At 54.9% G+C, this 115,343-nt stretch carries 108 protein-coding genes (1 of these 108 only partly in view); 54 read left to right on the top strand and 54 right to left on the bottom strand.

Going from position 1 to position 115,343, the window contains the following annotated elements; translation table 11 throughout:
* Positions 1-3,118, top strand: the 3' portion of a protein-coding gene (nifJ, locus tag AC6I8W_RS10675; protein WP_497834986.1) for a pyruvate:ferredoxin (flavodoxin) oxidoreductase. The gene continues 392 nt to the left of window position 1, outside the view; 3,118 of the gene's 3,510 nt are visible here — the last part of the coding sequence; the start codon falls outside the window, past its left edge; it ends in the stop codon at positions 3,116-3,118.
* A gap of 66 nt (positions 3,119-3,184) precedes the next feature.
* On the opposite strand, the gene AC6I8W_RS10680 is transcribed toward nifJ, so the two are convergent.
* From AC6I8W_RS10680 to AC6I8W_RS10690, 3 genes are all read right to left on the bottom strand, one after another.
* Complete coding sequence (locus AC6I8W_RS10680; RefSeq protein WP_497834987.1) at positions 3,185-4,597, bottom strand: heavy metal sensor histidine kinase; 1,413 nt, start codon at positions 4,595-4,597, stop codon at positions 3,185-3,187.
* Entirely contained in the window at positions 4,594-5,271 is a 678-nt protein-coding gene (locus AC6I8W_RS10685) for a heavy metal response regulator transcription factor (protein WP_497834988.1), read from the bottom strand. The genes AC6I8W_RS10680 and AC6I8W_RS10685 overlap by 4 nt, the downstream gene beginning before the upstream one ends.
* 66 nt (positions 5,272-5,337) lie before the next feature.
* Positions 5,338-6,114, bottom strand: a complete 777-nt coding sequence (locus tag AC6I8W_RS10690) for an alpha/beta hydrolase (RefSeq protein ID WP_497834989.1) — start codon at positions 6,112-6,114, stop codon at positions 5,338-5,340.
* A 95-nt stretch (positions 6,115-6,209) separates the two neighbouring features.
* Between AC6I8W_RS10690 and AC6I8W_RS10695 the strand changes: the two genes are divergently transcribed.
* From AC6I8W_RS10695 to AC6I8W_RS10705, 3 genes are all read left to right on the top strand, one after another.
* Complete coding sequence (locus AC6I8W_RS10695) at positions 6,210-6,482, top strand: VENN motif pre-toxin domain-containing protein (RefSeq protein WP_497834990.1); 273 nt, start codon at positions 6,210-6,212, stop codon at positions 6,480-6,482.
* 244 nt (positions 6,483-6,726) lie between these two features.
* Positions 6,727-7,847 (top strand): IS3 family transposase gene (locus AC6I8W_RS10700; RefSeq protein WP_497834991.1). Its coding sequence is split into 2 segments (ribosomal slippage): positions 6,727-6,985 and positions 6,985-7,847, totalling 1,122 coding nucleotides; the frame shifts between segments, so codons are not numbered across the junction.
* Positions 7,848-7,887: 40 nt separating this feature from the next.
* A complete protein-coding gene (locus AC6I8W_RS10705) occupies positions 7,888-8,421 on the top strand; it encodes a hypothetical protein (protein ID WP_497834992.1) in 534 nt (177 codons plus the stop codon).
* Between the two features lie 280 nt (positions 8,422-8,701).
* On the opposite strand, the gene AC6I8W_RS10710 is transcribed toward AC6I8W_RS10705, so the two are convergent.
* The 6 genes from AC6I8W_RS10710 to AC6I8W_RS10735 form a co-directional block, all read right to left on the bottom strand.
* Positions 8,702-9,538, bottom strand: a complete 837-nt coding sequence (locus tag AC6I8W_RS10710; protein ID WP_497834993.1) for an urea carboxylase-associated family protein — start codon at positions 9,536-9,538, stop codon at positions 8,702-8,704.
* Entirely contained in the window at positions 9,538-10,260 is a 723-nt protein-coding gene (locus tag AC6I8W_RS10715; protein WP_497834994.1) for a GntR family transcriptional regulator, read from the bottom strand. Before AC6I8W_RS10715 ends, AC6I8W_RS10710 begins: the two co-directional genes overlap by 1 nt.
* 9 nt (positions 10,261-10,269) lie before the next feature.
* Positions 10,270-11,778, bottom strand: a complete 1,509-nt coding sequence (locus AC6I8W_RS10720; protein WP_497834995.1) for an amino acid ABC transporter permease/ATP-binding protein — start codon at positions 11,776-11,778, stop codon at positions 10,270-10,272.
* Positions 11,779-11,801: 23 nt separating this feature from the next.
* Positions 11,802-12,617 carry an ABC transporter substrate-binding protein gene (locus AC6I8W_RS10725; RefSeq protein WP_497834996.1) on the bottom strand — a complete coding sequence of 272 codons (816 nt, stop codon included), beginning with the start codon at positions 12,615-12,617 and terminating at the stop codon, positions 11,802-11,804.
* Between the two features lie 179 nt (positions 12,618-12,796).
* Positions 12,797-13,333, bottom strand: a complete 537-nt coding sequence (locus tag AC6I8W_RS10730; RefSeq protein ID WP_497838167.1) for an NADPH-dependent FMN reductase — start codon at positions 13,331-13,333, stop codon at positions 12,797-12,799.
* Positions 13,334-13,349: 16 nt separating this feature from the next.
* Positions 13,350-14,474 carry a porin gene (locus AC6I8W_RS10735; RefSeq protein ID WP_497834997.1) on the bottom strand — a complete coding sequence of 375 codons (1,125 nt, stop codon included), beginning with the start codon at positions 14,472-14,474 and terminating at the stop codon, positions 13,350-13,352.
* A gap of 238 nt (positions 14,475-14,712) precedes the next feature.
* Between AC6I8W_RS10735 and AC6I8W_RS10740 the strand changes: the two genes are divergently transcribed.
* The 4 genes from AC6I8W_RS10740 to AC6I8W_RS10755 all read left to right on the top strand — a co-directional run bounded on the left by AC6I8W_RS10740 (position 14,713) and on the right by AC6I8W_RS10755 (position 17,550).
* On the top strand, positions 14,713-14,928 hold the full coding sequence (locus AC6I8W_RS10740; RefSeq protein WP_497834998.1) for a DUF1471 domain-containing protein: 216 nt from the start codon (positions 14,713-14,715) through the stop codon (positions 14,926-14,928).
* A gap of 228 nt (positions 14,929-15,156) precedes the next feature.
* Positions 15,157-15,993 (top strand): alpha/beta fold hydrolase, encoded by an 837-nt coding sequence (locus tag AC6I8W_RS10745; protein ID WP_497834999.1) that lies wholly within the window; start codon positions 15,157-15,159, stop codon positions 15,991-15,993.
* A 295-nt stretch (positions 15,994-16,288) separates the two neighbouring features.
* A complete protein-coding gene (locus tag AC6I8W_RS10750) occupies positions 16,289-16,660 on the top strand; it encodes a hypothetical protein (protein WP_497835000.1) in 372 nt (123 codons plus the stop codon).
* 269 nt (positions 16,661-16,929) lie between these two features.
* On the top strand, positions 16,930-17,550 hold the full coding sequence (locus AC6I8W_RS10755) for a response regulator transcription factor (protein ID WP_497835001.1): 621 nt from the start codon (positions 16,930-16,932) through the stop codon (positions 17,548-17,550).
* Between the two features lie 2 nt (positions 17,551-17,552).
* Here AC6I8W_RS10755 and AC6I8W_RS10760 read toward each other — a convergent pair whose 3' ends face one another.
* The 5 genes from AC6I8W_RS10760 to AC6I8W_RS10780 are packed head-to-tail and all read right to left on the bottom strand — an operon-like array spanning position 17,553 to position 24,742.
* Positions 17,553-23,120 carry an ATP-binding sensor histidine kinase gene (locus tag AC6I8W_RS10760; protein ID WP_497835002.1) on the bottom strand — a complete coding sequence of 1,856 codons (5,568 nt, stop codon included), beginning with the start codon at positions 23,118-23,120 and terminating at the stop codon, positions 17,553-17,555.
* Positions 23,120-23,503 carry a response regulator transcription factor gene (locus tag AC6I8W_RS10765; RefSeq protein ID WP_497835003.1) on the bottom strand — a complete coding sequence of 128 codons (384 nt, stop codon included), beginning with the start codon at positions 23,501-23,503 and terminating at the stop codon, positions 23,120-23,122. Before AC6I8W_RS10765 ends, AC6I8W_RS10760 begins: the two co-directional genes overlap by 1 nt.
* A 44-nt stretch (positions 23,504-23,547) precedes the next feature.
* Positions 23,548-23,802 (bottom strand): XapX domain-containing protein, encoded by a 255-nt coding sequence (locus tag AC6I8W_RS10770; protein WP_497835004.1) that lies wholly within the window; start codon positions 23,800-23,802, stop codon positions 23,548-23,550.
* 2 nt (positions 23,803-23,804) lie between these two features.
* Positions 23,805-24,005, bottom strand: a complete 201-nt coding sequence (locus AC6I8W_RS10775; RefSeq protein WP_497838168.1) for a DUF1427 family protein — start codon at positions 24,003-24,005, stop codon at positions 23,805-23,807.
* A 50-nt stretch (positions 24,006-24,055) separates the two neighbouring features.
* Complete coding sequence (locus AC6I8W_RS10780) at positions 24,056-24,742, bottom strand: hydrolase (RefSeq protein WP_041525948.1); 687 nt, start codon at positions 24,740-24,742, stop codon at positions 24,056-24,058.
* A 266-nt stretch (positions 24,743-25,008) separates the two neighbouring features.
* Between AC6I8W_RS10780 and AC6I8W_RS10785 the strand changes: the two genes are divergently transcribed.
* The 4 genes from AC6I8W_RS10785 to AC6I8W_RS10800 are packed head-to-tail and all read left to right on the top strand — an operon-like array spanning position 25,009 to position 29,794.
* Positions 25,009-26,886 (top strand): amidohydrolase, encoded by a 1,878-nt coding sequence (locus AC6I8W_RS10785; protein ID WP_497835005.1) that lies wholly within the window; start codon positions 25,009-25,011, stop codon positions 26,884-26,886.
* Between the two features lie 4 nt (positions 26,887-26,890).
* Positions 26,891-27,319: a DoxX family protein gene (locus AC6I8W_RS10790; protein ID WP_497835006.1), complete on the top strand. Its 429-nt coding sequence runs from the start codon at positions 26,891-26,893 to the stop codon at positions 27,317-27,319.
* On the top strand, positions 27,306-28,925 hold the full coding sequence (locus tag AC6I8W_RS10795; RefSeq protein ID WP_497835007.1) for an MFS transporter: 1,620 nt from the start codon (positions 27,306-27,308) through the stop codon (positions 28,923-28,925). Before AC6I8W_RS10790 ends, AC6I8W_RS10795 begins: the two co-directional genes overlap by 14 nt.
* Positions 28,926-28,975: 50 nt before the next feature.
* On the top strand, positions 28,976-29,794 hold the full coding sequence (locus tag AC6I8W_RS10800; RefSeq protein WP_497835008.1) for an alpha/beta fold hydrolase: 819 nt from the start codon (positions 28,976-28,978) through the stop codon (positions 29,792-29,794).
* Positions 29,795-29,833: 39 nt separating this feature from the next.
* Here the strand turns inward: AC6I8W_RS10800 and AC6I8W_RS10805 are convergent, their stop codons facing one another.
* From AC6I8W_RS10805 to AC6I8W_RS10820, 4 genes are all read right to left on the bottom strand, one after another.
* Positions 29,834-30,559, bottom strand: a complete 726-nt coding sequence (locus tag AC6I8W_RS10805; RefSeq protein ID WP_497835009.1) for a pirin family protein — start codon at positions 30,557-30,559, stop codon at positions 29,834-29,836.
* Between the two features lie 245 nt (positions 30,560-30,804).
* Positions 30,805-31,806, bottom strand: coding sequence for a type I glyceraldehyde-3-phosphate dehydrogenase (gene gap, locus AC6I8W_RS10810; protein WP_497835010.1), 1,002 nt, complete (start codon positions 31,804-31,806; stop codon positions 30,805-30,807).
* Positions 31,807-31,921: 115 nt separating this feature from the next.
* Positions 31,922-32,356, bottom strand: coding sequence for a helix-turn-helix domain-containing protein (locus AC6I8W_RS10815; RefSeq protein ID WP_497835011.1), 435 nt, complete (start codon positions 32,354-32,356; stop codon positions 31,922-31,924).
* 201 nt (positions 32,357-32,557) lie between these two features.
* On the bottom strand, positions 32,558-33,439 hold the full coding sequence (locus tag AC6I8W_RS10820; protein ID WP_497835012.1) for a LysR family transcriptional regulator: 882 nt from the start codon (positions 33,437-33,439) through the stop codon (positions 32,558-32,560).
* Between the two features lie 106 nt (positions 33,440-33,545).
* Here AC6I8W_RS10820 and AC6I8W_RS10825 point away from each other — a divergent pair, with 106 nt between their 5' ends.
* Genes AC6I8W_RS10825 through AC6I8W_RS10845 form a run of 5 tightly spaced genes read left to right on the top strand, consistent with a single transcriptional unit; the run spans position 33,546 to position 37,643 of the window.
* The gene (locus AC6I8W_RS10825; protein ID WP_497835013.1) at positions 33,546-34,511 is read left to right on the top strand and encodes an agmatinase; all 966 of its coding nucleotides are present in this window, start codon (positions 33,546-33,548) and stop codon (positions 34,509-34,511) included.
* 15 nt (positions 34,512-34,526) lie between these two features.
* Positions 34,527-35,255 (top strand): transporter substrate-binding domain-containing protein, encoded by a 729-nt coding sequence (locus AC6I8W_RS10830; protein ID WP_497835014.1) that lies wholly within the window; start codon positions 34,527-34,529, stop codon positions 35,253-35,255.
* Between the two features lie 12 nt (positions 35,256-35,267).
* Complete coding sequence (locus tag AC6I8W_RS10835; protein WP_208723445.1) at positions 35,268-35,939, top strand: amino acid ABC transporter permease; 672 nt, start codon at positions 35,268-35,270, stop codon at positions 35,937-35,939.
* Entirely contained in the window at positions 35,936-36,712 is a 777-nt protein-coding gene (locus tag AC6I8W_RS10840) for an amino acid ABC transporter ATP-binding protein (protein ID WP_497835015.1), read from the top strand. The genes AC6I8W_RS10835 and AC6I8W_RS10840 overlap by 4 nt, the downstream gene beginning before the upstream one ends.
* Entirely contained in the window at positions 36,702-37,643 is a 942-nt protein-coding gene (locus AC6I8W_RS10845; protein WP_497835016.1) for an agmatinase, read from the top strand. The genes AC6I8W_RS10840 and AC6I8W_RS10845 overlap by 11 nt, the downstream gene beginning before the upstream one ends.
* A 3-nt stretch (positions 37,644-37,646) precedes the next feature.
* Here the strand turns inward: AC6I8W_RS10845 and AC6I8W_RS10850 are convergent, their stop codons facing one another.
* The 4 genes from AC6I8W_RS10850 to AC6I8W_RS10865 form a co-directional block, all read right to left on the bottom strand.
* A complete protein-coding gene (locus AC6I8W_RS10850; protein ID WP_497835017.1) occupies positions 37,647-38,975 on the bottom strand; it encodes an NAD(P)/FAD-dependent oxidoreductase in 1,329 nt (442 codons plus the stop codon).
* A gap of 89 nt (positions 38,976-39,064) precedes the next feature.
* Positions 39,065-39,460 (bottom strand): VOC family protein, encoded by a 396-nt coding sequence (locus AC6I8W_RS10855; protein ID WP_013509118.1) that lies wholly within the window; start codon positions 39,458-39,460, stop codon positions 39,065-39,067.
* A gap of 15 nt (positions 39,461-39,475) precedes the next feature.
* Positions 39,476-39,937 (bottom strand): GNAT family N-acetyltransferase, encoded by a 462-nt coding sequence (locus AC6I8W_RS10860; protein ID WP_497835018.1) that lies wholly within the window; start codon positions 39,935-39,937, stop codon positions 39,476-39,478.
* A 16-nt stretch (positions 39,938-39,953) separates the two neighbouring features.
* Positions 39,954-40,397 carry a GNAT family N-acetyltransferase gene (locus AC6I8W_RS10865; protein ID WP_497835019.1) on the bottom strand — a complete coding sequence of 148 codons (444 nt, stop codon included), beginning with the start codon at positions 40,395-40,397 and terminating at the stop codon, positions 39,954-39,956.
* Positions 40,398-40,559: 162 nt separating this feature from the next.
* On the opposite strand from AC6I8W_RS10865, the gene AC6I8W_RS10870 reads away from it, so the two are divergent.
* Positions 40,560-41,399, top strand: coding sequence for a class I fructose-bisphosphate aldolase (locus tag AC6I8W_RS10870; protein ID WP_497835020.1), 840 nt, complete (start codon positions 40,560-40,562; stop codon positions 41,397-41,399).
* A 63-nt stretch (positions 41,400-41,462) separates the two neighbouring features.
* On the top strand, positions 41,463-41,792 hold the full coding sequence (locus AC6I8W_RS10875; protein WP_497835021.1) for a DHCW motif cupin fold protein: 330 nt from the start codon (positions 41,463-41,465) through the stop codon (positions 41,790-41,792).
* A 77-nt stretch (positions 41,793-41,869) separates the two neighbouring features.
* Here the strand turns inward: AC6I8W_RS10875 and AC6I8W_RS10880 are convergent, their stop codons facing one another.
* Both AC6I8W_RS10880 and AC6I8W_RS10885 read right to left on the bottom strand, forming a co-directional pair.
* A complete protein-coding gene (locus AC6I8W_RS10880; protein WP_497835022.1) occupies positions 41,870-43,129 on the bottom strand; it encodes an acid phosphatase in 1,260 nt (419 codons plus the stop codon).
* Positions 43,130-43,204: 75 nt separating this feature from the next.
* On the bottom strand, positions 43,205-43,444 hold the full coding sequence (locus AC6I8W_RS10885; protein WP_497835023.1) for a hypothetical protein: 240 nt from the start codon (positions 43,442-43,444) through the stop codon (positions 43,205-43,207).
* A 312-nt stretch (positions 43,445-43,756) separates the two neighbouring features.
* On the opposite strand from AC6I8W_RS10885, the gene hpxO reads away from it, so the two are divergent.
* Positions 43,757-44,914, top strand: coding sequence for an FAD-dependent urate hydroxylase HpxO (gene hpxO / locus AC6I8W_RS10890; RefSeq protein ID WP_497835024.1), 1,158 nt, complete (start codon positions 43,757-43,759; stop codon positions 44,912-44,914).
* 70 nt (positions 44,915-44,984) lie between these two features.
* Here hpxO and dcp read toward each other — a convergent pair whose 3' ends face one another.
* The 5 genes from dcp to guaD all read right to left on the bottom strand — a co-directional run bounded on the left by dcp (position 44,985) and on the right by guaD (position 52,997).
* Positions 44,985-47,030, bottom strand: a complete 2,046-nt coding sequence (gene dcp / locus AC6I8W_RS10895; RefSeq protein WP_497835025.1) for a peptidyl-dipeptidase Dcp — start codon at positions 47,028-47,030, stop codon at positions 44,985-44,987.
* 74 nt (positions 47,031-47,104) lie between these two features.
* The gene (gene xdhC, locus AC6I8W_RS10900) at positions 47,105-47,887 is read right to left on the bottom strand and encodes a xanthine dehydrogenase accessory protein XdhC (RefSeq protein ID WP_497838169.1); all 783 of its coding nucleotides are present in this window, start codon (positions 47,885-47,887) and stop codon (positions 47,105-47,107) included.
* Positions 47,865-50,240, bottom strand: a complete 2,376-nt coding sequence (gene xdhB / locus AC6I8W_RS10905; protein ID WP_497835026.1) for a xanthine dehydrogenase molybdopterin binding subunit — start codon at positions 50,238-50,240, stop codon at positions 47,865-47,867. Before xdhB ends, xdhC begins: the two co-directional genes overlap by 23 nt.
* Positions 50,230-51,672: a xanthine dehydrogenase small subunit gene (xdhA, locus tag AC6I8W_RS10910; RefSeq protein ID WP_497835027.1), complete on the bottom strand. Its 1,443-nt coding sequence runs from the start codon at positions 51,670-51,672 to the stop codon at positions 50,230-50,232. The genes xdhB and xdhA overlap by 11 nt, the downstream gene beginning before the upstream one ends.
* Complete coding sequence (gene guaD, locus AC6I8W_RS10915) at positions 51,669-52,997, bottom strand: guanine deaminase (protein ID WP_497835028.1); 1,329 nt, start codon at positions 52,995-52,997, stop codon at positions 51,669-51,671. The genes xdhA and guaD overlap by 4 nt, the downstream gene beginning before the upstream one ends.
* Before the next feature lie 376 nt (positions 52,998-53,373).
* On the opposite strand from guaD, the gene ydfG reads away from it, so the two are divergent.
* Positions 53,374-54,120: a bifunctional NADP-dependent 3-hydroxy acid dehydrogenase/3-hydroxypropionate dehydrogenase YdfG gene (gene ydfG, locus AC6I8W_RS10920; RefSeq protein ID WP_021183203.1), complete on the top strand. Its 747-nt coding sequence runs from the start codon at positions 53,374-53,376 to the stop codon at positions 54,118-54,120.
* Positions 54,121-54,216: 96 nt separating this feature from the next.
* Here ydfG and AC6I8W_RS10925 read toward each other — a convergent pair whose 3' ends face one another.
* On the bottom strand, positions 54,217-54,546 hold the full coding sequence (locus tag AC6I8W_RS10925; RefSeq protein WP_497835029.1) for a YnfA family protein: 330 nt from the start codon (positions 54,544-54,546) through the stop codon (positions 54,217-54,219).
* Between the two features lie 130 nt (positions 54,547-54,676).
* Between AC6I8W_RS10925 and AC6I8W_RS10930 the strand changes: the two genes are divergently transcribed.
* Together AC6I8W_RS10930 and AC6I8W_RS10935 are read left to right on the top strand one after the other, a co-directional pair.
* Entirely contained in the window at positions 54,677-55,012 is a 336-nt protein-coding gene (locus AC6I8W_RS10930) for a DUF1283 family protein (RefSeq protein ID WP_497838170.1), read from the top strand.
* Between the two features lie 52 nt (positions 55,013-55,064).
* On the top strand, positions 55,065-55,358 hold the full coding sequence (locus tag AC6I8W_RS10935) for a DUF1161 domain-containing protein (RefSeq protein ID WP_497835030.1): 294 nt from the start codon (positions 55,065-55,067) through the stop codon (positions 55,356-55,358).
* A gap of 44 nt (positions 55,359-55,402) precedes the next feature.
* On the opposite strand, the gene AC6I8W_RS10940 is transcribed toward AC6I8W_RS10935, so the two are convergent.
* On the bottom strand, positions 55,403-56,860 hold the full coding sequence (locus AC6I8W_RS10940; RefSeq protein ID WP_497835031.1) for an MDR family MFS transporter: 1,458 nt from the start codon (positions 56,858-56,860) through the stop codon (positions 55,403-55,405).
* A gap of 401 nt (positions 56,861-57,261) precedes the next feature.
* Here AC6I8W_RS10940 and osmY point away from each other — a divergent pair, with 401 nt between their 5' ends.
* Genes osmY through osmV form a run of 4 tightly spaced genes read left to right on the top strand, consistent with a single transcriptional unit; the run spans position 57,262 to position 60,717 of the window.
* Complete coding sequence (osmY, locus tag AC6I8W_RS10945) at positions 57,262-57,984, top strand: osmoprotectant ABC transporter permease OsmY (RefSeq protein ID WP_497835032.1); 723 nt, start codon at positions 57,262-57,264, stop codon at positions 57,982-57,984.
* Positions 57,985-57,997: 13 nt separating this feature from the next.
* Complete coding sequence (locus tag AC6I8W_RS10950) at positions 57,998-58,924, top strand: glycine betaine ABC transporter substrate-binding protein (protein WP_497835033.1); 927 nt, start codon at positions 57,998-58,000, stop codon at positions 58,922-58,924.
* Between the two features lie 9 nt (positions 58,925-58,933).
* Positions 58,934-59,581, top strand: a complete 648-nt coding sequence (gene osmW / locus AC6I8W_RS10955) for an osmoprotectant ABC transporter permease OsmW (protein ID WP_497835034.1) — start codon at positions 58,934-58,936, stop codon at positions 59,579-59,581.
* Positions 59,581-60,717, top strand: coding sequence for an osmoprotectant ABC transporter ATP-binding protein OsmV (gene osmV, locus AC6I8W_RS10960; RefSeq protein ID WP_497835035.1), 1,137 nt, complete (start codon positions 59,581-59,583; stop codon positions 60,715-60,717). The genes osmW and osmV overlap by 1 nt, the downstream gene beginning before the upstream one ends.
* A gap of 71 nt (positions 60,718-60,788) precedes the next feature.
* On the opposite strand, the gene AC6I8W_RS10965 is transcribed toward osmV, so the two are convergent.
* From AC6I8W_RS10965 to AC6I8W_RS10980, 4 genes are all read right to left on the bottom strand, one after another.
* Positions 60,789-62,165, bottom strand: coding sequence for a nucleobase:cation symporter-2 family protein (locus AC6I8W_RS10965; protein ID WP_497835036.1), 1,377 nt, complete (start codon positions 62,163-62,165; stop codon positions 60,789-60,791).
* A 178-nt stretch (positions 62,166-62,343) separates the two neighbouring features.
* Positions 62,344-63,045, bottom strand: coding sequence for a dethiobiotin synthase (bioD, locus tag AC6I8W_RS10970; RefSeq protein ID WP_497835037.1), 702 nt, complete (start codon positions 63,043-63,045; stop codon positions 62,344-62,346).
* Positions 63,046-63,150: 105 nt separating this feature from the next.
* Positions 63,151-64,368: a sugar metabolism global transcriptional regulator Mlc gene (mlc, locus tag AC6I8W_RS10975; protein WP_497835038.1), complete on the bottom strand. Its 1,218-nt coding sequence runs from the start codon at positions 64,366-64,368 to the stop codon at positions 63,151-63,153.
* Positions 64,369-64,502: 134 nt separating this feature from the next.
* The gene (locus AC6I8W_RS10980; protein ID WP_497835039.1) at positions 64,503-65,399 is read right to left on the bottom strand and encodes a LysR family transcriptional regulator; all 897 of its coding nucleotides are present in this window, start codon (positions 65,397-65,399) and stop codon (positions 64,503-64,505) included.
* A gap of 94 nt (positions 65,400-65,493) precedes the next feature.
* Here AC6I8W_RS10980 and ynfM point away from each other — a divergent pair, with 94 nt between their 5' ends.
* The 4 genes from ynfM to AC6I8W_RS11000 all read left to right on the top strand — a co-directional run bounded on the left by ynfM (position 65,494) and on the right by AC6I8W_RS11000 (position 69,184).
* Positions 65,494-66,750 carry a multidrug efflux MFS transporter YnfM/SxtP(Kp) gene (ynfM, locus tag AC6I8W_RS10985; RefSeq protein WP_497835040.1) on the top strand — a complete coding sequence of 419 codons (1,257 nt, stop codon included), beginning with the start codon at positions 65,494-65,496 and terminating at the stop codon, positions 66,748-66,750.
* Positions 66,751-66,909: 159 nt separating this feature from the next.
* Positions 66,910-67,161: a hypothetical protein gene (locus AC6I8W_RS10990; protein WP_497835041.1), complete on the top strand. Its 252-nt coding sequence runs from the start codon at positions 66,910-66,912 to the stop codon at positions 67,159-67,161.
* 111 nt (positions 67,162-67,272) lie between these two features.
* A complete protein-coding gene (gene cybB / locus AC6I8W_RS10995) occupies positions 67,273-67,815 on the top strand; it encodes a cytochrome b561 (protein ID WP_497835042.1) in 543 nt (180 codons plus the stop codon).
* A 184-nt stretch (positions 67,816-67,999) separates the two neighbouring features.
* Entirely contained in the window at positions 68,000-69,184 is a 1,185-nt protein-coding gene (locus AC6I8W_RS11000; RefSeq protein ID WP_497835043.1) for a sugar transporter, read from the top strand.
* Positions 69,185-69,226: 42 nt separating this feature from the next.
* Here the strand turns inward: AC6I8W_RS11000 and bhsA are convergent, their stop codons facing one another.
* Positions 69,227-69,484, bottom strand: coding sequence for a multiple stress resistance protein BhsA (bhsA, locus tag AC6I8W_RS11005; RefSeq protein WP_497835044.1), 258 nt, complete (start codon positions 69,482-69,484; stop codon positions 69,227-69,229).
* A 91-nt stretch (positions 69,485-69,575) separates the two neighbouring features.
* On the opposite strand from bhsA, the gene AC6I8W_RS11010 reads away from it, so the two are divergent.
* Positions 69,576-69,758 (top strand): hypothetical protein, encoded by a 183-nt coding sequence (locus AC6I8W_RS11010; RefSeq protein ID WP_497835045.1) that lies wholly within the window; start codon positions 69,576-69,578, stop codon positions 69,756-69,758.
* Positions 69,755-70,402 carry a TetR/AcrR family transcriptional regulator gene (locus AC6I8W_RS11015; protein WP_497835046.1) on the top strand — a complete coding sequence of 216 codons (648 nt, stop codon included), beginning with the start codon at positions 69,755-69,757 and terminating at the stop codon, positions 70,400-70,402. The genes AC6I8W_RS11010 and AC6I8W_RS11015 overlap by 4 nt, the downstream gene beginning before the upstream one ends.
* A 49-nt stretch (positions 70,403-70,451) precedes the next feature.
* Here AC6I8W_RS11015 and rhaM read toward each other — a convergent pair whose 3' ends face one another.
* Genes rhaM through rhaB form a run of 4 tightly spaced genes read right to left on the bottom strand, consistent with a single transcriptional unit; the run spans position 70,452 to position 74,331 of the window.
* Entirely contained in the window at positions 70,452-70,766 is a 315-nt protein-coding gene (rhaM, locus tag AC6I8W_RS11020; RefSeq protein WP_497835047.1) for an L-rhamnose mutarotase, read from the bottom strand.
* The gene (gene rhaD, locus AC6I8W_RS11025) at positions 70,756-71,598 is read right to left on the bottom strand and encodes a rhamnulose-1-phosphate aldolase (protein WP_497835048.1); all 843 of its coding nucleotides are present in this window, start codon (positions 71,596-71,598) and stop codon (positions 70,756-70,758) included. Before rhaD ends, rhaM begins: the two co-directional genes overlap by 11 nt.
* A gap of 11 nt (positions 71,599-71,609) precedes the next feature.
* Positions 71,610-72,866 (bottom strand): L-rhamnose isomerase, encoded by a 1,257-nt coding sequence (locus AC6I8W_RS11030; protein ID WP_497835049.1) that lies wholly within the window; start codon positions 72,864-72,866, stop codon positions 71,610-71,612.
* Positions 72,850-74,331: a rhamnulokinase gene (gene rhaB, locus AC6I8W_RS11035; protein WP_497835050.1), complete on the bottom strand. Its 1,482-nt coding sequence runs from the start codon at positions 74,329-74,331 to the stop codon at positions 72,850-72,852. Before rhaB ends, AC6I8W_RS11030 begins: the two co-directional genes overlap by 17 nt.
* Before the next feature lie 292 nt (positions 74,332-74,623).
* Here rhaB and rhaS point away from each other — a divergent pair, with 292 nt between their 5' ends.
* On the top strand, positions 74,624-75,445 hold the full coding sequence (rhaS, locus tag AC6I8W_RS11040; protein ID WP_497835051.1) for an HTH-type transcriptional activator RhaS: 822 nt from the start codon (positions 74,624-74,626) through the stop codon (positions 75,443-75,445).
* A 17-nt stretch (positions 75,446-75,462) separates the two neighbouring features.
* Positions 75,463-76,326: an HTH-type transcriptional activator RhaR gene (rhaR, locus tag AC6I8W_RS11045; RefSeq protein ID WP_497835052.1), complete on the top strand. Its 864-nt coding sequence runs from the start codon at positions 75,463-75,465 to the stop codon at positions 76,324-76,326.
* 45 nt (positions 76,327-76,371) lie between these two features.
* Here rhaR and rhaT read toward each other — a convergent pair whose 3' ends face one another.
* Positions 76,372-77,406 (bottom strand): L-rhamnose/proton symporter RhaT, encoded by a 1,035-nt coding sequence (rhaT, locus tag AC6I8W_RS11050; RefSeq protein WP_497835053.1) that lies wholly within the window; start codon positions 77,404-77,406, stop codon positions 76,372-76,374.
* Positions 77,407-77,773: 367 nt separating this feature from the next.
* On the opposite strand from rhaT, the gene AC6I8W_RS11055 reads away from it, so the two are divergent.
* The 3 genes from AC6I8W_RS11055 to aldA all read left to right on the top strand — a co-directional run bounded on the left by AC6I8W_RS11055 (position 77,774) and on the right by aldA (position 79,860).
* Positions 77,774-78,097, top strand: a complete 324-nt coding sequence (locus AC6I8W_RS11055) for a hypothetical protein (RefSeq protein ID WP_497835054.1) — start codon at positions 77,774-77,776, stop codon at positions 78,095-78,097.
* Between the two features lie 25 nt (positions 78,098-78,122).
* On the top strand, positions 78,123-78,221 hold the full coding sequence (locus AC6I8W_RS11060) for a YoaK family small membrane protein (protein WP_139807978.1): 99 nt from the start codon (positions 78,123-78,125) through the stop codon (positions 78,219-78,221).
* Positions 78,222-78,423: 202 nt separating this feature from the next.
* A complete protein-coding gene (gene aldA / locus AC6I8W_RS11065) occupies positions 78,424-79,860 on the top strand; it encodes an aldehyde dehydrogenase (protein ID WP_497835055.1) in 1,437 nt (478 codons plus the stop codon).
* A gap of 43 nt (positions 79,861-79,903) precedes the next feature.
* Here the strand turns inward: aldA and AC6I8W_RS11070 are convergent, their stop codons facing one another.
* Positions 79,904-81,178 (bottom strand): MFS transporter, encoded by a 1,275-nt coding sequence (locus tag AC6I8W_RS11070; RefSeq protein ID WP_497835056.1) that lies wholly within the window; start codon positions 81,176-81,178, stop codon positions 79,904-79,906.
* A complete protein-coding gene (locus tag AC6I8W_RS11075) occupies positions 81,175-82,596 on the bottom strand; it encodes a M20 family metallopeptidase (protein WP_497835057.1) in 1,422 nt (473 codons plus the stop codon). Before AC6I8W_RS11075 ends, AC6I8W_RS11070 begins: the two co-directional genes overlap by 4 nt.
* 132 nt (positions 82,597-82,728) lie before the next feature.
* Between AC6I8W_RS11075 and AC6I8W_RS11080 the strand changes: the two genes are divergently transcribed.
* Entirely contained in the window at positions 82,729-83,637 is a 909-nt protein-coding gene (locus AC6I8W_RS11080) for a LysR family transcriptional regulator (protein WP_497835058.1), read from the top strand.
* Between the two features lie 100 nt (positions 83,638-83,737).
* Complete coding sequence (gene pepT / locus AC6I8W_RS11085; protein ID WP_497838171.1) at positions 83,738-84,964, top strand: peptidase T; 1,227 nt, start codon at positions 83,738-83,740, stop codon at positions 84,962-84,964.
* Positions 84,965-85,049: 85 nt separating this feature from the next.
* Here pepT and AC6I8W_RS11090 read toward each other — a convergent pair whose 3' ends face one another.
* Both AC6I8W_RS11090 and AC6I8W_RS11095 read right to left on the bottom strand, forming a co-directional pair.
* Positions 85,050-85,829, bottom strand: coding sequence for a transporter substrate-binding domain-containing protein (locus tag AC6I8W_RS11090; protein WP_480371114.1), 780 nt, complete (start codon positions 85,827-85,829; stop codon positions 85,050-85,052).
* A gap of 15 nt (positions 85,830-85,844) precedes the next feature.
* The gene (locus AC6I8W_RS11095; protein WP_497835059.1) at positions 85,845-87,011 is read right to left on the bottom strand and encodes a methionine aminotransferase; all 1,167 of its coding nucleotides are present in this window, start codon (positions 87,009-87,011) and stop codon (positions 85,845-85,847) included.
* 129 nt (positions 87,012-87,140) lie between these two features.
* Here AC6I8W_RS11095 and AC6I8W_RS11100 point away from each other — a divergent pair, with 129 nt between their 5' ends.
* On the top strand, positions 87,141-88,022 hold the full coding sequence (locus AC6I8W_RS11100; protein WP_497835060.1) for a LysR substrate-binding domain-containing protein: 882 nt from the start codon (positions 87,141-87,143) through the stop codon (positions 88,020-88,022).
* On the opposite strand, the gene AC6I8W_RS11105 is transcribed toward AC6I8W_RS11100, so the two are convergent.
* Positions 87,980-89,644 carry a methyl-accepting chemotaxis protein gene (locus tag AC6I8W_RS11105; RefSeq protein WP_497835061.1) on the bottom strand — a complete coding sequence of 555 codons (1,665 nt, stop codon included), beginning with the start codon at positions 89,642-89,644 and terminating at the stop codon, positions 87,980-87,982. The two genes, AC6I8W_RS11100 and AC6I8W_RS11105, sit on opposite strands and share 43 nt — an antisense overlap.
* A 213-nt stretch (positions 89,645-89,857) precedes the next feature.
* Positions 89,858-91,375: a carboxylesterase/lipase family protein gene (locus AC6I8W_RS11110; RefSeq protein WP_497835062.1), complete on the bottom strand. Its 1,518-nt coding sequence runs from the start codon at positions 91,373-91,375 to the stop codon at positions 89,858-89,860.
* A 191-nt stretch (positions 91,376-91,566) separates the two neighbouring features.
* On the opposite strand from AC6I8W_RS11110, the gene AC6I8W_RS11115 reads away from it, so the two are divergent.
* Entirely contained in the window at positions 91,567-92,001 is a 435-nt protein-coding gene (locus AC6I8W_RS11115) for a DoxX family protein (protein ID WP_021183165.1), read from the top strand.
* Positions 92,002-92,046: 45 nt separating this feature from the next.
* Here the strand turns inward: AC6I8W_RS11115 and hglS are convergent, their stop codons facing one another.
* Both hglS and AC6I8W_RS11125 read right to left on the bottom strand, forming a co-directional pair.
* Entirely contained in the window at positions 92,047-93,384 is a 1,338-nt protein-coding gene (hglS, locus tag AC6I8W_RS11120) for a 2-oxoadipate dioxygenase/decarboxylase HglS (RefSeq protein WP_497835063.1), read from the bottom strand.
* 88 nt (positions 93,385-93,472) lie between these two features.
* Entirely contained in the window at positions 93,473-94,807 is a 1,335-nt protein-coding gene (locus AC6I8W_RS11125) for an MFS transporter (RefSeq protein WP_497835064.1), read from the bottom strand.
* 312 nt (positions 94,808-95,119) lie between these two features.
* Between AC6I8W_RS11125 and AC6I8W_RS11130 the strand changes: the two genes are divergently transcribed.
* A complete protein-coding gene (locus AC6I8W_RS11130) occupies positions 95,120-96,040 on the top strand; it encodes a LysR substrate-binding domain-containing protein (RefSeq protein WP_497835065.1) in 921 nt (306 codons plus the stop codon).
* On the opposite strand, the gene smrA is transcribed toward AC6I8W_RS11130, so the two are convergent.
* Positions 96,037-96,594, bottom strand: a complete 558-nt coding sequence (gene smrA, locus AC6I8W_RS11135; protein ID WP_497835066.1) for a DNA endonuclease SmrA — start codon at positions 96,592-96,594, stop codon at positions 96,037-96,039. The two genes, AC6I8W_RS11130 and smrA, sit on opposite strands and share 4 nt — an antisense overlap.
* A gap of 240 nt (positions 96,595-96,834) precedes the next feature.
* Between smrA and fnr the strand changes: the two genes are divergently transcribed.
* On the top strand, positions 96,835-97,587 hold the full coding sequence (gene fnr, locus AC6I8W_RS11140) for a fumarate/nitrate reduction transcriptional regulator Fnr (protein ID WP_021183160.1): 753 nt from the start codon (positions 96,835-96,837) through the stop codon (positions 97,585-97,587).
* 119 nt (positions 97,588-97,706) lie between these two features.
* A complete protein-coding gene (uspE, locus tag AC6I8W_RS11145) occupies positions 97,707-98,669 on the top strand; it encodes a universal stress protein UspE (RefSeq protein ID WP_497835067.1) in 963 nt (320 codons plus the stop codon).
* A 33-nt stretch (positions 98,670-98,702) separates the two neighbouring features.
* On the opposite strand, the gene pntB is transcribed toward uspE, so the two are convergent.
* Together pntB and pntA are read right to left on the bottom strand one after the other, a co-directional pair.
* Positions 98,703-100,091 (bottom strand): Re/Si-specific NAD(P)(+) transhydrogenase subunit beta, encoded by a 1,389-nt coding sequence (gene pntB, locus AC6I8W_RS11150; RefSeq protein WP_497835068.1) that lies wholly within the window; start codon positions 100,089-100,091, stop codon positions 98,703-98,705.
* 11 nt (positions 100,092-100,102) lie between these two features.
* Positions 100,103-101,635, bottom strand: a complete 1,533-nt coding sequence (pntA, locus tag AC6I8W_RS11155; RefSeq protein WP_497835069.1) for a Re/Si-specific NAD(P)(+) transhydrogenase subunit alpha — start codon at positions 101,633-101,635, stop codon at positions 100,103-100,105.
* Positions 101,636-102,175: 540 nt separating this feature from the next.
* Here pntA and ydgH point away from each other — a divergent pair.
* Together ydgH and AC6I8W_RS11165 are read left to right on the top strand one after the other, a co-directional pair.
* Positions 102,176-103,129 carry a DUF1471 family protein YdgH gene (gene ydgH, locus AC6I8W_RS11160; RefSeq protein WP_497835070.1) on the top strand — a complete coding sequence of 318 codons (954 nt, stop codon included), beginning with the start codon at positions 102,176-102,178 and terminating at the stop codon, positions 103,127-103,129.
* A gap of 207 nt (positions 103,130-103,336) precedes the next feature.
* Complete coding sequence (locus tag AC6I8W_RS11165) at positions 103,337-104,728, top strand: basic amino acid/polyamine antiporter (protein WP_497835071.1); 1,392 nt, start codon at positions 103,337-103,339, stop codon at positions 104,726-104,728.
* On the opposite strand, the gene AC6I8W_RS11170 is transcribed toward AC6I8W_RS11165, so the two are convergent.
* Complete coding sequence (locus AC6I8W_RS11170) at positions 104,725-105,138, bottom strand: hypothetical protein (protein ID WP_021183154.1); 414 nt, start codon at positions 105,136-105,138, stop codon at positions 104,725-104,727. The genes AC6I8W_RS11165 and AC6I8W_RS11170 overlap by 4 nt on opposite strands.
* A gap of 176 nt (positions 105,139-105,314) precedes the next feature.
* Here AC6I8W_RS11170 and rstA point away from each other — a divergent pair, with 176 nt between their 5' ends.
* The 6 genes from rstA (at position 105,315) to AC6I8W_RS11200 (ending at position 110,556) form a co-directional block, all read left to right on the top strand.
* The gene (gene rstA / locus AC6I8W_RS11175) at positions 105,315-106,040 is read left to right on the top strand and encodes a two-component system response regulator RstA (protein ID WP_013509186.1); all 726 of its coding nucleotides are present in this window, start codon (positions 105,315-105,317) and stop codon (positions 106,038-106,040) included.
* Positions 106,037-107,344: a two-component system sensor histidine kinase RstB gene (gene rstB / locus AC6I8W_RS11180; RefSeq protein ID WP_497835072.1), complete on the top strand. Its 1,308-nt coding sequence runs from the start codon at positions 106,037-106,039 to the stop codon at positions 107,342-107,344. Before rstA ends, rstB begins: the two co-directional genes overlap by 4 nt.
* 14 nt (positions 107,345-107,358) lie before the next feature.
* On the top strand, positions 107,359-108,843 hold the full coding sequence (locus AC6I8W_RS11185) for a carboxypeptidase M32 (RefSeq protein WP_497835073.1): 1,485 nt from the start codon (positions 107,359-107,361) through the stop codon (positions 108,841-108,843).
* Between the two features lie 182 nt (positions 108,844-109,025).
* Positions 109,026-109,469 (top strand): acid resistance repetitive basic protein Asr, encoded by a 444-nt coding sequence (asr, locus tag AC6I8W_RS11190; RefSeq protein ID WP_021183150.1) that lies wholly within the window; start codon positions 109,026-109,028, stop codon positions 109,467-109,469.
* 83 nt (positions 109,470-109,552) lie between these two features.
* Entirely contained in the window at positions 109,553-109,633 is an 81-nt protein-coding gene (gene ydgU, locus AC6I8W_RS11195) for a small membrane protein YdgU (RefSeq protein WP_462982560.1), read from the top strand.
* A 116-nt stretch (positions 109,634-109,749) separates the two neighbouring features.
* Positions 109,750-110,556, top strand: coding sequence for a trypsin-like serine peptidase (locus tag AC6I8W_RS11200; protein WP_497835074.1), 807 nt, complete (start codon positions 109,750-109,752; stop codon positions 110,554-110,556).
* A gap of 45 nt (positions 110,557-110,601) precedes the next feature.
* Here the strand turns inward: AC6I8W_RS11200 and hrpA are convergent, their stop codons facing one another.
* Positions 110,602-114,498, bottom strand: a complete 3,897-nt coding sequence (gene hrpA / locus AC6I8W_RS11205) for an ATP-dependent RNA helicase HrpA (RefSeq protein WP_497835075.1) — start codon at positions 114,496-114,498, stop codon at positions 110,602-110,604.
* Positions 114,499-114,701: 203 nt separating this feature from the next.
* Between hrpA and azoR the strand changes: the two genes are divergently transcribed.
* Positions 114,702-115,301, top strand: coding sequence for an FMN-dependent NADH-azoreductase (azoR, locus tag AC6I8W_RS11210; RefSeq protein WP_497835076.1), 600 nt, complete (start codon positions 114,702-114,704; stop codon positions 115,299-115,301).
* Positions 115,302-115,343 lie beyond the last annotated feature (42 nt).

Here is a 115,343-nt window from a genome sequence, read left to right on the forward strand (position 1 = left end):
GGCGGTGCGCCAGACAGGCTGCGCGATGCTGGCAGAAAGCAATGTGCAGCAGGTGATGGACTTGTCTGCGGTGGCGCATCTGGCGGCGATTAAAGGGCGGGTGCCGTTTATTAACTTCTTTGACGGTTTCCGCACCTCGCACGAAATCCAGAAAATCGAGGTGCTGGAGTACGAGCAACTGGTACCGCTACTCGACACCGAGGCGCTGGATCGGTTTCGCCGCCATGCTCTCAATCCAGACCATCCGGTGATCCGTGGTACGGCGCAGAACCCGGATATCTATTTTCAGGAGCGGGAAGCGTCCAACGGTTTCTATGCCGCCTTGCCTGACATTGTGGAACATTACATGGCGGAGATCGCCGCCATCACCGGACGGGAATATCATCTGTTCGATTATTACGGCGCGGAGGATGCCGAGGATATGATTGTTGCGATGGGGTCGGTGTGCGACACCATTCAGGACGTGGTCGATGCCTTGATTGACAGCGGTGAGAAGGTCGGGGTGCTGATGGTCCATCTGTTTCGCCCCTTTTCATTAGCGCATTTTTTTGCCCGCATTCCCGCCAGCGTAAAACGTATCGCGGTGCTGGATCGCACCAAAGAGCCGGGCGCGCAGGCCGAGCCGCTGTGTCTGGATGTGAAAAACGCCTTCTACCGGCATGACAATCCGCCGCTGATTGTTGGCGGGCGTTATGCCCTCGGCGGTAAGGATATTCTGCCGTCACATATCGTCTCTGTTTTTGAAAATCTGAAAAAGCCGCTGCCGCAAGATGGCTTTACCGTGGGCATCTTTGATGATGTCACTCATACCTCCCTGCCGGTGCCAGTGCATGAGGTGCAGGTCTCCACGGAGGGGATCACCGCCTGTAAATTCTGGGGGCTGGGATCGGATGGCACCGTGAGCGCGAATAAAAGCGCGATCAAAATCATCGGTGATAACACCCCGATGTACGCTCAGGCGTATTTCGCCTATGACTCCAAGAAATCGGGCGGGATTACGGTTTCGCATCTGCGCTTTGGTCATCACCCCATCAATGCCCCGTACCTGATCCACCGTGCCGATTTTATTGCCTGTTCGCAGCAATCGTATGTCGACAAATACGACTTACTGGAAGGGTTAACGCCCGGCGGGACTTTTCTGCTGAACTGTACCTGGTTTGGCGAGGAACTGGAGGAGAAGCTACCCGCCAGTTTCAAACGTTACATTGCGCGCAATGGCATTCGTTTTTACACCCTGAATGCGGTGGAGATTGCCCGTAAGTTGGGATTGCGCGGGCGCTTCAATATGTTGATGCAGGCGGCATTCTTTAAGTTAGCTGGGATCATCGAACCACCCACCGCTGCCATCTATCTCAAGCAGGCGGTGGAGAAATCCTACGGCAGTAAAGGACAAAATGTGGTCGATATGAACAACGCCGCCATTGATTTGGGGATGGAAGCGATTCAGGAAGTGATGGTGCCCGAACGCTGGGCTATGCAGGAGGATAAACCCGCTCCCGTGCGGCTGCTGCCGGATTTTATCAGCAACATTCTTGAACCGATGAATCGTCAGTGTGGCGACAAGCTGCCGGTGAGCGCCTTCGCCGGTATGGAAGATGGCACCTTTCCCACCGGCACCGCAGCCTGGGAGAAGCGTGGTATCGCGCTGGAAGTCCCGGTGTGGCAGCCAGAGGGGTGTACCCAATGTAATCAATGCGCGTTTATCTGCCCCCACGCCGCCGTGCGCCCGGCACTGCTGACCACAGAGGAACGCTATTTCGCCATGCCAGAGCTGTTAAGCAAACCGGCGCAGGGCGCAACCGATTATGAATATCACCTGGCAATTTCCCCGCTGGACTGTTCTGGTTGCGGTAACTGCGTCGATATCTGCCCGGCTAAAGGGAAAGCGCTGAGCATGCAGCCGCTGGAGACCCAGCGACATATGAGCAGCGTGTGGAATTACGCGCTGGAGCTGGCACCGAAGACCAATCCATTTGGTAAAACCTCGGTGAAAGGCAGCCAGTTCGAAACGCCGCTGCTGGAGTTTTCCGGTGCCTGTGCCGGTTGTGGTGAAACACCTTATGCGCGACTGGTGACGCAACTGTTTGGCGATCGGATGATGATCGCCAATGCCACCGGCTGTTCATCAATCTGGGGGGCCAGTGCGCCGTCGATTCCCTGGACCACCAACCATAAAGGCCAGGGGCCAGCGTGGGCGAACTCGCTGTTTGAGGACAACGCCGAATTTGGCCTTGGTATGATGCTGGGAGGACGGGCGATTCGTGAGCAGCTCGCTCACTATGCAACGCAGGCACTTAATCGACCACTTAGCGCCGGGCTGCACCACGCACTGCATCAATGGCTGGAGCTGAAAGATCAGGGCAGCGGTACGCGTGATCGCGGTGAGCATCTGAGAGCCTTGCTGGCAGAAGAGAAGGGCGATGATGAGCTGCTCAATCGTCTCTATCAAAATCAGGACTACTTCGCCAAACGTTCACAATGGATCTTTGGTGGTGATGGCTGGGCCTATGATATTGGTTTTGGTGGCCTGGACCATGTCCTGGCGTCAGGGGAGGATATCAATGTGCTGGTTTATGATACCGAGGTGTACTCCAACACCGGTGGTCAATCCTCTAAATCCACGCCGGTCGCCGCTATCGCCAAATTCGCCGCCGAAGGAAAACGCACCCGTAAAAAAGACCTTGGCATGATGGCGCTCAGTTATGGCAACGTTTATGTCGCGCAGATTGCGATGGGAGCGGATAAAGCCCAGACGTTGCGGGCAATCACCGAAGCAGAAGCCTGGCCGGGTCCTTCCCTGGTGATCGCCTATGCGGCCTGCATTAACCACGGGTTAAAAGCGGGGATGGGATGCAGCCATCGTGAAGCGAAACGCGCGGTCGAAGCTGGCTACTGGCATCTGTGGCGTTATAACCCACAGTTGGCGGAGAAGGGGAAAAATCCGTTTATGCTGGATTCGGAGGAACCAGAAGAGAGTTTCCGCGACTTTTTACTCGGCGAGGTGCGCTATGCTTCGCTGCGGCGTACTGCACCAGACCTGGCGGATCGGCTGTTTGCCCAGACGGAAAAGGATGCCAATCAACGCTTTGAACAGTACAAAAGAATGGCCGGTGAATGATGATTTACGGAAGGTGCCTTTAAGGCACCTTCTTTCTGATGCTGACGGCAATAGCGGCAGTTCGGCTTAGTGAGTCGGTGATTTCACGCATTTCGCGTTCGGGAACAGTAGCCCAAAGCGGGTGATACCTTCCTGGCTTTCAACCCAACAGCGCCCCTGGTGCAGCTGCATGATTGAGTTGACGATCGACAACCCTAGCCCGCTGGAGTGGGCCGAGTTATTTCGGGAAGGATCGGCCCGATAAAAACGATCAAAGATCCGCTCCTGATGTAAGGGGGCGATCGTCTCACCGTGGTTAATCACCTGGATACTCATCCCATCTGGCTGTGCTTCAGCAATCAGGTTGATTTGGCTTCCGGCACGTGCGTAACGCACGGCGTTTGACAGCAGGTTTGCCATCGCTCTGCGCAGCAGCAGCGCATCGGCGAAGACCTTTCCGCTGCCGTAAGTCTGGATGGTGACATCCCGGTCGGCGGCCAGATCTTCGAAGTATTCACGCATCCGCTTCATCTCTTCACTGATATCGATATCGCTACACTGGATGACCCGATCCGGCTGCTCCGCCTGCGCCAGAAACAGCATGTTATCGATCATCCGCGACATGCGCTGTAACTCTTCAAAGTTCGAACCCAGCAGCCGCTGATAATAGGCGTTATCGCGAGCCGCACTCAGTCCGACTTCCGTTTGTCCTAACAGGGTCGTTATCGGTGTGCGCAGATCATGCGCCATATCCGCACTTACCTGCTTCAGTTGCTGGAACCCCCGTTCCATGCGGTCCAGCATGGCGTTCGTCTGGTCAATCAGTGCATCCAGTTCAGTCGGAACATCGTCCTTATTCAGCCGGAAAGAGAGGGTTTGGGTGCCAATCTGCGCAGTACGATCCGCCAGTCTACGCAGCGGCGAAAGCCCGCGACGGGCAAAGATGACCGCCAGCACCACGGATATCACCGCCATCAACGACGCAAAGAGCAAAATGTTATTACGATACTCGGCAAGAATATGGGTCCTGTCGCTTAACACCCGTGCCGACAGAATTTCCAGGGGTGGCAAATTATTCGTCGAAGGGCTGATGGCGGCCATATAAATCATCGGTGTTCCATCCGCCATCACTGAATGCTTTACTGCATCAAGTGAAAGCTTCTGGCCGACAGGAACAGGTGTCACCACCGGGAGATCGCGCTGCATGGGATTCACTGCCAACAACGTCGCACCATCAACATAACGGATCACCAGCAGTGACTCAGTATTGCCCAGCATATTGGCAAACAGATGCGGTTTTTGATCAATCAGCTGCCGCGCGTCAAGGTTCCGTAGCAAGGTACTGATTTGGTCAATGCGGGATACCAGGGCCGCATCATCGCGTATCGACAATTGTTGGCGCAGCGCAAAGTAAAGTGCGCTGCCCATCACGCTAAACGCAATCAGGGAGAACGCTGCCAGCAACACAGAGAGGCGAAGCGTGAGAGAACCGCGCTTCATGCTTCGACCTCACACCGGTAGCCAACGCCGTGCACGGTGTGAATCAAGCGTACCGGGAAAGGATCGTCAACTTTTTGCCGTAGTCGGCGTATGGCCACATCCACCACGTTGGTATCACTGTCGAAGTTCATATCCCAGACACGGGAGGCCAGAAAGGTGCGCGACAGCACTTGTCCTGGATGTTGCAGTAAACAGGTCAGCAGTTTGAACTCTTTATTGGTTAGCGTGATGCGTTGTCCCGCACGCTCACAGCGAAATTTCGCCACATCTAACAGTAGATCACCCAGCGAGAGGACCTCCTCAGATTCCGCAACCGGTTGTCCCCGGCGCAAAATGATACGGATTCTCGCCAGCAGCTCGGCAAAAGAGAAGGGCTTAACCAGATATTCATCTGCACCCAGCCCCAGGCCACGCAAACGATCCTCCAGCGTTCCGCGAGCACTGAGAAAAAGCACTGGCGTCAGGCTATGTTGGCGTAGGCGCTCCATGACCGTCCAGCCGGACATCTCCGGCAGCATGACATCCAGCAAAATCAGGTCGTAGACTTCTTCCCGCGCAAGGTGGAGACCATCAATACCGTTAGCCGCCCAGTCAGCGGTGTAGCCCGCTTCATTGAGGCCATTCACCAGATAGGCTGCCGTTTTCGCTTCGTCTTCAATGATGAGGATTTTCAAACGCTGGCAATCCCGTAATAAGGAGAGAAAAGGGCGAGGGGATCGCCCCAATCCCGAGATTATAACTTAGTAGCCTGGTACGTGTGCGGCTTTCATGATCAGGTTGGCTACCGCTACTGGCTGTGAAATCAACGACACATGGCTGGATTTCAGTTCAATTGTTTGTGCGTGCATGCGCTTCGCCATGAAGCGTTCTAAATCCGGGTTAATGGTACGGTCCTCGGTTGACACTGCATACCAGGTCGGTTTGTCATGCCAGGCGGCAACCGTGGTTTTTGCCATCGTGATGGCTTTACCGATCGGCTGCTGTACTGCGTAGTAGGCCATTGCCTCTTTGGTTGGCAGGTCCCCGGCGAAATCATGCACAAAAGCAGACTGTGTCAACATGCCGTAGCCGTCATTATTCCACTTCAGGCCCGCCGAGGCCGGTGCCGCAGGGTATTTTTTGGTCAGTGCCGGGTAATCTTCACCGGCATCAGGCGCGCGAGCGGCAATATACACCAACCCCTTAACTTCAGGTACATCACCGGCCTGGCTGATCACCATCCCCCCGTAGGAGTGGGCCACCAGGATCACCGGACCATTTTGTTGTGCCAGCGCGCGTTGTACTGCGGCAACGTCATTATCCAGAGACGTTGTGGGATTCTGTACCGCAGTCACGTGCAGACCTTTAGCCTGCAATAACGGGATGACTTTGCCCCAACTGGAACCATCGGCAAACAAACCATGGACCAGGACAATGTTTTTAACTTCCGGTGATGGTGAAGCGGTAGCAGCATGAGCCGTGGTGCCAAGGCCAGCCATAACCAAAGAAACGAGAGCGGAGAGATGACGCAATTTCATGATTTATCCTCAGATTCAATAAAGGTGTACATGAGCCAATCTATCCGCCAGGGACTAACAAACTACTGACCAGATAATGACAAAAAAATGACAAAATGATAGCGGCGGGACTGGCCGGTGGGCTGGCATTGGATTCAGGGGTGGGCGTAGGGACGGGGGCCGTGGCCGGGAAGAATGCGGTTGAGAATAATACTCTTGGAGATGATGAAAATCTCGAGCATGAGGATACTCTTGGGATTCATGAGCCACAAATTCAACATATAGCCAATGGGATTGGCCAAAAGTATGACGAGAATGGTAAGCCAATAAGTGCCATACGGAACAAAAGGAAGTACACGACCAGATTGGTGCGATGGCTCAACGTGTAGTGTGGAAGTTAAAAACTACAATATAGAGACAAATCAAAGCGGTTTGATCAATAATATTAGCCCTACAAACTAATGATCCTGAAGGAAATCATTATGATTACTGAGATTGTGATTAGATATGCAAAAGAGATACAAGAACCGAATGACATCGCAAATTTTAGTAATCGTTATGGTGACCTGCTCCCCGTTGATTAATACACCGCGATGTTAGTAATGTCTTCATCAGTCACATGAGGACATCCCCATGAAGAAGCGATTTTCCGACGAACAGATCATCAGTATCCTCCGCGAGGCCGAAGCCGGGGTTTCAGCCCGGGAACTCTGCCGCAAGCATGCTATTTCAGACGCCACCTTTTACACCTGGCGCAAGAAGTTTGGCGGCATGGAAGTTCCCGAAGTGAAGCGGCTCAAGTCGCTTGAAGAGGAGAACGCCCGCCTCAAGAAGCTGCTCGCTGAAGCCATGCTGGATAAGGAGGCGCTTCAGGTGGCTCTTGGCCGAAAGTTCTGACGACAGACCAGAAGCGGGAAGCCGTGGAAGTCATGTGTGAGGCAACGGGTCTGTCGCAACGTCGTGCCTGCAGGCTGGCAGGTTTGTCCCTGTCCACCTGCCGTTATTCGGCTCAGCGTCCGGCTGCTGACGCGCAGCTGTCTCTACGCATCACAGCGCTGGCACTTGAGCGCCGCCGCTTTGGTTACCGGCGCATCTGGCAGTTATTGCGTCGGGAGGGCCTTCACGTCAACCACAAGCGGGTATACCGCATCTATCATCTCAACGGCCTGAGTGTAAAACGCAGGCGACGCCGCAAGGGGCTGGCGACTGAGCGGCTTCCGCTTCTTCGTCCGGATGCGCCGAACCTGACATGGTCGATGGATTTTGTCATGGATGCACTTGCCAGCGGCCGCAGGATTAAGTGCCTGACCTGCGTGGATGATTTCACGAAGGAGTGTCTGACGATCACCACGGCATTCGGGATTACAGGCGTTCAGGTGACACGTATTCTGGACAGCATTGCGCTGTTTCGTGGATATCCTACGACGATAAGAACTGATCAGGGCCCGGAATTTACCTGCCGCGCGCTGGATCAATGGGCCTTTGAGCATGGTGTTGAGTTGCGCTTAATCCAGCCGGGCAAGCCAACTCAGAACGGATTTATTGAGAGTTTCAACGGTCGCTTTCGGGATGAATGCTTGAATGAACACTGGTTCAGCGATGTTCTTCATGCCCGAAAAATCATTAATGGCTGGCGGCAGGACTATAACGAGTCCAGACCTCATTCATCGCTGAATTACCAGACGCCATTTGAATTTGCAGCAGGCTGGCGAAACGGGAAACATGAAGAAAAATCAACCGATATTACTAACTGAAGGTTGTATCTAATACTGGGGGCAGGTCAATGGCATCACAATGGACGGTATTTCAGCCATCAGTTGGGAGGCCCCTGATAAGCCTAGGAAGAAATTTTTCGAAAGCTTGTTAAAAAAAATGATCTTTAGGCTTACTGATGCTGAGATTGGTAAGGTAGTTGTTGTAGTTGATTTTTCATCTGAGCAACCTAAGAGTGCAATTGTCAGACATAAAAAAACTTGGGGTTTGCTTGGTGAACGTGGAGTAAAAGTGGATGATATTAAAAATAAGAAGGATCACGTATTAGATTCTAATAACGGCCTCATTCTTACAGGTAATGGTGATGTGGATATGGAGTCTGAAGGTGTCATCGAAAGCCTAATAAACACTAACGAAAACATATATTTTATTGTGGGCGGAGATAAAATCCTCGTGGATTCGTTTAATGACATCCATTTCAAAAAAAACTGGATGGAGGATACTTGTAAAAACGGAGGTATTATTTTTATGCCGCTGGGTTATGCAGATGAACCTTCCTGCGAAGTCGTTGCGTTCGGTAAAAATGAACGTATCCGATCATTGCATTCATGTTAAGCGAATTAGCTGCCGCTAATCGCTACGGGTGGGGAGTATTCCGGGTTAGGTGGATACCGTATTTAACATAATATACATTATGCGCCATTTAATGATATCTTGAGGCCCGCCCAGAAATTTGGATTATGTTAAAGGACCAGCCTCAACCGCTGGCTCCCTCTGTGACAGTTCGTGGTTGAACGTTTGAATTGCAGAATGATGGTCCGTAGCGGCGCGATTTATCGCGTGTTCCTGGCACCGGCGCGTAACAGCGCGATTTATCGCGCTGTTACAGGTGGGATTACCAGCTCACCGGCTTCAGCTGCATCCCATGATTACCACGGTAATCTGGCGATACTGACGGCGTCCAGTTAGCCAGTAACTCAGCCTGTGGTTTATAAATTTCCACGCCCAACGGACGGCAAACTTTCAGCGTGTCCTCTGCTTCATCTCCCCACATGGGCAGTGACAGATCTCCGCCCGGACACGTTGACAACGCGCACAGCAGGTCAATCTCAGCGAAGAACTCCAGGTAATCACCTTTTTTCGCCGGACAGGCTTTCATAAAATACTGGTCATCATCATTCAGGCCGGTGCACTGGAAAACGTTCATGACATCGTGAACATCAAACTCCGTCAGCCCCCACGGCTGCACCGCACGCACCAGATTGGAATGGCAATGGAAATCAAAGTCCTCACCGGTTAGTAGCTTGTTCACGTAAGGATCGCAGCGTGTTCCCAGCAGATCGTGCACCCGTCCACCATCGCTATCAATACCGTAATCGGCCAGAGAATCTGCGGTAATGGTCGCCATCGGACGGATAAACGGCAAGTTTGACCACAAACGATCATAGGTCGAAAGATGCGCGCGTTGCAGCTGGCGGGTACGGGAAACCCACATTCTCTCGCGGGGATCGCGGCGGTTCCAGATGTTCAAATCCCCTACCTGCGGGCCTTCCGGCGTGGTGATGCGGAACAGATGCCCGGCCGGAACTTCCCAGGCAAAACCGGTGCGAATGGGGATTAAATGGGACGCAGTCAGCTCGCGTGGTCCCTCGGCCAGTGCCTGATAAAACGAGCGATCAACATCCAATGCAGAGCCAGATGTGCTCTGATAAGCAGCAGGATAATTCGACATCAGTATGATTCTCCATGAGAAATAGGATGACTAAAGGTGGCGGTCAGCTGCCGCTCCGAGTAATCGAGATAATCAATCAGCGCACGACATGCCGCTTCACTTTGTTGCTGACTCAGCAAGGTCAGAATTTCGCGATCGCGCGCAATCCACGGCAGCTGAAAGTCACGTTCTCCGGCACCGCTGCAAAACAGCAGACGTAATTGCGCCAGCAGCACGCTAAAAAAATCATTAAAACGGGCGCAGCCCAGCATCTGCACGATGCTCTGATGAAAACGCAAACTGTGCGTACCCACGCTGCGCCACGCCTCATTGGCCGCTGCAAGCGCCGCGTTATCCAGGTGCTGCGCCATGCGCGCCAGGTGAAAATCGCTGATCGGGCTGTTGACCGTCAGCGCCAGCACCTCCAGATGGCGACGTGCTTTGAAGATGTCCCGCACATCGCGTTTATCAAGCTGACGAACAAACACCCCGCGATTTTGGTGATAATTCACCAGCCCCTCACCATGCAAAAAACGCAGCGCTTCGCGTAACGTGTTACGCGAGCTATCACATAATGCCGCCAGTTCGATCTCACCCAATGCCTGTCCGGCTACCAGGTTGCCGCTGATAATATTTTCACGCAGCAAAATAGAGATACGCTCAAACGCAGGCAAGCCGGATAAGTCAAGATGCTCTGGAATTTCAATCGTTAAGGTGCGAGTTTCTCCGGCGGAACCTTTCATGTTTTGCCCTCAAGCCGTGGCCATATCATCAATAAAGCGGAAGATGCGGTGATCGCGCATTTGGCGAATTTCCGCCGGGGAAGCATCAATTTCAATGCGCCCCTGCTCCATAAACACCACCCGATCGGATATCGCAAAAGCAAACTTCATCTCGTGGGTAACGATCAACATGGTAATCCCCTCCTCTGCCAGCTTTTCAATCACCTGCAACACCTCGCTGACGCGTTCCGGGTCCAGCGCGGAGGTTGGTTCATCAAATAACACCACCGCCGGTTTCATCACCAGCGTGCGGGCAATCGCCACCCGCTGTTGCTGACCGCCGGATAACTGATGTGGATATTTCGTGGCGTGTTCCAACATGCCAACTTTATCCAGCATCGCCAGGCTGCGTTGATGCAGATCCGCACGGCTATCGAGGTTGTGCAGACGCGGGGCCAACATCAGGTTCTCCAGCACCGTTTTGTGCGGGAACAGATTAAAACCCTGAAAGACCATGCCCAAGCGCGTGATCTGCGCGCGATAAGGCAAGGCATTCTCGCGCTGACCGGCACGGATAAATTCTTGTCCAAGCAGTTCAACGCTGCCCTGATCCATCACCTCCAGACCATTGACCATGCGGATCAGGGTGGTTTTCCCCGAACCTGAAGGACCGATAATCGAGATCACCTCACCAGGCTGTACGCTGAGGTTGATATCCTGCAACACCGTCTTGCCATTAAAGGCTTTGCTCAGGCCATTTAATCGCAGAATCGGTTTCGCTGAGGCGCTATGGCTTTTACGTGTTTGTGCCAGCGCTGCCGGTAAGCGGCTACGCGCCTCGACGGCATCAAAAGGTGCCGGAGTTCGATTTTGCACATCCCAGCGCCGCTCCAGCCAACCAAACAGACGCTCAAACAGGGTGACAATCAGCACGTAATAACAGGCCACCGCCAGCAGGGTTTCCATCACCTTGAAGTTGTCGGTATATAAACGTTCTCCCACCATCAGAATCTCTGACAGCGAGATCACCGAGACCAGCGAGGTCATCTTCACGATGGTGATAAACTCATTTACCAGCGTTGGCAGAGAGATGCGCAATGCCTGCGGGATAATGATGCTCAAACGAATCTGGGCATTGTTGAGTCCTAACGCCCTTCCCGCCTCAAATTGTCCACGTTGCACGGATAACAAGCCGCCACGGTGGATTTCAGCGATATAAGCCGTCTCACTGATGATCAGCGCCAGCAGTCCGGCGGCGAACGGATTGGAAAGCATGCCGCTGGTTGCCGGGAAAATTTGCGGCAAGTTAAAGATAAAAATCAGCAGCACCAACAGTGGCAAACTGCGGAACAGCCAGATATAGCAGGCTGCGGCATTGCGCAGCACGGCATTACGCGACTGTTTCGCCAGTGCCACGCCCAGCCCCAGCACAATTCCGCCTAACCAGGTCAGCACACTGAGTTGTACCACCAGCCAACTGGCCCGCCAGAAGTCTGCGTAGTGAAATAAACTTATCAGGTAAGGCCAGTCAAATTGCATGCTTCCTCCAGTGCTAACCCGTGTTACAGCGTGCCAGCCAGTGCTTTGGCGCTTTCATCAGCATCCGGCATTTGCAGGTTGTATTTCTGCAACAACGCACGGTAGCTGCCATCACTGACCTTCTGCGCAAATGAGGCTTTCAGCTCGCTTAATAGCTGTGGATTGTCTTTATTCACCGCCAGGCCCACCACCACCGGATAGATCATCTGCTGCGAAGAGATTTTCAAACGCTGGCCGGTTTTTTCGACAGTGGCTTTCGCCACGGCAGCATCCTCGTACTGCACATCGACAGCGGCGGACAGCAGCGCCTGGGTTGCTTCCGGCGAGGTCGGGAACTCGCGCACCGAAATGGCCCCCAGACCTTTCGGCTGGCAGTAGTCGACAGACACCTTATTTAACCGGGCGATCCAGGCTCCGCCTTTAATCGATGCTACGCGCTTGCCACACAGATCTTCCGGTTTTTGTGGGGTAAAACGGGAGTTGGCGGTCACCAGCAGCGAGCCACCGGTCTTCATATAAGGCAGGAAATCCACCTGCTGCGCCCGTTCTGGCGTGACGTAAAGTGTTGACGCCACCACGTCGAATTTATTGCTTTTCAACCCCAGAATCAGGCTGGCAAAACGTGTGTCCTTCACCACCGGTTTGAGCTTCAGTGGTGCGGCGATCAGGTCAATAAACTCGGCGTCAAAGCCAGCAGGTTTATCCTGCTTGAGGAAGTTATACGGCGGATAAGTCAGATCAGAGCCAATGGTCAGACTGCCTGGCACAAGGGTGGCAGCCTGGGCCACGCTGAAAAACACAGGTGCGGCAAGACAGGCCATGCGTAACATCGTTTTCATAGTGGAGCCTCTGGTGTTGTTTGTTCAACAATGTATAAGCATTAAGTGTGCCAATTTAATAATGGCTGATTTTTCTTGTCAGAAAGAGAGGGGTGAGTTGAAAAACAGAGGCGGAATTGAACCAATATGGGGCAGGACATCACGGGTTATGCACCAACATAACCCATGATTGAGGAGGATTAGTGTCCGATAAACGCGGTAAAGGCCGCCAGTTGGCGTGTCAGGAAGCGTTTAGTGTCTTCATCCACCAGTACGCCATCAATCACTTTATGACCAACATCACCGATCATGGCTTCAGGCTTGTTCAAGACTTTGGCATCGAAATAGCCGAGAATTTGACGCAGATGGATCTGCGCCCGGACTCCACCTAATTTACCCGGCGAAGCAGACTGAATCAGCACCGGCTTTCCGGCAAGAGGTTGAGGATTAACCCGTGACAGCCAGTCGAGGGCGTTTTTTAGCAATCCCGGTATCGAATGATTGTATTCCGGCGTGATGATCACCAGGCCATCGGCCTGCTTGATCTGTTCAGCCATAGCGACCACCGCCGCCGGGAAACCGGCCATTTCAGTGTCCATGTTGTAATGCGGGAATTCGCCGGGCGAACCCAGTGCCTCAAACACCACCCCTTCGGGGGCCAGTTCCGGTAAGGTGTTAGCTATCGCGGCATTCACCGAACCGCTGCGCAGACTGCAAGTCAATGTGACAAGTTTCATCATTCTCTCCTTAAGGTTAAAACTGATAAACCAGCCCGACCGCGAGGACATCGTCAGTCGAGACACCCGCCGCATGGGAAAAATCGCTGCTATCAATCAGGTTCAGCTTATAGTCGACATAGGCGAGCATATTTTGATTGAAAAGATAAGAGGTGCCGAAGTCGACAAACCTGACCAGATCCTGATTACCATACAGTTTGCCATTGCCGGCAAGGCCGAGATCTTTGGCCCGCGCCTGGTTATAGGCGATAAAGGGAACAAAGCCAGAATCAAAGGTGTATTGAGCAAAAGCCTCGAAGATTTGTGACTGGTTAGCATAGCCATAAATGTCAGAGCCGCTGCGCGAACCGAAGCGGGAAGCGTTATAAGCCTGGGTGTACATGGTGGCGATATACAGGCCGTGCGCATCATATTTGAGTGCCGCTGAGTATGCCTCTGCATGCGCGCCCCGCCCCATGATCCCGCTGGCGCTGTTGTTCTGTTCGCTGGTGCGGTCGGAATGGGTAAACGCACCGACCGCTTTGAAACCATCGCCAAACGCCCAGGCGACCGACATTCCGTAGCCCTCGCCATTTTGTCGCAGAACATCGCGCGCGCCCGGCTCTCCGCCGCCATCATTTTTACCCTGATATTGCAGGGTAAAATCCAGCCCATCAACAACACCAAAGAAACCACTATTGCGATATGTCGCCAGACTGTTGCCACGACGGAACATAAACTGGTCGGTATTGTATGTCAGAGCATCGAACTCAGGCTGCATATCGGTCAGGCTAAGTGCGTCGTATAGCACACCTACGTTGCGCCCATAGTCAAAAGAACCATATTTACCGGCTTTAATCCCGGCAAAACCCAGGCGAGTAAACATTGAATCGCTTTCACTTTCGGCCTGATTGGTGTTGAACTGGCTCTGCCATTGTCCATAGCCGATGAGCAGGTCAGAAATCTGCGTCTGACCTTTGAAGCCGACGCGCATATAGGACTGATCCCCATCCTGACTTTTATCATCGCTAAAATAACGTAAGCCGGAAACGAGGCCATATAAGTCCAGTTTGTTGCCATCTTTGTTATAAATTTCCGCCGCTGACGCATGAATGCCAATAAAAAACCACGGAGCCAATAACACCCATGTTCTGATCTTCATTTATCCCCCTCAAAGAAGTAGAACAATTATCTGAGGGAGATGGGAAAAAAGTAAGTTATACAGAGGGATAGTTATACGAAGATATAATTGATCATGCCGCCGTCATGATCGGTGAGTTATTCAAAATATCTGAAAGAGTTCGCCAGGCATCTGCTATTTTGTTACCGCGCTCCAGTGTCTACAATTTGTCCAATCGCAGCCAAACCTGCATTTAAATTGAAGCGCACAGGAAATCATCATGAAATCGTTCAACATTTTTATCGCCACGCTTGCCCTGCTATTTTCGCTGCTCAATGTGGCGCAAAGTGCCCCGGCACGCACCACCCTGCTGGATGACGCCGCCGCCCGCGTAGTGATGCAGTCAAAAGAAGCGGGAGCCACTTGGAAAGTCGACAGTGAACGTTATGTGAATCATATCGAGCCTGCTGCTGAGTTGGTGAAATACACCCGGTAACACCGCAACGCCTTTGTACAAATTGAGCCGTGCCCCTTTCCTGCTAACTTGTTGATAATAAATTTAGAAAATCTTAAGCCAACCGGTGCTTAAGGTCGATAGCGCACGTTCATTACCCCACAGCAACAGGCTTCTCTGACTATACTTTCGCGGGGGAAAATTACCTGGCTTCCCCGGGCTGATCCAGAAAACCGTAAGTCGTTTTTCTATCAATGAGGAGTCTGTTCTATGGCATTTGTAACGACAAAAGATGGCGTGAATATCTTCTTTAAAGACTGGGGACCTAAAGAGGCGCAACCGATTGTCTTCCATCACGGTTGGCCGTTAACGGCAGATGACTGGGACAATCAGATGTTGTTCTTTCTGGCACAAGGTTTTCGGGTGATTGCAATCGATCGACGCGGACATGGGCGTTCGGACCAGGTCAGTGACGGACATGACATGGACCATTACGCGGCAGATGCTTCAGCGGTTGCGGAACATCTCGATCTACATAATGCCGTGCATATCGGTCACTCGACCGGTGGTGGTCAGGTAGCCCGCTATGTCGCCCAATACGGTCAGCCACAGGGACGCGTTGCCAAGGCGGTGCTGATCAGTGCCGTACCTCCGCTGATGCTGAAAACGGCCAGCAATCCCGACGGCACCCCGCTGGAGGTGTTCGACAGCTTCCGCGCCGCGTTGGCAGCGAACCGCGCGCAGTTCTACCTGGATGTGGCTTCCGGGCCGTTCTATGGTTTTAACCGCGCAGGCGCGGAGGTTTCCCAGGGAACCATTCAGAACTGGTGGCGACAGGGCATGATCGGCAGCGCCAAAGCCCATTACGAGGGGATTAAAGCCTTCTCTGAAACCGATCAGACCGAGGATTTAAAAGCCATCACCGTCCCGACGCTGGTGTTGCAGGGCGATGACGATCAGGTGGTGCCCTACAAAGTCGCCTCATTGTTGCAGGATGAGTTACTGCAAAATAGTACCTTAAAGATTTACCCTGGTTTCCCTCACGGCATGCATACCACCCATGCTGATGTGATCAACGCTGACCTGCTGGCGTTTATTCGCGCCTAGTTTTATTATCGAAGCGGTTAATTTAGAAAAGACAGACAGAGAAATTCCAGAATATTTCTCTGCCTGTTATTATTCCATAACGGTATGGGATTTTGTTTTTCATGGGAAGAATTAATAGTAATTAAAATCATAAGGCTGCAATATATCCCACCTTGCGGAAATTAATGAAAAATTGGATGAAAATACGCTATTTTTCAATCTCCCATCCTGATTGACAAACACCTGCCAGCGACTAGATTTCAATATGTGACGCCATGTGTTGCTAGTGAAATATAACCGAAGCCAGAGGTGTAACATGAGACTTTCTCTCAAGTCAGACGTGCAGGCATTGCAAGATAAACTTTCTGAATATGAAAAAGATGAAACCATATCAAATATTGAAGTACTGGAATTAAGTAAACTTGCCGATGATTATATGGCAAAAGTTGAGGCGGAATATTTAACCTTGGATAAGGAAGTATTCCAGGGATGTATCGATGATATTTCTCAGGAATTGCAAAAAATGGCTATTGCGATAGAAAAAGACAAACCATCACAGGAAGATAGTGATAATTTAAATGCCGCCATTCAATTTCAGTTAGCGCAGTTAGTGGTGAATTACAATCGTACTGTGGGTAAAGTAAAATTCAAATCCGGATTCCTGAACTATTTTAATAAAAATAGTTGAATGGCTTACTCTCCCGTAGCGGCGCGATTAATCGCGCGTGTTGGCTTTTAGATACGCGATTAATCGCACGGACTGGCTTTTAGATACGCGATTTATCGCCCCGCTCCCCAACATTACCTGATGATAATCATAACAATTGTGCTACCATACTCAGGCATACTAACTACCAGACATCTCACGCAGGTTGAACCTGCCCTTTTTCGCACTATATTGGCTATTGAGCACGACTTTTAAACATCCGTGAAACTCAGGTTGAGAAGAGACCTTCTATGAATCACATAGTTTATGTTGTTGATGATGATGAGTCGGTACGTTCTGGTTTGAGTAATCTACTTAGCTCAGAAAATTATGACGTTATCGCTTTTTCCACGGCGCAAACATTTCTTGATCACCCATTTCCTCCGCTTCCTGGTTGTTTGATTCTGGATATTAATATGCCAGATGCCGATGGTTTTGCGGTAGTTAATGCGTTGAATGAACGAGGTTATGCCATACCGACCATCTTTCTCACCGGTTTTGGCACCATTCCGGTTACCGTCAGGGCAATGAAGACCGGCGCTTGTGAGTTCCTCACCAAACCGGTTGATCCTGACCAGATTATCCAGGCCGTGACCGAAGCCTTGCAAATAGCGGAAGAGAATCTGGCTGCTTCACAGGAAAAGTACGACATCACTTCGCGCCACCAATCACTGACGCCGCGTGAAAGCGAAGTGATGCTGCTGGCGATCGGCGGCCTGCTCAATAAACAGATCGCCGCAGAGATGGGCATCAGTGAAATCACCGCTAAGGTGCATAAACGCCGGGTAATGGAGAAAATGAATGTCCGTTCGTTGTCCGACCTGGTGCGAGCTGCCGAGCGGTTGAATATCCTCAGCACGCGCCGTCGTTAGTGTTACATGCTGGCTGGCGGCTCAGTGGGTAAGGTAAACCAGAACACACTGCCACAGTCAGCCCGGTTTTCCCCCTTCAGTTCGCCACAATGTTTTTTGATGATGCCGTGACTGATGGCCAACCCCATCCCCATCCCCTCTTTTTTGGTGGTATAGAACGAATCAAAGATATGTTCTTTCACCTCGTCAGGGATACCTGATCCGGTATCCATCACCGCAAAGCGGATAGTGTCCGGCGTGGGGTTGGAGGTTGCCAGCGTCAGGGTCAGCCCACGATCTTCAATGCCGGTCATGGCATCAATGGCGTTCACTACCAGGTTCAGCAGCACCTGCTGAATCTGGATGCGATCACAATAGACTTCCGCATGTTCGGCGTGCAGCTTCAGCTCCAGTGAGATCCATTTACGTTCAATCTCTGCCCGGGAAAGCGCGAGGATATCGCGCGCAATCAAATGCAGGTTGGCTTTGGCATAAACCGAATCATGTTTGCGGGTTAATGCCTGCAAGCCACGAATAATATCCCCGGCGCGTTTCCCCTCCTGCAAAATCTCGTCGAGACTGAAGCAGGCGTTTTCAATATGGCTCTGCTCACGTTTCAGCCAACGCAGACTGGCACCCGCATGGGCGACAATCGACATCAGCGGTTGGTTGATTTCATGGGCAATCGACGCGGTTAACTGGCCGACGGTAGTGGCACGTGAAACGCGCGCCAAATCGGCCTGCGCCATGCGGGCCGCATCTTCGGCACGGCGTTGCACCGTAATATCCGAAATGGTGCCAAAGTACTCTTTTATCTCCGGCCAGTTATTCACCGGATCGCCAATCCCCTTGATATAACGGCATTCACCATCCGGACGAATGATACGAAACTCAGCCTGCATGCTGATACCGTTCTGCACGCTGTCGCTGACCAGGTCGTTGATGCATTGATGGTCATCAGGATGAACGAAGGTCATAAAATCCACCATCGACAGCGTTTTCGGTTGTTCAGGCAGGCCGAGAATACGCAGATACTCATCCGATACCGACATCAAATCCTGCTCAATCTCCCAACTCCAGGTGCCGGTATGACTGATTTTCTCCCCCAGCATCAGCGAGGTCTGGCTGGTGCGCAACTGCTTCTCTACCCGTCTACGGTGGATGTTCTCTTCCAGCAACTCCGCATATAACCGGGCGGTTTCGATGGAAACGGCCGCCTGGGCGCTCAGGGTTTTTACGATATGCGATTGCTTGGCGGTAAACACGTCCGGCATCAACCGATTTTCCAGGTACAGCACCCCAACCATATTGGCCTGTTTGAACATCGGCACACACATCACCGCCGCTCCCGAGGCAACCAGATAAGGGTCCTGACTAAAGGGGCTGAAGTCTTCCGGCTTGCCGGTACGGATCTCCTGCCCGGTGCGAATCACCGCAGAAAGTACCGACAACGGCAGGTCGCTGGCTGTCGGGCGTTGTTTGACGATTTTGACTTTGACGCCATCGGCATTCGCTTCCGCCCAGGCTTCAGTCTCCGGGATGTTACCATCCAGCACGCGAATCAGCAGGCAACGCTGCGCCCCGGCGCGTTCCAGCAGCATGCGCATCAGGATATGGATCAGGCGGTCGAGGTTGATTTCCTCCGTCAGGGCACGCACCGCAGTCACCATACTTTCCAGATCGCGGATCGATTCATCTTCAAACGGAATGGTGGTGAAGGCATTACCGGGTTTTGGCGTGGCTAACTGGGGATAGTGTTGCTCAAGCTGCCGCACTTTGGCCAATGCCCCCCAGTTATCCCAGCCGCTGATCGCCCCCTTTAAATAGGCATCAGCCGGAACCTCCAGTTTCCACGCCTTGGCACAATAACCGGCCAGCTCATAGGCCAACGCATTGATATGTACGTAGCCTGCTTTACGGGACAGATTGATCGCCATTTCGTACTGACTCAGCGCCTCACCCACTTCACCGCGCAGGCGTGCCAGTTCGGCGGCCAGCAACGCTACCTTGTCGGCAAACAGGTCGGGGTTCAACACCGACCACTGCACCAACTGATCGAAATGCGTGTGGGCAATTTTCTGCTCGGCAGCGCTTGCCTGGCCGGTTGCCAGCGGGACAGTCAGGCTCAGCGCGCTGAAAAAGTGTAGGTCCATCAGGTAGATATAACCTGGCACCGCGTTGACTAACTGTGCGGCCTCAGCGAAACAGGGGTCTGCCTGCGCATATTCACCGGCATAAAAATGGGCCATGCCGCGATAGAGCCACGACCAGAACATCACCATCGCTTTCGGGCCGGAGACCAGCCCCGGCTCGCTACCGACCAGATGCGTCGGAAACGCATCCACGCCACTGAATTTTTCCCCGTGGCTGCCGCGCAGATGCATCACCAGATGCTTCTGCATCAACAGCACATTTTCGACATCGGGATAGAAGGATTGCCGGGTAAACGCCAGACCGCGTTCAATGGTAGTTTGCACCGATTCCAGATGATCGCCGCGCGTCAGATAATTCATCACCTGATGGCGCAACGAGAGGCAGGCAAAGGACTTATCGCCATGCGCCAGCGCAACATTAAAACTTTTCTTTGCGCAATCGATTGCGAAGGCCAGTGGTTGCGTCCAGATCCCCACCTGATCAAGCGGCAGCAGCGTACGGGCTTTGAAACGCAAAAAATTGTGTTTCTCGGCCAGCTGGCTGGCGAGCAGCCCGGACTTAAAGCCGTAGTGATATTCCTGGTAACGATCGGTAATCAACACGCTAAACCACGACAGGCCAAATACCGAGGCACCGGCAATACCATGATCCAGCGTCATGTCGAGGATTTTGCACACCAGCAGCAGATGCAACTGCGGACAATCGTAGGAGGAAGCAAAGATGGTGCTGGCCATCAGATTCAGCACTGACTCTTTTTCGCGGTTCGCCATCAGCGGCAGCGTGCCTAGCGTAGCGGCCGGTTCGGTCCCGAGCCGGGCCTTCAGGGCGTGCCAGGCCGCGTTGCACTCTTCTTCGTCGGGATCGCGGTTGAAGTGCACGCCAAACACCGCCAGCCACGCCAGCGCCGTCTCCAGCGCCAGATAGTTGTCCGATTGACGCATATGGATTTCCGCTGACAAACAGGCGGCGGCGGATTTCTCGGTCAGGCTGCCAGGCATATTGAGCAACAAGGTGCAGTGGGCTTGTGCTTCGTTCAGATTGCCCTGCAAAAACTGACACTCCGCCTCCTCAAAGCCGAGCAGGAAGTGCTCGCCATCTTCGCGCTGGTCATTCAGATCGCGCGCAGTGCGCAAATAACGCAAAGCGGAAGCATAATCCCCTGCCCGTTTGGCGCGCTGCGCCGCGGTCAGGCTCAGGCGAAAATAGTTGCGGATTTGCGCCGCGTTCAACGTAACCTTCGTCGCCAGCGCAATATGGTGTACCGCGCGAAACAGCGTCTCGTTACCTTCGGCACGCGGTGCCGATTCCGCCAACAGCGCTGCGGCCTGCTGATGGATCAGTAATTTCTGTTTAAAACCGATCAATAAAAACGCGGCGTCATGGACCCGTGCGTGGGTAAAAGCGAAGTCATCACCGCTGAGGGTAATAAATCGCGCCGCAATCGCCGGTCGTAGTCGTTGCTGAACGTTGTGCGGGTGCGTGCCCAGAATCTGACTGAGCAGCGCCAGCTGGCCCTGTGCCCCGATGCAGGCCATGCAGCCCAGCAGTTGACGGGTAGGCTCTGGCATCCGTTCCAGTTGTCGCACCACCAGACTGGCGACGTTATCGGTGTACTGACGCGCCCGCAACGCGCTGCGATCGTAGTGCCACTTCAGCGGATCTTTGGTGGAAAAAATCAGCCCATCATCAATCGCCTGTTTGAAAAATTCCTGTAAGAACAGTGGATTGCCGCCAGTTTTTTCATGGATCAACTGTGCCAGCTCACTGGTGCCGCTGGTACGGGTATGCAGCATGCCAGCCAGCCAGCGCGCCACCATTTTAACGTTAAGCGGCTCCGGGGTGATTTCGGTCAGACGTGCTGCGGCGATACGGATGCGCGTCAGAAAATCCGCCACCAGCGGACAAGGCATCGACTCCGCATCGCGGTGAGCAATCACCAGCAAAAATGGCAGATGATCGTTACACTTAAACACCTTCTCCAGTAGTTGCAGGCTGGCCTGATCCGCCCAATGCACGTCATCGATTAACATCACCAGCGCTTTGCCGGATGAGGCCAACGCCTTAATCAACGCACAGGCCATCTGACTAAAGCGCTCGCGGGCATCGCTTAACGGCTCGGTCATCACCGGGGATTGCGCGATATCCAGCAACTGGCGCAGCTCCGGCACCAGTTCAATAGCCAGATCGACATTATCACCCAGCGCCCGTAATAAGCGCGCGCGCCACACCATGACCTCAGCGACCGACAGGCCAAGCAGATATAAAGTCAGCGTACGGAAGGCGTTACTCAGCGCTGAATAAGGGATCTGCGGCGAATGTTGATCGGCTTTGCCGACCGTGAGCAGAATGGGTTTGTGTTGTAGCTTCTTCAGCGCCGAGGCGATAATCGCTGATTTCCCGACACCTGGTGCACCGCCAATCATCACCAGATGATGGCTGCCGCTGTGCTGCGCCTCCTCCAACGCATGAAGTAATACTCGCGCCTGGGGATGGCCGGTAAATAGCGTTTCCACCCGATAATTGCTGGTGAAACGCTCCTGCAGTCCGAGGGTAAACGGGGCGATGGTCCCTTGTGGCGTCAGGGTCGCTTTGCAACGCCGCAGGTCAGCCAGCAGGCCATCAATGGTCTGATACCCCTCCACCGGAGATTTTGCCAGCAGGCGCAGGATAATCGCCGACAACATGGCCGGCACATCAGGGCGGATCGATTCGGGTGGACGCGGCGCGGTCGCCAGATGATGATGGATCCACTCCGCTTGCCCGGCCTGGGGCGAACCAAAAGGTAGCCTGCCGGTCAGCATTTCATACAGCACCACGCCGAGGCTGTAGAGATCGCTCAGATTGCTCACCGGATACGGCGTCCGCCCGGTATGCTCCGGCGACATATACGCCAACGTCCCTCCCGAGGCGCGCAGCGAATTTTTCAGTTGGGAATCCACCGTCACCGAGGCGAGGCCAAAGCCGCCCAGACGGTAAGAACCGTCGTTATTCAGGAACAGATGCGCCGGTTTGATATCACCGTGCACAATGCCCTGATGATGCGCCTGACTCAGTGGCAGGCAAAGCTGAATGGCGTTGCGCAAATAATCGGCGATCTGCTCGGGTGGCATCGCGATGATCCCGGCCAGAGATCGATAAGGAAAAGCCGGATACACCAGTGCGTAGCGTCCGTGATAGCGAGTATGGCCCACCGGTTTCACCGCCCAGCGGGTTGCCAAATGTGGAGCCAGCGCCAGCTCATTTTTTAACAACTGTGCGCCCTGGAAAGCCACCTCATCACTGGCAGCGGTGGCGATAATAAATGTCTCCCCCGTTGCCTCACGTCCCATCAGCCAGGCGATGCTGCCATCCTGCGCCAGTGGCATCAACACCATCTCGTCCGGCAGGGTGATTGTCTGTTCTTCGTTACCTTCCTGCGGCACCGAGATAATGCCCATTAGCGTGATTCCCCGTGAGACAGTTCGTTACGGATGATGGTCAGGAGCGTATCAACATCGATAGGTTTGCGCAAAAAGGTCACCGCACCCAGCGCGATGGCATACCACTGCACCGCCTCTTCCTGTTCGGCAGAGATAAAAATCACCGGTAGCGTAACGGCTTGTTGTTGCAGGATGGCGAACAGCTCAAAACCGCTCATCCCTTTCAATCTGACGTCGATGATCAGCATGACCGCGCCGGTTAATGCTTTGTCATCGCAGAGGAGTGCTTCGCCTGATTCATACAGGCTGGTGGTGTATCCGTCAGAATGCAGTAAATTGCTCAGACCATTACGGACTGAGCGTTCATCGTCAACGATAACAATATGCTGTGGCAGCGTCATGCTGTGATCCTCTGATAATCCTCACGCGAACGTGAGGATGTTCCTTAGGGTTCCTTCTCTCCTTGCGGCGGCGGTGTACCACTGATTTTCGGCACACATTCATGGCGGAACCAGGCCAGCGTCACAGGTTGACGGCGAATCAGCCGTTGCGCCAGCGGCACCAGTTGCTCCCCCACCAGCATGCCAAACAGTCCCAGTAAGGCAATCACCGGTGGCGCAGGAGAATTAACATCCATCAGGCCGTAGATCACACCAGCCAGAATGCCGACGCCCAACGAAATAACGTAGGATTTCAACATGTTCAGCCGACCTTATCAACATGGGTGGTGATCGCGCTGGCCTGTGGCTGGGGTTTGACATGCGCCATAATCTGCCCACCGATGATCATGCCAAGCAAACCCACTAACGCAATGGCGGGCGGTGCGGGTGAGCGCACCCGGAGCAGCGCATAAAACAGCCCCACCAGCACGCCCGCCCCCAGAGAAATGATCAAAGGATTCATCATGATCCTCCTGTGACCGGCACATCACGGTGCCGGTCAGGCGCAGGGAATTAGCGTGCCGGGACCGGCGCCAGGGTACGGTGCTCGCTTTCCTGACGCGAAGGCGCTTTGTGTACCATGGTGTAGGCATAATCCACGCCGATGCCGTAAGCGCCGGAATGTTCTTTGGCAATTTTCATTACCGCGTCGTAGGTATCACGGTGCGCCCAGTCACGCTGCCACTCCAGCATCACCTGCTGCCAGGTCACCGGGATCACCCCCGCCTGAATCATGCGTTGCATGGCATAGTCATGGGCTTCTTTCGAGGTGCCGCCAGACGCGTCCGCCACCATATAAATTTCGTAGCCGCCTTCCAGCATGGCGCACAGCGCAAAGCTATTGTTACACACTTCAGTCCACAGACCAGAAACCACCACTTTCTTCTTACCGTTTGCGGCCAGCGCATCGCGTACTTTCTGATCGTCCCATGAGTTCATGGAGGTACGTTCCAGAATATCCAGCCCCGGGAACACGTCCAGCAGCTCAGGGTAGGTATAGCCGGAGAAACTCTCGGTTTCGACGGTGGTGATAATCGTCGGGATGTTAAAAACCTTGGCCGCTTTCGCCAGCGCCACGGTGTTATTTTTCAGTACCTGGCGGTCAATTGATTGCACGCCAAACGCCATCTGCGGCTGCTGATCGATAAAGATAATCTGGCTGTTAAGCGGGGTCAGAACTTCGAGCTTTGAGTTGGACATGAATGTACCCATTGAGGTTAGTAACTGGATTTCCGCGAACAAAAATACGGAGCAAAAGTGGCAGTCACCGGCTGGTCACTGTCCAATCTGAGTTTAGGCGGCATGGGAGTGCCGAACCATTATCTCTGTGTATAGGTATACGTTCGTATAGGTATCCCTTTGTATAACTAGACGGTCTTTCTCCCCGCTTACCATAATCCTGAGCTGATGGTGCGACCGCGCACTTCCCGTCCGGCCAAACCGGACATCTCAGTTCAGGAGGATCTATGGTGACGCTCGGTAAGGCAGAGCTGATTTTAATCAACGGCAAATTCCACACCGTCGACCGCGCCAACCCGGTGGCCGCCGCCGTGGCAATTCGCGAAGGCAAATTTCTGGCGGTGGGCAGTCAGGCAGAAGTGATGGAACATCACTGCGAAGGTACGAAGGTGATCGACCTGAAAGGTCATACCGTGGTGCCTGGCCTGAATGACTCGCATCTGCACCTGATCCGCGGCGGCCTCAACTACAACCTCGAACTGCGCTGGGAAGGCGTGCCTTCACTGGCTGATGCGCTGCGGATGCTGAAAGAACAGGCGCTGCGTACGCCATCGCCACAGTGGGTGCGAGTGGTCGGTGGCTGGACCGAGTTCCAGTTTGCCGAACGTCGCATGCCAACGCTGGAAGAAATCAACGAAGCCGCACCCGACACGCCAGTGTTTATCCTGCATCTCTACGATCGCGCCCTGCTCAACCGCGCCGCCCTGCAAGTGGTGGGCTACACCAAAGACACCCCCAACCCACCGGGTGGCGAAATTCAGCGTGACAGCAACGGCAACCCGACCGGGATGTTGATTGCGCGCCCGAATGCGATGATCCTCTACGCCACGCTGGCGAAAGGCCCGAAATTGCCGCTGGAATTGCAGGTCAACTCCACCCGTCAGTTTATGCGTGAACTGAACCGTCTTGGCCTGACCAGCGCCATTGACGCCGGCGGCGGTTTCCAGAACTATCCCGACGATTATGAAGTGATTGCCGAGCTGCACAGCAAAAAGCAGATGACGGTACGTATCGCCTATAACCTGTTTACTCAGCGTCCCGGCCATGAATTAGAAGACTTTGAAAAATGGACCGATATGCTGACCCCCGGCCAAGGCAGCGACTATTTCCGCCATAACGGTGCCGGTGAAATGTTGGTGTTTTCGGCTGCTGACTTTGAAGATTTCCTCGAACCGCGTCCGGATTTGGCGCCTGGCATGGAAGACGAGCTGGAGCGCGTGGTGCGTCATCTGGTGGAGCACCGCTGGCCGTTCCGTTTACACGCCACCTACAACGAATCCATCAGCCGTATGCTGGATGTGTTTGAGAAGGTGGATCGCGATATTCCGTTTAACGGCCTGCACTGGTTCTTTGACCATGCCGAAACCGTGACGCAAAAAAATATCGATCGTATCAAAGCGCTCGGCGGCGGCATTGCGGTGCAGCACCGTATGGCGTTCCAGGGCGAATACTTTGCCGAACGTTATGGTATCGAAGCCACCCGTCATACCCCGCCGGTCGCGCGCATGCTGGAAACTGGCGTACCAGTCGGTCTCGGCACCGATGCCACCCGTGTCGCCAGTTACAACCCGTGGACCGCACTTTACTGGCTGGTTTCCGGACGTACCGTGGGTGGGATGCAGATGTATGACGTCAACGCCCGCCTTGACCGTGACACCGCGCTGATGTTGTGGACGCAAGGCAGCGCCTGGTTCTCCAGTGAGCAAGGTAAAAAAGGCCAGATTATCGTCGGCCAACTGGCGGATATGGCGGTGCTGAGCAAAGACTTCTTCAGCGTGCCGGAAGAGGAGATCAAAGGCATCGAATCGGTGCTGACGGTGGTGGATGGCAACGTGGTGTATGCCGCCGGTGCATTCAGCAGTGAAGCGCCGCCGACCCTGCCGGTGCTGCCGGAGTGGTCTCCGGTGGTTAAGGTGCCGGGGCACTATCGCAGCGCGCCTCCGGGTGCCACAACCCGCGTTGGTATGATGCCACAGGCGCACCATTGCAGCGGTCCTTGCGGTGTGCATAGCCACCAGCATGATATTGCCCGTGGTGCTAACGTTCCGGTAGCCGAAGACAACGCCTTCTGGGGCGCGCTCGGTTGCAGCTGCTTCGCGTTTTAATCTCATGAAAACGTCATCGGTTTTCTCACTCCCGCCCCGGATCGATCTGGGGCTGTTCTTCCTGCGCCTGACCGGCAGCCTGTTGTTGTTGCATGTGCATGGTCTGCCTAAGGTGTTTCATTTCCAGCAGGAACTGACGCGCATTGAAGACCCGTTCGGCATGGGGCCATATATGAGCCTGATTCCGGCGATCGTCGCCGAGGTGATCTGTCCGATTTTGATCATCCTCGGCTGGTGGTCACGCCTCGCCTGTCTGCCCATCATCGGCGTGCTACTGGTGGCGATGCTGGTGGTGCACCCGGACTGGTCGATAGCTGACGGCCAGTTTGGCTGGTTGCTGTTGATCATTTTCACCACCCTGGCTCTCACCGGACCGGGCGCATGGCGTATCGGCGTCAAACCCAAACAGGAGCTGCGTCATGGCACAGGTTAACGATATGCACAGCGCGGTGGTGACGGAATTACCACCGCAAGCAGCCTCGCCGTGGCAACCGTTGCATCAGCCAGTTTTCCGTATGCTGTGGCTGGCAACGGTGGTTTCCAACATCGGTTCATGGATGAACGATGTCGGCGTTAACTGGAGCATGCTGACGCTCAGCGCCGATCCGCTAGCGGTGGCGCTGGTGCAGGCTGCCAGCAGCCTGCCGATGTTTCTGTTCGCACTGCCTTCCGGGGTGATGGCTGACATCGTCGATCGGCGTAAATATTTGCTGTTTTCCCAACTGTGGGTATTTATCGCCGCCGCCGGTCTGACGTTGCTCTCCTTTTTTGGGCTAGTGACGCCGTGGGTACTGCTGGTGGCCGCCTTCCTGCTCAGTACCGGTGCCGCGATGAGTTCACCGCCCTTCCAGGCTATCGTGCCGGATCTGGTGGATAAACATGAGCTGGGACCGGCCATCGCCCTTAACTCACTCGGTATTAATATCAGCCGCGCTATCGGGCCGGCACTGGGTGGCCTGATCCTCTCCTTTGCCGGTCCGTGGATGGTGTTTCTGCTTAATGCCCTGTCGGTGCTGGGCGTGGCCTGGGTGTTGTATCGCTGGAAAGCCGCACCCAGCATCCAGCGCCTGCCACCAGAACACTTCTTCCCGGCGGTGCGGGTGGGGTTACGCTACGTCCATGCCGCCCCGGTGTTCCGTAACGTGCTGGTACGTACCTTTGCCTTTTTCCTGTTTGGCAGTGCCGGATGGGCGTTGTTGCCGTTGGTCGCCCGGCGGGAACTCGGTCTCGGGCCTGGTGGCTACGGCATTATGTTGGCCTGTATCGGCGTCGGTGCCATCTGTGGCGCGGTGCTGCTGCCGGGGTTACGCAAAAAATTCAGCGCCGACCGCCTGATGGTTCTCGCCAGCATCATGTTTGGTTTGACGATGCTGGCGCTGGCCTGGATTCGTCATTTCTGGTGGCTCAACGCCTGTGAATTCTTTACCGGCTTTGCCTGGATTGCGGTGCTTTCGACTCTGAATCTCGGCGCGCAGCGTAGCGCGGCGAAATGGGTGAAAGCGCGTGCGCTGGCGGTTTACCTGACGGTGTTTTTCGGCTCAATGACCGTCGGCAGTGCCTTATGGGGACAATTGGCGGCCCATTTCTCCATCCCGCTGTCGCTGACCTTCGCCGCAGTCGGCATGTTTCTCTCCAGTGTCACCGTCTGGCGTTGGCGACTCGATCAGGATCCGGATTTGAATCTGGAGATCCTCAACGAGGCCGATAGCAGTCCGGTGCCCGATATCCACCACAATCGTGGCCCGGTAATGGTGAGCTATGAATATCTGATCCGTAGTGAAGATGCCCATGATTTCACGGTGTGTATGCAGGATATGCGCCGGGTACGTCGCCGTGGCGGGGCCATCAACTGGTCAATTTATGAAGACGTGCTGCAACCCGGCATTTTTGTGGAAACCTTTGTCGTCGGTTCGTGGATGGAACACCTGCGTGAAAAGGAGCGCTACACCATGAACGACCGCAAAATCCAGAGCCGGGTTTACGCCTTCCATCAGGGCGAGAGCTTGCCCGACGTTCGTTATCTGGTTGCACCGGCTTGAGGCCGCAACCCTGCCATATCAACCCACAACAGCAATAAGAGGTCCATGCAATGAGCACGTTTAAAACCACAGATGGTACGCAGATTTATTTTAAAGACTGGGGCAAGGGTAAGCCGGTGCTATTCAGTCACGGCTGGCCGTTGGACGCGGATATGTGGGATAGCCAGATGAATTTCCTCGCCGAACGTGGCTATCGCGTTATTGCCTTTGACCGTCGCGGATTTGGTCGTTCCGATCAGCCGTGGCAGGGTTACGACTACGATACCTTCGCCTCCGACATTAACGATCTGATCAACCATCTGGGGCTGGATAAAGTGACGCTGGTGGGCTTCTCGATGGGCGGTGGTGATGTTACCCGTTATATCGGTAATTACGGCAGCGCACGTGTTACCAGCCTGGTGCTGCTGGGTGCGGTTACTCCTATCTTTGGTAAAGCAGCAGATTATCCCGAGGGTGTCGATTTGTCGGTATTTGCCGGGATTCGCGAGGGGTTACGCAAAGATCGTGCGCAGTTTATCCAGGATTTTGCCGCACCTTTTTATGGCACCAACGCCGGTCAGACCGTCTCTGAAGGGGTGCTGACTCAGACGCTGAATATCGCGCTGCTGGCGTCGCTGAAAGGCACACTGGATTGTGTGACCGCGTTTTCTGAAACCGATTTCCGCACCGATATCGCCAAAGTGGACGTTCCGACCTTGGTTATCCACGGCAGCAACGATCAGATTGTGCCGTTTGCCACCACCGGTAAAGTGGCGGCAGAGATGATCCCTGGCGCGGAATTGAAGGTGTATGAAAATGGTCCGCACGGTTTCGCTGTGACCCATCAGGATCAGTTGAATGAAGACCTGCTGGCTTTTCTGCAACGTTAATTCATTCAGCGGCGCGATATCTCGCGCCGCTATCCTGGCTTAACGTGAAGGATGGTTCACTTCCAGCGGGCGCAGATCAAACAACAGCACTTCTGCCGCCTCGCCGTCGCTAAATGTCAGCGTTTTCTCATCACGTACTCGCGCACCATCTCCGGCTTTGAATGTCACCCCATTCACCGTGACGCTACCGCGTGCCACATGAATATAGGCGTAGCGATCATCGCCCAGGGTGATGGTCTGCTGCTCGCCCTGATCAAATAACCCGGCGTAAATCCGCACATCCTGACGGATGCTGAGCGCCCCATCCTCACCTTCCGGTGAGGCAATCAGCCGCAGATTGCCACGTTTTTCGTTGTCAGGCACCGAGATCTGCTGATAACCCGGCGGGGTGTTTTTCTCCTCCGGCACTACCCAGATTTGTAGGAAATGCACTCCGTTTTCACTGGAGTGGTTAAACTCGCTGTGCGTCACACCACTACCGGCGCTCATCAGTTGCACATCACCAGGGACGATAACCGAGCCGGTGCCCATTGAGTCTTTATGTTCCAGCGCGCCTTCCAACACATAGGAGATTATCTCCATATTGCTATGCGGGTGAGCGCCAAAGCCCCGGGCTTTTGCCACCCGGTCATCATTAATCACCAACAGGTCAGAAAAGCCTACCTGTTTTGGGTCCCAATAGTTGGCGAATGAGAAGGTGTGGTGTGAATGTAACCAGCCGTGGGCGCCGACACCGCGTTGTTCTGACAGGCGTTGTTCAATCATGTTTTGCTCCTCAATGTTCTGTGTTTAACCGGATAAAGGGGGTGATGTCCCTTCGTTGAACACAGATTAAGGTAAACAAATTTGCCGAACAATTACGTCAAAATGCAATCAGTGTAACGTTTAAGTGGACAATTGGGCGATAAAAAAGCGCGATAAATCGCGCTGCTACGGAACTCTGCCGGGACACGATAAATCACGCTGCTACTGCCGGTTTGTAGCGGCGCGATTTATCGCGCGTCAGGCAATTACAGATTGGAGAACTTATGCAGCACCCGCACCAACTGGGTGACAAATCCGTATTCGTTGTCGTACCACGACACGGTTTTTACCAGCTGGATATCACCGGCTGCGCTGATTTCCGTCTGGGTAGCATCGAAAATCGAGCCAAACGGCAGGCCGACCACATCGGAAGAGACAATCGGGTCGTCGGTGTATTTAAAGGATTCGTTGTTTTCACACGCCAGTTTCAACGCGGCGTTGATCTCTTCCACCGTTACCTTTTTATCCAGCACCGACACCAGCTCGGTCACTGAACCGGTTTTTACCGGTACACGCTGCGCGTGCCCTTTCAGCTTGCCGGAAAGCGCCGGGATCACCAGACCAATGGCTTTGGCGGCACCGGTAGTATGTGGGATCACGTTCTCTGCCGCCGCACGTGAGGCACGGAAATCCTTACCACGTGGCCCATCCACCAGCGCTTGAGTGCCGGTGTAGGCGTGAACGGTGGTCATGGTGCCGACCTTGATACCAAAGCTGTCGTTCAACGCTTTCGCCATCGGCGCCAGGCAGTTGGTGGTACAGGATGCCACCGAGATAATGGTGTCATCGGCGGTCAGGGTGTCATCATTGACGTTGAAGACGATGGTTTTCATCTCCCCGGCTGGGGCTGAGATCAGCACCTTTTTCGCCCCGGCATCAAGGTGCGCCTGGGCTTTTTCCGCCGAGGTGTAGAAACCGGTACATTCAATGACGACATCCACGCCGAGATCACCCCAGGGAATGTTCTTCGCCTCTTTCTCGGCAAACACCTTGATGCTGTTGCCGCCAACCACCAGGCTCTGCCCATCCGCGCTGACCGTGGCCGGGAAAGCGCCATAGTTGGAGTCATACTTCAGCAGATAAGCCAACATTTCTGGCGAGGTGAGATCGTTGATAGCAACAATTTCAACGGGTTCTTGTTGTTCCAGCAGACGACGCAGCACCAGGCGACCGATACGTCCGAAGCCGTTAATACCGATTTTTTTCATGACAGAAATCCTTAACAGGTAAGAGGAATTCAATGACAACCGGGAAAGATGACAATTAAATTAACGCAACCACCACCTGCCCCCCACGCATTCTGTGCGCACTGGCACTAAGCCTTTATCTTTTCATCAAATTTTTCGTGATGCGCAAAAACGCGCTTTTATCGTTAGCAAACTGTCCCCTGACTTCACCTGGGGTAGCGTGAAGATATTTTTTATACACGCGGGTGAAGGTTTGCTGACTGGTAAAACCATTTTCGACAGCGATCTGCAGCAGGGTTTTCTCGCTGTGGATGATTGAGAACGTCGATCTGATCACTCTGCGCAGCCGCATGTACTCGCCGAGGTTATAGCCAGTGACTTCACGGAAGATACGCTGGAAATGCCAGTGACCGTAACCGCTTTTGCCGGTTACGGTGCTGACACGAATGGTTTCGTCATACAGGTTCGCTTCAATCCAGTGAATAATGTCATCCACCACCGAATAAATCATTTTGTCATGCGTTGGATAGAAGGTCGGCAAAAACGGTTTTGTCACAGTGATAGCGGTCATATCACCCCCAGCCGTGCAGAGAATGAGGAACAATATCAATCATGACCGCCGGAAAAGGTAGTTATACAAATGGATAGGTATACGAAGGGATAATTGATTCTTTGGTAGCGGCGCGATTTATCGCGCGCTTTTGATATGAATTATTTATATCTGGCACAAACACGCCTCGGCCAGCCATAACCAAATCTGATTATCAGGTATTTATTCTATCTGCTGCGCCAGGCGCAGTTCACTGATCATTTGTTCTGCTGCCGGAGAGACCGGATAAGCAGCATGGGTGACGGCATAATGGGTCACGGTCCATGTCGGAGAATCAGGCACCCTGACCAGCGGAAAACGCGTCTGCATCAGTTGCGCATAATGGTGCGGCAAGATACCCACCACGTCGCCCGCCGCAATCAGCATCGCCACGGCTTCAATACCAACGGCCTCCGGTCCACGGCTCAGATGCAGGCGTGCCAAAGCGTCCTCGACAAAGGGTTGCTGCGCGCGCCAGACCAGCGGCAGTTGCCGCGCACGCAACTCACTGCCAGCCAGCGTATACAGGCCATGTGATTCGTCAAATAACTCGGCATAGTGCAACGATGGGGTTTTCTGATAATCCATCACCCCTTTGATGACAATGTCCAGCCGTCTGTCCAGCAATGCCTGAATCAATTGCGACCCCGCCATCACGCTCAACGATAGCTGGACACCCGGAGCATGGTGCCGCAGCGCGCGCAGCGCCTGTTGTAAATGTGAGCCGCTGTGACTGATGACATTGTCGGTGATGCCCATCACCAACGGCCCGGAAATCACCCCACGACTGGCATCCATCGCCGGGAAGATACGATCCAGCGCCCCTAACGCTTCGCGGGCATACAGCAGTGCTGACTCCCCCGCGACCGTCAGCTCAAAGCCTTTCGGGCCGCGGGTACAGAGCGCCGTCCCGAGGGTTTCTTCGATCGATTTGATCTGACGACTAATGGTCGCCTTGGTCATATTCAGGGTTTTCTCAGCAGCAGAAAATCCGCCAGATTGCGCCACCACGCAGAATATTCGTAAGGCGCGCAAGTCTTTTTCATTCAGTGTCCGGGGTTTCATGGTTGCTGTTTCCGTAACCGTGCTTGCAAATAAGATCAGTTTTCCTGGTAAACCCGTATCCCTACACTCGCCTCAGTTCGTTTTTCGCCAATACCAGGAAATCATTATGTCTTTACCGTTAACAGTGCCACCGCAAACTAATCATAAATCACTGCTGTTTTCCGAATTAGCCCTCGATCTCGATAATTTGCAAGCACATTTTGCCGTGCTGGGGATGCCATACGGCGCTGCCTACACTCCGCAGGACTACAATAACGACCAGGTTCGCGCCCCGACCGCCATTCGTCAGGCCTCCGATCGCGTCATACGCAGCCCCGAACGTTACGACTTCGATATTGAGGGGCCGTTATTACAGGGCCGGGATGATGTGCGTTTTGTTGACTGTGGTGACGTCCCGGCTGATCTCAATGATCCCCGCAGCCATTTCGTCCGCGCCGAACAGGCGGTACGTAAAATTCTCGCCGCTGGCGCGATTCCCATCGTGCTGGGTGGCGATCACGGTATCACCAATCCGATCCTGCGTGCCTTTGACGATCAGGGACCGATCACCATTGTCCATCTTGATGCACATCTTGACTGGCGTGACGAAGTCAACGGGGTGACTGACGGCTTATCCAGCCCGATGCGCCGCGCGTCTGAGCTGCCGTTCGTTAAAGACATTATTCAAATCGGTATGCGCGCCTCAGGCAGCGCCCGCCAGGAAGAGGCGGACTATGCCCGTGAATGGGGTGCCAAAATCATCACCGCCTACGAACTGCACGATCACGGCATGGATGCGGTTCTGGCACAGATCCCGGACGGCGGGCGCTATTACCTGACCATTGATGCCGATGGTTTTGATCCGGCAGTGATGCCTGCCGTGGCAGGCCCGGCTCCGGGCGGCGTGACCTTTGTTCAGGCACGTAAGCTGATTCACGGGCTGGTGAAAAAAGGCCGGGTGGTGGGGATGGATATCGTCGAAATCCAACCGGCCAAAGATGTCCATCAGATATCCTGCATGACCGCAGGCCGTCTGGTGCTCAATTTGATTGGTGCAGCAATTCGCGCCGGTTACTGCGACAGCAATGTTTAACCTTTTGGAGGACGTATGACTTTTCGTTCGCTTCTGCTTAGTGCGTTACTGTTTTCATCTTTGTCCCAGGCCGCCGAACCGATTCGGGTGGCGATTGATCCCACCTTCCCCCCAATGGAATATATTCAGAACAACCAGCGCACCGGCTTTGATGTGGATTTGGCCGCCGCCTTATCGAAACAGATGGGCCGTCCGTTGGTGTACACCGATATGGATTTCAAAGCGATGGTGCCCTCGGTGTTAGCCGGGCGTCAGGACATCGTGTTGTCGGCGATCTACATCACCGACGATCGCAAAAAAGTGGTGGATTTCACCGATCCCTATTTCTCTGCCGGACTGGTGGTGATGGTGAAGAAAGGCGACACCCGTATCAAAACGCCGCAGGACCTGGCCGGTAAACGCGTTGCCGTGCAGGTCGGCACCAAATCGGTCAAAGTGCTGGCGGATCAATTCCCCAGCGCCCAGACCGTGGAAGTGGAAAAGAACGAAGAGATGTTTAACTCACTGGAAGCAGGCCGCGCCGATGCGGTGGTGACGGGTAAACCGGCTGCGCTGCTCTACAGCAAAACCCGTGGCACCACGCAGATTCTGCCGGAACCCCTCACCCATGAAGAGTACGGCATTGCGGTCAGCAAACGTGAACCGGAACTGCGCCAGCAACTCAATGAGGCGCTGAAAGCTATCAAAGCCGACGGCACTTACGACGCGTTGCAGAAAAAATGGTTCGGCACCGCCGCACAATAAGCCGGGGTAAGCATGGTTGAATTTGATTTTACCCCCGCGTTTGCTGCCTGGCCGGAGCTGTTGTCAGGTGCCTGGGTGACGATTGAAGTCACCCTCTGCGCCCTGCTGATCAGCTGCTGCCTCGGCACCCTAATCGGTCTGGGGAGGCTCAATCCCCAGCGCAAACTGGTGTGGTGGCTGTGCAACAGTTATGTGGTGTTCGTGCGTGGCACGCCGCTGCTGGTGCAGTTGTTTATCCTCTATTTCGGTCTGCCCTATTTCAACATCGTTATCCCGGCGTTTGTCTGCGGTATTATCGGTCTGGGATGCTATTCGGCGGCCTATGTCTCGGAGCTGGTGCGCGGTGCCATTTTGTCGATCGACCGCGGGCAAACCGAAGCGGCGCGTTCCATGGGGATGTCCGGTGCCCAGGCGATGCGGCTGATTATTCTGCCGCAGGCGTTGGTACGCATGGTGCCGCCACTGGCAAACGAATTTATTGCGTTAACCAAAAACTCCGCGCTGGTCTCGCTGGTGACCATTCACGATCTGATGCACGAGGGGCAGAAAGTGATCAGCGTCTCCTACCGTTCGTTGGAAGTCTACATCGTGATTGCCTTTATCTACCTGCTGATGACCAGCAGCACCATGCTGTTGCTGCGCGTGGTGGAGAAAAAACTGCGTGCCGGGGGGATGGTGCAATGAGTACAGCCATCATTGAGGCGCTTAACCTCGATAAGTATTTTGGTCAGCACCATGTGCTGAAGGATGTCAGCCTGGCAGTAGCACGCGGTGAGGTGGTGGTGATTATCGGCCCGAGCGGCTCCGGTAAAAGCACCTTTTTACGCTGCTGCAACGGCCTTGAAGTGGCGCAGCAAGGCAGTATCCGTCTGTGCGGCCAGCAGCTGTTGCAGGATGGTGAGCTGCTGACCGAGCCGGACCTGAATATCCTGCGACGTCAGGCGGGGATGGTGTTCCAATCCTTCAACCTGTTTCCCCATCTGTCCATTCTCGACAATGTTGCCATTGGCCCGCATAAAATCCTGAAACAGGGACGCGTCTTTGCCCGCCAACTGGCGCTGGAACTGCTGGAAAAAGTCGGGCTGGCGCATAAGGCCCAGGCGATGCCCGCCAGTCTTTCCGGCGGCCAGAAACAACGTGTCGCGATTGCCCGTGCGCTGGCATTGCAGCCCGAGGTGATGCTGTTTGACGAACCCACCTCAGCCCTCGACCCCGAACTGACGCAGGAAGTGTTGCAGGTGATGAAGCAACTGGCGCAGGACGGTATGACGATGATTATCGTCACGCACGAAATGAACTTTGCCCGTGAGGTCGCCGATCGACTGGTGGTGATGGAGGATGGCGTGATCGTCGAACAAGGCCCGACCCGCACACTGTTCTCCTCGCCTGCCCATCCGCGTACTCGTGCGTTGTTGCAACATGCGCTGATTTCCTCAGGAGAAAAACATGAGCATTAACCTGCGCGGCAGCGAACGTTTGAACCGCGCTTTTACCGGGATTCCCACCTTTCTGCGTGCTGACTATTGTGCCAGCCTGAGCGAATTGAATGCGGCGGTGGCGGTGTTCGGTGTGCCCTTTGATGAAGGTTCGCCCTGGCAGCCCGGCACCCGCTTTGCTCCACGCAGCATTCGGGAACATTCGATGCGCTTCGCACCAACGGGTTTCTTCGATATTGAACGTCAGCAACATTTTCTGACTGATGTGGTGACGCAAGGTCGTCTGGTCGATGTCGGTGATGTGGATGTGTTGCCCACCAATGTGATGGGCACCCATGACAATATCAGCGCCATGACGCAGTTGATTCGTCAGCGTCAGGCAATTCCCGTGGCGTTAGGCGGCGATCATTCGGTGTCCTGGCCGCTAATTCGCGGCATTCAGGAGCCGTTACATGTGGTGCAGTTCGATGCCCATCTTGATTTCGCCCCCGTCACCAACGGTGTGCATTACAGCAACGGACAGCCCTTCCGCCATATTATGGCGCTGGATCAAGTACAAAGCCTGACGCAGATTGGCATTCGCAGCCGACGGGTGCGCCCCTCAGAATTTAGCGATGCCACGGCACAGGGCAGCACCATTATCACGCAGCAACAGTTCCGCCAGCGCTCCCCAAACGCGTTGTTTGCCCATCTACCTGCCGGGGAAAAATGTTATATCAGCATGGATATTGATGTGCTGGATATGGCGCTGGTGCCCGGCTGTGCATCTGCCGAACCTGGCGGGATGCAATATGATGAACTGCTGCAATCCCTGCTGGCGCTGATGGCGCGGATGGAGGTGGTGGGCATCGACCTGGTGGAGGTTAACCCGCAGCTGGATGTCGCCACGGGGGTCACCTCTTATCTTGCCGCTCATCTGCTGGTGGAAATGCTGGGTCACCTGCTGCAATAAGCGTTACATCATCTGCGGTTCACGGATGGCATTGCCACGGGCAAAGCGACTTAAGCGATAAGGGGACAAGTCGGTATAGGGTTGATCGTGCATCACCATCTGCGCGCACAACTTTCCGGCTCCCGGACCGATACCAAAGCCATGACCGCTAAAACCGCTGGCGACAATCAGCCCCGGAATTTGGCTGATCTCATCGATGATTGGCACCAGATCCGGGGTGGTATCAATCCAGCCACCCCAGGCATGATCAACCGCAATCCCTTGTAATTGCGGGAATTCATGTATCATTTTGCCAATCGCTTCGCGCAGGATTTGCTTATCCGCTGCCGGATCGAGCACGCGGATCTTTTCAAACGGCGAGATCCCGTCCATCGACCAGGATCCGGCGGCTTCCGGGCCGGAAAAGAAGGATCCGTTGAGGCGAATCTTGAGTTTTTTGGCGATTTTGCTGCGGTACATTGGATAGAAGCGCGTGGCATAGCGCAGGTTTTGTGGTGCGAGATCGATTTGTCCTCGCCCGGAAATCGCCACGGTATAGCTGCCATCCAGTCGACGGCGGATTGCCAGTCCCGGCACACTCAGGCACCCTTCTGTCACCTGGGCGGCGACGGTGGTTTTGAAGGCGGTGCCCATAATGTTTGCGGCTGGTAAATCAATACCATAGCGGTTACAGAAACGTGAACTCCAGGCACCGCCACACAGGATCACTTTGCTGGCTTTGATCAGCCCGCGTTCGGTCCAGACGCCGGTTACCCGCCCACCGCTGATGTCCAGGCCGCGCACGGCACAACGTTGCTGGATATTGGCCCCCAGCTTTTGCGCCCCGACCGCCAACGCAGGCACCGCCTGGGAAGGTTCAGCGCGGCCATCGGTGGGCGACCAGACGCCGCCCAGCCATGACGTTTTCCCGCCAATACGCTCCTGCGCCTCTTTCGCGGATAAGATCTGGCTATGGAAACCGATATTTTTCGCCTGCTTGCCCCAGCTCTCCCATTTCGCCAGATCGGCGGCTTCAGTAGTGCCATACAGGATACCGGTACGACGAAACCCTAAATCCATGCCAATTTCGTCACCCAACTCGGACCAGCGTTGCAGGCTGTACATCGCCATCGGCAACTCATACAGATCGCGATTCTGTTGTCGCACCCAGCCCCAGTTGCGGCTGGATTGCTCACCGGCCATCACTCCTTTCTCCAATAGCGCCACGGACACGCCCCGTTTCGCCAGTTCATAAGTGACCGAGGTGCCAATAATCCCGCCGCCAATCACTACCACGTCAACCGCATCGGGAAACGACGGGCTGTCCGGTACTGCATCAATCTTTACGCGCATCACACATCCTCAAGGTCACAGGCTTATCGCTCATTATTGATTTATCGGACAATAATTAACTATCGGAGATATTTATGGCCGGTCTGCAACTATGCGTTCTGGTAGAGATCCCAGCGGTTGCCGTAAATATCCTCGAACACCACCACCATGCCGTATTCTTCTTCGCGCGGTTCTTCGCAGAACGTGACGCCATTCGCTTTCATCTGCTGGTAATCGCGCCAGAAGTCGTCAGTTTGCAGAAACAGGAATACCCGCCCGCCGCACTGGTTGCCAATAAATTGTTCCTGCCGTGGATTGGAAGCTTTCGCCAGCAATAAATTGCAGTCGCTTTCCGGATTCGGATTCACCACCACCCAGCGCTTACCCGGTTGCGGCGTGTCTTCAATTAAATGGAAACCCAGTTTTTGCGTGTAATATTCAATCGCGCGATCGTAATCATCGACCACAATTGCCACATAACCCATACAACGTTTTTGCGTACGCATTGCTTCACTCCCTTGTTAATCTTTAAGCGCTTGCATCATAAAGATGCTGAGCGGATCGGGCTGATATGGCTGGAAGGCATCGCACTGGAGATAGCCCATTTTTTCATACAGCCGAACGGCGGCCAGCTGCTGATTACCGGTTTCCAGTTGAGTAACGTTACAGCCTTGTGCTACCGCGATCTTTTCCAACTGCTGCACAATCGCTGCGCCCAATTGTTTACCCCGGCAGGTGCTGCGCACGTAAATACGTTTTAATTCCGCGCTGCCTTCTTCCTGCACCAACACCGCGCCACAGCCAACCGGCTGTGCTGCCTCATCGGTGGCGATGACACAATGCAGGGCATCCTCGGCAACGGTGGTTAAATCAAGACAATGGTTGCTTTCCGCCGGATAGAGGACGCTCTGAAAGGCATCCAGTTCGGCCACCAGCAGTTGGAAATCGCGGTCATGAGCGGACGTCGTTTTGATCTCAAACATCCCTGCACTCCTGTTATCACGCACCCAGCAATTTGCGATATTGAATAAATTCGGTCTTACTGGCGATCTGATCATAAAGCTTACGCGCAGTGGCGTTGGACTCCTGCGTCGTCCAGTACACCCGCGAGCAGCCCAATGCTTCCGCCTGCTGATAAACTGCCAGAATTAACGCTTTCCCTGCCCCTTTGCCCCGCGCCGCTTCGCTTACGAAAAGATCCTGTAAATAACAGTAGTCACCGACGGTCCAGGTGCTGCGATGCGTCAGATAGTGCACCACACCGATCAATACCCCGTTCTCTTCTGCCACCAGGCAATGCATCGGTTCGGTATCCGTCAACAAGCGCTGAAATGTCAGCTGCGTGGTTTCTTCGTTAATTTCGGTGAGATAAAAACGTTGATAGCCCTGCCACAATGACTGCCATGCGGTGCGATCGTCAGCACGTAACCCACGTATTTCCATAGTTATTCCTTTATTAATCATTCGGCACAACGACGCACCACTATAGAACCTTTTCTAATTAAGTGAACAACTTCACAACTGCGGCACCGTAATTGGCCGCTGAGACGCAGCGGGACTTACAATGATTTTCTTATCTCGCGGTTTTTCAGGAGGAAACACGTCATGTTAGTCACCCCAAAAGTACGCATGAATCGCCTGTTTCAACAGGGCAAATGTCTCGATGTGGCGATCGATCACGGCATTGCCAATGAACCGGATTTTCTGATCGGACTGGAAAATATTGAAGGCGTGATGCGCAACCTGATCGCTGCCCAGCCGGATGCCATCCAGGTTAACTATGGCCAGGCCGACTTGTTGCAACGCGAAGCGGGACGCAAACCGGCGCTGGTGATGCGTACCGATGTCGGGAATGCCTATAACGCCGCCCGCCACCGTGAGATGTGGGCGGTGCTGCATAACCCGGAAGAACCGATTCTGGCGGCGTTGCAGATGGATGCCGCTGCGGTGGTGGTTAATCTCTATCTGATCCCGGATGAACCTGGCATCTTTCGCATGTGTGTTGAGAATATTGGCCGCCTGCGCCAGGCCTGCGATCGCTACGCCATGCCGTTAATGATTGAACCGCTGGTAATGGCCCCGGCCGGACAGGGTGCGGCTTATGGTTCGCTGGGTGATGTAGAGAAAATCGTGCCACTGGTGCGGCTGGCGCGCGAACTGGGAGCCGATATCGTCAAAGCTGACCCCACTGATAACGTTGAAGACTTTCATCATGTGGTGGAAGCCGCGCGTTGCCCAACCCTGGTACGCGGCGGTGGTAAAGGCGAGCTGGGGGCGGTGCTGCAAAAAAGCGCTGCGCTGATGGCACAGGGTGCCAGCGGCATGGTGTATGGGCGTAACGTTTATCAGCACGATAACCCGTCGCGGGTGGTAAAAGCGCTGATGGCGATCATTCATCAAGGGGTCAGTGGCCCGGATGCACTGGAGATTTATCAGCAGGGATAAAGGTTTGCAGCGGGTTAAAATGCATGTATAAACAATCATCTACCTGATGAAAGGATCGACAACATGCAAATTAACCAGCTACCCTTTGGCATCACGCAATGGGACCAGATTGAAGCGGAAACCCATACCGGCGATCGCGGTTTTGCTTTGTGGCGTACCCAACGTTTCAACGATATTCGCGTGCGCATGGTGGAGTATTCGCCAGGCTATCTGGCCGATCACTGGTGTCTGAAGGGGCATATTTTGCTGTGTCTCGAAGGTGAGATGGTGACAGAACTGGAAGATGGTCGCCGTTTCACCCTGACGCCTGGCGTCAGCTATCAGGTGGCGGATAACGCTGAAGCGCACCGTTCCTCAACCGAAACCGGTGCGAAGTTATTTATCGTTGATTGATTTGCGCGATAAATCGTGCCGCTACCCAATACCGCAATTATCCCGTAGCGGTGCGATTCATCGCGCGGTGGTGACCTTTACTGATGCGTTGCCAGCGCGTAAGCCGCTGTCAAATCCAGACGTTGCCAGAATGACTGATCCGCATTGCCGGAAAGTGGATAGCCGCCTGGCAGCGCCGATTTCACCATTAACGCCCGACGCTGAGCATCAGACAGCTTCGGCAGCGCGGTTTTCAACAGCACTTCCGCCCCGGCAGGCACCGTTACTGCGACATTTTTGCCGGTTGCTTGTGGCAGGTTATAGCTCAGGGTGAAACGGTAGAATTGTTTCATCTGCGGCGCACGGTAAGGATCGTCCTTGCCTGTAGTGCGTGCGCACTCCGCCAGCGACGTACCGCATTCTTTCTCCAGCGCCGCACGCAGTTGATCGCGCGCTTCACTGAATAACGCCTGATAGCGGGTATCGTTAAGATAATTCGCCACATTGCGTTCCGCCACCATGCGTGAACCCATCACGTCGAGCGGATAATGTACCCCCAGCACCAGACGTGAGTAGCCATAACGCGCGCCACGGGTGACCAACGCTTCGAAGCGTTCAGGCACCATTTCCGCCAGCAACAGCGCATCGGTATAACCGGTGTTGGTATGCCCGCTGGGGAAAGAACCGCCATCGGCGGTGTAAGGATGATTATCCTTAACCACCACATCATCCGGCACCAGATGGATGGTGTTACCTTCATGCAGGAACGGACGGGGATAGTTAAAGTGTTTTTTTGCCGCGCCGGTGCTGACTTCACTGGCTTTAATCAGCGCCGCCGCTTTGCCCAGTTCACCTTTGTCATAGGCGGCCAGAAAGGCTTTACCGAGGCGTGGGCCGAGCGCATCCGCGAGAAAATAAAGATGGTTGATGCCTTCGGCATCGGCCAGCGCCTGATGGCGCGTACCCTGCGTGGCGTTCAGATTGATATTGGTCACGGTGGCACGACTGGCATCCAGCACGCTGGCCGGCAGCGAACTAAACCCGGCCAGCAGTGCGATACCTGCCTGCTGATTGGCTTTGGTCTGGAAATCGTAACCGCTGCTTTTCAGCCAGGCGTAATCCGCCTGGGTTGGCGTTTGTTTGGCTTTTTCCAACAGGTTGCGCGTCAGTTGCGGATTGTTACCCTGTAACGCCGTGCGCAATGCCTCTTGCATCTGCTGTTCAAGATCGTTGTAACTTGCCTGAGCAGAACCGATTGAAGTCTGACTGGCGAGCGCCGCAGCGTCCGGCAGTGAGATCGCTTGTGCCTGCTGCGTCAGAAGCATCAGGGCAGCGATCAGAGTGAAGCGGGTTTTCATTATTTTCCCCTGTTATCAGAATATTACCTTGCCGGGGAAACACGCTAGCACCCTGTTGTGACAGTTTTATTTCAGTTAACGGCACTGGCTGGCACAGTTTTGTACACAAATTTGTGCCAGTGAACCACAGGCACCGTTTTTATCATTGTTACATTGTGATTGCTGGATATAACAATTCTGCTGGCAGGCTGACACATCACATTTCGCCGCGACAGGCGTGAGCTGCGGGATGGGGGATTTGCTCTCTGGTTGCCAGCGGGGTTGTGCGGTCGCGCCGATGCTGGTGAGCAGCAGCAACAGGATGGTCCACTTCATCGCCTTACCCTCGTGTGATTGATTGGAAAAAGTATGGTTGTCGCGGCGCGATTTTTCGCGGGCTTTTTGTCGTTGTGCGATATTGCGCGATAAATCGCGCCGCTACCCTTGAAACCAATGATTCATTCGATGGCGGCATAATGCATTATTTTAGTGCAACGCAATGAGTCAGCATTGTGCAGCGTTCTGAAGGAACTCTGATAAAAATTGATTAATATCAATAAATATCAGTGCATTGACTTGTGCAGAGACAATTCCCCGCCATTGGTACAAAAGTTGCAAGCCTGTTCCGGTATAGCAAAGGAGAAAGTTATGAAAGCGATTGTGATTGGTGCGGGTATTGGCGGGATGAGTGCGGCGATTGCGCTGGAAAAAGCAGGCTTTACCACTGCGGTGTTTGAAGCAGTAAAAGAGATGAAACCGGTCGGCGCGGCGATTTCTATTTGGCCCAATGGCGTGAAATGCCTCAATGCGCTGGGGATGAAAGAATCGCTGCGGGCGCTGGGCGGCAATATGGCGTTTATGGCCTACAACGATGCCCATAGCGGCGCTACCCTGACCCGCTTCAGCATGAATCCGCTGGTGCAACAGGTTGGCGAGCATCCTTACCCAGTGGCACGCGCGGAATTACAGGCGATGTTGATTGATACCTATGGCCGGTCGCGCATTGGCTTCGGCAAACGCGTTACCCAGGTGGAGCAAACCGCCAGCGGCGTGACGGCCTGGTTTGATGATGGCAGCCAGCAGCAGGCTGATTTCCTGGTTGCCGCCGACGGCACCCATTCGGTGATCCGCCATTACGTACTGGGCGAAAGCGTCGAACGTCGCTATGCCGGTTATGTTAACTGGAACGGGTTGGTGACCATTGATGAAAGCATCGCTCCGGCGGATCAGTGGACCACCTTCGTCGGCGAAGGCAAACGTGTTTCGCTGATGCCGGTGAGCGGCAACCGTTTTTACTTCTTCTTTGATGTGCCGCTACCGAAAGGCCTGCCGGAAGATCGCAGCACGCTGAAGGCCGATCTGCACGGTTACTTTGCGGGCTGGGCCGATCCGGTACAACGCCTGATCGATGCGATTAACCCGGAAACCACCAACCGGGTGGAGATTCACGATATCGAACCGTTCAGCCAGTTCGTTAAAGGACGGGTGGCGCTGCTGGGTGATGCGGCACACAGCACCACGCCGGATATCGGCCAGGGCGGTTGTGCTGCGATGGAAGACGCGATTGTGCTGGCACAGACACTGGCCGCCCATTCGCTGGGCATCGAAGATGGCTTGCTGCGTTACCAGGCTCGCCGGGTGGAACGCACCAAAGACCTGGTGCTGAAAGCACGTAAACGTTGTGACGTTACCCACGCCAAAGATGCGGCGATCACCGCCGCCTGGTATCAGGAACTGAAAAATGAAACCGGCGAACGCGTGCTGGCCGGGATGTGCGACACCATTGAGGGCGGGCCGCTGGGCTGAGCCAGATGATGCACCGACCAGGGCGCGCGATAAATCGCGCCGCTACGGGTCGGTGCAGTCAAAAGCGTCGTTATGACAGTCCCCGGTTCTTCAGCATAGGGCCAATTTCCGGCGCTTTGCCGCGCCAGGCCAGCCACAGATACTGCAAATCGGTGCTGTTGCCGCGAGACAAAATCTGCTCACGGAAGTGCTGACCATTCTCGCGGGTTAAACCACCCCGCTCCTCAAACGCCTGGTAGCCATCATCGGCCAGCATTTGCGTCCAGATATAGGCGTAATAACCCGCCGCATAACCGCCGCCCCATATATGGCGGAAATAGCTGGACCGGTAGCGTGGCGGCACCGTGCTCAACGCGATATTCTCCGCTGCCAGTGCCTGGAGTTCGAAATGGCTGACATCTTGCGGATTATCCTCGCAGGTCAACGAGTGCCATTGCAGATCCAGCAGCGCCGCTGCCAGCAACTCGGTCATGTCATAACCTTTGTTGAACGTCGCCGCACGCACCATTTTTTCACGCAGTTCGGCAGGCATCGGCTCCCCGCTCTGATAATGGCAGGCATAGTTGGCGAACACCTGCGGGTTGCTGGCCCAGTGTTCGTTTATTTGTGACGGGAATTCGACAAAATCGCGTGGCGTGGCAGTGCCGGAGATGCTGACATAACGTTGCGAGGCGAACAGGCCATGCAGTGCGTGACCAAACTCGTGGAACAGGGTGATCACCTCATCCCAACTCAGCAATGCCGGTTGCCCACTGGCCGGTTTGGTGTAGTTGCAGACGTTGTAGATCACCGGTTTGGTGCCGAGCAGCGTTGACTGATCGACAAAGTTGCTCATCCACGCGCCACCGCTTTTATTATCGCGCTTGAAGAAATCGGTATAGAACAACGCCAGCGGCGTGTCGTCAGCGTCGAAAATTTCATACACGCGCACATCAGGATGGTACACAGGCAGGTCATGACGTTCGCTGAAGCGAATGCCAAACAGCTGGCTGGCAGACCAGAACACCCCTTTCTCCAGCACGTTCTCCAGCGCGAAGTACGGGCGAATCTGGCTTTCATCCAGCTCATATTTCGCTTTACGCACCTGTTCAGCGTAGAAGCTCCAGTCCCAGGCGCGCAGCGGGAAACTGTGATGGGCCTGCTCAATGGCCAGCTGAATATCCGCCGCTTCGCGTTCCGCGCGCTCACGCGCCGCGGGCACGATGTTGCGCATAAAACTGAACGCGGCTTCCGGGGTCTTCGCCATCTGATCCTGCAAGCCCCACTCGGCATAGGTTTTGAAACCTAGCAGGCTGGCACGTTGTGCGCGTAGCTGTGCCATGCGCAGTACCAGCGCACGGGTGTCGTTATCGTCTCCCTGCTCACAACGCGTCAACGCACGCTGGAACAACGCTTCACGCGTGGCGCGAACGGTCAGGGACTGCAACGCCGGTTGCTGGGTGGTATTTTGTAATGGCAGCAACCATTCACCAGACAAGCCGCGCGCCTCGGCTGCGGCTTTGGCGTGCGCCAGTTCTTCGTCGCTCAGTCCGGCCAGTGCGGCGGGATTGCTGACGGTATACGCCCCCGCTTTGCTGGCGGCCAGCAGCCGGTTGCCAAATTTGGTGCCTAGCGTCGCCAGCTCCTGATTGCAGGCACGCAATTGTGCTTTGTCGGCGTCATTCAGTGCCGCACCGGCCAGTTTGAAATGCTGCCAGACAACCTCTGTCAGGCGCATTGCTTCCGCATCCGGGCACAGCGAGCCACGATGCTGATAAACATAATCCAGTCGGCTGAACAGCTGGCTGTTCAGGGTGATTTCATCGGTCAGCGCAGTCAGTTTCGGGGTGATCAGCTCATCAATTTCCTGAAGCCGCTCGCTGGTGTTGGCTGAGGTCATGGCGCCAAACACCAGGTTAACGCGGCTGAGCAGTTGCCCGCTGCGCTCCAGCGATTCATAAGTATTTTCAAAGCTGGCAGGTTCAGGATTGCTGGCGATCGCCGCTACCTCCTGGCGTTTTTCTTCAATTCCGGCTTCCAGCGCCGGGAGAAAATCGTCTTCCTGAATCTGGTCAAACGGCGGGGTTTGGTACGGCAAAGTGCTGGCGGTGAAGAAAGGATTGGCTCTTGAATTCATTATCGCTCCTGATCATCAGCAACGCCGAAGCAAGCTCCGGCGGAATGTTTCTATCCTGGCAGTTTCAGCGCATCTCAACAACTCATCGTCTGCCGCTGATAAACACTGATGATCTCACCCGCCACCGCTACCGCGATTTCGGCAGGCAACTTACCTTTGACATCCGGCAAGCCCAGCGGGCAACGCAGACGCGCCAGCGTGTCCGCCGCAATGCCTTTTCCTTCCAGGCGATAGCGGAAACGTTGCGCTTTGGTCTCCGAGCCGATCACCCCGGCATAGCAGAAATCGCCGCGTCGCAGGATGGCTTCGCTCAGCGCCAGGTCAAGCGGATGATGATGGGTCATCACCACGAAATAGCTGCCCGGTGCGGCTTCCGCCACGCAATCCAGCGGGTCATCCACCTGACGTACTGTAACGCCCTCCGGCACCGTGCGGAACTGCACGGCGCGGCTGTCGATCCAGGTAATGTGACAGGGTAACGTCGCCAGCAGCTGCACCAACGCTTGCCCAACATGCCCGGCACCGTACACCTGGATTTCCGGCTGTTGCTGCATCAGCGGTTCAAACAAGATGGTCGCCATGCCGCCACAGCACTGGCCAAGTCGCGCCCCCAACGCGAACTCTTCCGTATGCGGCGCACTGCGCGGCTGCTGCAACATCTCACGCGCCTGGGCGATACATTGATACTCCAGATGCCCCCCGCCGATGGTGAGAAAACTGTCGCTGGCGGTGACCACCATTTTGCTGCCGCTGTCACGCGGCACGGAACCGCGCTCACTCAGCACGGTTACCAGCACGCAACTTTCCCGCTTTTCCCGCAGGCGGTGCAGTACGCTAATCCAGTCGTGGTAGATCATCATCTGCTCCCGAGAGGCGCTGAACGCCCCAGAAAACCCGTTCCGGCGTGGCTGGCGCATCCAGCAGCGGATGCTGACGGTACTCCGCGACGCTGGCGACCGCATCCTGCAACGCGCACCAGACTGCAATCCCCAGCATAAACGGTGGCTCGCCCACCGCTTTGGAGTGAAACACCGTCTGTTTTGGATTTTTACGGTTCTCCACCAGGGTAACGCGCAGATCGGCTGGCACATCACTGATGGCCGGGATTTTGTAGCTGGCCGGACCGTCAGTGAGCAATTTGCCCTGATCGTTCCATACCAGTTCTTCGCAGGTCAGCCAGCCCATGCCCTGCACGAAACCCCCTTCCACCTGACCAATATCAATGGCCGGATTAAGCGATGCACCGACATCATGCAGGATATCGGCGCGCAGCAGGCGATATTCACCGGTGAGCGTATCCACCAGCACCTCACAACAGGCCGCGCCGAAGGAGAAATAGTAAAACGGCGTGCCGCGTCCCGCGTTGCGGTCATAATGGATACCCGGCACGCGATAAAAACCGGTGGCGGAGAGCGGCACCTGATTCAACCACGCCTGCTGGCACACCTCGGCGAAGGTGAAATGCTGCTCCCTGACGCGCACGATCCCGTTGCTGAAACTGATCTGCTCAGGCTCGCATTGATGTAGCTTGCACAACATCGCCGTTAAGCGATCCCGCAAGGTTTGTGCCGCATCCTGCGCGGCTTTGCCGTTAAGATCGGCCCCACTGGAGGCCGCCGTTGGCGAGGTATTGGGCACTTTGCCGGTATCCGTGGCGGTCACCTGGATATGGCTGATGTCGATTTGCAGCACTTCCGCCACAATCTGCGCCACTTTGGTGTTCAAGCCCTGGCCCATCTCGGTGCCACCGTGATTCAGCTGCACCGTACCATCGGTGTAGATCAGAATCAGCGCGCCCGCCTGATTCAGGAAGCTGGAGGTAAAGGAGATGCCGAATTTCACCGGCGTCAGCGCCAACCCGCGTTTCATAAAGCGGTTAGTCGCATTGAACGCCTGAATTTCTGCGCGCCGTACCGTGTAATCGCTACTGGTTTCCAGTTGCGTGGTGATCTCCTCCAGCAGGTTATCCTCCACCTGCTGGTGATAATGGGTGACGTTGCGATCCTGCTTGCCATAGTAGTTTCGCTTGCGCAGTTCCAGCGGATCGAGCTGCAACTCGCGCGCGATGTGATCCATGATCTGCTCAATCGCCACCATACCCTGCGGTCCACCAAAGCCACGGTAGGCGGTATTTGACGCAATGTTAGTGCGGCAGCGATAACCGGTAATCAGCGCGTCACCGAGATAATAAGCATTATCCGCATGGAACATGGCTCGATCGACTATCGATCCACTAAGATCGAGGGAAAAACCACAATTTCCTGCCAGATCGATCTTCACGCCGCAAAAACGGCCCTCGCCATCGAAGCCAACATCGTAGCGCACGTAGAACGGATGGCGCTTACCGGTGATGCGCATGTCATCACGGCGTGCGAGGCGCATTTTTGCCGGTCGACGCGTCTGACGGGCCGCAATCGCGCACAAGCAGGCGACACCTGCCGCCTGGGTCTCTTTGCCACCAAAGCCCCCGCCCATACGCCGCATATCGATGGTGACGTTGTTCATACTGATGCCCATCACTTCGGCTACCAGCTTCTGCACTTCGGTAGGGTTCTGGGTGGAGGAGAACACCTGGAGCGCGCTGTCTTCGCCAGGGATCACCAGCGCCGTCTGGGTTTCCAGGTAAAAATGTTCCTGACCACCAATGTGGAAGCTGCCCTGAATACGATGTGGCGCACGCGCCAGCGCCGCATCAGCATCGCCGCGTTGATGTACATGGGGTTGCTGGACAAAATGTCCCTGTTCCAGCGCCGCGCAAACATCAAGGATCGCCGGTAACGGTTCATATTCGACAATCGCCGCCTCGACGCCCGCCCGTGCCGCTTCCGGCGAATCTGCCGCCACGGCAATCACCACCTGCCCGAGATACTCGACTTTGTCCTGCGCCAGCAAGGGATCGCCGGGTTCCAGCGGGCCAACATCATTGCTGCCCGGCACATCACGCCAGGTGAGCACGCTGACCACGCCGGGCACCGCATAGCACGGCTGCACATCCAGCCGGATAATCCGGGCGTGAGCGTGTGGGCTGAGTAAGGGGCAAAGGTGCAACAAGCCCGGTAAGTCGGGTTTGTCATCAATATAAATCGCTTCGCCGGAGACATGTTTATCAGCGCTTTCGTGCTTGTGGCTGCGCCCGACACCGCTTTGCATACTGGTGTCAAACTGGGTTTTTAACAAAGTTTCATTCAATTGCGGGCGATTATGAGACATAGCGCGTCACCTCTGCGATGGTCAGTTCGCCGCTGGCCTGTGCGTAGTAGCGGCGCAGCAAATTGCGCGCCACCTGCAAACGGTAGGCGGCGCTGGCGCGGAAATCGCTCAGCGGCTGGAAATCCTGGCTCAGGGCGGCGCAGGCCGCCTCGATGGTTGTCAGGCTCAATGCTGCACCGACGAGTGCCGCTTCGGCGTTCAACGCCCGTTTGGGCGTGGCCGCCATGCCGCCAAAAGCGATGCGCGCATGTTGCACCACACCGTTCTCTACCTGGAGGTTAATGGCAACAAAAATGGCGGAAATATCATCATCGAGCCGTTTGGAGACCTTCCAGGCCACAAATTCAGGTGACACTGTCACGCGAGGAATAATGATGGTGCGAATAAACTCACCGGGTTGGAGTACCGTCTGACGATAGCCGGTAAAGAATTGATCCAGCGGCACTTCCCGACACTGTTCCCCTTGTTGCAATTCGAGGTGAGCGTTGAGCGCCAGCAACATCGGGGCAGCATCACCAATCGGTGAGGCGTTACCGATGTTGCCACCCAGCGTGCCCTGATGACGAATTTGCAGCGAAGCAAAGCGCGCCAACATGCGGCTAAATGCCGGAATGCGCGTGGCGAGAAACTGATCGCACTGATGCAGTGAGGCACCGGCGCCCAGACGCCAGTGCGCCTCATCTTCGCTACACACTTTCAGCTCGGCAACCTGCTCCAGCGCAATCAGCAACGGAATGCGTTGATGGTGCTGGGTGATCTGTAACGTCAGATCGGTGCCGCCCGCCACTAAGCGCGCGTCCGGATGCTGCTGATACAAAGCCGCCAGCTGCGACAAGGTTTTCGGCACCAGGCAGCGGCTACCGTTGGCTTCCAGCATCTGTACCTCGTTGCTGACCAGCGCCTGTAAACGCTGCACCACGCTGGCTTCGTTCTGGCTGAAGTTATCGTCCACCGCGGATTCACAGGCTTGCTGCGCCGCATCCATAATCGGTCGATAACCGGTGCAGCGGCACAGGTTGCCGGCCAGCGCCTGCTCCGCCTGATGACGGTCCCAGCCGTGGCTATTTTTTTGTAAGGTGAAAAGTGACATGACAAAACCCGGCGTGCAGTAGCCGCATTGCGAACCATGGCAATCGACCATCGCCTGCTGTACCGGGTGCAGATCGCTCCCCTGGCGCAAATCCTCGACGGTAATCAACTGTTTTCCTTGCAGGCTGCTGACCAGCGTCAGGCAGCTGTTGACCGTTTCATACTGCATACGCCCCTCCACCACTGTCCCCAGCGTCACGGTACAGGCACCGCAATCGCCGGAGGCACAGCCTTCTTTGGTGCCACGACGCTGCTGGTGATTACGCAGATAATTCAATACGCTGAGGTTCGGATCGAGATTACGCTCAGTGACCAGTCGGTTATTAAGCAGAAACTGAATCATGCCGCTTTTACCCCGCTTTCCCGTTGCCAGACCGGCTGGCCGTTGACCCAGGTTTGGGCGATGTTGCGATCGTCGCCCAGCGTCATCAGCACAAATAGTTTTTCCCAGATATCTTTGCTGTTGGCATAGCGCAATTGCTGTAATGCGGAAACGGCAGGATCGAGCACAACAAAATCTGCCTCTTTGCCGGGGTTAAAGTTGCCAATGGCATGGTCGAGGTCGAGCGCATGCGCTCCCCCCAGCGTGGCATGGTAAAAGGCTTCGCAGGCGCTGAGTTTATAGCGCTGAAGCTGGCCGACTTTGTAGGCTTCGCCAAGGGTCTGCAACAGGTTAAAGGTTGTGCCGGCACCGACGTCGGTGCCGATGCCCATGCGTACGCCCTGCTGCCAGCAGCGTTTGATGTTGAACAATCCACTGCCGAGAAACAGATTGGAGGTTGGGCAAAAGGCGATCGACGAATCGGTATCGTGCAGGCACTGCCATTCATGATCATCCAGATGCAGACAGTGAGCGAAGACGCTGCGTTTGCCGGTGAGTTGATGCTGGTGATACACGTCGAGATAACCGTCATGCTCCGGGAACAGTTCTTTAACCCAGGCGATTTCCTGCGGATTTTCACTCAGATGGGTATGCAGCCAGGTATCGGGAAACTCGGCGCGCAGCTGACGGACTTTCTCCAGCAACTGGGGCGACGAGGTCGGAGCAAAGCGAGGCGTCAGCGCGTAGCTCAGACGGCCACGGTTGTGCCAGCGCTCGATCAGGGTGCGGGTTTGCAGGTAACTGGCCTGCGGCGTTTCGGTCAGATAAGCCGGAGCATTACGATCCATCATCACCTTACCGGCAATCAGACGCATATTGAGCTGCTCCGCAGCGCTAAACAGCGCTTCCACCGATTGCGGATGCACCGTGCCAAATACCAGCGCGGTGGTGGTGCCATTCGCCAGCAGCTGATGCAGGAAAAAGGCTGACATCTGCGCCGCATGATCGGGACAGTGATACTGGCTTTCGACCGGGAAAGTGTATTGGTTCAGCCACTCCAGCAGCTGCTCGCCAAAAGCCCCTATCATCTCGGTTTGCGGATAGTGGATATGGGTATCGATAAAACCCGGCACGATCAGCTTGCCACGCAGGTCAGTCAGCGTGGCGGGGTCAATACGCGACTGCGCGCTTTCCCAGGGTTCTAAGCTGACGACTTTGCCGTCGTGTAGCGTAAGTACGCCGTCTTCGAGGTAGCGTGCCTGGTCAGCAATGGTGTCGGGTTGATGTGCTACGCCAGTAAAATCAAAAAAACTGGCGCGCAGCGTGGTTTCGGATGCGAAAGGCATAAAAGGGTTCCTTGCTTTCTCATTGTTATGGCAGGTGATGGCCTTTTATGGGTTTTGCAAACTGCGTGCCAACACAAATAACTCTATTTTGTCTTTATATTCAATTAATTAGAGTGATATAAGCTATTTTTATGGCAGGTTGCGCAAGCAACCGAGTGCGCAAACGGTTGCTCAGTTCCGCAATCGGTTGCGATTTAACAACTGTCGGTGAGGCGGATGTTTAGTGGTCTTTGCGGTGCGTTCAGCTGTGCCAGATTGGTGCAATGATGCGCTGAAATCGTGCAGGTAAAATTCAGCAACGGCTTTTGATGGGCAGAGAACCGGGGTTAGTGCTAAGGTGTGGCGTGGAACCTGAAATCGTTTAAGGAACAGTGAGATGATTATTTTTGTTACCGGTGCGACGGCCGGTTTTGGTCAAAGTATCACCCGCCGCTTCATTGCCACAGGTCATAAAGTGATCGCCAGCGGACGCCGCGTTGAGCGTTTGCAGGAATTGAAAGACGAACTGGGCGACAATCTCTATACCGTACAACTGGATGTGCGTAACCGTGCGGCCATTGAAGAGGCGATTGCCGCCCTGCCTGCCGAATGGCGCAATATCGATGTGTTGGTTAACAATGCCGGTCTGGCGCTCGGTATTGAACCCGCGCACAAAGCCAATATCGAAGATTGGGAAAATATGATCGACACCAACAACAAAGGTTTGGTGTATATGACGCGCGCCCTGCTGCCCGCCATGGTGGAGCGCAATGTTGGGCATATCATTAATATTGGTTCGATTGCCGGTAGCTGGCCGTATGCCGGTGGCAACGTTTATGGTGCGACCAAAGCCTTTGTGCGCCAGTTCAGCCTGAATCTACGTACCGATTTGCATGGCACCGCGCTGCGTGTGACCGATATTGAACCGGGTCTGGTCGGCGGCACGGAGTTTTCCAATGTGCGTTTCAAAGGTGATGACGGCAAAGCCGATAAGGTTTATGAAGGCACCACCGCACTGACCGCCGAAGATGTTACCGAAGCGGTGTACTGGGTGGCGACGTTACCGAAACACGTCAACATCAATACACTGGAAATGATGCCGGTGACGCAAACCCTCGCAGGTTTGAAGGTGCATAAGGACTAAAACCCGACACCATCCCTGTAGCGGCGCGATTTATCGCGCGTTTTTGACCTTCCGCGGGCAAGGCGCGATAAATCGCGCCGCTACGGTTTTTTAACATCAGGTCCGTCCCCATCCTGCAACAATAATCAGCATACCGCTCAGCGCAATCAAGCCCCCCGCCCAGTCCCACGGACTGAGTTTTACCCCATCCACCACCCGCAACCAGATCAGCGCCGTCAACACATAAACGCCACCGTAGGCCGCATAAACGCGACCACTGGCCGCCGGATGCAGGGTCAGCAACCAGACAAACAACATCAGGCTGGCCGCAGCAGGCAGCAACAGCCAAGCCGTCGCGCCCTTCTTCAGCCATAACCAGGGTAGGAAGCAGCCAACAATTTCCGCCATCGCAGTTAAAAAAAACAACAACGCCGTTTTCACCAGCATAAAAAGTCTCTCAAAAGTCTCAACAAATGCCTCACCGCTGGTGAGTAAAGAAGCAGCGATGATATACTAGCGAGTATTGTTGTTACAGCCACTCTCAAGGCTGTGCTGGTGTTAACTGAAGGAAAAGATGATGAAAAAATTGTTTCCCGCACTGCTTGCTGCGGCACTGACCTCCAGCGTACTGCTGACTGCCCCGCTGGCCTCCGCGCAAACCAATCGTCTGATCATCGAAGATGGCAGCAGCGCTGCCAGCAATGAGGCGGCACGTCAAAGCAAGGAGCAATGGAATGACACCCGCAACCTGCGTAACAAAGTGAATACCCGCGTCGAGAAAGAATTCGATAAAACCGATAAAGCCTTTGATACCCGTGACTCCTGTGAAAAAAGCTATAACGTCAATGCCTACTGGGAACCCAACACCCTGCGCTGCCTTGACCGTCGCACCGGCCGCGTCGTCGCGCCATAAGTCGCTGACGCTGCTATAGTCATCAAGGGAGTTCTAACCAAAGGAGTGTGAGATGAAAAAGCGTGTTGCCGTGGTATTGCTGTCCTTGCTGGCGTTGCCGATGCTGGCGCAAGCTTCCTGTGAAAGCGTCAAAGCGGAGATCAGCAAGAAACTGGTCAGTAACGGACTGGCTGAATCGGATTTTACGCTGGATATCGTACCCAACGATCAGGCCGACCAGGCGGGTGGTCAGGTGGTTGGGCATTGTGAGAACGACACCCAGAAAATTGTCTACAAGAAGCTGAGCCGCGACGCAGAAGGCAATGTGCCGAATGATGCGGGCAGCTCACACGATACACCACAGTAAACGATCGTAGCGGCGCAATCAAAGGCGCGCGATAAATCGCGCCGCTACGTCTCCGGCCGCTGGTGCGGCATCAGCCAGGCGATCCATAGCGTCAGCAGCGCGATCAACAAGGCCACCACAAACACCCAATGCAATGAACTGGCAATCTGCGTAATCCATTCCTGTAATGTCCCATGTGGTAACGCCTGACGGCTGTCATGTGACATGATTTTTTGCATCGGGTCGTTGGCCTCGGGTAAACGCCGCATCAAATTGTAATTCAACACTGCTCCCATCAACGCCGTACCAATCGCCGATCCCAGCATCCGGCTGAACATGATCGAGGCGGTACAGATGCCACGAATTTCGTAATGCGCGTGATTCTGCACCGAAACCAGAAAAGTAGTGCTGGTCATCCCCATGCCCGTACCGATGATAAAGGCGGTCAACCCCGCCTGTATCAGGCTGCTGTCGGCGCGCAACAACAGCAACAAGGCACTGCCAGCGATCAGCAGCAGTGCGCCCAGTTGCGCGGTAAAGCGGTACGAGGTGATCAACATCAGACGACCACTCAGGGTACTGGCCAACGGCCAGCCAATCGACATCATTGCCAGCGCACTGCCCGCCTGCAACGGCGTACCGCCGGTAATCCCCTGAATCCAGGTCGGCAGGAAGGCACTGATACCCATCATTGCCGCACCAATGATCAGATTTCCGGCATTCCCCGCCACAATCAATCGGCTGCGCCAGATAGCCAGCGGAAACAGCGGCGCGCTGGCGCGTTGTTCATGACGCTTAAGGAACACAGCGGCAATCAACGCCAGCAGCAGGAACAACAGCAACCAATATCCCAGCACTTCGGCCTGCAATAAGGCGATTAACAGCGCGCTGACGCTGATCATCAACCAGGCACAACCGGTAATATTTAGCGTGCTGTGCTGGCGTTGTTCCCGTGCAGGAAGAAAGCGCGCCAGCAACAGCATGGAGAGCAGACCAATCGGCAGGTTGACCCAGAAAATCACCGCCCAGCTGAAGTGCTGTACCAGCCAGGCACCGCTTAACGGCCCAAGGATCGCCGCCACGCCCCAGACGCTGGAGAGCCAGCCCTGCACGCTGGCGCGCTCACGCGGTGCGTAGATATCCGCCACGATGGTGGTGGTCAGCGGCATGATGGCACCCGCGCCTAAGCCCTGAAACGCCCGGAACAGAATCAACCACGTCATACTGTGGGCGAAACCACACAGCACGGACCCGATGAGAAACAGCGAAACGCCGATAAAAAACAGCATTTTGCGCCCCCACATATCTGCCAGCCGCCCATACAGCGGCACCGTCACCGCCTGCGTCAGCAGATAGATAGAAAATACCCAGCCAAAATGCGAAAAACCGCCCAGATCAGCGATGATGGTCGGCATTGCCGTGGCAACGATAGTGACCTCAATTGCCGCCATAAACATCGCCAGCATGCAGGCGATCAGGATCCAGTGGCGGTCTCCCGTTTGAATTTCTGCGCTCTCAGTCATTTTTCTTTCTTCCTTTCTTTGTCGCAAGACTAGTCGAAATTTTTATCCGTCAATTTCCTCTGCGTGCGCCCCGGTGTGACAGCGTCACAAATAGTCGATGAATTTTTTTTATCAAGGTTTGTGCCTTATTTCATGGGGGTTAAGCCTCTTTTTTCCCCTTTTACTATCTATCTGATTTTCCCTCAAAAACTGGCATATCAAGAATAACGTTGCTATAGGTTTAAAACCCCTTTTCTGATTCTCACTGGAAAATGGTCATTAAGTAGTCGTTTTATCTGCAATTGTGTGATGTGGCGATTTATTGTGCGAATGCGCGGTTTGCGCGATAAACCGCGCCGCAACAAAAATCAATTAAATTATTGTTATTAATCGACTTTTAACTAATCAGGGAGACATGCGCTATGCAACAAAATGCATCGCTCGCCCGACGATCCGGGTTAGCAGTGCTTGCCATTGTGCTGGTGGTTGGCCTGCTGGTGTGGGGACTCGGGCTGGATACCTTGCGCGCCCGCAGGGTGGATTTAATCTACCTTGGGCAGCAGCATCTGTTTCTGGTGTTCTGGTCAATGTTCTTCGCGCTGCTGGTGGGCATCCCCAGCGGGATTCTGCTCAGCCGCCCCTTTGCCCGTCGCTGGGCCGAGTACGTGATGCAGATCTTCAACGTTGGCAATACCCTGCCTCCGCTGGCGGTGCTGGCTCTGGCAATGGTGATTGTTGGTATCGGCGACCGTCCGGCGTTGATTGCGCTATTTCTCGCCTCTTTGCTGCCCATCGTGCGTAATACCTATGCCGGACTGAGCGCGGTTCCCCCGTCGCTACTGGAAGCCGCCAACGGTATTGGCATGACCAAATTTCAGCGCCTGCGTCAGGTGGAAATCCCTAACGCGCTACCGGTCATCCTCGCCGGGGTACGCATCGCAACCGCCATTAATGTCGGCACCGCACCGCTGGCGTTTTTGATTGGTGCCAGCAGCTATGGTGAGCTGATTTTCCCCGGTATCTACCTCAACGACTTTCCGACGCTGATCCTCGGCGCAGTGGCAACCGCCCTGTTCGCACTGATTCTCGACCTGCTGTTAGCCGCGCTGGGACGTTATCTCAGTCCGCATGCAGCGACACAGTAAAAGGAGCCTTGTGATGGCCACTGCCAACCTGTTAGCGCGCTGGATAAAACGTAGCGCGCTGATTTTGACTGCAACGCTGGCGCTGAGCCAGATGGCTGCCGCTGCCACACCGCTGGTGTTGGCGACCAAGAGTTTTACCGAGCAACACATCCTTTCGGCCATGACGGTGATGTGGCTGCAAAAGAAAGGGTTTCAGGTGATACCGAAAACCAATATCGCCACCACCATCGGCCGTAACGCCATGATCAACAAACAGATTGATATGACGTGGGAATATACCGGCACCTCGTTGATCATCTTTAATCACATCACCAAACCGATGTCATCGCAGCAGGCTTATGACACGGTGAAGCAACTTGACGGTAAGTTGGGACTGGTCTGGCTCGACCCGGCACCAATGAACAACACCTATGCGTTCGCCATGCAGCGCTCGCGGGCTGACAAGGAAGGCATCAGCACCATGTCGCAACTGGTGGCAAAGCTGGAACAGATACGCAAATCTGACCCGGACCATAACTGGAAGCTGGGACTCGATCTGGAATTTGCCGGACGTTCGGATGGCCTGGTTCCGCTGCAAAAAGCCTACAACATGCCGCTCGACCGCCCCCAGATTCGCCAGATGGATCCCGGACTGGTGTATAACGCCGTTAAGGAAGGTTTTGTCGATGCCGGTCTGATTTACACCACCGACGGGCGGGTAAAAGGGTTCGATCTCAAAGTGTTGGAAGATGATAAACACTTCTTCCCAAGTTACAACGTCACGCCGGTGGTGCGTAAAGATGTGCTGGAAAGCCATCCCGGACTGGCCGAGGCACTTAATCAGCTATCACCGCTGATCACCGATGAGGCCATTACCGAGATGAATAAGCGTGTCGATATCGATCATCAGTCACCCGAACAGGTGGCGCGTGATTTCCTCAAATCAAAAAACATGCTGTAAGGAGGCGCGATGGATACCTTGCATTACATCATGGCTAACTGGGACACCCTGCTGGCCCTGACGTGGCAACATACCTGGCTGGTGCTGGTCGCGGTCGGCTTTGCCATTGTGGTTGGCGTACCCCTCGGGATTTTGATTGTGCGTTTTAAATGGCTGGCGACGCCGGTGCTGGGCATCGCCACCATTGTGCTGACCATTCCGACTATTGCGCTGTTTGGTCTGATGATCCCGCTGTTCTCGCTTATCGGTCAGGGAATTGGTGCCCTGCCGGCCATTACCGCCGTGTTTCTCTATTCGCTGCTGCCAATTGTGCGTAACACCCATACCGCGCTGGAGAATCTGCCGCCGGGGCTGCGCGAAGCGGGTCGCGGCATTGGCATGACCTTCTGGCAGCGTCTGCGCTGGGTGGAGATCCCGATGGCGTTGCCGGTGATTTTCGGCGGTATCCGCACCGCTGTGGTGATGAACGTCGGCGTGATGGCGATTGCCGCGGTGATCGGTGCGGGCGGTTTGGGTTTACAGCTGCTGGACGGTATCAGCGGCAGTGATGTGCGTATGTTAATTGCCGGTGCGTTGATGATTTGTTTGCTGGCTATTGTGCTTGACTGGCTGCTGCACCGTTTGCAGTCAGCGCTGACTCCTAAGGGGATTCGCTAATGATCAAACTGGAAAACCTGACGAAAACCTTTACCCAGAAAAATGGCACGGCGTTTAACGCCGTCGATAACGTCAGCCTGGAAGTCCCCGCCGGGGAAATGTGTGTGCTGCTCGGCCCTTCCGGTTGCGGCAAAACCACTACGCTGAAAATGATCAACCGACTGATCCCGGCCACCAGTGGCAATATCCTGATTAATGGCGAAGATACCAGCACGCAGGATACGGTGACGCTGCGCCGTAATATCGGTTATGTGATCCAGCAAATTGGCCTGTTCCCGAATATGACCATTGAAGAAAACATCACCGTGGTGCCACGCATGTTGGGGTGGGATAAAAAGCGTTGCCGTGAACGCGCGACTGAACTGATGAGCATGGTGGCGCTTGATCCGACCAAGTTTTTGCATCGTTACCCACGTGAGATGTCGGGCGGGCAGCAGCAGCGGATCGGCGTGATCCGTGCACTGGCCGCGGATCCGCCGGTATTGTTGATGGATGAACCTTTTGGCGCGGTCGACCCGATTAACCGTGAGGTGATTCAGAACGAATTTCTCGATATGCAGCGTCAGCTGAAAAAAACCGTGATGCTGGTGAGCCACGATATTGATGAGGCGCTCAAACTGGGCGACCGTATCGCGGTGTTTGGTCAAGGTAAAATCGTACAGTGCGCCAGCCCGGATGAACTGCTGGCAAAACCCGCCAATGAGTTTGTCGGTTCTTTTGTTGGTCAGGACCGTACCCTGAAACGTTTGTTGCTGGTACAGGCCGGTGATGTCACCGACCAGCAACCCACCATCACCGTACAACGCAGCACGCCATTGGCGGAAGCCTTTGCCACTATGGACGACAACGATATGCGTTCAGTGACGGTGGTCGACAACGACGGCAAACCGCTGGGATTTGTGAAGCGCCGTGAAGCACGTGGTGCCAGCGGTCGCTGTGAAGAGATGTTGCATACCTTTACCGTTACCGGCAAAGCGGAAGAAAACCTGCGTGTGGTGCTGTCGAAGCTGTACGAACACAATCTGGTGTGGATGCCGATTGTCGATGAAGATGGCCGCTACAGCGGGGAGATTTCGCAGGATTATATTGCGGATTATTTGAGTTCTGGCCGCACGCGGCGGCGATTAAATCCTTAACCGCTGCGGGACTGTGCGATAAATCGCGCCGCTACGCCAACAACGCTGTAGCGGCGTGATTCATTACGCAATTAATGTGATTCTTCCGCGGCAGTGGCTGCCAACGTTGATTTAGTCTGTTCTGACGGCAAAATCACGTTCAACATAATGGCGAGAATCCCACCGGTGGTCACTGCATGCCCAAACAGATTCGTGATCAGCATCGGGAACTGTTTCAGCACCTCCGGCACCGCTTCTACCCCCAGACCGAGACCAAACGAGACCGCCACAATCAACATTTCGCGACGTCCCAACGGTGTCTGCGTCATCACCCGGATACCGGCTGCCACCACGCTGCCAAACATCACCAGCGTCGCGCCGCCCAGCACGGGTGCAGGAATTTGCTGCAACAGGTTGCCAATCACTGGGAAAATCCCCAACAGCACCAGCATCAGGCCAATCACCATCCCTACATACCGGCTGGCGACGCCGGTCATCTGAATCACGCCGTTATTCTGTGCAAAGGTGGTGTTAGGAAACGCCGAGAACATCGCGGCCAGCACGCAGCTGATACCATCCGCCAGGATACCGCCTTGCAGGCGACGCTGAAAACCTTCACCTTCAATCGGCTGCCGTGACAGCAAACAGTTGGCGGTTAAATCCCCTACTGCCTCAATCACGCTAATCACCGACACCAGCGCAATCGGTACAAAGATCGCCCAGTCAAAGTTGAAACCAAAACGAAAGAAGCCCGGCATCACCAGCCAGCTACTCTCGGCCATTGGTTTGAGTTGCAGATGGCCGGTCAGCGCAGCGGCGATACAGCCGACGGCGATCCCCGCCACCACCGCCACCAGCCGCGCCCAACGGTTACGTGAACGGTTTAGCGCCACAATTACCAGCAGCGTCAGCGCCCCCAGTGCCAGGTTCCACGGCGCACCAAAATCGGCAGCATTGTGACCACCGGCCCAGTCGGTGATGCTTACCTTGATCAGGCTGATGCCGATCAGGGTGATCACCGTACCGGTCACCACGGGCGTTAACACTTTACGCAACGATGCAATACAACGACTGATCAGCATTGGGATCAGCGCGGCAATCAGGTTGCAGCCGAAGATCATGGCCATGATCTCTTCCGGTGAACCACCACGCGCTTTCACCATCAGCCCACCGGATAAGATCACGCCCAGAAACGCAAAACTAGTGCCCTGGAGGCAGATCATGCCAGCACCGATGCCCATAAAACGGCGCGCCTGAATAAAGGTGCCTAAACCTGACACCAGTAACGACATGCTAATCAGATAAGGAATATAAGCCTGTAACCCCAGTACCGAACCAATAATCAGCGGTGGCGTGATGATGCCCACCACGCTAGCCAACACATGTTGCAGTGCGGCAAAAAATGCGGGGGCTGGGCCAATACGTTGTTCCAGCCCATACAGCAAACCTTTTTCATCTGAGTGCGACATAACGGTGCTCCGGCAGTAAATTCATCAGGTCAGCTGATGCATGAATCACGCCAGAGCAATAAGATTCAGTGATATTTTTGGCAGGACATTGAATACAAAAGAAATTAATTCACAAAGAACAGCTGCTGGATCTGCAACCTTAGATTCAGCCAGCCTGGATTTGCCACTTTTCGTTTCATCACGCCGCAGGTTTTGCACTATCCCTGTGCGAAATCGGCTTCCCAAGTAATGAAAGATCCAGATACCCACTTAACTCCCGCTGTTCCGCGCGTGGCAAGTAGGGCAATTCACCCAACAACGGTGCATGCAGCTTTTCACTCAGCACATCAATGATTTCCGCATAATGTGCCAGACCAGGATTGATGCGATTTGCCACCCATCCCACCAGCGGCAAGCCATCCTGCGCCACCGCTTCGGCAGTCAGTAAAGCGTGGCTGATGCATCCCTCTTTGATGCCTACCACCAACACCACCGGCAGTTGCTCCTTTTTGACCCAATTTGATAGCGGTTGCAGGTCATTCATCAGGCTGCGCCAGCCGCCTGTCCCTTCCACCACCACATGCGGCGCGCGTTCCTGGAGGGCCGCCAGCCCTGCGCTCAACAACGGGTAATCAATCTGATGCGTTGGACTGGTGCTGATTTCATCCTCTTCCAGGGTGATAGGATTGATAGCGGCATACGGTAATGCCAGGCCAGAAGCCTGCTGCAACAACAGCGCATCTTTATTGCGCAAACCCTCTGGGGTGGGTTTGGCACTTTTGGCGATAGGTTTATAACCTACGGCGCACTGACCATTCTGTGCAAAGCACTGCAATAGTGCGCGGGAAACCACGGTTTTGCCCACCGCGGTGTCAGTACCGGTGATAAAGAGTGTTTTCACCCTTCCTCCTTACGTTTAGCGATGTGAACCAGAGGTGACGAAGGAGCAGTTTAAGGAAATGTCGTACCTGACAGATTGCGTTAGGACAAACTTAAGGCGGGCTGTTTAGCCCTGAAGCAGTTTTATCAGCAAATAGCCGGAATACAGGGCATCTTTGATTAACGCCGCCGCACCCAGGGTGCCCGGATCGTTAAACGCGGTGGGGGCCAATTGGATTTCATCGCTATAGGCAGGCAACGCCTGCTGGCGAATGGTGCTACTGACGGCAGGAAACAACACACCGGGAGCCTGGTTAAGCGGCGAGCCAATAAGAATTTGTCGCGGATTAAAGATATTCACCATCATTGCCAGCATACGACCAATATGGTGTCCAACCCCGGCAATCACATCACTCGCCAGGCGATCGCCCTCTTGCGCCGCCTTGCACAAGGATTCAATCGTCAGTGGCACGTCATGCAAACGGCTGTCCGGTTGATGGGGTAAACGCTGCGCCGCGAGGTTGAGCAGGCTGCCAATACTGGCCACGGTTTCCAGGCAACCATGATTGCCGCAGTAGCACTGCTGACCATAGGGATCAATCTGGGTATGACCAATTTCAACCAGCGCCCGCCCGCTTTTATGCAGTAGTTGCCCACCAGTAATCACCCCGGCTCCGACGGTTTCATCGATCACAATCTGGATCACGTCCTGCGCACCGCGCGAGGCACCGAACAACGATTCGGCCAACGTCCAGGCGGAAATATCGTGCTGGACAAACACCGGCACCCCGGTGCGTTGTGACAGACTTTCGCCCAGCGGCATATCTTCAATCGCGTAACCAGGCATACGATGCACCACGCCAGACGCCGCATTGATCAGGCCGGGTAAGGTGATGGCGATGGCCGTCAAGCGTTCCAGTAATTTCTGATGACGAATAAAGAAAGCATCAACCAGCTCCTGCAATGCCTGCAACAACGGTTTGTCGTAGCTGGCGGGCAGTGGCAGACGATCTTCCTGTAATGCACGGCTGCTGAGATCGCGTAACGTCAGGGTGATATAACCGGGTTGAATGCGGATAGCCAGATAGTGCCAGGCGACGGTATCGAGAACCAGCCCGATAGCCGGACGACCTCGGCTGCCTGGCTCCTGAAACTCGGTTTCCTGCACCAGATGTGCATCCAGCATTTCACGCACGATTTTAGTTATGCTGGCCGGGGCCAGCTGGGCGCGTTTGGACAGTTCAATACGTGAAATCGGGCCGTAGTGATCAATCAATCGGTAAACCACCCCTGCGTTGGTCTGCTTTATTTGATCAATGTGGCCAGGTTGACTGTCCAGATTCACACCCTGCTCCCGGTTATTTTCGCGCTTCTAAATAAATAGCAACTATGGTGCGGCAGAATGGCGTATAGCGCCAAATATTTGATTAGATATGTGATTTGTCGCACACATTGTCAGGTGATTTTGCCGCGTCTGGCTTAAGTTTCAGCGTTACGTTGTAACAGCATCATCATATTGGCCATCTGTGCACTCGGCTCACGCGTCGCTGACCACACCAGCCAAACCTCCGACAACGCATCGGCCTCATGCAGCGGCAACCACACCACATCTGCCAGCCGCGCACGACGGAATGAGGCCGGTAAAATCGATACCCCTAATCCGGTAGCAACCAGCCCGAGGATGGTCATCGCTTCCCCCACTTCCTGAGTGATAAAGGGTTTGATCTGATAACGGTGCAACAGCGCCAGTATCTCGCCATATAAGGCGGTACCGCCTTGCGGATCGAAGAATACAAAAGGTTCATTCGCCAGTGCCTGAATGGAGATGGCCTCCGCATCGGCCAGTGGATGCGCCCAGTGCACCACCGCACACAAGGGTTCGCGCAGTAACAACTGATGCTGTAAATCACTCGGCAACGGCGTGTTGCGCATCACGCCAAGATCGAGACGTCCTTCGTGCAACGGTGCCAGTTGCTGACGGGTGTTAATCTCCTGCATCTGGATATGTACTGCCGGCCAGCGCTGGCGGAAATGATAGAGCGCATCGGATACCAGCCCGGTAAAGGGCGCGGAGGAGGTGAAACCAATACGTAATTCACCTTCCTGGCCGTTGTGCAGCCGCGCCGCACGACTGGCCGCCTGCTCCACCTGAAGCAGAATCCCGCGCGCATCCTGTAAAAATTGTTGTCCCGCAGGCGTGATCTGCACACTGCGATTGGTACGGGTGAACAGCTGCGCGCCAATTTCCTGCTCCAGTTGCTGGATCTGTTGGCTGAGCGGCGGTTGCGAAATATTGAGGCGCATGGCGGCGCGACCAAAATGCAGTTCTTCCGCCACGGCAATGAAATAGCGTAGATGACGAAGTTCAACATTCATATTTTAAAAGTCTCATTCGAGATTATTAATATATTGTACAACTTATTATCACTTTCCTACGATAGTCATACCTTCTGAAATTTGAGGATTTTCCGTGAGTCGCTCTTCTCAGGCTGTGACACTCGATGAGGACGAAGTGTCCGTCGTGCCTGCTTCTGTTCCAGCGTCAGTAACATGGATTGAACGCGGTTCGCCGCAATTTATGCGTGTTACCCTTGCCCTGTTCTCGGCGGGTCTTGCCACTTTTGCCCTGCTGTATTGCGTCCAGCCCATTCTACCGGTGTTGTCCCAGCAGTTTGGTGTCTCGCCAGCAGCCAGCAGTATCTCGCTGTCGTTATCGACCGGGCTGATGGCGCTGGGTTTGCTGGTCACCGGACCACTTTCCGACGCCATTGGCCGTAAGTCGGTAATGGTGACCGCCTTGATGCTTGCCGCCCTGTGCACCGTGATTTCTGCCATGATGACCAGCTGGCACGGCATTCTGTTGATGCGCGCGCTGATCGGTTTGTCGTTAAGTGGGGTGGCTGCGGTGGGAATGACCTACCTGAGTGAAGAGATTCATCCGCGGGTGATCGCTTTTTCGATGGGCCTGTATATCAGCGGCAACTCGATTGGCGGGATGAGCGGTCGCCTGCTAACCGGGGTATTGACCGACCTTTTTTCCTGGCGCATCGCTATTGGTGTGATCGGTTGCTTTTCGCTGGCATCGGCGCTGATGTTCTGGAAAATCCTGCCCGCTTCGCGCCATTTCCGCCCGGCGTCATTACGTCCGCATAATTTGCTGATTAACTTCCGCCTGCACTGGCGTGACAAAGGCCTGCCGCTGCTGTTTGCGGAAGGTTTTCTGTTGATGGGCGCGTTTGTCACCCTGTTCAATTACATTGGCTATCGACTGCTCAGCGCGCCGTGGTCTCTCAGCCAGGCGGTGGTCGGTTTGTTGTCGGTGGTCTATCTGACCGGTTCCTGGAGTTCGCCTAAAGCCGGTGCGATGACCAGCCGCTTTGGTCGGGGGCCGGTGATGATCACCGCCACTGCGATCATGCTGTGTGGTCTGCTACTGACAGCGTTCAATACCTTGTGGATCATCCTGCCGGGTATGATGTTATTCACCGCCGGATTTTTTGCCGCCCATTCGGTTGCCAGTGGCTGGATTGGTCCGCGCGCACGTCGGGCAAAAGGCCAGGCCTCTTCCCTCTATTTATTCAGTTATTACGTCGGTTCCAGCGTCGCCGGAACCTTAGGTGGCGTGTTTTGGCACAGTTTTGGCTGGAGCGGTGTCACCGTGTTTATCAGCGTACTACTGGTGCTGGCATTGCTGGTCGGTTGGCGCTTGCAGTGCCGCAAACTGTAATCTGTTTTACGGGGCCAATGCGCCCCGTTCCCTTCAGGTAATCCCCCTTCCCGGCAAACTTTCAGTGCCAGTGAAAACAAAATAACAATAGCTAGCTATAATTTATTCTATTCCAAAAATAGTTAGATTTTTTTCTTTACACAGCAACGAGGAAGCCAGATGGAACTTTATTATTATGTCGATAAATATGCCGGTTATAACGACAACCATGTGGTACATGCCAATGGGTGTCCTTTCCTTCCGCCGGATGCAGCAAGACGCTTTCTTGGTACTTTTTACACCGCTAATGCCGCGATTCAGCAGGCGCGTAAGTTTTATCCTTCCGCGCTGGGTTGCGAACACTGTTGTCCGGTTGGCGTAAAAAAAAATCTGACCTCCCAGCATAGCGTGGCACTAAAACACATGGCCTGACTCTGATATTCCGGATCTGAGCTGGACCGCGACGTTGCGCCATTTTGTTAAGTTTTCCTGCGACATTTCGCTATGTTAGACACCAACAACATTGCTTCAGGTAGAACGCTCATGCGTGAAAAATACGCAACGTCACAAATCGCCCTCCACTGGCTCACCCTGTTATTGATCGCCATTGCCTATACCACCATTGAACTACGTGGCCTGGCGGCCCGTGGTTCGTTAACCCGCAGCCTGATGATGATGACGCATTTCAGCTGTGGCGTCTCAGTATGGGTGTTGATGCTGGTACGCGCCGGGTTACGCCATCGTCATACCTCACCAGACATCATTCCCGCACCGCCACGTTGGCAACAGAATCTCGCCCATCTGATGCATTTCCTGCTGTACGCGCTGTTTCTGGCATTACCCATCCTCGGCGTCACGTCGAAATATCTCAATGGTCGGCCATGGCAGGTTTTTGGCCTGGCGATGCCAGTGAGCAGCACCCCGAATTTTGACCTCGCCGACACGCTGATCGGCTGGCACGAAACCCTGGCCCCACTCGGCTACTGGCTGATTGGCCTGCACGCCGTCGCCGCACTGTTGCATCACTATATCCTGAAGGACAACACCCTCATCCGTATGATGCCAACACGTAAACGCAGCTCGTAACGAATTTCTTAATAACCTCAGGCTATTAACCGGAGCCTTAGCGATAAAAAATATTCAGCAATAAAATACGGTTAGACGGTTTCCCTCTGCGTATTAATCCTCCACAATAGGCATAATTTGTGACGAAGGTCACTTCACATCGGGCTTTCCGCCCCTAATTTGCCGCCTGACTGATCTGAAATTCATGCAATCAACCACCGTCTCCCGTAAAACGGCCTGGCTACGCGTCGTGTTGCTGGCCATTGCCGCTTTTGTCTTCAATACCACCGAATTTGTCCCGGTTGGTTTGCTGTCCGATATCGCCGCCAGTTATGCGATGAAAACTGCGGATGTCGGCATCATGCTGACCATCTACGCCTGGGTAGTGGCGCTGCTGTCGCTACCGCTGATGCTGCTGACGCGCAATATTGAACGTCGTCTGCTGCTGTCGATTCTGTTTGTGCTATTTATTGCCAGCCATGTGCTCTCATCGGTCGCCTGGGATTTCACTTCGCTGGTACTTTCCCGTATCGGTATCGCGCTGGCACATGCGGTGTTCTGGTCCATTACCGCGTCGCTGGCGATTCGTGTCGCTCCGGCAGGCAAAAAAACCCAGGCGCTGAGTATGCTGGCAACCGGCACCGCGCTGGCGATGGTGTTGGGCGTGCCGATTGGGCGTATCGTCGGTCAGTATCTTGGCTGGCGTACTACTTTCGGCATGATTGGATTGTCTGCGCTGGTGTTGCTGGTGCTGCTCGCACGCATTCTGCCACGCCTGCCCAGTGAACATACCGGTTCGCTCAGCAGCGTACCGATGCTATTTCGTCGCCCGGCGCTGGTTAGCATGTATCTGCTGGTCACCGTTGTGGTGACAGCGCATTACACCGCTTACAGCTATATCGAACCCTTTATGCAGGTCGTCGCCAACTCCGGGGAAAACTTCACCACGCTGTTGTTGCTGCTGTTTGGTTCTGCGGGAATCATCGGTAGCGTGCTGTTCAGCACCCTGGGTAATAAATATCCCTCGGCGCTGTTGATTGCCGCGATTGCAGTGATCACCTTGTGCATGGGTCTGCTGATATTTGCCGCCGTACGCCCGGCCGCGATTGCAACGCTGTGTATTTTCTGGGGCATGGCGATGATGATGATTGGTCTGGCAATGCAGGTCCGGGTGCTGTCGCTGGCACCGGATGCAACTGACGTTGCCATGTCACTGATGTCCGGCATTTATAACATCGGCATTGGTGCCGGTGCGCTGCTCGGTAATCAAGTTAGCCTGCATTTAAACATGGCGGATGTGGGCAATATTGGTGGGTTGATCGGCCTGGTGGCGTTGTTCTGGTGTATCTATATCTTCCGTCGTTATCCACAGTTACGTTCCAACGGTTAAAAAAGGGGCTTCAGATAGAAGCTATCTGAAGCCTGCCCCTTCCTATTTATAAAGCTCTGCGGTGCCATGCAGGTTGTTGTTGCCAGAGGTCGAAGTGATGCGGAAAGACTTTGCTCCCGCAGCACTGGCCTTCTCCGCCAGTTGATTCTCCAGCGAGGTTAAATCGGTGCTACCTGATGCGCTTACCACACCGATTTGCTGTTGATTAGCCGGCGCTTCACTTACCAGGTCAGCCGCCATAGTACCAAATGCGATTGATGACAGGGCCACAGCGGCCAGGGTCAGTTTAATGCTTTTCATGATCGTCTCTCTTTGCAGATGAAATTGGGTGGGTCGCCATTTAATTAACAACCGTTAAATAAATACTAAATCCAAAGGCGGACTCGCGTCAATGATTTTATTAACGGTCGTTATTTTAATGGGAAGTGGCGTAAGTATGGGCTTCAGCGCGTCTCTGGACTTTACCATTCAGGGGATTTTGCCCGCGAAGGCACAAACGGACAAAGTGGTGTTGCATATTAATTTAATGATCGGTAATTTAATAAGCATGTTGAGCTGTGGTGAGGATTTATGAGCCAGATAACTGAACCGACCCTGCGTAAAAGTCGTGGCAGACCGAAAGTCTTCGATCGCGATGATGCGCTGGATAAAGCCCTGATGCTGTTCTGGGCGCACGGCTATGAAGGCACCTCACTGACGGATCTGGTCAGCGCGACCGGTGCCAAAGCGCCAACGCTGTACGCGGAGTTTGCCAACAAAGAAGGCCTGTTTAAAGCGGCGATGCAGCGCTATATCGAGAGGTTCAGCGCGCAACGTAATGCAGTGCTGAACGATGCCGCGCTGGATGTGAAGACGGCGATCGAGTCATATTTTCGCGCCACCGCCGCCTGTTTCACCGAATGCGATAAACCCGCTGGCTGCTTTTTTATCTGTACCTCCAGCGCCCTGTCCGCCAGTTCTGAAGAGGTGGCGCGCATGCTGGAACAGCAGCATCACGCGCAGGAGCATGCGTTGCAACAGTTTCTCGCGGCACGCCAGCAACGCGGTGAATTACCCGCATGCAGCAATACCGCAACGCTGGCAAGCTTCCTCGCCTGCGTGTTGCAGGGCATGTCGGTGCGCGCCCGTGAAGGCGCAAGTCGCGAGGATTTAGAACAGATTGTGGATACGCAGATGGCAATCTGGCCTGCGCTGGCGGGATATTGCGCCATTGACTAGCTGAAACACCTGACGTCGCGGCGCGATAAAACGCGCCGTGACGGGTATGTTAAGGCAGGAAAAACATCGGTTTTAGCTCCGCGCTGACCGGGCTGTTATCCTGATTTGACGGCATCAAATCCTTCATCGACGCCCACCAGCGTTGGCAAACCTCTGTTTGCGCCACCGCCTGCCAGCGGGCTTCCGACTCTATTTCAACACTGGCAAACAACAAATTGCGTTCGGCATCCAGCCAGATAGCGTAATTGCTCGCTCCATTCGCCTTGAGCGTCGCAGCCAGTTCCGGCCAGATGGGCGAATGACGGCGTAGATACTCGTCATGGCAATCCGCGTGCACCTGCATCACAAAGGCTCTACGCAACATTGGCGCGCTCCACCTGCAAAGCCGCCTGCCAGGGATGCACGCCAAAACGCTCTCCCAATGCAATCAGCTGCTCGGTGGTGATGCTCTGCCGAATGCCGCCCATCGACAGCGCTTTCACCACCACCTCAGACGACTTCTCGGCCGTGTCGATCAGGCCAAAGGTTTCATCCAGCGTCGGCCCGGCACCAAAAATGCCGTGGAACGGCCACATCACCAGGCTATGGGTCGCCATCTCATCTGCCGTGGCCTGACCGATACCATCGGTGCCCGGCACCATCCACGGCAAAATCCCCACGCCGTCCGGGAACACCACCAAACACTCGGTGCTGCCTTCCCACAGCAGGCGGGTGAAACGTGCTGCATCCAGCTCTACCACGTAGCTCAGCGCCATAAAGTTAGTGGCGTGACAATGCATAATCACGCGGTCGGCACCGTTGCTCACCTGCTTGCGCACGCTGTGCGACTGGAAATGTGCTGCCAGCTCTGAGGTCGGCAGCCCGCCATTGCTCAAGCCCCAGTAGATTTTGTACGACAATCCTTTGTCATCCACCTGCAACAGCACCAGGCTGTCAGCCGGATCCAGTTGCACATTGCGGAAGAACTTGCCGGAACCGGTCACCAAAAACCAGTCGTTCGCCAGTGCCGGTGCCGGTTTGCTCAACTCGATGCAGCGCGGTTCAGCGTAGAAGTCGGCGGCATAAGGCTGCACCTCTTCCGGCAGCAGCCGCAGGCTAACGTTGCCGCCGTTGCGCTCATCCCAGCCCTTCAGCCACATATCGCTGGTCGCTTTAACCATTCCCTGTACAAACGCAGAAGAAAGAATACTTTGCATGGTGGTGTCCCTTATCGTTGAGCCAGAATCTGTTGTTCATAGTGACGGACATCGCTCAGCCAACTGGCGTCGGCCGGGACATCATGGCGCAGGCACCAGGCCTCCCACACCGCCTGCCACGGCAGCGATTTCTGTTCTTCCAGTAGCGCCAGGCGCGCGGTGTAGTCCCCTGCGGCTTCCAGTTGGCGCAGCTGATCGGTTGGCTCCAGCAAGGCGCGCAGTAACGCTTTTTTGGCATTGCGCGTACCAATCACCCAGGCGGCAATGCGGTTGATCGAGGCATCAAAGAAGTCGAGGCCGATATGTACTTTGTCGAACAGTTTCTGGCGTGCTATCTCATGAGCAATCGCCTGAGTTTCATCATCCAGAATCACCACATGATCGCTGTCCCAGCGCACCGGACGGCTGACATGCAGCAACAAACGCGGCACATACAACATGGCGGTAGAGATCTTGTCGGAGATCACTTCGGTCGGATGGAAATGGCCCGCGTCCAGCGTCAGCGCCGTCTGACGACTACAGGCGTAGCCGAGGTAAAATTCATTGGAACCCACGGTATAACTCTCGGCTCCGATACCAAACAGCTTGCTTTCCACCGCATCGATATGATGTTGCGGATTGAGTTTTTCACTGATGATCTCGTCCAGCGCTGCCAGCAGACGCTGACGCGGTGCCAGGCGATCCACCGTCAGATCTTTCATCCCGTCCGGCACCCAGATATTCATCACTGAAGGCGTCCCCAACTGCTCGCCAAAAAAGGCAGAAATATGGCGGCTGGCTTTGCAATGATCAATCCAGAACTGGCGAATCCCCTTATCCGCGTGAGATAAGGTAAAGCCATCAGCGCTCAGCGGGTGGGAGAAACAGGTCGGGTTGAAGTCCAGTCCCAACTTGTTGTTTTTCGCCCATTCTACCCAGTTGCTGAAGTGGGCTGGTTCGATGGCATCGCGCTCCACCGGCTTATCGCTCTCCAGGTAGATGGCGTGCAGGTTGAGGCGTTTCGCTCCAGGGATCAGTGACAGAGCTTGGTCCAGATCGGCGCGCAGCTCCTCAGCATTACGCGCCCGGCCAGGATAGTTGCCAGTGGCCTGGATACCACCAGTCAGCGCGCCCTGCGGATTTTCAAATCCGCGAACGTCATCCCCCTGCCAGCAGTGCATCGACACCGGAATGCCATCCAGTTGCGTCATTACCTGTTCCACATCGACGTTAATCGCAGCGTAACGTTGTTTCGCCAGGTCAAAGGCCTGTTCAATCAGCTTTGTCATAAGCAAGTTCCTTAGCGGGTTGGCTCAGCGCGGCGAAGCGTGCCAGGCTGGCACGAAAAGCGCTGTTGTTAAGCGGGGCAAATTTTTCTAACGGGAAGTTTTGGCTGATGCAACGACGCAGATCCGCCACATCGCGTAATTCTCCGAGAGCGATCAGTTGGCAGCCGACATTGCCCAGGGTTGAGGCTTCCACCGGACCGGCGAACACCGGCAACTGGCAGGCATCGGCGCACAGTTGGTTCAGCAGCGGATTCTGGCAACCGCCGCCGACCACATGCAGTTGACGCAACGGCGACGAACGCAACTGACCAAGTTCACCGATCACCTGGCGATAGAGCAGCGCCAGACTGTCAAATATGGTACGCGCCAGCGCAGCCGGCGTTTGCGGCACCGGCATCTGCTGCTCCGCACAGGCATCCTGAATCTCCTGCACCATGCTGGCGGGGTTAATAAAGCGGTTGGCGTTGGGATTGATCAGCGCGACACAGGCCGGTTGCTCAGCGGCCTGCTGAATCAGGGCGCACAAGTCGCTGATGTGCAGCTCAGTACACACGCGCTGCAACAGCCACAGGCCCATGATATTTTTCAGCACCCGATAGCCTTCCGCGCCGCCCTCGTTGGTGATATTGGCGTCGAGCGCTGTCTGGCTGAGGCACGGTTGCAGGCTTTCAATCCCCATCAGCGACCAGGTGCCGGAGCTAAGGTAAGCGGCATCGTCCTGCATCAATGGCGTTGCCAGCACCGCGCTGGCGGTATCATGAGTGGCAACGGCGATCACCGGGATATGATGGCCACGCGGACTGATCCAATGACCAATAGTGTTACCCGGCGCAGTGGGTGTGCCGAACCAACGCGCCGGTATGCCTGTCCAGGCGAATAAATCATCATCCCACTCCCCACTGGTGATATTTAGCAGTTGCGTGGTGGTGGCATTGGTGTATTCCCAGTTCAACTTGCCGGTCAGGCGATAATGCAGGTAATCAGGAATCATCAGCGCGTGACACACCTGCGCCTGCCAGTCTGGCTGTTGCAGATGCAGTGCGCGCAGTTGGTACAGGGTGTTAAACGGCAGAAACTGAATGCCGGTACGCTGATAAATCGCCGACTTGCCGAGATCATTGATTGCCTGGGCCATCTGGCCGTCGGTGCGGGCGTCGCGATAGCTGACCGCCTCGCCGACCCGCTTGCCGTCTGCATCCAGCAACACCAGGTCTACACCCCAGGTGTCAATGCCAATGCTGTCCGGCACGATGCCTTCCTCATCCAGCTGTTGCAGCCCCTGACGGATTTCCTGCTCCAGTCCCTCCAGATCCCAGCAGTCGTAACCGGCACGCCGTACGCGCTGATTCGCAAAACGACGGACTTCACGTAGGCTGAGTTGCTGGCTTTCCGTGGTCCATTGCGCGAGCATGACACGCCCGCTGGATGCGCCTAAATCAATGGCAACAATGTTACGCATACTCATGGCGTGTTCTTCCTGTGATGAGATGCATACAGAGTAAAAATCCTGCCTTTCCCTCACCTTCCCGTTACTGCCAGCGCGTCAGGCCCACTGGCACCGTAACAAAGATGTTCGTGAGACAGCTCACAGAACCGCATAAGCGCCGAGTTGTGAGCTTTGCCGCATTTTCTGCATCAACCCCGGAGATCTTGAAAAATTAGCCATTTTCCTGCATCAGCGGGTGTGAAATTCAAGGTAAGGTGCTGATCGCCTGAGTAGACTCGGTTACGGATTTGTTAATAATGAGAGGCGAACAATGACCGTTTTACACAGCGCAGATTTTTTCCCCGCCGGGGAGTACGCCATTGCGATTGAACCGCGCGTGCCACAACTGGCCTTCCCCGAACATCACCATGATTTTCATGAGATCGTATTGGTGGAACAAGGTTCGGGCATCCATGTGTTTAATGGTCAGCCGCAGGCGTTGTGTGCTGGCTGCGTGTGTTTTGTACGCGATCACGATCGTCATCTTTATGAGCAAACCGACAATCTGTGCCTGACCAACGTGCTGTACCGCAGTCCGGCATCATTTCGTTTTCTTTCCGGTTTGCAGGCGTTGTTACCGCGTGAGGAAGATGGCAACTACAGCTCGCACTGGCGTATCAACCAGAAAGTGATGGCCCAGGCGTTGCAGATTGCGGCGCAGATGAACCAGCAGGGAATGTGGTCGCTGGAGAAGCAAGCGCGTCAGGAACAATCGTTCCTGCAACTGCTGGTGTTGCTGCGCGAAGCCGGTCACAACGATGCCGCGCAGGACCAGGAAGCACGCCTGCATCGTTTGCTCGACTGGCTGAATGAACACTACAGTGAAGAGATTGCCTGGGAAGCCTTAGCTGACCAATTTTCTCTGTCGTTGCGCACGCTGCATCGTCAAATGAAGCAGCAGACCGGCAATACGCCGCAGCGTTATCTGAACCGGTTGCGCTTGTTACAGGCGCGCCACTTGCTGCGGCACAGTGATATGCGTATTACGGATATCGCCTATCAGTGCGGATTTGGTGACAGTAACCATTTTTCCACGCTGTTTCGGCGGGAATTTGGCTGTGCGCCCCGAGCGGAGCGCCAGCAGATGATGTAAGGTGGAGTGTGCCCCTCATGTCGCTACTATTGACGCGCGAAGACTACTTCCCAGCCCCCAACCTGCCGATTGCGGTAGCCGAACGTCTGCCGCAACCTTCATTTCCGCCGCATCGACATGAGTTCAGTGAGATTGTCATCGTCTGGCGCGGTAACGGTCTGCATGTGCTGAACGATCGTCCGTGGCTGATTACCTGTGGCGATGTGTTTTATATCCGCGATAACGACTGCCACAGCTACGACAGCGTCAACGACCTGGTGCTGGATAATATTCTCTACTGCCGTGACCGCTTTCATCTCGGACTGGACTGGGGTCAGTTGCTGCCGCCGGAGGATGGGGCATCCCCCGCTTGCTGGCGCTTAACCACGCGTGGTATGGCGCTGGCACGCGGCGTAATCACCCAACTGGAACGTGAAAGCCGCAAAAGCGACCCCCTCTCGATCCAGCTTTCCGAAGCGCTGTTTTTACAGCTGGCCTTGATACTCCGTCGTCACGGCTATGCGGCGGACCGCCCGTGGGTGTTGCCAGAAGGCGAACAGTTGGATCTGTTAATGTCGGCATTGCAGGGTGCGATTGACCGCCCTTTCGATCTCGCCACATTCTGTCAGCAAAATCAGTTAAGTGAACGCGGATTAAAGCAGTTGTTTCGTCAACAAACCGGTATGACTGTCGGGCATTATCTGCGTCAATTGCAGCTGTGCCAGGCGAAATATCTGCTACGTACTCAGGATTGGCTAATCAGTGAAGTGGCCGCGCGTTGCGGCTTTGATGACAGTAATTACTTCTCGGTGGTGTTCACCCGTGAAACCGGGTTGACGCCGAGCGCCTGGCGGCAACGTTTTTTACCGCATCGCCCGGCGTTGATTGGTGAACCGCACTGATCCGCGGCGCGATACATCGCGCCGCTACGATGATGTGCAAGTTAACTATGAAGCCATCCCCAACCCGACAATATTGGCCGCGATAATAATCACCACGCAACCCAGGGACAGTACCCGCACCGGACGCTGTCCGACGGCTTTCCACTCCTTCAGCACCAGTCCGACCAAGCCACCGCACAGTACATACAGGCTCATATGCAGCATCCAGCTCACGAAGTCATACTGCGGCGGGATTTTGGCGTGGCCCCAGGCATAGAAGAAGAATTGCAGATACCACATGGTGCCGCCCAGCACGGCAAAAGCGATGTTGGCCAGCAGCATCGGTTTCGCCACGGAGAAGTCGGCGCGCACCGAAAGTTCAGGTTTCACTGCCAGACGGATAAAGCAGTAAGCCAGGTTAACCAGCGCGCCACCGCCCATAATCACCACATAACTGGGCAGCGCCACGTACAGCGGATTAATGCCAAGGTTGGCTGCTGCTGTGTGCATCGGTTTGGCGGCATCCATCGCGAAAGACATCCCGGCGGAGAAGATGCCGCAAATCACTGCCAGCACCAACCCCTTCCTGAGGTTGAACTCTTCTGCGTTAATCCCCAGCGCGCGCTCTTTCAACAATCCGGCACGGGAGACGATAGCCACGCCAATCAGCGCAACAAACACACCCAGCAGCGTCAGACGGCCACCTTCTGAGCTGAACAGTTCGACAAAACGGCCCTGCAACAACGGCGTCATCAGCGTGCCGACCACCAGCGTAATACCAATGGCAATGCCGATGCCCATCGACATCCCCAGATAACGCATGGTCAGACCGTAGTTGATGTTGCCGACACCCCACATAGCACCGAACAGAAACACCGGCAGCAGCTGTGAGAAGCTAAAGCTGCCGTAGTAAGCCCAGAAGTTCGGCAGCAGCACTGCGCTCACCACCCACGGCAGGATCAGCCACGACATCACGCCGCCGATCGACCACATGGTTTCCCACGACCACTTTTTCACCTGTTTAAACGGAGCATAAAAACATGCGGCACTGGTGGCACCCACCAGATGCCAGAAGATACCTGCAATGATGGCACTGTTCATTATTATTCCTTCGTAAGGTTGAGGCTAACAGGAAACCGTCGGTCTCCCGATTACCCGGCAGTCTACGGCGGACCGCTTTTCCTCAGCCTTTGAATGGCTGCCGGGGAGTGAGCGGGATTGGCAATATCCGGTGGGTTTTCAACATAAGGATCACAAAAACGCATTTGCAGGCAGGCACGTCAGAAGAATGGATAACTCACTTATTATTATCAATATTTTCTGGAAATGTTGTGTTGATCAGCACAGTTTCAACCTGATTGCCATGCAATGCGTTAACATGGCAATCACACAAAGCACGGATCGTGGCTTCCCCCCGCTGCAATTAATCCGTATAACGTTGAGGAAAATCATCAGGACAAGGATTGGGATGAATACCAAGAGGTTGACGCTGTTGCTCTCACGTCCGGTGAGTCGCGTAATGTTGGATGATATCCGCGCCATTGTGCCGTCTGAGTCACTCAATATCTTTATTAACGGGCTGGAAGATATACACTATGCCCGCCTTGAGTGCGTGCAGAGCGAAAATAATTGCGCCCTGCTGGCCTCAGCGATTGTGGTGTGGCGGCAACTTGGCCATATTCACAGTATTCAGTATCAAAAGGGTGAACATCTGCGTGAAATTGACGATGCCACGCAGTTTCAGTTGTTCAGTATGATGAAAACGCATCGCGCCCTGGTTCAGCTCACCTGAACCCGCCTTCACATTCAGGATAATCATGAAAATCGGACTGCTTTTCCCCATCGCTATTATCGTTGCTGGTGTCAGCTTCCTCGCCTGGTTTATCGCCAGTGGCGCGATGATGCCGGGGTCGTGACCTTTTTCAGACTCCGCCGCCTCACCCACTAACCTGCTGAATACGCAGCATTTCGCCAGATATGCTGCGCTTGTCATCTGTTTCTTCCCTTCTCTGCCATCTCCCTCCCTACGCTGGCAGTGACAAAAAGGTGCTACACCTTGATCTGCTTCACTCTGCATTTCACACAAATTTAACGAAACCGATCGCGGAGACCCTACAGATGACAACGCACCATCAACATTTCATTAATGGCGAGTTTGTTGCCAATCAGAACGACAAATGGATTGAGGTGATCAATCCGGCCACCGAAGCCCTGCTGTCACGCGTACCGGAAGGAACCAAACAGGTCGCCAGCGAGGCAATTGCCGCCGCCGAGGCGGCTCAACCGGGTTGGGAAGCGTTACCGGCCATTGAGCGTGGTAACTGGCTGCGCAAAATCGCCGTTGGCATTCGTCAGCGTGAGCCAGAACTCACTGCCACCATCGTGGCCGAGGGCGGTAAAACTCAGGGGCTGGCACAAACCGAAGTGCTGTTCACCGCCGACTATCTTGACTATATGGCCGAGTGGGCGCGCCGCTATGAGGGTGAGATCGTTAACAGCGATCGTCCGAACGAAAATATTTTTGTGTTTAAGAAAGCCATCGGTGTGACCACTGGTATTCTGCCGTGGAACTTCCCCTTCTTCCTGATTGCACGTAAAGCGGCACCGGCTCTGGTCACCGGCAATACCATCGTGATTAAACCGAGTGAGCTGACACCGAATAACGCCGCCATTTTTGCTGAAATTTTGCATGATATCGGCCTGCCAGCCGGGGTGATCAATTTTGTCTACGGCTATGGCCCGGAGGTTGGCCAGGAGCTGGCGGCCAACCCGAAAGTGGGGCTGGTGAGCCTCACCGGCAGCGTGAATGCCGGTATCGCCACCATGGAAGCGGCCGCGAAGAATGTGACCAAAGTGTCGCTGGAGCTGGGCGGCAAAGCCCCGGCTATCGTGATGGACGACGCCGACCTCGAACTGGCGGTGAAAGCCATTGTCAGTTCCCGCGTGATCAATACCGGGCAGGTGTGTAACTGCGCCGAGCGCGTTTACGTGCAGGAAGGCATTTACGATCGCTTTATCAGCGCGCTGACAGACGCCTTTAAACAGGTGAAATTCGGCAATCCCGCCGAGCGTACTGACATCGATATGGGACCGCTGATCACCGCTGCGGCACTCGGTCGCGTCGAGCAAAAAGTGGCGAAGGCCGTGGAGCAAGGTGGCAAAGTGATTCTCGGTGGTAAGCGTGCCGGAGAACAAGGATTCTATTTTGAGCCAACCATCATCACTGGCGTGCGTCAGGAGATGGAGATCATGCGCGAAGAGATCTTTGGCCCGGTGCTGCCGGTGATGACCTTTAAAACGCTGGATGAGGCGATTAGCCTGGCTAACGATTGCGAATATGGTCTGACGTCATCGATTTATACCCAGAATTTGAACACCGCGATGATTGCGCTGCGTCAGCTGAAATTCGGTGAGACCTACATCAACCGTGAGAATTTCGAAGCGATGCAGGGCTTCCATGCGGGCTGGCGTAAGTCCGGGATCGGCGGTGCCGATGGCCGTCATGGGCTGGAAGAGTATCTGCAAACCCATGTGGCCTATTTGCAGTTTGCGTAAAAATAACCCGTCGCGGCGCGATTAATCGCGCCGCGACCTCACCTTAACTCAGGCGTTGTTTGCTACGCACCAACGCAATGCCACTCAGCAACGCCACTGCCATCAAATAATAACTCGGTGCCAGGCTGGTGCCCGTCGCGCTGATCAGCAGGGTACAAATCAGTGGCGCAAAGCCGCCAAACACCGTCACCGCGATGTTATAGCTGATCGCCATGCCGCTGGCACGCGTGCCAATCGGGAACAGATCCGCCATCACTGAGGGCACAGTCGAGAAGTACACCGACTTGAGCAGCGCCATCCAGCCTACCAATAACATCAGCGTCAACGGCGTGGTGTGATTGACCACCAGCGTAAACGCCGGATAGATAGTTACCAGCAACAGAATCAACGATCCCCACATCAACGGCACACGCCCCACCTTCTCGGCCCACAGTCCCATCAGCGGCGTGACCACGGTCAGAATCACCCCGGCCAGCAAAGTGGCGCTAAACGCCGCCGAACCCGGCAGATGCAGCGTTTTGGTGGCATAGGTCGGAACATAGTTGAGCATGTAGTTGACGGCGGTAGAGATAACCATCAAGCCAATCGCCAACAGCATCAGCTCCTTCTGGCGACCAAAAAGACGCTTCAACGGTGCCGCTTCCGGTTGTTGCTGGGCAAAGCTGGCCGGTTCATGCACGTGACGACGGATGTAAATGCCCAGTGGGCCAATCAGCAGGCCAAAGGCAAACGGAATACGCCAGCCCCACTCCTGAATCTGGCTCTCGGTCAGGATCTGCGTCAGACCAAGGCCAAACGCCGACGCCATCAAGGTACTCGCCCCCTGGGTGGCGAACTGCCAGCTGGCGATAAAGGCTTTACGCTCCGGGAAATGTTCCACCAAGAACGCTGTCGAGCTGCCGAATTCCCCCCCAGCGGAGAAACCCTGAACCAGGCGTGCCAGCAGAATCAGTAACGGTGCAGCCAGACCAATCGAGGCATAGCCCGGCATAAAGGTGATAATCGCGCCACCCACCATCATCAGGTTGATCGACAGCAACAACGCCTTTTTGCGACCATGACGATCGGCGTAGTTGCCGAGCACAATCGCCCCCAGCGGACGGATCAGGAACGAAACGCCGAAACTGCCAAAGGTCAGTAGCAACGATACCGACGGGTCGCTGGTCGGGAAAAAGGCATGCGCGATATAGCTGGCGAAAAAGCCATACACCGCAATGTCGAACCACTCCAGCGCGTTACCGATACAGGTGGCAAACAGGGTCTTATGCAGATTGGGTTTAACTGCACTGGCAGGTGCACTGTGACTGATGCTACTCATTTGGCACCTCCGGCATGCGCCTGGTGACGGGCTATCAACGCTGTGCCTTGCTCACCCAAATCCCACAACAGACGCGTCATGATTTGCAGACCCTCGCGGGCGATGGATTTCAACATATGTTCGTTAACGCCGTGCTGACCGCAGGCCGGATAGGAGTGCGGCACCCACAACGTTGGCAGGCCGAGGATGTCGGAGAACACCTCGTTGGGCAGCGACCCGCCGAGGTTGGGCAGCAGCGCCGGTTTTTTCCCACTGATTTGCGCCATGTTCTCCAGCACCCAGCTCACCAATGGATCGCCAGGATCGAGACGGGTGGCCGGTGATCCGCGCATAAACTCCACTTTTACCTGGTCAAAACCATGCTGTTGCAGATGCGTCTCGATATGCTGCGCCAGATTTTCCCAGTCGGTGCCGACCACAAAACGCAGCTGACATACGGCGGTGGCGCTGCCGGGAATGGCGTTCATCGGCCTTGCCGGGTTGCCGGTCAAAAACGCCAGCACTTCCAGCGTATTCCAGCCATACAGGCGTTCGGTCGGCGTCAGACCCGGTTCCCCCCAGTTCGCATCAATCGCCGGATCGCCTGGCATGCCGCCCACCTTGATATCGCTGAGGATGGCACGCACATCGTCGGTCAGTGAGGTCGGTTTCAGCGCCGCAACCTGCAACACGCCCTGGGCATTGACCAGTGTGGCGATGGCATTTGCCAGCTGGGTTCCCGGATTGGTCAGCAGACCACCCCAGTTGCCGGAATGGTAGGCGTTGTCACGTGCGTTGATGGTCAGACGGAAATTGACGCAGCCGCGTGAGCCGAGAAACAGCGTCGGGCGCACCGCATTCAGGCGCGGGCCATCGGAAGCAATAAACAGGTCGGACTTCAGCAGTTCACCGTATTGTTCGCACAGTTCTGCCAGCCCCGGAGAGCTGATCTCTTCACCCATTTCAAACAGCATTTTGCAGTTAAAACCCAGGCGACCACCGCGAGCCTGAAACACCTGTTCCAGCGCCGCCAGATTAACGCAGTGCTGGCCTTTATTATCCGCGCTGCCACGGCCATACCAGCGATCGCCCTCTTCTTTCAGTTGCCACGGAGATAAACCGTCGCGCCAGTTTTCATCATCGCCAAACACCACATCGCCGTGGCCGTAGCTCAACAGCGTCGGCAGTGCCGGGTCTTCAATGCGCACCGCCACCAGAAACGGGCGATTTGTCGTCACGGGATTGTCGATAAAATGCAGCGTGAAACCGAGCGTCGCCAGCTGTGGGCCAATCTCCTCGTGCAGATAATCATGTAATTGCTGGTCCCGATCCGCGCGCTGACTTTCGGTGACCTGCGCCACCCGCCGCGCCAGCTGTTGCTGGAATTCCCCGCTGTCAAAATAATCGCTGGCCTGTTGAACGGCCTGTTTTGCTGTCATGTTTGCCTGTCTGTTGTTGGTTTTATCGTCATCCTTATCTTTACGGAAAGGCTGATTTGCCACAATTATCAATTTATCGAGTAAGATTTGCTTTTAAAGCAAAGCCAGGCTGCACCATCAGGAGGCAGAAATATGCAAAGTAGCGAGATCCGTTATTTTCTCGCCGTCGTGAACGCTGGATCGCTCAGCGCCGCCAGTGAACAGTTGTTTGTCGCGGTATCCGCCATCAGTCGCCAGATTCAACGGCTTGAGGCGCAGGTCGGTGTGCCGCTGTTTGATCGCCACGCACGCGGCATGCTGTTGACCGAAGCGGGGGAAATCTTTGCCCACCAGGTGCGCAAAAATATGCTGGAGATGGAGTATGCGCTGGCGGAGATTAAGGGCTTAACGGCGGTACGTCGTACTCAGATCCGCGTCGCCTGTACTGATGGCATGGCCTTTACCCTGTTGCCGCGCCTGTTTGCCGATTTCCGCACCACTAATCCCGGCGTGCTGTTCAGCCTGAAAGTCGCCAGTACCCAGGGGGTGGCGGAACTGGTGCGTAACGGTGAATGTGACCTGGCGTTGCAGTTCAGCCTGCATGCCGAACGCGGTGTGGAGGTGATGGGTTCCTGGCCCGCGCCGGTCTTGCTGGTGATGCATCACAGCCATCCGCTGGCACAGGCCGATCAGGTCACGCTGGCGGATCTCAGTCAGTACCCGCTGGCACTGCCGGAACAAAACACCACGGTGCGACAGCTGTTTGACCTCTCCTGCCATATGAGCGGGAACGTGGTGGAGCCGGTGCTGACCTGCGATAACTTTTCCACCCTGTTCAATTTCTTGTTACGCACGCCGCTGGCCGTCACCATTTGCAGTCCTTTTACCGTGCGTTATGAGCTGGAAACCCACGGGCTGACGTTACATTCGGTGGGCATCGACCAACTCAATCAGCGTACGCTGCAACTCCAGACGCAATCAGGACGACCACGTAACGCCGCCCTGAATCTATTCCTCGATTTTCTTCACCAGCAACTCAATCTGCTGGAAGCAAAAATCTGATTTCGTGGGAATTGTTGACTTCGCTAAGGCTGCATCGTTATACAAGGATATAGCTAACGCTTCTTATTTCGCCGTTGTGCGCACCCATTAAGGAATAATGATGACCGATCAACTCGCCCGTCAGCTGACTCAGCGTTTTTATCGTTATCTGGCGATATCCAGCCAGAGCGATGCCAAATCTACCACACTCCCGAGCACCGCATCACAACACGCCATGGCCGAACTGCTGGCCGCCGAACTGCGTGCATTGGGGCTGGACGAGATCGTCATCGACCAACACGCCACGGTGACAGCCCTGAAGCGCGGTAATCGTCCTGATGCACCCTGCATCGGTTTCATTACCCATATCGATACCGTTGATGTCGGGCTATCGCCGGATATTCACCCACAAACCCTGACCTTTACTGGCGAGGATCTGTGTCTGAATGCCCACCAGGATATCTGGCTGCGCGTAGCGGAGCACCCGGAGATTACGCCTTACCAGGGTCAGGAGATTATCTTCAGCGACGGCACCAGCGTGCTCGGCGCAGATAACAAGGCCGCCGTCACGGTGGTGATGACGTTGCTGGAGAACCTGCAAGGCGATCACGGTGATATCCGGGTGGCGTTTGTACCCGATGAAGAGATTGGGCTGCGCGGTGCCAAGGCACTCGATGTGGAACAGCGTTTTAACGTCGATTTTGCCTGGACTATCGACTGCTGCGAGTTAGGCGAAGTGGTGTTCGAGAACTTTAATGCCGCCGCCGCCGAGATTGTGTTTACCGGCGTGGCAGCGCATCCGATGTCCGGCAAAGGCGTGCTGGTAAATCCGCTGTTGATGGCGCATGACTTTATCGCCCGATTTGATCGTCTGGCTACCCCGGAGCACACCGAAGGACGCGAAGGGTATATCTGGTTTAACGATATGCAGGCCAACGCCAGCCGCGCGGTGCTGAAAGCCTCGATTCGCGATTTCGACCTTAACGGTTTTGATGCGAAGAAGCAGCAACTGGTGGAGGTGACCGATGAGATTGCCGCGTGCTATCCCACCGGAACAGTGGCGCTGAGTATCAATGATACCTACAGCAATATCAGCAATGCGATTGGTGATGATCGGCGCGCGATTGATTTGATTTTTAGCGCGCTGGCGCAGTTGGACATTGAGCCGAAGGTGATCCCGATGCGTGGAGGAACGGATGGTGCAGCGCTGTCAGCACGCGGATTGCTGACACCGAATTTCTTTACCGGTGCGCACAACTTCCATTCACGTTTTGAGTTTTTGCCAGTGCCGTCGTTTGTGAAGTCGTATCAGGTGGCAGAAGCGTTGTGTTATTTAGCAGCGAAATGACGCGATAAATCGCGCCGCTACGGTTGCGTGCAATCATTTGTAGCGGCGCGATTCATTCATCGCACGGGTTTGGTACGGTTTACGATTACTTCGCGGCGCTGACGTCGATGCCAGGGAAGAACTTCGCTGCCAGCTTAGTGACCGTACCGTCAGCCTGTACTTTGGTGATGGCCGCATCCAGCTCCTGCTTCAGTTTGGCATCACCCTTACGCAGGCCAAAACCAATGCCTGAACCGAGGATGGTATCGTCTTCTACCGGTTTACCGGCGAAGGCAAAACCTTTGCCCTGCGGCTTATCAAGGAAACCTGACTGACCCGCAGCGGACATCACCAACGTACCATCCAGACGACCGGCGACCATGTCGTTATAAACCTGGTTCTGGTCCTGGTAAGAGGTGACGGTCACGCCTTGCGATTCCCAGTGCTTCTTGGCGTAGGTTTCCTGAATGGAACCCTGCAACACACCGATGTTCTTACCTTTCAGCGACTCGGCGGTCGGCAGCAGGCCCTGGCCTTCTTTCGCCACCAGCATGGTCGGGATGCGGTAGATCGGTTTGGTGAAATCGATGCTTTTCGCACGCGCTTCGGTGATGTTCATCGCCGAGTTGATGGCATCAAACTTCTTCGCCTGCAACGCAGGGATCAGCGCGTCAAAGCTGCTTTCTACCCAGCTGCATTTGAAGTTGCCGGTCTGGCAAATGGCTTTACCCAGTTCGATATCGAAACCTTCCAGCTCGCCCTGAGCGTTACGGCTTTCAAACGGCGGATATTGAGACTCCAGGCCGTAGCGCAATGTTTCCTGCGCCAACGCATGAGCAGAAGTCAGCATACCCAGCGCGATAAAAAGTGCGTTCAATTTTTTCATTGTTATACCCTTGAGTTACCCTTTGACCCGGCAGAGCGCTTCTGCACCGGCCTGTAATGTCGCATCGTCTTTGGCAAACGACAAACGGATTAATTTATTGTCTGTGCCGTCCATATAAAACGCCGACAACGGAATGGTCGCCACACCGTGTTCGACGATGAGACGTTTTACCATTTCGCTATCGCTTTCGTCACTGAAATGTCCATAACTGGCTAAAACAAAGAAAGAACCCGCGCATGGCAGCAGCTTAAACGACGAATCCGCCATCAATGACATCAGGCGATCGCGTTTCTGCTGATAGAACGGCGACAGCTGCAAATAGTTTTCCGGCTGTTGCAGATACTGAGCAAAACCGACCTGCATCGGGGTATCGGCGGCATACATCATAAACTGATGCACTTTGACGATTTCGGTCATCAGCTCGGCAGGTGCCAGCGCATAGCCGACGCGCCAGCCGGTGACATGGAAGGTCTTGCCAAAGGAAGAGACGATGACGCTGCGCTGGGCCAGTTCCGGATGGGTTGCCATGCCGCAATGGGGACGACCATCAAACACGATATGTTCGTACACTTCATCAGACAGCACCACGATATCGGTATTGCGCGTAAGCTGAGCCAGCTGGTCCAGATCTGCCGGGGTTAACACCTGCGCGCTGGGGTTGTGTGGCGTGTTGATGATGATCATCCGGGTGCGTGGCGTAATGGTGGCGCGCAGTTCGTCCCAGTTGATAGCAAAATCCGGCACCTGCAATTTCAGGCCAATCGGCTTACCGCCTTGCAAACGGACCACGGGTGCATAGCTGTCAAAGGCCGGTTCGAAGAAAATCACTTCGTCGCCCGGATGTACCAGCGCGGAAATCGCCATGTAGATACCCTGGCTGGCGCTGCCGGTGATCAACACTTCGCTGCCGACATCATATTGCTGGCCGTACAGAGTTTGCACTTTCTGCGCCAGTGCTTCTTTCAACGCAGGCAGGCCGGTCAGCGGTGCATACTGGTTATGCCCTTCACGCATCGCGTTACTGACCAGTTCAACCAGTTGCGGATCGCAAGGAAAATTGGGTGCACCCTGAGACAGGTTAATGGCTTTGTGCTGCGCCGAAAGCTGCCCAATCACGCTGAAAATGGTGGTGCCAACATCGGGTAATTTTGAAGAAGTCTGAACACTTGCCTGGATGGACATAGTCACTCCGCCTAAAGGATTGCATAACCACGTAAGGAAATCAGATATCTATTCAACGACCTGTCACTTGAGTCGACAAGCGAATTGTTGTCATAATAGCCATGACTTTTCATCATAGCTGAGGCTGTTATGTCCCGCTCCGCTCTGCCGCTCAACGCCATCCACGCCTTTCTGGTCACGGCACGCCATCTCAATCTGACGCGCGCCGCCGATGAACTCTGCATCACCCAGGGGGCGGTGAGCCGCAAAATTGCGGCCCTGGAGAGCTGGCTGGGATTTGCGTTATTCGAACGTCATGCGCGCGGACTGCATCTGACGTCACAGGGCGCGGCGTTGCTGCCGGAGTTGCAGCAAGGTTTTGCGCTGCTGGTGAATGCCACGGAGAAAGCCAGCCGCAGCAATGTGTCAATTCGGCTGAAAGCCCCGACCTGCGCGATGCGCTGGCTGGTGCCGCGCCTCGTGGCCCTCGAACAGCAGCGACCAGAGATCCATGTGGCGCTCACCACCACCCTCGACCATGCGTCACAACTGGATAATTTCGATGCGGCGATTGTCTATGGCACTGCGCCTGCGGAGGCCATCCATTTATTTGATGAGCGCCTGACGCCGGTGCTGGCCAGCAGCGTAACCCCACCCAGCGATGTGGCCGCGTTATCACGTTTTACCTTTCTGCATCCCACTAATGACACGCGCGACTGGCAGCTGTGGCTGAACGCACAGCAGGTCAGCGTACCGATGGCACGTAACCAACACTTTGCCACCATGGATCTGGCGATCAGCGCAGCGATTCAGGGATTTGGTGTGACGGTAGCAGATAGGTCATTAGTTCAGAACGATCTGGCGAATGGCCGTCTGATCGCCCCGTTTGACCACTGCGTCACGACCGGGTCGAGTTACAGCTTGCTACATCGCGCAGAGCGTGATGCGCCACCGTTCCTCAAGGAACTGGTGGCGTGGCTTTGTCAGCCTCAGAAAGAAACCCACTCATCTGCACTGGCAGACTTGGGTTGATTCGCCGGTGCCGGGCGGCGTAACAGCGGTGCCGTGGGAGGTGTCGCGGCAACGGCGACAGTCGCACCCGGCGCAAGGCGGAATTTCGCCACCGAGGCCTGCAATTCTTCCGTCTGCCGTTCCAGCGCACTGGCTGCCGCCGAAACCTGTTCCACCAGCGAGGCGTTCTGCTGTGTGACGCTGTCCATCTCCGTCACCGCCGTACCGACCTGCGAGATGCCTTTGCTCTGTTCTTCTGAAGCGGAGGCGATGTGCTTCATGATCTCATTCACATCCTGCACCGATTTCAGAATGTCGTTCATGGTATGACCGGCGCTGTTGACCAGATCAGACCCTTTTTCGACACGCTGCACCGAATCTTCAATCAGGGTCGCGATCTCCTTCGCCGCGTTGGCGCTGCGTTGGGCGAGGTTGCGCACCTCGCTCGCTACCACCGCGAAGCCACGGCCCTGCTCGCCAGCACGCGCCGCTTCTACCGCGGCGTTCAGCGCCAGGATATTGGTCTGGAAAGCGATGCTATTGATGACGTTGGTGATTTCAGCAATTTTCTTCGAACTGCCGGAGATACCGGCCATGGTGGTGACCACTTCTCCCACCAGACGACCGCCCTGCTGTGCCGTGCCGGTGGCGGTTTCCGCCAGCGAACTGGCCTGACGCGCATTGTCAGCGTTGAATTTCACCGTGGCGGTTAACTGTTCCATACTGGCAGCCGTCTGCTCCAGCGCGGAAGCCTGCTCCTCAGTACGCGAGGAGAGATCATTGTTGCCTGCCGAGATCTCTGCCGCACCGCGATAGATGTTTTCCGTGCCGCTGCGAATCGCGCTGACCGCTTCACGCAGGCTGTCCTGCATCGCCCGCAATAACGGCACCAGTTTGCCGACACAGTTACGACCAAACTCCTGTACCGGCTGGCTGAGATCGCCCTGCGCGATAATCGCAAAGTGATCGCGAATGCGATCCAGCGGCTTCACCAGCATGGCGACCAGGTAGCGGTCAGTGAACAGTAGAATCAGCAAACCGATCACTACCGCCGACAGAATGATCACCTTGGTGACATCAGTCAGTTTGTCCACCGTGACGCGGGTGTCATCCAGCTTGATAGCTGCTGCCTGGTTGAAATTCTCAGCACTGGCACCAAAGGCACGGCTCAGGGCCGGGGTCACTTTATTGGCCTGCGCGCGATAGTCTTCCAGTGTTCCTTGTTGTGCCAGTGAGACCTGGGGCGCAATACCCGCATCCAACAGTTTTTGCCAGTTAGTAATCACGCTATTGGCGGTGTCGGCATCCATCGGGCCGGGAGCCATGGCTTTAAACTGTTCCAGCTGCTGCTTCATGCTGTCCAGCGCTTGCTGCACCGTGGCAAAAGCATCAGCAGGCAGCGCAGTGCCCGCCGCACGCATTTCCATCACGCGAGAAAGACGCGTCACCACCCGAAAATATTGGTCGTTACCTTTACTGAGTACCGTCATCTGATTCACCAGCTGACGATCAACCTCGTTCCCCTCACCCAGAGCATTCAGGGAATGGACGCTAAATAAGCCGACGGCGCACCATAGCAGGCAAAACAGCCCGAGAATGGTCAGCATGACGGCGCGAATAGTAAAATTTTTTAAGATACCCATACGAAATCCCTTGATGTGAACCGCAATGGAGGCCCGATAAAATCGGGCATATTGCGTTTATCGGCAGTGGATTCAGAAAATGTACTGGTTTCGTAAGCTAATTAATTGCTGGTTCGGTCGGATAAGGGAAAGGATTGACTGAATGAAATCAGTGGGATGCGGGGAAATTTGTTTTAAAAAAACGTTTGCGATATTTAACCATTAGCCAGTGAACTAAAGTTTCACCATGCTGCGCATCATCAGGCGGAACAGACGCAGCCGCCCACGCATAAAACGTGGCTGCAAACTGAGCGGTTTTTCCGCATCGCAGCCAAACATCAGGGTGACATCGTTATCCGTACGCCACACTGGCCAGTCAATCTCGCCGTGCAGCTGATAGCTGAATTCGGTCGCATCACGGGCAAAGGTGATCCACAGGCGGCTTATTTGCGCCGCAACCGCCTCATCCGCTGCGGTATAACGGCGACCCGAAGGTAATGGTTGCGACGCTAATGTATTGAAGACATAGGGGATTTCATTGCCGTGCCAGGCACCGTGGGGATAGAGATCACGTGACTGTTCGGAAACGTAATCAAACCAATAGCGCCAGCCGGGCATCCCGATATTCTGTTGCGCTTTGACAATCAATAACGGCATCACCGAAAAAGCCATATCGCGCGCCACGGCACGTCCCAGCAGTGCATCATCGTGGATATCATAGATCCATTTGATCAACTGATAGCTGAGGCGATTTTTGCGGCGTAGCTGTTGCAGCACCTGGGTGGCATCCACGCCAAAAAAGTCGAGCACGCTGGCTTCATCGCTGTTGCTGCCAATCATTAAAGGCACCCGATGCTGTCTACCCGCCATAAAGGTCGCCAGCATCGGTTCTGGCAGCACGATATCGCCGCTGACCGGCACCGGACCGAGCGCCAGCGGGCGTTGCAGTGGCCAGAACCCATCCGCCGGTAGCGCGCGTAGTTGGCTGGCGCTGGCATCCGCTGCCAGACCAAAATGGGCCGCCACCTGTTGCCCCACCTGCTGCGCTTCGGCGCGTGGCGTATCGGGCAGACTGTAGGCACTTTGTACAATGCCTTTGTGAAATAACCCCTCTGCTAACGGCGAGCAGCACAGAGACAACACGCTGCGTGCACCAGAAGATTCGCCAAATAGCGTGATATTGCGCCGATCGCCGCCGAATGCCGGGATATTACGCTGTACCCATTGCAGCGCCGCAATCTGATCAAGTAGCGCGAAATTATTCACCACGCTACCAGCCGGATATTCCGCATCCAGCGCCGGATGGGCAAAAAAGCCAAAATGGCCGAGCCGATAGTTGAGCGTCACTACCACCACGCCTTGTGCCGCCAGCGCCTTGCCACGATAAGGATCGAGGCTGCCTGCACCAATGCTAAAGCCGCCGCCGTGCAGCCACACCATCACCGGGAGTGGGTACGCCGGTTCAATATCCGGCGTCCAGACATTGAGATAGAGGCAATCCTCACTAAATTCGCCGGGATCACCCCCACCGGCAACCAGACAATAGTCCCGATTTTGCCAGCTGGCAGAACCCCATGCCGTGGCGTCGCGCTCCCCTTGCCAGGGTTGCAATGGCTGTGGTGGCCGCCAGCGCAGCGCACCCACCGGTGGTGCGGCATAAGGTATGCCTTTGAAGACAAACAGCTCATCATCCATTGAGCCTCTGAGTTCTCCTTCCGCAGTCACGATCCTTAGACGTCGTTGGTTTTTCATTTCGGCTTCCCTGATCATCATCTCTCTATTATTTGCAGGACCGGGGCGAATGTCCATGTCACTCAGGAATTTGCAGATTAAGCCGAATCATCACGCGAAATGCTGAACATCTCGTTCAAATTTTTTGGCTGGCAAACGTTTGCCAGTCTACATTAAGGTTACAAGTTAACCTGGCGAGACGGAGATGCGCGATGTTTGGTGGAATTAACCAACTGTTTACCCGGATGTGTGACCACCCGGATTTCGCTAAACTGCTGCTCCGCCTGACATTTGGCGGTTTGCTGTTGTTTCACGGCGAATTTAAAGTGGTCCACGGAGTGGCGTGGATTGAGCATCTGCTCACCGTCAGAGGCATGCCAGGTTTCATCGCTTACGGTGCTTACATCGGGGAAATTTTGGCACCCATTATGATGATCGTTGGCTTAATGACACGCCCTGCGGCGTTCATTATCGTGATCAATATGATTGTCGCCACGCTATTGGTAAAAATGGGCGTTGTCTGGCATCTGACGGATGTGGGTGCATGGTCCCTTGAGACGGAAGCCCTTTACACGCTTGGTGCACTCGCCATTATGTTTTTGGGTGCCGGGAAATATACGCTGGTGCGCAATCCGCGCCTGCAATAATGATAAAAACCCGCCGGTCTGCCTGATGCAGACCGGCTTTTTACTTCAGGCCAGGCTGCAACGCGCCAGACTGCGTTGCTGCATCTGTTGATATAACACCATTTCGTCCTGCACCGCCGACCCCAGCGCCGTTTCGAACGCCGCCCGGCTGGCATGACCGGCACCGCGTACCTGTGCTGCATCTCCAAGGTTGGACTGGAAAATCCCCGCCGCACTAACTGGCAAAAAATCCTCATAGGTGATCGGCTCTGCCACCAGGCGACCTTCTGCCATCAGCTGTTCCATACTTTCTTCAGCACCGGGCGGTGACTGGATACCCTTTTCGGTCAACCGATAGCTGAACCACGCCAGTTGCTCACGACGCAGGATAACTTCATCATCGGGAAATGCACGAAACACCTCCGCCAGATGTTGCTGATGCTGTTGGTTATCCTCGCCGGTCCCCGCCTCCGCCAACAGTTTATCGTACAGGGCGCGACCTTTCGGCGTAAGCGCCACGCCGCGCTGTTCGATTTCACCAAAACGGGCGGTATGAGTGCCCTGAAAACCATCGCGAAAATGCACCGGCTCCTCCAACGCTTTAAAGCTGGTCTGACGCAGCAGAATCGGCACCTGACGTTGCGGTGGGCCTTCAATCAGGGTTTTAGGATCGATACCCCGCGTGGGCATCAGCGCCTGCACGCGGTCAATGTCCAGCGTGCGTGGCGTCAGGTGATTGATATGGCAGCCACGGAAACAGACCACGTCGGCAATCAAGCGATGCTGGTGGCTGAGCGCCAGATAGGTGGCGCTGTCGACTGTGGTATCAGCGTGCCAGCGGAAGGTTTCCAACGCCTCTTTGACAAACTGCGCGGCATCCGCTGCGTTGAGACCACCCTGCTGCTGATGTTGGGCGATCAATGCCCGGCAGCGCGGCGTGAAGATATCGCGCGCGGCCAGAATGGCGGCGGCTTTCACCCGCAACGCCTCATCATTGATCAGCTCCAGCCGCAGCAGCGAGGTAAAAACGCGGAACGGGTTACGTCGTAGCGCGCTGTCACTCACTGGGCGAAATGCGGTGGAGTGTACCGGCACGCCGGCTTGTGACAAATCGTAGTACCCCACCGGATACATGCCCATCACGGCAAACATTTGGCGCAGCATGCTTAACTCATCGGCGGTGCCCACGCGAATCGCGCCGTGGCGCTCGACACTCAAACGGCTCAGTTCATCCGCCGCCGCCAGGCGGTTTTTCAGATCAGGATTGGCTTCCAGCACGCGTTCATTCACAGCGCTCACCAGTTGGGTCAGAATGCCGTACTGCGGCACTTCCTGCTGGTACATCGCTGACATGGCCTGGGAAAACAGCGTGCGGATGGCATCGCTGGTGAGGAAATTGTCCATCGTCATCACCTCGGGCTAAGGGGGTGATGCTAATGTAGATCAACCCTTTAGCGCCGGGTAACAATTTCCTCGAAGTGTGATCGCGCTGTCACTCGCCCGCTGCCGCCGGGTCACCAAAGCGACATTTCAGCACCAGCATCACGGTAGTCAACACCGCCGGCAGTGCCAGCATCAGGAAGATATGGCTGAACGACCAGCCGAGAGAAAGCAGTTCCGCACCGATAAACGCACTGAGAATGGCACCGACACGCCCCACACCATGCATCCAGCTGGAACCGGTAGCGCGGGCGTGGGTAGGATAATAGCTGGCGGAGAGCGCGTTCATCCCGGTATTGGCACCGTTAAAACAAAAACCGCTACAGAAGGCAATGGCGCTCATCAGCCCCACCTGCGCCGGAGAGAAGCCAAGAGCGATAATCGCGATGCCACCGCAGAAATAGATCACCGCCAGCGCCAGATTGGCGTTGATACGATCCATCAGCCAACCAGCAAACAACGACCCGAGGGTGCCGCCCGCCTGATACATCGCGGTGATGATCGCCGCCTCGGTTACTGACATGCCGAGGGTATGGACCAGTGACGGCAGCCAGCTACCGATCAGGTACACCAGGAACAGCCCCATAAAGTAGCCGCCCCACAGCATCAGGCTACCAAACAGATAACGGCGCGAGACCACGGTGGCAACCGCACCACGGCGGACGGTAGATGGCTCCACGCTGTGGAAATGGCTGTTGGCCTGCACCGCACCGGGCAACATGCGGTCGAGAATGGCATGAATGCGCGCCGCCGGAGCCTGGCGGCTGATCAGGAAACGTACCGACTCCGGTAAACCACGCAGCAGAAAGGGCAACACCACCAGCGGCAGCATACCGCCCAACAGCATCACCGAGTGCCAGTCATAACGCGGCAACAACCAGGAAGCGGCAAAACCTCCGGAGGCGGCACCAAAGGTGAAACCGCAGAACACCACGGTGATAATGAAGGAGCGACGCCGCTCCGGCGCATATTCCGCCACCAGCGTGCCAACATTCGGCATCGCGGCGCCCAACCCCAGCCCGGTGAGGAAACGGAACAGCATCATTTGTTCGATGTTTTGCGCCATCGCCGTAGCCAGCGTCCATAGCCCGAAGAACAGGACGCTGAGCAGAATCATCACGCGACGGCCATAACGGTCTGCCAGCGGCCCGGCGAAAACCGCCCCCAGCGCCAGGCCAATCAATGCCGCGCTAATCACCATACCAAGTTGATGATTGCTGACGCCCCAGGCCGTTCTCAGCGTCGGGGCGATAAACCCCATCAGCGCGATGTCCATACCGTCCAGCGCGACCACAATGAAGCAGAGCGCAATTAGGCGCTTTTGCCAGCGACTCAGTGCGCTCTGATTAATCAGCTGGCGTACATCTACTGCTTCAACGCTGGTCACGGCCTGACTCCTGCTTTTAAACATCAGTTTTGGTAAAAAAAACGGCGCTTATGATAGCTCATCGTTAACAATAACGGGCAGGATTTTTGGATGTAATTGAGAATTATTCAAATTATGCGATGTTAAGCATTTGATATTTCGTAAGGTGATGATCGCCCTGCCAGTGGAAAATACGGGATTTGCTGTGATTACAGCAGCTTATGCGTTTAGCGCAGCACAAGCTAATATTGTTAATATAATTTTGCAGCTAAGTTAACAAAATTTCGTTTTGCCAGTTGCCTGCAACCCGGAAATCTCCTTAAGTGTGAGGTTATGGACAAAAATATCCTTTTCAATCAGCGCATTCGCTTGCGCCATTTACATACCTTTGTTGCCGTCGCGCAGCAAGGCACCCTTGGCCGCGCCGCAGAAACGCTGAGCCTGAGTCAACCTGCGCTGTCAAAAACGCTCAATGAGCTGGAGGAACTGGCCGGAGCGCGTTTATTTGAACGTGGCCGTCTCGGCGCCCAACTGACTACGCTGGGCGAACAATTTCTGACCCACGCGATAAAAGTGTTGGATGCTCTCAATCACGCCGGTCAGAGCTTCAACTCACCGTCACCCGGACGCCCGATGGTGATCCGCCTGGGCGCGTTAACCACCGCCGCAATGGGGATGCTGCCACAAATTTTAGACCGTTTTCATCAGCAACAGCCGAATACGACGGTGCAGGTGGCGACCCTGCACAACAACGTGCTATTAGCGGGTTTGCGGGCAGGTGAATTCGACATTGGTATCGGACGTATGGCCGATAGTGAAATGATGGCGGGGCTGACTTACGAGTTGCTGTTTCTTGAGTCGCTGAAACTGGTGGTGCGCCCGGAACACCCACTCTTAAGTGACAACGTCACGCTATCGCGTGCCATGCAGTGGCCGGTGGTGATCTCCCCCGAAGGCACCGCGCCGCGCCGGATCGCGCAACAGATGCTGGATGATCAGGATTGTTCGCTGCCCGCCAACTGCGTGGAGACCTCTTCAACCTCACTGGCTCGCCAACTGGCGTTACGCTACGACTACGTATGGTTTGTGCCTTCGGGTGCGATCAAAGAGGATCTAAGTCATAACGCGTTATGTGCCCTGCCCATCTCGTCAGCCGGTCCGGGCGAGCCAGTCGGCATTATCACTCGTACCGGCAATACCCTGAGCCTGAGCGCGGAGGTATTAATGGCAACCATCCGCAAGTTCCACAGCTAACGGCTACGCTTGGCGTGCCGCTCGCGGTTATCCAGGCGCGCCTGAGCAGTTTTACGCAAGCCAACGTACAGCGCTCCGGCACCGCCATGCTGGGGCTGTGCCACACAAAAGCTTTGCACCTCGTCGAATTGTTGCAACCAGCGCGCGACATAGCTGCGCACAATGTTGGCGTGCGACTCGTCGTCACGTCCCTTACCATGAATGATCAGCAGATTACGCAGCCCCAGCTTGCGGCCCTGCATCATAAAGCTGAACAGCGACTGACGGCAGGTTTCAACCGGCTGACGCAACAGATTGAGGCTGGCATCCAGCGGATATTTGCCCAGCCGCAATTTGTCCAACACCCCCTGCTGGATACCGTCCGCTTTATACTCCAGCGGCGTCGCCAGCGGAATAATCTCCAGAAAACCACGCGTCAGGAAGTTCTCTTCAGCATCAGTGCGTTGCGGCACCCTGGTCGAGGGCGCACGCAGCCACTGGGTATTCGCGCAATCTTTCAACGGTGTCACATCACTCACGGCATCGCGGAACAGGTCATCATCATCGAGGTTCATGGTTTTTTCTCCCAAGACAATTCGGCGTTGCAAGCTTAGCATGTACGTTGAGTGTCAACAAAACGTGCCAGATCAATATTGCCGTTGTAGAAATTATCCGCAAATAGTGGTGTTAGCAGTGATCAACTATTTTTGCGTCGGCCACACTTTTTTTGAGGATTATTACAGCTCGGATGAGTGCCCTTTACCGGAAAAAATGTTAAAATTGACGGCAGTCAATAATCATCGAGCGTACATATTATGATCCCGGAAAAACGCAGCATTCGACGTATTCAGTCTGGCGGTTGTGCCATCCATTGCCAGGATTGCAGTATCAGCCAGTTGTGTATTCCCTTCACGCTGAACGAACACGAACTGGATCAACTGGATAATATTATCGAACGCAAAAAGCCGATTCAAAAAGGCCAGACGCTGTTCAAAGCCGGTGATGAATTGAAATCGTTGTACGCCATTCGCTCTGGCACCATCAAAAGCTACACCATCACCGAACAGGGTGACGAGCAAATTACCGGTTTCCATCTGGCTGGGGATTTAGTGGGTTTTGACGCCATTGTCAGCGCCCATCATCCCAGCTTTGCCCAGGCGCTGGAAACCGCAATGGTGTGCGAGATTCCGTTTGAAACCCTGGATGACCTCTCCGGTAAAATGCCCGCGCTGCGTCAGCAGATGATGCGCCTGATGAGCGGCGAGATCAAAGGCGACCAGGACATGATCCTGTTGCTGTCGAAAAAGAATGCTGAGGAACGCCTCGCCGCCTTTATCTGGAACCTGTCGCGCCGTTTTGGTCAGCGTGGCTTTTCCCAGCGTGAGTTCCGCTTAACCATGACGCGTGGCGATATTGGTAACTATTTGGGACTAACCGTAGAAACCATCAGCCGTTTACTCGGTCGTTTCCAGAAAAGTGGCATGCTGGCGGTAAAAGGCAAATATATCACTATCGAAAACCACTCAATGCTGGCAGAACTTGCTGGTCAGACTGAGCAAGCCGCCTGATCCTCAGCCGGATCAATAATTGTTATTTTATTGATCCGGCAACAACTTTTTCCTTTCTGCACTGTCATAACTTAGGCTATCTTTAACCCAACTTGCTTTGGTTTTGAGGAGATTGCCTTATGTCCCGGTACCAAAATATTCTGGTCGCGATTGACGCACAACAGGATGATCAACCCGCGCTGCGGCGTGCGGTTTATCTCAATCAACGTATCGGCGGAAAAATCAAAGCTTTCCTGCCTATCTATGATTTCTCGTACGAAATGACCACCCTGCTGTCGCCGGATGAGCGCGCCAATATGCGTAAAGGCGTGATCAGCCAGCGTACCGAGTGGATTCGTGAACAGGCCCACGCCTATCTGGAAGCCGGCGTTGATATCGAAATCAAGGTGATCTGGCACAACCGCCCCTATGAAGCGATTATTCATGAGGTGATGACCCACCATCATGATTTGGTGCTGAAGATGGCGCACCAGCATGATCGCCTGGAAGCGGTGATTTTCACCCCCACCGACTGGCATCTGCTGCGTAAATGCCCTTGCCCGGTGTGGATGGTGAAAGACCAGCCATGGCCGGAAGGTGGCAAAGCGCTGGTGGCGGTCAACCTCGCCAGCGAAGAACCGCATCATGATGCCCTTAACCAAAAACTGATCCGCGAAACCACGTTGCTGGCTGAGATGGTTAACCATACCGAAGTGCATCTGGTAGGCGCTTACCCGATTACCCCCATCAATATTGCTATCGAATTACCCGATTTTGATCCCAGCGTATATAACGACGCGATTCGCGGTCAGCATCTGGTAGCGATGAAAGCACTGCGACAGAAGTTCTCCATCAGTGAAGAGTTTACCCACGTTGCGAAAGGGTTGCCGGAGGAAGTGATCCCGGATATCGCCAGCCATCTTGATGCCGGTATTGTGGTGCTTGGCACCATTGGTCGTACCGGATTGTCAGCGGCGTTTCTGGGTAATACGGCGGAACAGGTGATTGATCATCTGCGTTGCGATTTACTGGCCATCAAACCCGATGACTTTAAATCGCCGATCGAAATCGATGATGATGACGAAGAGGATGACGACGAATAAAACAAGGGCGACCATTTGGTCGCCCTTGTTGTTTTAGAGCGCGCGCAGAATACCTTCTACGCTGGCCTTCGCATCACCAAACAACATTTGGGTGTTGTCTTTGAAGAACAGCGGGTTCTGCACCCCGGCATAGCCGGTATTCATCGAACGTTTGAACACAATAACGTTCTGCGCTTTCCACACTTCCAGTACCGGCATACCTGCAATTGGGCTGCGTGGATCTTCCTGCGCGGCCGGGTTGACGGTGTCGTTCGCGCCGATAACCAACACGGTGTCGGTATCGCTGAAATCATCATTGATTTCATCCATCTCCAGCACCACGTCGTACGGCACTTTGGCTTCCGCCAGCAGTACGTTCATATGACCAGGCAGACGCCCCGCCACCGGGTGGATACCGAAACGGACCTTGATGCCGCGCGCGCGCAGTTTCTCGGTGATTTCCGCCACCGGATATTGCGCCTGCGCTACCGCCATGCCGTAGCCCGGGGTGATGATCACCGAAGATGACGCTTTCAACAGTTCGGCGGTGTCTTCTGCGTTGATTTCACGATGTTCACCGGCTTCTTCGCTTTCACCGCCGACGCTGGTGTCAGTACCAAAACCACCGGCGATCACGCTGATAAATGAACGGTTCATTGCCTTACACATAATGTACGACAGGATGGCACCGCTCGATCCCACCAACGCACCGGTGACGATCAGCAGATCGTTGCTCAACATAAAACCTGCGGCAGCGGCTGCCCAGCCTGAGTACGAGTTGAGCATCGAGACCACCACTGGCATATCCGCACCACCAATGGACGCCACCAGATGCCAACCGAACGCCAGGGCGATCACCGTCATCAGCAACAGCGCAAAGACCTGCGCGCCGGTACTTTCGGTACGTACAAACCACACCAACAGCAGGAACGACACCACCAGCGCCAGCAGGTTAAGCTTGTGGCGATGCGGCAGCATCAGCGGACGCGAGGAGATCTTACCGCGCAGTTTGCCGAAGGCGACGATCGAACCGGTGAAGGTCACCGCACCGATAAAGATGCCGAGGAACACTTCGGTCAGATGGATGTTTTCCATCACCGCCGCCAGACCCGGCGCGTGGTCGAGGTAGCTGTTAAAGCCTACCAGTACCGCCGCCAGACCAACGAAGCTGTGCAGAATAGCCACCAGCTCCGGCATCTCGGTCATCTCAACTTTCTTCGCCAGACGCATGCCAATCGCGCCACCGATCACCATCGCCAGCAGGATCCACGCAACGTTGCCGCTGTTGGGGCCAAAGATAGTCGCGAGCAGCGCGATGCCCATCCCGCTCATACCAAAAATGTTACCCTGCTTTGAGGTCTCGTGTTTCGAGAGACCGGCAAGGCTGAAAATAAACAGAATCGCGGCAACAATGTATGCTGCAGTGACTAATCCGCCAGACATGTTGTTACCCCTTAATTCTTACGAAACATTTTCAGCATGCGCTGGGTGACGGTAAAGCCACCAAAGATGTTGATACTGGCAATCAGCACCGCAACAAACGCCAGCAGCGTGACCCAACCACCGTGTCCCATCTGCAACACCGCACCGACCACGATAATGCCGGAAATCGCATTGGTGACCGACATCAACGGCGTGTGCAGCGCATGGCTGACGTTCCACACCACGTAGTAACCCACCACGCAGGCGAGCGCGAACACGGTAAAGTGCGACAGGAACTCCGGCGGTGCGACATTTGCCAGGCATCCGAACAGCACAATAGCCAGCGCCAGCAGCACCAGCTTGCGCCACGGCGATGCCGGTTTTTCTGCCACTTTCTCTTTCGGTGCAGCCGCTGCCGGTGCCGCTTTCGGGGCAGCAGAAACCTGAATCGGCGGAGCCGGCCAGGTGACTTCGCCTGCGCGGATCACCGTCACACCACGCACCACCACGTCGTCGAAATCAACGGTGATTTGCCCGTCTTTTTCTTTACACAGCAACTTCAGCAGGTTTACCAGGTTGGTACCATACAGTTGGGAAGACTGAGTCGGCAGACGGCTTGGCAGATCGGTATAACCGATGATCTTCACGCCGTTTGCGGTCAGCGTGACCTGATCGGCCACCGTCAACTCGCAGTTACCGCCGGTTTGCGCGGCCAGATCGACAATCACGCTACCCGGTTTCATGCTGGCGACCATCTCTTTGGTGATCAGTTTTGGTGCCGGGCGGCCGGGGATCAGCGCGGTGGTGACAATGATATCGACCTCTTTCGCCTGATTGGCAAACAGCTCCATCTCCGCCTTAATAAAGGCTTCTGACATCACTTTGGCGTAACCGTCGCCACTGCCTGCTTCTTCCTCGAAATCCAACTCAAGGAATTCGGCACCCATACTCTGCACCTGCTCCTTCACTTCCGGACGGGTATCGAAGGCACGCACGATAGCGCCAAGGCTGCCCGCAGCACCGATCGCCGCCAGACCTGCCACGCCCGCACCAATCACCATCACTTTGGCCGGTGGTACTTTACCTGCTGCGGTGATTTGGCCGGTAAAGAAGCGACCAAATTCATGGGCGGCTTCGACGATGGCACGGTAGCCAGCAATATTCGCCATAGAACTGAGCGCATCCAGTGCCTGAGCACGAGAAATACGCGGTACAGAATCCATCGCCATCACGGTAACGTTACGTGCCGCGAGTTTCTCCAACAACACCGGATTCTGCGCCGGCCAGATAAAGCTCACCAGCGTGCTCCCTGCGCGCGTCAGGGCAATTTCATCATCATTAGGTGCATTCACTTTCAACACGATATCTGACTGCCACACCTCGTCGGTGTTGCTGATGGTCGCGCCTACGGCAACGAAACTTTCATCATCAAAGCTGGCACGAATTCCTGCACCCTGCTCGATGGTTACGCTGAATCCCAGCTTGATCAGTTGCTCAACGGTTTTCGGCGTGGCGGCCACGCGCGATTCGTTAGCTAACCGCTCTTTGGGTATCCCAATTAACATACTGTTTCCTTTCATCGGTTAAAGGATGAGGGTCTGTAAGCGGCAGAAGCTCAGATAACTGAAACAATGTTTCAGCTACTTATGAGCGAAATGCGCAATGTAACAAAGTCTTTATAACCTACTGAAAATATGAATAGCGATCCACAGCGATAACGCATACTTATGACATTCACACAAATATTCAGAAGCAAAGATTGATTGCCGCGTTTTGCTACTGGATTTTGACCATAATAAAAAATTATATGCTGAGCAAAATCGTGTCACGGCGAATTAAGTATTATCAAAAACCTTTATTTAACAATACTTTAACTATTATGGCACTAAGTGTTACCAGATTTAGTGGTAATACGCACAAAAAAACGCCATAGCAGAGAGTGATGACAGCCAGATGAATAATTTGGGTTGGTTGTCAATCCAGGCAGCATAAATTGGCTGAGACAGGCTGATTATTACATGCAATAATCAGCGGCTAATCTGTTATACATCAAGAGTCCAGCACGTTTTCGTACTCATTTTTGCGTAAGGCGAAGGATCATTTTTATGAAGCTGAAGAACACCATTCTGGCGTCCACCTTGTTATCTCTGCTGGCAGCCAATGCGTTTGCTGCGCAGGAACTGACGCCGGAAAAAGCGGCCGCGTTGAAGCCATTCGAACGTATTAATATCACCGGCCGTTTCAACGCCATTGGCGATGCTGCTGACGCCGTCTCGAAACGTGCAGATGAATTGGGTGCTGCCTCCTACTATATTCAGGGTATCAACGATGCCACCGGTAACAGCGGTAACTGGCGTGTAACGGCTGACCTGTACCATGCCGATGCCCCCGAAGCCGATAAAGTGACGGAATACCTCAGCTACAACGGCGTTAAAGCGCTGCCGAAGGCGGAAGCCTATCGTCTGGAACCCTTCGATACCGTCTCTGTGAGTGGCTTCTTTTCCAGCCAGCCGGATGTTAACGACGCAATTTCTAAAGCCGCGAAAGAGAAAGGTGCCGCTTCCTTCTTTATTATTCGCCAGATTGACGCCAACAACGGCGGCAACCAGTACGTGACGGCTTATGTCTACAAAGCCGATGCCAAAGAGCGTAAGGTGCAAAGCCCGAACCTGATTCCGGCCGACTCCGAAGCTGGCAAAGCGGCGCTGGCAGCCGGTGGTGCAGAAGCGAAGAAAGTGGAAATTCCTGGCGTTGCGTCCTCAGAAACCCCCAGCAGCAACGTGGGTCGTTTCTTCGAGACTCAGACGTCAACCGGGCAGCGTTACACCGTCACGCTGGCTAACGGCACCAAAATCCAGGAAGTGAACGCCATCACTGCGGCACAAATGCAGCCGTTTGATACCGTGACCTTTACCGGCCACTTCGGTTCACCAACAGAAATCTCTGAAGAAGTGGCGAAACGCGCTGCGGATAAAGGGGCGAAGTACTACCACGTGACCCGTCAGTGGCAGAACCAGAGTGGCGGTAACCTCACCGTCACCGCAGACCTGTTCAAGTAATCTCCCGCCAGGGCGACATCCGTCGCCCTGCTGTTTGCATAAATGCTGAGCATCTTTGCATCATCATGCATTGCCTTCCCGTAGCACACTCCGTAAAATCTGCCGCCTGATTTTCAGGGCATTCCGTGTTAATAGCGACAATTTATCGCATTAATCTCCAGCGGAATCCTTTTTACCCAGCAGACTCTGCTGCTCAGGAATGGCGTTTTGGATAAAAAATTAGGTCTTGGTGCGCTCACCGCGCTGGTACTCAGTTCAATGCTCGGCGCAGGCGTGTTTAGCCTGCCACAAAATATGGCGGCGGTGGCCGGTCCGGCGGCGTTGCTAATTGGTTGGTTGATCACCGGCGTCGGTATTCTGTTGCTCTCACTGGCGATGCTGTTTCTGACACGTCTCAAGCCAGAGCTGGATGGCGGTATCTTCACCTATGCCCGCGCCGGATTTGGTGAGTTGATGGGCTTCTGCTCGGCGTGGGGATATTGGCTGTGCGCGGTGATCGCCAACGTCTCTTATCTGGTGATCGTCTTTTCTGCCCTGAGCTTTTTCACCGACACTCCCGATCACGTGGTATTTGGCGCTGGCAACACCTGGCAGGCGATGCTCGGTGCTTCGGTGCTGTTGTGGCTGGTCCATGCGCTGGTGCTGCGTGGAGTGCAGACTGCGGCCAGTATTAATTTGCTGGCGACGCTCGGTAAACTGGTGCCGTTGCTGCTGTTTGTGGTACTGGCGGTGCTGGCGTTTAACCTGGATCGCTTCCGTCTCGATTTCAGTGGGGTTGCCCTCGGTAAACCACTGTGGGAGCAGGTTAAGCAGACCATGTTAATCACCCTGTGGGTATTTATCGGCGTGGAAGGCGCTGTGGTGGTGTCGGCCCGCGCCAGACATAAGAAGGATGTCGGACGCGCCACGCTGCTGGCGGTGCTGGCCGCGCTGCTGGTGTATCTGCTGGTGACGCTGCTGTCGCTTGGCGTGGTGCCGCGTGCCGAACTGGCACAGATGCGTAATCCCTCAATGGCGGGCTTAATGCAGCATCTGATCGGCCACTGGGGCGACGCGGTGATTGCTATTGGGTTGATTATCTCGGTGTGCGGCGCGTATCTGAGCTGGACCATTATGGCCGCTGAAGTGCCATTCCTTGCGGCGCAACAAGGTGCCTTCCCACGCAGCATCGCCGGTCAGAATCACCACAACGCCCCTTCCGCGTCACTGTGGCTGACGAACGGTAGCGTGCAGGTGTGTCTGATTCTGATTGCCGTCACCGGCGCGGATTACAACACCCTGCTGACCATCGCTTCCGAGATGATCCTCGTACCTTATCTGCTGGTCGGCCTGTATCTGATCAAGGTGGTACGCGGTCAGCAGAAACCGCTGTTGATGCTGACCGGCATCGGTGCCAGCCTGTATGGCCTCTGGCTGCTGTACGCCTCCGGCCCGTTGCATCTGCTGTTGTCGGTGGTGCTTTACGCACCGGGCGTGTTGCTGTTTCTCTACGCACGTCGGGGTGCCCGTGCCAGCAAAACGCTGTCACAGCTGGAACGCATCGCGATCGTGATGTTAATGGCCGCGTCACTGCCCGCCGTGTGGCAATTAACGCGTTAGTGCGGCTTGCCAGGAATAGTGACACACAGCAGGTCACCCTGCTGTGTCAGGTTGAGCGGCTTACGGTATTCATGATGAATAGCATCAAGCTGCTCCGCCGACAGCGGATAAGGTAACTGGATATCAAAGCGACTGATGTGCTGTTGTTCAGCAAGGGTGATCAGGCGAGCAATGTTAATCTCGTCACTGACCTGAGTGGAAATGATTTGTAATGCTAATTCTTTCAGATGGTCATCGCTGGCCTGTAAACTGTGTGCAGATTTACGGGTGACCATGCCAAAAATCGGCAGCACACCGTAGATGGCATCCACGAAGCTCCAGCGTTTTTTACACGAGGCGGAAAGGAAATCACTGTAATTGAAGCAGATGCGGTCACTGTATCCGGCTGAAGCCAGCTCTTTATCAGACACCCTCGCACTCCTCCTGTTTTTCATTACGGTTCCAAACCTTGCGCACAACGCGTCGGTAATAATGGCACATTTCACCGTGCAGATACCAGAGAGCAAAGGATATTTCGTGCTGTGGCATAGAGCTGAAGTGTCGAAAAAGCTATGCTGCTGTCCATACTCACCAGTTGCAGTGGATTATGAACAAGATTGTATATGTGGAAGATGAACCGGAAGTCGGTGAACTGATTGCCGCCTACCTTGGACGTCATGACATTGACGTCATCGTGGAAACGCGCGGCGACCGCGCTGAGGCCACCATTGCCGCCGCCGATCCCGACCTGGTGATGCTGGATATCATGCTACCCGGCAAAGACGGTATGACCCTGTGCCGCGATTTGCGCGCCAGTTGGCAGGGACCGATTGTACTGCTGACCTCGCTCGATAGCGATATGAACCACATTCTGGCGCTGGAAATGGGTGCCAACGACTATATTCTCAAAACCACTCCGCCCGCTGTGCTGCTGGCGCGCCTGCGTCTCCATTTACGGCAGGCGCACATTAGCCAGCCGGAAATGACACCGGCGGTACAAAGCTCGCAAAAAGTGTTGCGCTTTGGCTCTCTAACCATCGACGCGCTGAACCGCCAGGTGACGCTGTTTGACGAAAACATCACCCTGTCGACTGCTGATTTCGATCTGCTGTGGGAGCTGGCGAACCACGCCGGACAGATCCTCAATCGTGATGCGCTGTTACAAACCCTACGCGGCGTCAGCTATGACGGGATGGATCGCAGCATTGATGTGGCAATTTCACGCCTGCGCAAGAAATTATACGACAGCGCGACCGAGCCGTTCCGCATCAAAACCATCCGTAACAAAGGTTATCTGTTCGCGCCGCAGGCCTGGGATACCCGTTCCGCATGAGAAAGCTCTTTATCCAGTTCTACTTGCTGCTGTTTGTCTGCTTTCTGGTGATGACCCTGCTGGTTGGGCTGGTGTACAAATTCACCGCCGAACGTGCCGGACGCCAGTCGATGAACGATTTGATGGCCAGTTCGCTATTTTTGATGCGTAGCGAGTTGCGCGAGATACCGCCGCGTGACTGGAACAAAACCATTCGCAGCCTCGATCTCGATCTCTCGTTTGCCCTGCACATTGAGCCGATGAGTAAATACGAACTGGATGAGCCGGATATGAAGCGGCTGCGTGCCGGTGAAATCGTCGCGCTCGACGATCAGTACACCTTCCTGCAACACATCCCGCGTAGCCATTATGTTTTGTCGGTTGGGCCGATCCCTTACCTGTTTTATCTGCATCAGATGCGCCTGCTGGATATCGCCTTGCTGGCGTTTATCGGTATGTCGCTGGCGTTACCGGTGTTTATCTGGATGCGCCCGCACTGGAAAGAGATGCTGCGGCTGGAGAAAGCAGCGCAGCGCTTCGGACGGGGCGAACTGGATGTGCGCACCCATTTCGACAGCACTTCCAGCCTGTTCCGCCTCGGTGTGGCGTTTAACCAGATGGCCGATAACATCAATACGCTGGTCGCCAGCAAAAAGCAGCTGATCGACGGCATCGCCCACGAACTACGTACCCCGCTGGTGCGGCTGCGTTATCGGCTGGAGATGAGCGAAAATCTGAGCGAAAGCGAATCCGCCGCCCTGAATCGTGATATCGGCCAGTTAGAAAGCCTGATTGAGGAGCTACTGACCTATGCACGCCTCGATCGTCCACGGGTCGATCTCAGCCTGAAATCTTTTGATCTCGCCGAATGGTTGCGGCTGCACATTGAAGATGTGCAGGCGATCAATCCCCAGGCGCAGATCGATCTCGACATCCCGCAACGTGAAAACTACGGTGTCGCCGACACCCGTCTGATGGAACGCGTGCTGGATAACCTGGTGAACAATGCGCTGCGTTACGCGCAGTCACGGTTACGCGTCAGCCTGTGGTTTGACGGTAGCGTCGGTTGCCTACAGGTGGAGGATGATGGTCCCGGCATCCCGCAGGAAGAACGTGAGCGTGTGTTTGAACCCTTTGTCCGTCTCGATCCCAGTCGCGATCGCGCTACCGGTGGCTGCGGGCTGGGGCTGGCGATTGTCCACTCCATCGCGCTGGCGTTACAGGGCAGTGTCACCATTGAAAGCAGCCCGCTGGGCGGTGCCAGCGTTCGCTTTTGCTGGCCGGTTGATTTACCCTTGCGAGAAATCCCGTCGCGCTTAACTTAACAAGGAGTTTGCCCGTGTCCTCAGCTTATCAGGAACTTAGCCGCACTTTTCTGCGCCTGTCCCGTTTCGGTCATTTAGGCGCCATCGCTGGCGTTGATATGCAAACCACCATGCCAGCCGGTGGTAGCCGCGCCCGTGGTGAAGCTATGGCAGAACTGAGCGTGTTTATGCACGAACTGCTGACCGATAAACGACTTGGCGGCCTGTTTGCTGCGGCACAGCAGGAGTCGCTTAACGATGTGGAGCAGGCAAACCTGACGGAAATGCATCGCGCCTGGCAGCAAGCGACCCTGCTCCCGGCCTCGTTGGTGGAAGCCAAATCCCTTGCGGGTTCACGCTGTGAACATGCCTGGCGCAGCCAGCGTCCCGCCAATGACTGGCAAGGTTTCTCCGCCAACCTGAAAGAAGTGGTTAAGCTGAGCCGCGAAGAAGCACAACTGCGCGCCGATGCGTTGGGCGTCTCGCGCTACGATGCCCTGCTGGATGTGTTCGAACCAGGGATGACCAGCGCTCAACTCGACCAGACCTTTGGTGATTTAAAAAGCTGGCTGCCGGACTTACTGCAAAAGGTGGTAACAAAGCAGCAGCACCAGACCACCCTCGCTGCGGTTGGTCCCTTTGCCATTGACGCGCAAAAACAGCTTGGCCTGAGCCTGATGAGTACCCTGGGCTTCGATTTTAATCATGGCCGCCTCGACGTCAGCGCCCACCCGTTCTGTGGCGGGGTACCCGAAGATGTGCGCATCACCACCCGCTACAATGAGAACGACTTCCTCAGCGCCATGATGGGGGTGATCCACGAAACCGGCCATGCGCGTTATGAGCAGAATCTGCCACAGCAGTGGCGCGGTCAACCGGTTGCCCATGCGCGCTCCACGGCGATGCACGAATCGCAAAGCCTGTTTATGGAGATGCAGCTTGGCCGCAGCCGTGAGTTTCTCCAGCATATCCAGCCGCAAGTGATCGCCCTGATGGGTGATCAACCCGCCCTGAGCAGTGAAAACTTTATCCGTCTGACCCAGCGCGTGAAACCTGGCTTTATTCGTGTCGACGCCGATGAGTTGAGCTATCCGGCGCATGTCATCCTGCGTTACGAAATCGAGCGTGCGTTGATTGAGGGTGAGATCGAAGTCGACGACATCCCGGCGCTGTGGGACGAAAAAATGCAGCAGTCGCTGGGTATCGATACCCGTGGTAATTATCGCGACGGCTGTATGCAGGACATCCACTGGACGGACGGTGCCTTTGGTTACTTCCCGACTTACACCTTAGGCGCGATGTATGCCGCCCAACTGTTCCAGGCGGTAAAACGCGCGCTGCCGCAGGTCAGTGAACTGATTCAACAGGGCGAGCTGCAACCGGTGTTTGACTGGCTGCAACAAAACATCTGGCAGCACGGCAGCCGTTTCCCGACCCAACAGTTACTGGTGAACGCCACCGGCGAACGTTTAAATCCTGACTATTTCCGTCAGCATCTTGAACAACGTTACCTGGCGTAGCGGCGCGATTTATCGCGCATATAACGTTCCCAAAAAGGCGCGATAAATCGCGCCACTACCTTTGTACAATCCGTTACACGCCGATACCAATCCCTCACGGAAAGAACTGCTGCGATTTCATATAGTCATTTCACCGGCCCCGCAGTGGGCTACACATGAAAAAATAGTTCGAGGAATTTGCAATGAAAAAATTATTTGCGCTGGTGATCGCCGCTGCTATGGGTCTGTCTTCTGTAGCTTTCGCCGCTGAAACCACTGCTACTCCGGCTCCGGCTGCTGCTGCAACCACCACTGCTGCACCGGTTAAACATAAAGCGACTACGCACAAACACAAGAAAGCCGCTGCTCAGAAAGCTCAGGCTGCCAAGAAGCACAAAAAAGTAGCGAAGAAAGCCCCGGCTGCCCAGAAAGCTCAGGCTGCTAAAAAGCACCACAAAAAAGCCACCAAACCGGCTGCACAGAAAGCCCAGGCTGCTAAAAAGCACCACAAAAAAGCCACCAAACCGGCTGCACAGAAAGCCCAGGCTGCTAAAAAGCACCACAAAAAAGTAACTAAACCTGCTGCACAGAAAGCTCAGGCTGCTAAAAAGCACCACAAAAAAGCGACCAAAAAAGCCGCTAAATAAGGTTGCCTTCGCGCGCCCGACCTTGCATTAATGTTTGAAAACACCCGGTTCTGCCGGGTGTTTGTTTACTGGAGTAGCGGAATATGGTGCGTCGCTATCGCTTCGAAATCATTTTGATTGTGGTGATCCTGTGCGGCATTGTCGCAGCCAGTTTTTTTATTTAGTCGTTGTAGCGTGCTGATTATTCCAATATTTCTCCCTTTTTTACCGCTCACCGACTATAGTTATCGCTCAAGCGTGATGACAAAAACCTCTACTTATTCTCGCCATTGAGAGAACTATGCGCCTGGCTATCCTGTTACTTGTTGGTATTTTCAGTTTTAACCTCGCAGCACATGCCGATGATGAAGACGGACCCAGTCCTGATGACATCAAAACCCTGTTCTTTGGCAAGGATCACCGCAAAGCCATCAGCGATGTCAGCGCTGCCCCCTGGGACGCCATCGGCCAGTTGGAGACCGAAAGCGGCAACCTGTGCACCGCAACCCTGATCTCAGCCCATCTGGCGTTAACCGCTGGTCACTGTCTGCTCACCCCACCCGGTAAGTTCGATAAACCGGTGGCGTTGCGTTTTATGGCAGGCAGCAAAGGCTGGCGCTATGAAATCCATGATATTGATGCCCGCGTGGAGCCGTCGCTGGCGCATAAATTAAAAGCCGATGGCGAAGGCTGGATCGTACCACCTGACGCCGCCCCTTTTGATTACGGCTTAGTCATTCTGCACAATCCGCCCTCAGCGATCACCCCGATTCCGTTGTTTGACGGATCGCGTGGCGATTTAACCGATGCGTTAAAAGCCACAGGACGTAAAGTGACGCAGGCGGGTTACCCGGAAGACCACCTTGATACGCTGTATTCACACAGCGATTGCCTGATCACCGGCTGGGCACAACGCGCGGTGCTGTCGCATCAATGCGATACCCTGCCTGGCGACAGTGGTTCACCGTTATTGTTGAAGAAAGATGATGGTTGGCAGCTGATTGCGGTACAAAGCTCTGCCCCCGCACCCGCCGACCGTTATCGCGCAGATAACCGCGCCATTGCTGTCACCTCGTTCCGTGACAAGCTGGAAGCGTTAGCGCAATAACATTTTCAGGCCGTCGCGGCGCGATTTATCACGCCGCGACGGGGATCACCCTATTTGTTCCATGGTCTGCACAATACGCTTATCCGAAATCGGATACGGGGTTCCCAGTTGCTGGGCAAAGTAGCTGATGCGTAACTCTTCCAGCATCCAGCGGATCGCCAGCACCTCTGCATCATCCTGACGCTGTGGCGGCAGCTTGTTACGCCAGCTCTGCCACGCCTGCTCCACCGCCTGCACCTTCAGCATCCGCGCGCGATCGCTGTGTGGATCGACCGGCAGCTTCTCCAGACGGCGTTCGATGCCTTGCAAATAACGTAAAGTATCCGCCAGCCGTTGCCAGCCATTGCCGGTGACGAAACCGCGGTACACCAGGCCACTCATCTGAGTTTTGATATCTGCTAACGCCAGCGCCAGCGACATATCCACCCGGCCCTTCAGCCGCTTGTTGATATTGAATACGCAGGTCAGGATCTGTTCCACCTGCTTCGCAATGGTGACCACCGTTTCGTTCAGCTCGGCACGTACTTTGTCACGCAGCTGCTCGAAATTCTCCTGCTGCCACGCCGGACCACCGGCTTCACCCATCAGCTTATCCACGCCGCAGGCGATACAGTCATCAATCAACTCCAGCACTTTACCGTAGGGGTTAAAGTACAGACCGAGTTTGGCCTTGTTCGGCAGCTTCTCATGCAAATATTTAATCGGTGACGGGATATTCAGCAGCAGCAAACGCCGCTGGCCGCGCCACATCATCTTCTGCTGCTCCTGTTCGCTATCGAACAGGCGGATGGCGACGCTGTCTTTCTCATCCACCAGCGCCGGCCAGGCCTTGACCTGATAACTGCCACGCTTCTGTTCATAGCTTTGCGGCAAATCACCGAAGCTCCAGATGTGCAGGCCGCTCTGTTCCAGCCCGTCATCCGCCACTTTAGACAGGGTTTCCTGCACTTTGCCTTTCAGCGCCAGCTTCAGCTGATGCAGATCCTTGCCTTCCTGCAACTTACGATTGTGTTCGTCAACCACGCGGAAGGTCATTTTCAGATGATCGGGCACCTGATCCCACTGCCAGGCTTCGCGGTCAATAGTGACACCGGTCATACGACGAAACTCACGTTCCAGCGCATCCAACAATGGCAGCTCCAGCACGGTGACGCGTCCGAGGAACGCCTCCGCATAGTTCGGCGCAGGCACCAGATTGCGTCGCACCGGTTTCGGTAACGACTTAATCAACGCAATTACCAGCTCACGGCGTACGCCAGGGATCTGCCACTCAAATCCCCCCTCATCCACCTGGTTCAGCAACGGCAGCGGAATATGCACCGTCACCCCGTCAGCGTCTGCACCCGGTTCAAACTGGTAACTGAGTTTCAGCTTCAGGTTGCCCTGATGCCAGAAATTCGGGTAATCCAGTTGGCTGACCTTCTCCGCACCATCTTTAATCAGCATCTGCTTGTCAAAGCTGAGCAGGTCCGGGTTGTCTTTGCTGGCTGTTTTCCACCAACTGTCGAAATGCCGGGCGGAGACTACTTCACTGCCGAGGCGGCGATCATAAAAGGCAAACAGGGTTTCATCATCGACGAGGATGTCGCGGCGACGTGATTTATGTTCCAGGTCTTCCACTTCGCTGCGCAGCTTTTGGTTGTTGCGGAAGAAGGCGTGACGGTTCTGCCAGTCGCCCTCGACTAACGCATGACGAATAAACAACTCACGGCTCAATTGGGGATCAATCTGGCCGTAGTTAACCTTACGCGCCTGCACAATCGGCAAACCGTACAACGTCACTTTTTCGTTCGCCATCACCGCGCCCTGGGCTTTTTCCCAGTGCGGTTCGCTGTAGCTGCGCTTCAGCAGGTGTTGCGCCAGCGGTTCGATCCACTCCGGATCGATGCGTGCTGCAATGCGCCCCCACAGACGGCTGGTCTCCACCAGCTCCGCCACCATGGTCCACTTCGGCGGCTTCTTAAACAGCCCGGAACCAGGAAAGATGGAGAAACGGGCATTGCGTGCACCGGTAAACTCCTGTTTATCGGCATCTTTCTGGCCGATATGCGACAACAAACCACTCAGCAATGCGCAGTGCACTTCACGATAAGGTGCAGGCTCGCTGTTGACCGGCATACCCTGTTCACGCACCACCTGACGCAGTTGGGTGTAGATATCCTGCCATTCACGTACGCGCAGATAGTTGAGATAGTCGCTTTTACACTGACGGCGGAACTGGTTGCCCGACAGCGCCTTTTGCTGTTCCTGGAGATAGTTCCACAGATTGACGAAAGCGAGAAAATCGGACTCTTTATCGGCAAATCGCCGGTGTTTCTCGTCCGATGCCTGCTGTTTTTCCACCGGACGCTCACGCGGATCCTGAATCGACAGCGCAGCGGTGATGATCATCGCTTCACGCACGCAGCCAAATTTCTGCGCCTCCAGCACCATGCGCGCCAGACGCGGATCGACCGGCAGCAACGCCAGTTGACGTCCTGACGCCGTCAGTTTGTAGTGGCCGTCCTCATTGACGGTGATCGCCCCCAGTTCTTCCAGCAGACGCACCCCATCCTGGATATTGCGTTTATCCGGCGCTTCAACAAACGGGAAGGCCGCAATATCGCCAAGGCCGAGCGCGGTCATCTGCAAAATGACCGACGCAAGGTTGGTGCGCAGAATTTCCGGGTCGGTAAACTCCGGGCGACTGAGGAAATCGTCTTCGGCGTAGAGGCGGATACAGATACCTTCCGACACACGACCACAACGCCCTTTACGCTGGTTAGCCGACGCCTGAGAAACCGGCTCAATCGGCAGACGCTGCACTTTGGTGCGGTAGCTGTAGCGGCTGATACGCGCGGTGCCGGGATCGATCACATATTTAATCCCCGGCACGGTCAGTGAAGTTTCCGCCACGTTGGTGGCGAGCACGATGCGTCTTCCGCTGTGCGACTGGAACACTCGGTTCTGTTCCGCATTCGACAGTCGGGCATACAGCGGCAAAATTTCGGTATGCGGCAAATCACGCTTCATCAGCGCATCGGCGGTGTCGCGAATTTCGCGTTCACCGCTCATAAAGATCAGGATATCGCCACGGCTTTCCCGCCCCAGCTCATCCACGGCATCAAAAATCGCCTGTAGCTGGTCACGATCGGTATCTTCGGCTTCTTCGACAATCGGACGATAACGCACCTCCACCGGGAAGGTTCGCCCGGAAACTTCAATCACCGGCGCGTTATGAAAATGGCGTGAAAAGCGCTGCGGATCGATGGTCGCTGAGGTGATGATCACCTTTAAATCAGGGCGACGCGGCAGCAGCTCACGCAGATAACCGAGCAGAAAATCGATGTTCAGGCTACGTTCGTGCGCTTCATCGATGATGATGGTGTCATATTGCAACAGCTGACGGTCTTGCTGAATTTCCGCCAGCAAAATACCGTCGGTCATCAGCTTCACCTGGGTGGTGTCACTAACCTGATCATTAAAACGCACCTTGTAGCCGATGCAGCCGCCGAGCGAGGTTTCCAGCTCATCTGCGATACGGTTTGCTACGGTGCGTGCCGCCAGACGACGTGGTTGGGTATGACCAATCAACCCTTTAACCCCACGTCCCAGTGCCAGACAAATCTTCGGTAACTGGGTGGTTTTCCCCGAGCCGGTTTCACCGGCAACGATCACCACCTGATGGTCACGGATCGCTTCCGCAATCACCTGCTGCTTCTGGCTGACCGGCAGGTTTTCCGGAAAGGTAATGCGTGGCGTGGCCGCCATACGCTGTGCCACCCGCTGCTCCGCACGGGAGAATTCAGGCTCCAGCTCGGCCACAATCCCTTGTTGTGCTTCAGGTTTTTTCACTTTGGCCGCGCCCTGGAGTCGCCGTTGTAACCGTTGGCGATCGCGTAGCATCAGGTTATCGAGTCGCGTCCAGAGAGGAGCCAAAGGTGAAGTAACAGATGATGACATAGTGGTGAATTACCGGCGTATTCAACGAATTAATGGACGGCATCATAGCATAATTTGCCTGCACCGCCCTGACCGTGCGTGCGGACTTATTCAATAAATTCGAATATAGCTCTCGAAATATTGCGCTTTTCACCACCGGATGATCTCCGTAGAGTGTAACGCATTGAGCGGTAAGCCTTCCGCGTAACAAACAGGAAAACACCATGAGCAAAGTATTAGTTCTGAAATCCAGCATCCTCGCCGGTTACTCTCAGTCCAACCAACTGGCTGATTTCTATGTTGAACAGGCCCAAAGCAAAGGTGATGAAGTCACCGTGCGTGACCTGGCAGCTAACCCGATTCCGGTTCTGGACGGTGAGCTGGTGGGTGCACTGCGTCCGTCTGACGCTCCGCTGTCTCCACGTCAGCAGGAAGCGCTGGCTCTGTCTGACGAACTGATTGCTGAATTACAGGCTCATGATGTGGTGGTTATCGCTGCACCGATGTACAACTTCAACATCCCGACTCAGTTGAAAAACTACTTCGACCTGATTGCTCGTGCTGGCGTGACCTTCCGCTACACCGAAGCAGGCCCGGAAGGTCTGGTGAAAGGTAAACGCGCGGTGATTCTGTCCAGCCGTGGCGGGATCCACAAAGATACCCCGACTGACCTGCTGACCCCGTACGTTAAGCTGTTCCTCGGCTTTATCGGCATCACCGATGTGAACTTCGTGTTTGCAGAAGGTATCGCTTACGGTCCGGAAGTGGCGACCAAAGCGGCCAGCGATGCGAAAGACGCGATCAAAGAGATTGCTGCTGCGTAAGCGTTAAAAAGAATGCTATCTTTTTGCCGGGCCTGAGTGCCC

The sequence above is a fragment of the Pantoea sp. X-Soil-TKNS-1211 genome, from assembly GCF_059730495.1.

Coding starts and splice junctions, on each gene's coding strand:
- AC6I8W_RS10680 (WP_497834987.1), bottom strand. CDS start 4,597: ATGAAGCGCGGTTCTCTCACGCTTCGCCTCTCTGTGTTGCTGGCAGCG.
- AC6I8W_RS10690 (WP_497834989.1), bottom strand. CDS start 6,114: ATGAAATTGCGTCATCTCTCCGCTCTCGTTTCTTTGGTTATGGCTGGC.
- AC6I8W_RS10695 (WP_497834990.1), top strand. CDS start 6,210: ATGATAGCGGCGGGACTGGCCGGTGGGCTGGCATTGGATTCAGGGGTG.
- AC6I8W_RS10705 (WP_497834992.1), top strand. CDS start 7,888: ATGGACGGTATTTCAGCCATCAGTTGGGAGGCCCCTGATAAGCCTAGG.
- AC6I8W_RS10710 (WP_497834993.1), bottom strand. CDS start 9,538: ATGTCGAATTATCCTGCTGCTTATCAGAGCACATCTGGCTCTGCATTG.
- AC6I8W_RS10715 (WP_497834994.1), bottom strand. CDS start 10,260: ATGAAAGGTTCCGCCGGAGAAACTCGCACCTTAACGATTGAAATTCCA.
- AC6I8W_RS10720 (WP_497834995.1), bottom strand. CDS start 11,778: ATGCAATTTGACTGGCCTTACCTGATAAGTTTATTTCACTACGCAGAC.
- AC6I8W_RS10725 (WP_497834996.1), bottom strand. CDS start 12,617: ATGAAAACGATGTTACGCATGGCCTGTCTTGCCGCACCTGTGTTTTTC.
- AC6I8W_RS10730 (WP_497838167.1), bottom strand. CDS start 13,333: ATGAAACTTGTCACATTGACTTGCAGTCTGCGCAGCGGTTCGGTGAAT.
- AC6I8W_RS10735 (WP_497834997.1), bottom strand. CDS start 14,474: ATGAAGATCAGAACATGGGTGTTATTGGCTCCGTGGTTTTTTATTGGC.
- AC6I8W_RS10740 (WP_497834998.1), top strand. CDS start 14,713: ATGAAATCGTTCAACATTTTTATCGCCACGCTTGCCCTGCTATTTTCG.
- AC6I8W_RS10745 (WP_497834999.1), top strand. CDS start 15,157: ATGGCATTTGTAACGACAAAAGATGGCGTGAATATCTTCTTTAAAGAC.
- AC6I8W_RS10750 (WP_497835000.1), top strand. CDS start 16,289: ATGAGACTTTCTCTCAAGTCAGACGTGCAGGCATTGCAAGATAAACTT.
- AC6I8W_RS10755 (WP_497835001.1), top strand. CDS start 16,930: ATGAATCACATAGTTTATGTTGTTGATGATGATGAGTCGGTACGTTCT.
- AC6I8W_RS10760 (WP_497835002.1), bottom strand. CDS start 23,120: ATGGGCATTATCTCGGTGCCGCAGGAAGGTAACGAAGAACAGACAATC.
- AC6I8W_RS10765 (WP_497835003.1), bottom strand. CDS start 23,503: ATGACGCTGCCACAGCATATTGTTATCGTTGACGATGAACGCTCAGTC.
- AC6I8W_RS10770 (WP_497835004.1), bottom strand. CDS start 23,802: ATGTTGAAATCCTACGTTATTTCGTTGGGCGTCGGCATTCTGGCTGGT.
- AC6I8W_RS10775 (WP_497838168.1), bottom strand. CDS start 24,005: ATGAATCCTTTGATCATTTCTCTGGGGGCGGGCGTGCTGGTGGGGCTG.
- AC6I8W_RS10780 (WP_041525948.1), bottom strand. CDS start 24,742: ATGTCCAACTCAAAGCTCGAAGTTCTGACCCCGCTTAACAGCCAGATT.
- AC6I8W_RS10785 (WP_497835005.1), top strand. CDS start 25,009: ATGGTGACGCTCGGTAAGGCAGAGCTGATTTTAATCAACGGCAAATTC.
- AC6I8W_RS10790 (WP_497835006.1), top strand. CDS start 26,891: ATGAAAACGTCATCGGTTTTCTCACTCCCGCCCCGGATCGATCTGGGG.
- AC6I8W_RS10795 (WP_497835007.1), top strand. CDS start 27,306: ATGGCACAGGTTAACGATATGCACAGCGCGGTGGTGACGGAATTACCA.
- AC6I8W_RS10800 (WP_497835008.1), top strand. CDS start 28,976: ATGAGCACGTTTAAAACCACAGATGGTACGCAGATTTATTTTAAAGAC.
- AC6I8W_RS10805 (WP_497835009.1), bottom strand. CDS start 30,559: ATGATTGAACAACGCCTGTCAGAACAACGCGGTGTCGGCGCCCACGGC.
- gap (WP_497835010.1), bottom strand. CDS start 31,806: ATGAAAAAAATCGGTATTAACGGCTTCGGACGTATCGGTCGCCTGGTG.
- AC6I8W_RS10815 (WP_497835011.1), bottom strand. CDS start 32,356: ATGACCGCTATCACTGTGACAAAACCGTTTTTGCCGACCTTCTATCCA.
- AC6I8W_RS10820 (WP_497835012.1), bottom strand. CDS start 33,439: ATGAAACCCCGGACACTGAATGAAAAAGACTTGCGCGCCTTACGAATA.
- AC6I8W_RS10825 (WP_497835013.1), top strand. CDS start 33,546: ATGTCTTTACCGTTAACAGTGCCACCGCAAACTAATCATAAATCACTG.
- AC6I8W_RS10830 (WP_497835014.1), top strand. CDS start 34,527: ATGACTTTTCGTTCGCTTCTGCTTAGTGCGTTACTGTTTTCATCTTTG.
- AC6I8W_RS10835 (WP_208723445.1), top strand. CDS start 35,268: ATGGTTGAATTTGATTTTACCCCCGCGTTTGCTGCCTGGCCGGAGCTG.
- AC6I8W_RS10840 (WP_497835015.1), top strand. CDS start 35,936: ATGAGTACAGCCATCATTGAGGCGCTTAACCTCGATAAGTATTTTGGT.
- AC6I8W_RS10845 (WP_497835016.1), top strand. CDS start 36,702: ATGAGCATTAACCTGCGCGGCAGCGAACGTTTGAACCGCGCTTTTACC.
- AC6I8W_RS10850 (WP_497835017.1), bottom strand. CDS start 38,975: ATGCGCGTAAAGATTGATGCAGTACCGGACAGCCCGTCGTTTCCCGAT.
- AC6I8W_RS10855 (WP_013509118.1), bottom strand. CDS start 39,460: ATGCGTACGCAAAAACGTTGTATGGGTTATGTGGCAATTGTGGTCGAT.
- AC6I8W_RS10860 (WP_497835018.1), bottom strand. CDS start 39,937: ATGTTTGAGATCAAAACGACGTCCGCTCATGACCGCGATTTCCAACTG.
- AC6I8W_RS10865 (WP_497835019.1), bottom strand. CDS start 40,397: ATGGAAATACGTGGGTTACGTGCTGACGATCGCACCGCATGGCAGTCA.
- AC6I8W_RS10870 (WP_497835020.1), top strand. CDS start 40,560: ATGTTAGTCACCCCAAAAGTACGCATGAATCGCCTGTTTCAACAGGGC.
- AC6I8W_RS10875 (WP_497835021.1), top strand. CDS start 41,463: ATGCAAATTAACCAGCTACCCTTTGGCATCACGCAATGGGACCAGATT.
- AC6I8W_RS10880 (WP_497835022.1), bottom strand. CDS start 43,129: ATGAAAACCCGCTTCACTCTGATCGCTGCCCTGATGCTTCTGACGCAG.
- AC6I8W_RS10885 (WP_497835023.1), bottom strand. CDS start 43,444: ATGAAGTGGACCATCCTGTTGCTGCTGCTCACCAGCATCGGCGCGACC.
- hpxO (WP_497835024.1), top strand. CDS start 43,757: ATGAAAGCGATTGTGATTGGTGCGGGTATTGGCGGGATGAGTGCGGCG.
- dcp (WP_497835025.1), bottom strand. CDS start 47,030: ATGAATTCAAGAGCCAATCCTTTCTTCACCGCCAGCACTTTGCCGTAC.
- xdhC (WP_497838169.1), bottom strand. CDS start 47,887: ATGATCTACCACGACTGGATTAGCGTACTGCACCGCCTGCGGGAAAAG.
- xdhB (WP_497835026.1), bottom strand. CDS start 50,240: ATGTCTCATAATCGCCCGCAATTGAATGAAACTTTGTTAAAAACCCAG.
- xdhA (WP_497835027.1), bottom strand. CDS start 51,672: ATGATTCAGTTTCTGCTTAATAACCGACTGGTCACTGAGCGTAATCTC.
- guaD (WP_497835028.1), bottom strand. CDS start 52,997: ATGCCTTTCGCATCCGAAACCACGCTGCGCGCCAGTTTTTTTGATTTT.
- ydfG (WP_021183203.1), top strand. CDS start 53,374: ATGATTATTTTTGTTACCGGTGCGACGGCCGGTTTTGGTCAAAGTATC.
- AC6I8W_RS10925 (WP_497835029.1), bottom strand. CDS start 54,546: ATGCTGGTGAAAACGGCGTTGTTGTTTTTTTTAACTGCGATGGCGGAA.
- AC6I8W_RS10930 (WP_497838170.1), top strand. CDS start 54,677: ATGAAAAAATTGTTTCCCGCACTGCTTGCTGCGGCACTGACCTCCAGC.
- AC6I8W_RS10935 (WP_497835030.1), top strand. CDS start 55,065: ATGAAAAAGCGTGTTGCCGTGGTATTGCTGTCCTTGCTGGCGTTGCCG.
- AC6I8W_RS10940 (WP_497835031.1), bottom strand. CDS start 56,860: ATGACTGAGAGCGCAGAAATTCAAACGGGAGACCGCCACTGGATCCTG.
- osmY (WP_497835032.1), top strand. CDS start 57,262: ATGCAACAAAATGCATCGCTCGCCCGACGATCCGGGTTAGCAGTGCTT.
- AC6I8W_RS10950 (WP_497835033.1), top strand. CDS start 57,998: ATGGCCACTGCCAACCTGTTAGCGCGCTGGATAAAACGTAGCGCGCTG.
- osmW (WP_497835034.1), top strand. CDS start 58,934: ATGGATACCTTGCATTACATCATGGCTAACTGGGACACCCTGCTGGCC.
- osmV (WP_497835035.1), top strand. CDS start 59,581: ATGATCAAACTGGAAAACCTGACGAAAACCTTTACCCAGAAAAATGGC.
- AC6I8W_RS10965 (WP_497835036.1), bottom strand. CDS start 62,165: ATGTCGCACTCAGATGAAAAAGGTTTGCTGTATGGGCTGGAACAACGT.
- AC6I8W_RS10980 (WP_497835039.1), bottom strand. CDS start 65,399: ATGAATGTTGAACTTCGTCATCTACGCTATTTCATTGCCGTGGCGGAA.
- AC6I8W_RS10990 (WP_497835041.1), top strand. CDS start 66,910: ATGGAACTTTATTATTATGTCGATAAATATGCCGGTTATAACGACAAC.
- cybB (WP_497835042.1), top strand. CDS start 67,273: ATGCGTGAAAAATACGCAACGTCACAAATCGCCCTCCACTGGCTCACC.
- AC6I8W_RS11000 (WP_497835043.1), top strand. CDS start 68,000: ATGCAATCAACCACCGTCTCCCGTAAAACGGCCTGGCTACGCGTCGTG.
- bhsA (WP_497835044.1), bottom strand. CDS start 69,484: ATGAAAAGCATTAAACTGACCCTGGCCGCTGTGGCCCTGTCATCAATC.
- AC6I8W_RS11010 (WP_497835045.1), top strand. CDS start 69,576: ATGATTTTATTAACGGTCGTTATTTTAATGGGAAGTGGCGTAAGTATG.
- AC6I8W_RS11015 (WP_497835046.1), top strand. CDS start 69,755: ATGAGCCAGATAACTGAACCGACCCTGCGTAAAAGTCGTGGCAGACCG.
- rhaM (WP_497835047.1), bottom strand. CDS start 70,766: ATGTTGCGTAGAGCCTTTGTGATGCAGGTGCACGCGGATTGCCATGAC.
- rhaD (WP_497835048.1), bottom strand. CDS start 71,598: ATGCAAAGTATTCTTTCTTCTGCGTTTGTACAGGGAATGGTTAAAGCG.
- AC6I8W_RS11030 (WP_497835049.1), bottom strand. CDS start 72,866: ATGACAAAGCTGATTGAACAGGCCTTTGACCTGGCGAAACAACGTTAC.
- rhaB (WP_497835050.1), bottom strand. CDS start 74,331: ATGAGTATGCGTAACATTGTTGCCATTGATTTAGGCGCATCCAGCGGG.
- rhaS (WP_497835051.1), top strand. CDS start 74,624: ATGACCGTTTTACACAGCGCAGATTTTTTCCCCGCCGGGGAGTACGCC.
- rhaR (WP_497835052.1), top strand. CDS start 75,463: ATGTCGCTACTATTGACGCGCGAAGACTACTTCCCAGCCCCCAACCTG.
- rhaT (WP_497835053.1), bottom strand. CDS start 77,406: ATGAACAGTGCCATCATTGCAGGTATCTTCTGGCATCTGGTGGGTGCC.
- AC6I8W_RS11055 (WP_497835054.1), top strand. CDS start 77,774: ATGAATACCAAGAGGTTGACGCTGTTGCTCTCACGTCCGGTGAGTCGC.
- AC6I8W_RS11060 (WP_139807978.1), top strand. CDS start 78,123: ATGAAAATCGGACTGCTTTTCCCCATCGCTATTATCGTTGCTGGTGTC.
- aldA (WP_497835055.1), top strand. CDS start 78,424: ATGACAACGCACCATCAACATTTCATTAATGGCGAGTTTGTTGCCAAT.
- AC6I8W_RS11070 (WP_497835056.1), bottom strand. CDS start 81,178: ATGAGTAGCATCAGTCACAGTGCACCTGCCAGTGCAGTTAAACCCAAT.
- AC6I8W_RS11075 (WP_497835057.1), bottom strand. CDS start 82,596: ATGACAGCAAAACAGGCCGTTCAACAGGCCAGCGATTATTTTGACAGC.
- AC6I8W_RS11080 (WP_497835058.1), top strand. CDS start 82,729: ATGCAAAGTAGCGAGATCCGTTATTTTCTCGCCGTCGTGAACGCTGGA.
- pepT (WP_497838171.1), top strand. CDS start 83,738: ATGACCGATCAACTCGCCCGTCAGCTGACTCAGCGTTTTTATCGTTAT.
- AC6I8W_RS11090 (WP_480371114.1), bottom strand. CDS start 85,829: ATGAAAAAATTGAACGCACTTTTTATCGCGCTGGGTATGCTGACTTCT.
- AC6I8W_RS11095 (WP_497835059.1), bottom strand. CDS start 87,011: ATGTCCATCCAGGCAAGTGTTCAGACTTCTTCAAAATTACCCGATGTT.
- AC6I8W_RS11100 (WP_497835060.1), top strand. CDS start 87,141: ATGTCCCGCTCCGCTCTGCCGCTCAACGCCATCCACGCCTTTCTGGTC.
- AC6I8W_RS11105 (WP_497835061.1), bottom strand. CDS start 89,644: ATGGGTATCTTAAAAAATTTTACTATTCGCGCCGTCATGCTGACCATT.
- AC6I8W_RS11110 (WP_497835062.1), bottom strand. CDS start 91,375: ATGAAAAACCAACGACGTCTAAGGATCGTGACTGCGGAAGGAGAACTC.
- AC6I8W_RS11115 (WP_021183165.1), top strand. CDS start 91,567: ATGTTTGGTGGAATTAACCAACTGTTTACCCGGATGTGTGACCACCCG.
- hglS (WP_497835063.1), bottom strand. CDS start 93,384: ATGGACAATTTCCTCACCAGCGATGCCATCCGCACGCTGTTTTCCCAG.
- AC6I8W_RS11130 (WP_497835065.1), top strand. CDS start 95,120: ATGGACAAAAATATCCTTTTCAATCAGCGCATTCGCTTGCGCCATTTA.
- smrA (WP_497835066.1), bottom strand. CDS start 96,594: ATGAACCTCGATGATGATGACCTGTTCCGCGATGCCGTGAGTGATGTG.
- fnr (WP_021183160.1), top strand. CDS start 96,835: ATGATCCCGGAAAAACGCAGCATTCGACGTATTCAGTCTGGCGGTTGT.
- uspE (WP_497835067.1), top strand. CDS start 97,707: ATGTCCCGGTACCAAAATATTCTGGTCGCGATTGACGCACAACAGGAT.
- pntB (WP_497835068.1), bottom strand. CDS start 100,091: ATGTCTGGCGGATTAGTCACTGCAGCATACATTGTTGCCGCGATTCTG.
- pntA (WP_497835069.1), bottom strand. CDS start 101,635: ATGTTAATTGGGATACCCAAAGAGCGGTTAGCTAACGAATCGCGCGTG.
- ydgH (WP_497835070.1), top strand. CDS start 102,176: ATGAAGCTGAAGAACACCATTCTGGCGTCCACCTTGTTATCTCTGCTG.
- rstA (WP_013509186.1), top strand. CDS start 105,315: ATGAACAAGATTGTATATGTGGAAGATGAACCGGAAGTCGGTGAACTG.
- rstB (WP_497835072.1), top strand. CDS start 106,037: ATGAGAAAGCTCTTTATCCAGTTCTACTTGCTGCTGTTTGTCTGCTTT.
- asr (WP_021183150.1), top strand. CDS start 109,026: ATGAAAAAATTATTTGCGCTGGTGATCGCCGCTGCTATGGGTCTGTCT.
- ydgU (WP_462982560.1), top strand. CDS start 109,553: ATGGTGCGTCGCTATCGCTTCGAAATCATTTTGATTGTGGTGATCCTG.
- AC6I8W_RS11200 (WP_497835074.1), top strand. CDS start 109,750: ATGCGCCTGGCTATCCTGTTACTTGTTGGTATTTTCAGTTTTAACCTC.
- hrpA (WP_497835075.1), bottom strand. CDS start 114,498: ATGTCATCATCTGTTACTTCACCTTTGGCTCCTCTCTGGACGCGACTC.
- azoR (WP_497835076.1), top strand. CDS start 114,702: ATGAGCAAAGTATTAGTTCTGAAATCCAGCATCCTCGCCGGTTACTCT.